Consider the following 115,343-nt stretch of genomic DNA (forward strand, 5'->3'; position numbering starts at 1 on the left):
CGGAACTCTTCACCGAGGACCGCCGTTCCACCGCGCTCGTCTGGTTCGGCGGCGACGCCCCGGTCACCACGGCGTCGCAGCTCGTGCTCACCACCACGTACACACCGGAGGCCACCGAGCAGCTGCGGCTCGGCTTCGCCACGGGGCTCCACGGCCGGCTCTTCGTCGACGGCGTCCTCCTCGTCGACGAGCAACCCGTGGTCGTCGGGAACGACCTCGGCGCGGCGCTGCTCGCCCCGCCGTCGGCGACGGGGGCGTTCGCCGCCCAGGCCGACGTCGCCGTCGAACTCCGCGCGGAGTTCGACCTCTCCCCGAGCGAGAACGGTCTCGGCGCGATCAGCGTCACCGTCGGTCGCGCTCCCGACGACTCCGACCCCGACGCCCTCATCGCCCAGGCGGTCGATGCGGCCCGCGCGGCCGATGTCGCCGTCGTGGTCGTCGGCACGAACGCGAAGGTCGAGTCGGAGGGCTGGGACCGCAGCGACCTCACACTCCCCGGCCGTCAGGACGAGCTCGTCCGGGCCGTCGCCGCCGTGAACCCACGCACCGTCGTGATCGTCAACTCCGGCGCCCCGGTCCTGCTCCCCTGGAGCGACGAGGTCGCCGCCGTGCTCCTCGGTTGGTTCGGCGGACAGGAGATGGGCAACGCCCTGGCCGACGTGCTCCTCGGTGTCGCCGAACCCGGTGGTCGCCTGAGCACCACCTGGGCTGCAGCGCTCGACGACGTCCCGGTGCTCGACGTCACCCCGGTGGACGGCGTGCTCCGCTACGAGGAGGGCATCCACATCGGCTACCGCGCATGGCTCCGCTCGGGTGCCACGCCCGCCTACTGGTTCGGGCACGGGCTCGGGTACACGAGCTGGTCCATCGACGGTGGCGAGGTCTCGGGTGACGTCGCCTCCGGTGACGCCCGCGTCTCCGGGACCGCGACGAACACCGGTGACCGCGCCGGCAAGCACGTCGTGCAGGTGTACGCGGAGCGACCGGACTCCTCGGTCGACCGCCCCGTACGCTGGCTCGTCGGATCGGCCGTCGTCCGCGCGGGCGCCGGCGAATCGGTCGCCTGGGAGGTCGCCCTGCCTGCGCGGATCTTCGCCCACTGGGCGGACGGCTGGCAGGTCGAGCCAGGTGACGTCACCCTCCGGATCGGATCGTCCGTCGTCGACCTCGTGGACGAGCACGTCGTCACCATTGCGGCAGGGACCTCCCGATGACCGCGCACGTCGCGCAGATCGGCCGTCTGCGGGCGGAGACCCGTGACGACAGTCCCGCGGTCGCGACACCGACGCCTCGATTGAGCTGGACCGTCGAGACATCGGGCGCCGACTGGGTGCAAGCCTGGGCCGAGCTCCGGGACGGCAGTGGTGCCACGGCGCGCGTCGAGGGCCGCGACTCCGTCCTCGTCTCCTGGCCGTTCCCGCCGCTCGCGCCGGACGAGGTGCGCGCCGTCGAGGTCCGTGCCGCGTCGACCGCCGGTGAGGAGACACCTTGGAGCGAGCCGATCGACGTCGAAGCCGCGTTCCTCGCCGACGGAGCCTGGGCCGCCCGCTTCATCGGTCTCGCGGCGCCCGGGCGTCCGGCGCAACCGATCCGGGTGCGCCGCACGTTCACCGTCGAGCAGCCCGTCCGTCGCGCCCGGCTGTTCTGGACCGCGCTCGGTGCCGCCGAACCGCAGCTCAACGGGGTTCCCACCTCGGAGGACGTCCTCTCTCCCGGCTGGACCGCCTACGGCGACCGCCTCGTGCACGAGACCGTCGACGTCACCGCGCTCGTCGAGCCGGGCGAGAACGTCCTCGCCGCGACCGTCGCCGGTGCCTGGTACACCGAGCGCTACGGGTTCTTCCAGTTCGCCGAGCGGATCTACGGCGACCAGCCACGCTTCGCCGCCCAGCTGCAGCTCGACTACCTCGACGGGACGACGGAGACGCTCGTCACGGATGCGAGCTGGTCGGCGGCCGACGGTGCCGAGCTCGTCGACAGCGGCATCTACGCCGGCGAGGCGATCGACACCACCCTGGCCGAACCCGGCTGGTCGACGACGGCGTTCGACGCGTCCGCCTGGGCCCCGGCCCTCGTCGACGACGCCGCGCACCCGGTGCCGGAGGCCCGCATCGCAGCGCCCGTCCGCCGCATCGAGGAGCGCGCGGTGGCGGAGGTGCTCACCTCGCCGTCGGGCGCGACCATCCTCGACTTCGGCCAGAACCTCGTCGGCCGCCTCCGGCTCACCGTCGCCGGCCCGCGGGGCACGACGCTCACGCTCCGGCACGCGGAGGTCCTCGACGAGGGCGAACTCGCCCTGCGTCCCCTCCGCAACGCCGCGGCCACCGACCACGTCACGCTCTCAGGCGACGGCGAGCAGACGATCGAGCCGCGCTTCACCTTCCACGGCTTCCGCTACGCGCAGATCGACGGTTGGCCGGGCACGTTCGACCCGGCGTCGGTCACCGCCGTCGTCCTCCACAGCGACCTCACGCGGACGGGTTGGTTCTCCTCCTCGCACGAGCTGCTCGACCGCCTCCACGAGAACGTCGTCTGGGGCATGCGCGGCAACTTCCTGAGCATCCCGACCGACTGCCCGCAGCGCGACGAACGACTCGGCTGGACGGGTGACCTGCAGGTCTTCGCCCCGACCGCGAGCTTCCTCTATGACAGCTCCGCCTTCCTCGACTCCTGGCTGCGCGACCTCGCGCTCGAACAGGGACACCAGGACGGTGTCGTCCCGATGGTGGTCCCGGCCGCGCTGTCCGGCTTCGCCGGTGGCGGTCCGACCGCGGCCTGGGGCGACGCGGCGACCGTCGTGCCGTGGGTGCTCCACGAGCGCTACGGCGACCTCGGGATCCTGCGCGAGCAGTACCCGTCGATGCGCTCCTGGGTGGAGGCCGTCCTCCGGGTGAGCACCGACGGTCTCTGGTCGAACACCTTCCAGCTCGGCGACTGGCTCGATCCGAGCGCGCCGCCGGACCAGCCGGCGAAGGCCAGGGTCGACTCGGACATCGTCGCGAGCGCCTATCACGCGCGGTCCCTCCGGATCCTCGCCGACACCGCCGGGCTCCTCGGGGAGACGGCGGACGCCGAGCGGTACGGCGACCTGGCAGAGCGGAGTCGGGCGGCCTTCGCCGCCGAGTACGTGACGCCCGGCGGCAGGATGATGTCCGACGCGCCGACCGCGTACGCCCTCGCCCTGCGGTTCGACCTCGTCGACGATCCCACCGTCCGACAACGCCTCGCGGACCGCCTGGCCGACCTCGTCCGCGCAGACGGCTACCGCATCGGCACCGGTTTCGTGGGGACGCCGCTCATCACCGACGCGCTCGCCGACGGCGGACACCTCCGCGCGGCCGGCCGCCTCATGCTCCAGACCGAGAACCCGTCCTGGCTCTCGCCCGTCACCAAGGGTGCGACCACGATCTGGGAGCGCTGGGACAGCCTGCTCGAGGACGGCTCGGTCAACCCTGGCGAGATGACCTCGTTCAACCACTACGCGCTCGGCGCCGTCGCCGACTGGCTGCACCGCACCGTGGCCGGCCTCGCGCCCGCGGCTCCCGGCTACCGCGAGCTCCGGATCGCACCGCGGCCGATCGACGGGCTCGACCACGCCGAGGCCCGACATGTCACACCCTACGGCGAGGCGTCGGTGGCGTGGCGACGCGACGGGTCCTCACTCCGGGTGTCGGCGGTCGTGCCGCCGAACACGACGGCGACGGTCGCGTTGCCGGGTGCCCCGGAGGAGATGGTCGGGTCCGGTCGTCACGACTGGACGGTCGAGGTCACGGACGCCGGCTCGAGTGCCGATGACGACATCACGCTCGGCCTCGACTCGCCGCTCTCCGAGATCATCGACCGACCGGCCGCGTACGACGCCCTCCTCAACTCGGTGGGAGCCCACGATCAGGCCAAGGCCGACGACATCCGCCGCGGCACCCAGTGGAGTCGTGGTCGGACCGTCCGTCAGCTCCTCATGTTCACGCCGCCGTCGATGCTCGACGAGGTGGACGCGGCGCTGGCTGCAGCCACTCAGGCACCAGGAGTTGCGCGATAACCCCCGCTCGACCGTTCCACGTGCAACACTCGCACCGCCCGCACCAGTAGCACCCCGCCGCCGACCCGCTCGGCCGATCACAGGAGATCCATGTTCGACCGCAGTTCCGCCTTCGGAGACGTCATCGAGAGCCCGGCGGGTCGCACCGTCCTCGAGCAGTTCCTGCCCGGCATCGCCGCGTCGCCGATGGCCAAACAGTTCCGCAGCATCCGTCTCGGGCAGCTGTCGGCGATCGTGCCGGAACTGCAGGACGACGCGGCGAAGGATCGTCTCTGGGCGGCGCTCGCACAGGTCGACGACGGTCCCGAGGCCCGCGCACCCTACGGTGCCGCGATCGAGCCCGCTCCCGACTACGAGGGCCAGGACGTCCCGCGCGGCTCGGCGACCCTGACGGTCCCCGGCGACGTCCCGCAGTACGGCGTCGTGGAGATCCGGCTGGACGGGCCGTCGCACGGCAACCCGTTCGTCGACGTGGAACTCGGCGCGACGTTCACGAACGGTGCACGCGAGCTCACCGTCGGCGGGTTCTACGACGGCGACGGACGGTACCTGGTGCGACTGCTCGCCGAGGAGCAGGGCGAGTGGTCGTTCACCACGAGCTCGACCGCCCGCTCGCTCGACGGCGTCGCCGGCATGTTCACCGTGTCGGCCGCGGCGACGGACAGCCACGGACCGGTGCGCGTCGACGGCTTCCACTTCGCTCATGCGGACGGCACCCGCCACCGCCCGCTCGGCACGACCGCCTACGCCTGGACGCACCAGCCCGAGGAACTGCAGGAGCAGACGCTGCGCGCCCTGGAGGCCGCGCCGTTCACGAAGATCCGCATGTGCGTGTTCCCGAAGTCGTACCTCTACAACGCGAACGAGCCGGAGACGTTCCCCTTCGTCGGCTCGCTCGCCGACGGGTTCGACCACGAGCGGTTCGACCCGGCGTACTGGGCGAACCTCGAGCGGCGCATCACCCAGCTCGGCGCGCTCGGCATCGAAGCGGACCTCATCCTCTTCCACGCCTACGACCGCTGGGGCTTCGCGGACCTCGGTCCGGCCGTCGACGAACGGTACCTCCGCTACGCCGTCCGCCGGCTCGCCGCGTTCGCGAACGTGTGGTGGTCGATGGCGAACGAGTACGACCTGCTCTGGGCGAAGACGAACGACGACTGGGAGCGGCTCGCGGCGGTCGTCGGCGCGGAGGACCCGCACGGCCACCTCAACTCCATCCACAACTGCCAGGGGTTCTACGACTACACCAAGCCGTGGATCACGCACTGCAGCGTGCAGCGCGTCGACGTCTACCGGACCGCGGAGAACACCGACGCCTGGCGCGAGCAGTGGGGCAAGCCGATCGTCATCGACGAGTGCGCCTACGAGGGCGACATCGACCAGGGCTGGGGCAACATCACCGGCGAGGAGATGGTGCGACGGTTCTGGGAGGGTGCGATCCGCGGCGGCTACGTCGGCCACGGCGAGACCTACCTCAACGACCGGGAGGAGCTGTTCTGGTCGAAGGGCGGGCCGCTCATCGGTTCGAGTCCCGACCGCGTCGCGTTCCTGGAACGCATCTCGGCGGAGTCCCCGACGGGCGTCCTCGACCCGCTGCCCGGCGACTGGGACGTGCCGTGGGGCGGGGTGGCCGGCCGCTACGTCATCGGCTACTTCGGCTTCAACCGGCCGCGGTTCCGCAACGTCTTCCTCCCCGAGGGCGAGTTCCACGTCGATGTGCTCGACACCTGGAACATGACGGTCGAGACCCTCCCCGGCACCCACACCGGTACCGTCCGGGTCGACCTGCCCGGTCGCCAGTTCATGGCGGTCCGCCTCCGCCTCGTGGAGTAGGCGCCCCGACCGCGGAGCCGAGGCCCTGCCCCGGTCACCAAGCTACTTCCCCCGGTCAGTGAGCCCCCTCCCCGGTCACTGAGCCGCCATCCCCGGTCACTGAGCCGCCATCCCGGGTCACTGAGCCTGTCGAAGTGCCGAGCAACCCGCCCCGCCACACCGTCTCCACACCGTTGACACGTTTGTTCGGACCCTTTACAGTTGTCGGGCATTGACGCAACCCCCGTTGCAACATGCGCAATCGCCCGACGACTGGAAAGCGGCCCATGGATCACGGCACCGGCACCATCCTGCTCGACGGCGTCCTCCGCGGCACCGCCCTCACCGCCCTGCTGCCCACCTGGGTGACCGGCGGTGGCGGCGACGCCGTCATCGACCGCCTCCGTGACGACGCCGTCGTCGACGAACTCGAACGGGCCTTCGCCGAGCCGCCGTTCGACGAGCGCGTCGACTGGTCCGCTGTGCGCATCGCGCAGGTGTCGCACCCCGACCTCCGCGAGCTCGTCGGCCGCAGCATCGCCGAGCTCGCCGCCGAGGCCGGTCAGTCGCCGCTCACCGTCGTCTCGGATACGCTGATCGCCGACCGCCTCACCACCCTCGTCGACCGCCCGTCCTGACCTCCACCATCCGGAACCGTTCTCAGGAGTCCTCCGGCGTGTCACCGGGTTCCCGCCCAGCCGCGCCGAAGATGTCCTGAGAACGGCCCATCAGCACTCGAGGAGAGAACCACCGATGCTTCCACTGCCCGTGTCCATCCAGCAGCACGACGGCGCCTTCACGCTGAGCGAGACGACCGGGCTCGGCGGTGACCGCCGCTTCACGGCCGCGACCCGCTGGTTGCGCGGGGTGCTGCAGACGTCGACCGGGTTCGACCTCGACGCACGGATCGACATGCGGACCGACAGCATCGCGTTCATCCACGACGACACCGTCGCGGCCGGCGGCTACCGGCTCGTGGTCGACGCGGACGGTGTGCGCATCGTCGCCGCCGACGCCTCCGGTGCGTTCTCGGGTGCGGTGACCCTGACCCAGCTCTTCCCCCCGGCGGTCAACCGCCGTGCGCTCGTCCCCGGCGTCGACTGGACCGTCCCGGCGACGACCATCGACGACGCCCCGCGCTTCGGCTGGCGCGGCGTCATGCTCGACGTGGCACGGCACTTCCTCCCCACGTCCGACGTGCTGCGGTTCATCGACCTCGCCGCACGCCACAAGCTCAACGTCCTCCACTTCCACCTCACCGACGACCAGGGCTGGCGCATCCAGATCGACGCCTTCCCGAAACTGACCGAGGTCGGCGGGTGGCGGACCGAGAGCCAGCACGGTGCAGCGCGGCACGCTCCCGGCGACGGCCGACCGCACGGCGGCTTCTACACGAAGGACGACCTGCGCGAGATCGTCGCCTACGCCGCTGAGCGGTCCATCACGGTCGTCCCCGAGATCGACCTGCCCGGCCATGCGCGAGCGATCATCGCCGCCTACCCCGAGCTGGGTGTGCCGGACGTCGCGCAGGACGCGGACGAGTCGTCGGTGTGGACACGGTGGGGCATCAACGAGGCGATCCTCGACATGGGCGAGGAGACGGTCGCGTTCTTCCGCACCGTGTTCGACGAGGTCATGGAGCTGTTCCCGTCGACCTTCATCGGCGTCGGCGGCGACGAGGCGAAGAAGACCCGCTGGGCGGCGAGCGCTCGAACGCAGGCCCTCATGGCCGAGCGTGGGCTGGACACCGTCGAAGCGCTGCAGGCGTGGTTCATCCGCCAGCTCGAGGCGCACCTGTCCGCCGCGGGCCGGCGCCTGTACGGCTGGGACGAGATCCTCGAGGGCGGCGGACTGCCGAAGGACGCGACCGTCGCCTCATGGCGCGGCGAGTTCGGTGCGGTCGCCGCCGCACGACAGGGCTACGACGTCATCGCCTGCCCGGACGACCGCGTCTACCTCGACTACCGCGAGTCGGAGCTGCCGGGTGAACCGATCCCGGTCGGGCCGCCACTGACGGTCTCGGAGGTGTACACCTTCGAGCCCGTGCCGGCGGAGCTGACGGAGGCGCAGGCCGAGCACATCATCGGGGTGCAGGCGAACATCTGGACCGAGCACATGGACTCCGCCCGCGTCATCGACTACCAGGCGTATCCGCGACTGTGCGCCCTCGCGGAGGTCGCCTGGGTCGGCCGCGAGCGCGACCTCGCGGGCTTCGAGGCACGGCTGCTGCAGCACCTCGCCCGCCTCGACGCCCTAGGGGTCGAGTATCGCCGCGCCACTGGACCGTTCCCGTGGCAGGAGCGTCCCGACGCCGAAGGTCGGCCGTCCACCCGCGAGCAGCGGGCAGCCCTCGTGGAGGAGCTCACGAAGGACATCCGCGCCTGACGCAGTCGGTCCCGGGCACTGAGCCTCACCCCGGTCCCTGAGCCTCACCCCGGTCCCTGAGCCTGTCGAAGGGCGGCTGACTCAGGTGACGAGCGCGTACTCGGTCCCCGAGCGCGTGCGCTCGACGAGCTGTGCGTCCACGAGGTACCGCCGAAGTACCGCGACGTCGTCGTGGAACGCGGACAACCGCTCGTTGATCTCGGCTTCGTCGACCACCTCGTCCGGCTGGAGCGCTGATGCCGCGACCCGCTGTAACAGCGCCTGCCGCTCGTCGGGATTCGACGGGTACTGCACGATCCGACCGTCGACCAGGAAGCGGTCGATCCCTTCGCGCTTCGGCGGTGCGGCGGCTGCGAGAAGGTCTCGGAACACCTCGCCCGAGGCGCGCCCGCCGTCGTCCAGCAGGCCCGCCCGAGACAACGCCTGGACGCCCTGCTCGGCCCGTCGCACAGCACGCTGGGTGGCGCCGAGGTCGGGCTCCTGCCCGAGGACGAGTTGTGCGTACACCGTCCGGGCGTCGTCGTTCGCGAGAGCTGCGGCAAGCGCGCGCCAGTCCGTCGTCGTCCGGTCCTCGTTCGGCATGGCCCCTCCTCCTGCGGTCTCCGACATCGTCCTCAACGGTACGCGCGTCGACCGGATCAGCCGATCCCCGTCCTGTCGCCGCGAGACCGCAACGATGACGACGCTGCAGAGATGGGCGCCCACCACCGACCATCGGCCGGCGAAGGTGCGCGGCGTCGGCGGGCCGGCCGGCGCGACGACCCGTGCTTCGAACGACCCACGATCCGGGTGGATCACGACCTCACATGCCGTGTAGTCGACCCATCGCCCGGTGAGCGGGTACCACGCCTTGAAGACGCTCTCCTTGACGCTCCACAACACGGCGCTCCACGCGACGGTCGGATGGCTCGAGGCGAGTCGCGCGAGCATGGACGCCTCACTCCCACAGACGATCGTCGCCGCGACGGCGGGACGGATGGGCCGGTGCACCTCGACGTCGATCCCGATGGCGCTCGCGACACCGACGCGACCGACGGCTGCGATCGTGAAACCGGGGCAGTGCGAGAGACTCCCGACGAAGCCGGTCGGCCAGACCGGTTGTCCACCCTCCCCCGTCGGGATGTCCGTGGAGCGCTGGCCGAGCATCGCGAGTGCCGCCCGGGCGCAGTCGCGCGCCGAGCGGGATTCGGCGCTGCGACCAGCCGAGGTCGGACGGGCCCGGAACGGCCCGGATGCGGTGCCGACGGACGCCGACACGACGACGCCCGGCGGCACCTGCATCCGGAGAGCGTCGACCACCGCGGCTGCGGATTCAGCCATCCGAGCGACGCGGGGACGCCGCGCGCGCCGTGGGATCGGAGGCGGGGATGCCGACCCGGAACCAGGCGATGAGCTGCTCGTCCCGGGCGACATTCCAGCGTCCGTCGAGCATGGCCCGGGTCTCCGGACAGTCGAGCGGCGCGCTCTGCGGGTGCACGTACAGGCCGTGGCGCTGGAAGCCGAGCCAGAGCCGGGTGAGCAGTCGCCCCGCGGCCAGTTCATGCCGGGCCCCGGTGGGTCCGACGACACCGAGGACGGTGCCGGAGCCCTGGGTCGCGGAGGCCGACATCCTCGCCAACAACCCGGGCAGCCCGACGCCGCGAAGCGCGCGGAACACCCGCGGGCTGATCAGCGTCCGCAGGCCGGCTCGTTCGACCTTCGACAGCACGAGCATCGCGTCGTTGAGGCCGTCCTCGTCGTACCGCGGATGTCCTGGTGAGAGCCTGGTCCACTGATCGAGCTCGGCGACGATCGCCCGCTCGCCGAAGAACCATTGGTTGGCTCGCACGAGGATCGGGCGCGCGTCCCGGGTCGGCATGGAGACGAGCCGGAAACCCCTGCGCTCCACCTCCACCGCGGCCTCCTGGAGGAGGTCCGGTCCCGGAGCGCCGTCCCGCCATCGCCCTCGCCAGACGCGTCGTCCACGGACGTCCGCCGAGGAGAACCTCGTCCGGTAGCCCTCCGGGTGGCGCGAGAACCGGCCGACCTCATCGGTCTCCGCGTCACCGCCGGTTGCAGCCTCGAAGCGCAGTCCGACACCGGCGGAGGCCGCACAGATGAGGAGTGACTCGACGAACGCCCCGAACGACAACATCGTGTCGCGTCCTCGCGGATCGCTCGCGCCGAGGGTGCGAGCGCGATCCCGGCGGAGGACGAGTTCGTCGCCCTGAGGGTCCACGACCCACGGCTGCGTGTTGTGGGCGTTCGCCGCGCGAGCCGCCTCGGACACGAGCGCCGAGAGGTCGTCATCTGCCGACAGGCCACTGAACCGCGAGTCCATTCAGTCCTCCGTGATCCCGATGCGGCGATGAATCGCCGCGAGCCACCGCGGCGCCCACCAGTTGTACCGCCCGGCGACGCGCATGAAGACCGGGACGAGCACGCCGCGGATCAGGATGGCGTCGATGAGGATCGCGATACCGGTTCCGATGCCGAGCATCTTGATGATCGACACTCCGGAGGTCGCCATGGCGAAGAACGACACCGCGAGGATCGCCGCAGCGGCCGTGATGATCGGACCGCTCGCGCCGAGTCCGCTCCGCACCGCCTCAGCGAGATCACCCGTGGCACGGAACCGTTCCTGGATCCGAGCGAGGAGGAACACCTCGTAGTCCATCGAGAGCCCGAAGGCGATGCAGAACAGCAGGATCGGGATCGAGATGGCGATGGGCGACGGGGTGAAGCCGAGCACGTCCGACAGGTTGCCGTCCTGGAAGAGGAACACGATGACGCCCAGGATGCCGGCCAGACCGACCACGTTCAGCACCAGCGCCTTGATCGGGAGCAGCACGCTCCCCGTGAACAGGAAGAGGATGATCAGCGTCATGAGTGCGATGGCCGCGGCGGCGAACGGCAGACGCGCCGAGATGGAGTCACCGATGTCGATCATCTGCGCCGCGAGGCCACCGACCAGGACGGTCGAGGCGGCTCCCGGTTCCACCGCGCGGACGTCGCGGACGAGCTCCGAGCCCTCGGGCGAGTACGGGACGACGTCGGTCGCGACCTGGAGCCAGAGCGCCGAACCGTCGCGGAAGTGCTGCTCCGTCCGCGCGTCGGCCGGGGCCACGAGGCGTCCGTCGACGAAGCTGCCGAGGGACGTCGTGACGGCCTCGACGCCCCTGATCGAGGAGAGTTCGGCGGCGTACTCGTCGAGCTCGCGGTCCGTCCCCGCCCAGTCCTCGGTGACGACGGAGACGGCGTCCGCCTCGGCGACGTCGAAGTCGGACCGCATGATGTCCGCCACGACACGACTCTCGGCGTCGGCGGGGAGCACTCGTTCGTCGGGCACCCCGAACTCGGCGTGCGCAAATGGCGCGGCCATGGCGATGAGCAGCGCGATCACGGGCACCGCCGACCACGGACGGCGATACGCGTGGTCGCCCACCCGGTACCAGAACCGGCCCTCGGCCCCGGCCGGGCGGCGGGAGCGCAGTCGGCCCCAGTCGATCCTGCGACCCAGGAGGGTGAGGGCTGCGGGCAGCAGGACGACCGCGCCCACCACGGAGCAGGCCACGATGACGAGTCCCGCGATGGCGAACGAGCGCAGGAAGTACTGGTCGAACAGCATCAGCGTGGCGAGCGCCGCGGCGACGACGACGCCGCTGAACACGATGGTCCGGCCGGTCGTCCGCCGAGCGATCCGCAACGCCTCCTCGTCGGTGGCTCCACCCGCGCGTTCGTCCCGATAGCGGGTGAGGAACAGCAGGCAGTAGTCGATGGCGAGTCCGAGGCCCAATGCGGTGACGAGGTTGACCGCGAACAGGGAGACCGAGGTGAGCTGTGCAACCACGTTCAGCAGGCCGAGGGATCCGAGGATCGTGACGCCCGCGACGCCGACGGGCAGCAGAGCAGCCACCACTCCGCGGAACGCGAAGAACAGCAGCACGAGGGTGATCGGGATGGCGATCGTCTCCGCCACGATGATGTCCGTCTTGACCTGCGCGTTGAGGTCGTCGTTGATCCCCGCGATGCCACCGAACCGGACCGTGGCCGACGTCACCTCGTCGGTGATCGTCCCGCGGAGCGCGGTGGTCGCGCGCTGCACGGTGTCCTCGTCTCCGGCGAGCGCCACGAGCACGACGCCGCGGTCGGTGCCGCTCCGCAGCTGCTCCGAGTCGGCGTAGGAGCCGGTGACGCTGGCGCCGTCCACGTCGTCCACAGCACCGACGATGTCGTCGAGCGCCTCCCTGCCGGCGGCGCTGTCGAGTCCGTCGGAGACGTCCACGACGAGGAGGAGTTTCGGGTCGCTGCCCGGGAACCGGTCGGCGAGCACGTCCGCTGCGGCCACGGAGTCGGACTGCGGGTCGTCGAACCCGCCCGTCTTGAGGTTGTCGAGGACGTCGGCCCCCGCGATGCCCGCCACGATCGCGAACACCAGGCCGATCAGGAGCGTGATCACCGCCCGTCGTCTGGGTGTCGTTCTGGAGTGGTTCGTCATGCGGATACCTTCATGTCGTGGGTGATGCGGTTGAGTTCGGATGCCGTGAGGTCCACGACCCGCTGGATCTGCTCGGTGGTGTGCTCCGCGGTGATGAAGAAGCGGAGCCGCGCCTGGTCGTCCGGCACGGCCGGGTACAGGATCGGGTTGACGCTGAAGCCGTGGTCGAAGAGCGCCGTCGCCAGGGCGAGTGCCCGTTCCGAGCTGCCGACGATGCACGGCACGACGGGCGAGTCGGCGCTGTCGCCGATGTCGATGCCGGCGGCCCGGGCCGTCTCGCGGAAGCGGTCGGCGTTCTGCCGCAGGCGGCTCAGGCGCTCGGGCTCGTCGCGCATGAGCCGGAGGGCGGCGAGTGACGCGGCCGCGTTCGCCGGGGTGATGCCGACGCTGTACACGAACCCGGGCACGGAGTACTTGAGGTAGTCGATCGCGGCGGCGGTGCCACCGACGTAGCCGCCGCATCCGGCGAGCGACTTCGACATCGTGCCGCACCAGAGGTCGATGTCCGAGCGGTCGACACCGAAGTGTTCGCCGACCCCGCCGCCGTTGGCGCCCACCGTTCCGATGCTGTGCGCCTCATCGACGAGCACCAGTGCGCCGTGCCGCCGCTTCAGCTCGATGAGCTGCGGGAGCGGCACGAGGTCGCCGTCCATGCTGTAGACGCCCTCCACGACGATGAGGACTCGGCGGAACCCGCCGCGGATCGCGCTGAGGAGCTCGTCGAGCGCGTTCACGTCGTTGTGGGGAAAGGACCGCCGGGTGGCTCCGGAGAGCTTCGCCCCCTGGATGATGCTGTCGTGCGCGAGGCTGTCGTGGACGATGAGGTCGCCCGGTTCCACCAGGTGCCCGATGACGCTCACGTTCGTCGCGTGGCCGCTCACCAGGGTGAGCGCCGACTCCACCTGGAGGAGGTCGGCGAGCTCTTGCTCGAGCTCGGCATGGATCGGGCGCTCACCGGACAGGAACCGGCTGGCGGACACCGAGCTGCCGTATCGGGCCACGGCGTCGGCGATCGTCTCGGCGACCACGGGGTGGCCGGTGACACCGAGGTAGTTGTAACTGGAGAAGCTCACGAGCTGGGCGTCGCCGATCGTCGTCGTGGCGTCGATGATCCCCTCATGCAGCAGGAAGTAGGGGTTGCGGTCCGTCTGCTGCCGGCGTTCCCGCATGGCGACCGCCTCCGGGAAGCGCTCGATGCGGGCGTCGGCCTCGGTCCATCGGGTCGGGCGGTCGGCCGGCGCCGGAGAAGCGGCAGCCACCGGGTTCGTCTCGACCCGGGGGAGCCGGTGCTGCGGCTCCTCGGCGAACGGGTGCAGCAGGGAGCCGACGCCGTCCAGCACCTGCTCCACGGTGGGCCGTCCGGCGAAGCGCTCGCCGAGCTGCGCCGGGGTCGGCAACGATGGCCACTCCGTGTGCAGCTGGGTGATCAGCTCACGCATCATCAGCGAATCGAATCCCAGCTGTTCGACGAGGTGCATGTCGGGCCGGATCAGGTCCAGCGGGAACCCGCTGATGCGCGACACCATGCCGAGGATGACCGCGTCGGATTCGGCACGATGCGACCGGGAGGCTGCGAGGCCCATCCGGGCGACCACCTCCGACTGCGGCGAGCCGGGTTCCGTCGACCAACGGAACGTATTCGTCGACGCGGGCGCATGTCCGGCCTGCCCGGAACCCTCGATGAGGCTCAGCTGACGGTTCATGAGGGCGAGCAGTCCGGGCAGGTGGTCGGCCTGGGCGTCGGCGGCTCGCGGCTGGATCGGCGGTCCTGCCGACGGTCGTCCGGCGAGGGGGGAGGACGGCAGGTCGTGAGGGTTGTGGTGCATGGAGTGGGGATCCTGTTCGACGGGGGAGGGTGGTCGGTGCGGCTCGGATGTGGGTTCTCGGGGCGTGGTCGTCGGGGCGGCGGCGTCCGGGCCGACGACCCAGTACGGCTCAGTCGGCAGCGGCGCGATCGGCAGCGCCACACCCGCGGTGTCTGGTGGGACGAGCGATGCCAGGTCGAGGTCGGCGCCCAGCACCGTCAGCCGACCGATGAGTCGGAGGAAGGTCGCCGCGTCGTCCGGCGCCGACGCGCTGCTTGAGATGACGCGTACGTCGGGCGCGTCACCCAGGGAGCGTCGGATGGACCCGAGCAGCGCCGACCCCCCACCGATCTGGACGTAGACGCCGACGTCGGATGCGGACGCCGACTCGATCGCCTCGCGGAACCGCACCGTGGAGAAGACGTTCTCCTCGAGCTGACGACCCAGCTCCTCGCCCGTCTCGACCGTGCGGCCCGTCACGGTCGACACGAGCTGCACCTGCGGCGCGCGAGGCCGGAACCGCGACAGGTCCGCCACGAGGGCCGGCCGGATCGGCTCGAGCAGAGGCGAGTGGAACCCGGTGGCGACGCGCAGGGGTTGAGTCGACACCCCGTGCTCGACGCACCGTTCCGCGACGGCTCGCAAGGCCTCGCCGGTTCCACTCACCACCGTCTGCCGGGGATCGTTGGCGGCCGCGATCCACGCGTCGTCGATGCCGCTGAGGAGCGCTGTGACCTGCTCGGCGTCGCAGCCGAGGGCCGTCATGCCGTCGCCGGGTCGCGTCGCAGCCGATCGCATGTGGTGTCCGCGGACCGCGGCGAGCCGCACGGCGTCGGGCGCATCGAGCGCGCCCGCCGTCGCCAGGGCGGGAAGCTCGCCGACGCTGTGCCCGAGGACGAGGTCGGGCTCCACGCCGATCTCGCGCAACAGCGCCACGGTTGCGAGCGCCGTCACCGCGAGCGCGGGTTGGCAGACCTCGGTGGACGTCAGACGGTCGATTCCGGAGGGGGTGTCGGCGTCGGCCGCGGAGAGCGCCGCGAGCACATCGACCCCGGTCTCCTCGAGCACCTGCTCGTTCAAGGTCTCGGCCGCTGCACGGAAGGCGGGGAATCGATCGAGGAGGTCCGACTGCATCCGCGGGGTCTGGCTGCCCTGCCCGGGGAAGACGAAGGCGATCCGCCGAGCGGCCTCGTCGACATGGACCCCGGTGCAGACGTCCGCGGAGATCACCCCGGTGGTTCCGTGGGCGAGCTGCTCCAAGGCGGCCGACAGCCCGGAGATCAGCTCGGCGGCGGTGCGGCACACGATCGCCAGCCGGGTGCTCGCGAGCGCCCGAGAGCTCAGGGTCCGTGCGAGGCCGGCGATGGACGGTGCGTCGGCGGCCTCGAGGACGGCGAGGACCGCACGAAGGTGCTCGCCGAGCAGCGTGAGGTCGGCGGCCGAGAACACGAGGAGGTGCGGGAGCGTTTCGTCGGCCGGTCCCCCAGCGGCATGCCGACGGACTCGACCTGCTCGCGTCGGCGGTGATTCGAGCACCACGTGCGCGTTGGTGCCGCCGAACCCGAACGAGCTGACGCCGATGAGGCCCAGACCGTCGTCGCCCGGGTCGATGGTGCGGGAGGCGAGCGCCAGGCGGCCGTCTTGGAGGACCTCGGTGTGCGCCTCCGAACGCAGGCGGGGCTGCCCGGGGACGACCCGATGCCTCGCCAAGAGTGCCGCTTTGACGATGCTTGCGATCCCGGCCGCCGCCATCGTGTGCCCCACGAGCGCCTTCACGGCCGTGACCGTGGCGGTCCGGTGCGGCGATGCCCCGAGACGACGCAGCGCCGCCAGCGATTCCAGCTCGGTGCGGTCGCCCACCGGGGTGGCCGTGCCGTGCGCCTCGACGACGCCCAGGTCGGCGGGGTCGGCCGCGGCGTCCTCGTAGGCCCGGCGGAGCGCCGCCAGCTGTCCATCCGTCGTCGGCGTCATCGGCCCTTCGGCCCGGCCGTCGTTGGACGCCCCGGAGCCGCGGATGACCGCGTAGACGTCGTCGTGGTCGTCGATGGCGGCCTCGAGCGGTTTGACGACGATCATGCCGACGCCCTCGCCGAGGAGGAATCCGTCGGCATCGCCGTCGAACGGTCGGCACACCCCGTTCCGTGACAGTGCACCGATCCGCGAGAAGGCGACCATCGCATCCGGGACGAGGCTCAGGTTGACGCCGCCGACGAGCGCCGCCGAGCACTGCCCGGATCGGATGGCGGCGACCGCCTGGTGCAGCGCGACGAGGCTGCTGGAACACGCGGCGTCGACGGCGAAGCTCGGGCCGCCGAGGTCGAGCGTGCTGCTCACCAGCGCCGGCCCCATGTTCGGCAGGCACCCGGGCATCGAGAACGCGTGGAACGGACGCACGCCGGCGACGCGCGCCGCCAGCGCCGCCCCGAGGTCCGCTGCGGCGGGCTCGGGATGGATGGAGTCGTCGCCGAGGAGCTTCGCCCGGATGCGGAGGGAGGTGAGTTCTCGATAGTCGTTCGCGGCCATCCCGACGAACACGCCGACCGACGACCGGTCGACACGACGACGTTCGAACCCGGCGTCGATCCAGGCGGCTCGTGCAGCCTCGAGGAGCAGGCGATGTTGCGGGTCCATCGCGTGCGCCCGGCTGGGCGGGATGCGGAAGTGCCGCGCCGCGAACTGCTCGACGTCGTCGATGAAGGAACCCTGGTCGGAGTAGGCGTGATGCACCGCTCTGGGGTCGTGCGGCGCGAAGAAGGTGGCGTGATCCCATCTCGAGCGGGGGACGACGGAGCCGCTGCGTCGGGCCGCCAGGATGTTGTGCCAGTACTGGTGGGCGTCTGCCGCGCCACCGAAGCGGGCGGACAGGCCGACGATGGCGAGTGGTCGAACGGGCACGACGAGAGAACCTCCGAGGGTGTTGATCGCGGATGGAACGAGGGGGCAGGTCGGCATGTCGACGACTCCGGACGGAGTGGGTCGAGGTCCCGGGGCCGCCTCGCGGTGAGGAGAGCCGGCCCGTGGGCACGCCACAGCCCGACTGTAGTCATCTGAAACATCAGTTTGGATACTCGTCCAGAATCTGTGGATAACTCGCGAGGCAGCGCAACCCCCAGCCGGAGCGGAGGGTCGGCTGGAACACTGGCGATATGACGACCATCACGCTGACCAAGGGCCTCACCGCCTACCGCGCCGACCCGCCGAAGGGCGTCGAACTCCGCGGCGGGCTCGTGCTCATCCACGAGATCTGGGGCCTCGTCCCGCACATCACCGACGTCGCCGACCGCTTCGCCGCGGAGGGGTACCTCGTCATCGCGCCCGACATCCTGAGTGGTGCCGGCGTCACGCCCGAGATCGGTGCGGAGCTGGAGAGCCTCGTCTTCAACAGCGACGAGGCGACGAGGACCGCGGCACAGCCGAAGCTGCGCGAGAAGCTCTCGGCCTCGAAGTCGCCCGAGTACGCCGAGGAGGCGCTCGGGTATCTGGGGAAGGCCGTCGACGCCCTGTTCGACGAGGAGGGGATCGACGGCCGCGTCGCCGTCGTCGGCTTCTGCTTCGGCGGCGGCTACAGCTTCGCGCTCGCCGCGGCCGACCGCCGCATCCGCGCCGCCGTCCCGTTCTACGGCTACCCGCCCGAGCCCGAGGCCGTGACGAGCATCGCCTGCCCCGTCCTCGCGTTCTACGGTGACCAGGACGAGGGCCTCATGAAGAGCCTGCCCGAGCTGACCACGACGATGGAGGACGCGCGGGTCGAGTTCACCGCGACCGTCTACCCCGAGGCCGGTCACGCCTTCTTCAACGACACCAACACGATCACCTACCGTGAGGACGCGGCCGCCGACGCCTGGGTGAAGACGCTCGCGTTCCTCGACACCTCACTCGGCAACGCCTAACCCGAGCGATCCGCATCCGTTCGCCCATTCTCGGGCGAAGAAACGCCCGCTCGCCCAGACATGGGCGAGCGGGCGTTCAGGTGTGCGGCGGAGGCCTACGCGCCCTTGAGGCGGGTGGCGAGGTAGGCGTACAGCTCGTCGATGGCGACACGCTCCTGCTGCATGCTGTCGCGGTCGCGGACCGTCACGGCGTTGTCCTCGAGCGAGTCGAAGTCGACGGTCACGCAGTACGGGGTGCCGATCTCGTCCTGACGACGGTAGCGGCGGCCGATCGCACCCGAGTCGTCGAAGTCGATGTTCCACGAGCCGCGCAGCTCGTCGCCGATCTGGCGGGCGAGCGGCGACAGCGCCTCGTTGCGGGACAGCGGCAGCACGGCGACCTTGACGGGCGCGAGACGCGGGTCGAGGTGCAGCACGGTGCGCTTCTCGATCTTGCCCTTGGCGTTCGGCGGCAGCTCCTGCTCCTCGTACGCGTCGACGAGGAAGGCCATGAGCGCACGGGTCAGACCGAACGACGGCTCGATGACGTACGGCATGTACCGCTCGTTCTTGGCCTGGTCGAAGTAGCTGAGGTCCTTGCCGGACTGCTCGGCGTGCACCTTGAGGTCGTAGTCGGTGCGGTTCGCGACGCCCATGAGCTCGCCCCACTCGCTGCCGGTGAAGCCGAACTTGTACTCGATGTCGACGGTGCGCTTCGAGTAGTGCGCCAGCTTCTCCTGCGGGTGCTCGAACCAACGGATGTTGTCGGGCGTCATGCCGAGGTCGATGAACCAGGCCCAGCAGAGGTCCATCCAGGTCTGCTGCCATTCGTCGTCCGTGCCAGGCTCGACGAAGAACTCGATCTCCATCTGCTCGAACTCGCGGGTGCGGAAGATGAAGTTGCCGGGCGTGATCTCGTTGCGGAACGCCTTGCCGATCTGGCCGATGCCGAACGGCGGCTTCTTGCGGGCCGTCTGCAGCACGTTCGCGAAGTTCGTGAAGATGCCCTGCGCGGTCTCGGGACGCAGGTAGTGGAGACCAGACTCGTCGTCGACGACGCCGAGGAAGGTCTTCAGCAGGCCGGACATCTGGCGGATCTCGGTCCACTGGCCGACCTTCGAGGGGTGCTCGGGGTCGGGGATGTCGGCGAGGCCGTTCTCCGGCGGGTGGCCGTGCTCGGCCTCGTACGCCTCGAACAGGTGGTCGGCCCGGTACCGCTTGTGGGTGATGAGTGATTCGGTCAGCGGGTCGCTGAAGACCTTGACGTGACCGGACGCCTCCCAGACCGGGGTGGGCAGGATGACGGCGGAGTCGAGACCGACCATGTCGCCGCGGCCACGCACGAACGCGTTCCACCACTGGCGCTTGATGTTCTCCTTGAGCTCGACGCCCAGGGGCCCGTAATCCCACGCAGACCGCGTACCGCCGTAGATGTCTCCCGACGGGAAGACGAAGCCGCGGTGCTGGGCCAGGGTGATGACGGACTCGAGATGGGACTGCTCTGCCATGGGTGTGGATCCTCCGTGCCGCTTGCCACGCGGCGGTACCTTCCGGTGCTGACGCCTGGCTGGCGCCCGCTCCCGGAACCCCTCAATCCTATGGGCGAGCCCGTGAGGACGCCCAACGGCCCTTGTCCCGCTCAGGGTGGCCGCTTAGCCTGACAACCATCGCGGTACGCAGGACGGAGCATCGATGGACTGGCTGTGGAACCTCGACGTCATCGACGGTCCACTCGTCTGGGTGCTCGACGCGCTCAGCATCGCCGGCCTGCTGTACCTCGTCATCCGTCGGTCCGGGCTGCTGTGGTACCTGAGCGCCGCCATCGCCCTCCTGGCCGGTGCGCTCCTCGCGCTGGGGACGGTCTGGCTGCTCTTCGACGTGCTCAACCTCTTCGGCGGGCCGTTGATCCGTGCCGCGGAGCCCTGGTTGATCGGCGTCTTCGCCGGCATCGCGCTCGCCGTCCTCACCATCTGCTGGCGCGTCTCGTGGCAGCGGCGCGTCATCGCCGTCGCCTGCATCCTCGTCTTCGGCGCGACCGCGGCGCTGGGCGTCAACGGCGCGTACGGCGTCCAGACCACCCTCGGGTCGATGTTCCACGTCCAGAACCGCAAGCCGATCAGCCTCGTGACACCGACGAGCACGCCCACCGGCGATCCGGCCCGTCCGCTGTACGAGACGTGGAAGCCGCCGGCCGACCTGCCGAAGACGGGCAGGTTCGGCCCGCTCCCCACGGGCGACCGGATCCCGAACACGAACTCCGGGTTCGACGCCCGCCCGGCGCAGGTCTACTACCCACCCGCCGCGCTCGTGAAAGATCCCCCGGCGCTCCCCTTCGTCCTCATGATGATGGGACAACCGGGAGACCCCGACGCGAAGTGGATCGGCGAGGCGCTCGACGCGATCGCCGCCGACCATCAGGGGCTCGCCCCCATCGCGCTCGTCGTGGACCAGCTCGGCGACCCTTCCGTGGATCCGCTGTGCATCGACGGGCGGTACGGGAAGGTGGAGACCTACGTCACGCAGGACGTCCTCCCCTGGGCGAAGGCGAACCTGCACATCCTCGAATCGCCGAAGGACTGGACGGTCGCCGGATACTCGGCCGGCGGCAGCTGTGCGATCTACTACGGAGCCAAGTACCCGCAGACCTTCGGCAACGTCGTCAGTGTCTCGGGTGAGGAGTATCCGGGCGCCAGCGTCCCTGCGGACAGCCTGCGCACGATGTTCGACGGCGACCAGAACGCGTACGACGCGATCAAACCGGCGACCATCATGGCGAAGACGAGATACGCCGACACGGAGGCGTTCTTCTCCGCCGGGACCGCGGACGCGGTGTACACCGACATGATGGGGCGCGCCGCAGCCACCGCGACGGCCGCCGGCTGGAAGGTCCAGACCTTCGCGATACCGGGCGGTGACCACGGGGTCAGCTCACTCACGGGCGGGCTGGACCAGACGCTCCGCGCGCTCTACCCGCGGATCGGCCTCCAACGACCGTGACCGGGACGGGGACAGGGCTCCTCGACCCGGCCTCCGCTCCATCGAGGGCTGTGGAGAACTCCGGCGGCGGTCTGAACCGATTGGTTATGGTCGATGCCCATGACCACCCAGCTCCCGCCGATGCCGCAGCCCCTCCTCGTCCAGATCGGCAACATCAGGGTCACTGACGACGTGATCATGACACCCGCCGGCACGTGGCCACTCGCGGACGTCAATGTGACGTCGAGCGATCAGACCTCGACGACCACCCACACCCCGGCGTGGGCCATCGTGCTGGTCATCGTGTTGATCTGGTTCTTCTTCCTCAGCCTGCTGTTCCTCTTCGCGAAGGAGAGGCGTGTCTCGGGGTTCGTCTCCGTGAACGTCCAGGCCGGCCCGTACACCTACACCGAGCAGGTCCCGATCTCGACCGACTTCGCCCGACACGACACCATGAACCGCGTCGGCTACACCCAATCGCTGATCGGGCAGGCACGGCACCGGGCGATCGCGAACCGAGCGGCGGAGTCCTCCCGGCGCCCTGAGGTGCGGTGACCGGTCGCTCGAGGGCCGCTCACGCGACGAGACGACTCAATCGGGCGGCGGCGCGAGGGACGCGCCCTCGAGGAAGGCGCCCATGACGAGTTCGTGACGCAGTTCACCGAGGGTGCCGTCGAGCCGGCCGACGAGGGTCTCGACGCCCATCCGGCCGAGCTGGGCGGCGGGCAGCAACGTGACGGCGAGCGCCGGGTCGGCCGCTTCCGACACCTCTCGGGTGGAGGCGACGAGGACGACGGACACGTCGTCGGGGACCGAGACGCCGCGCCTGCCGAGCTCGCTCACGAAACCGAGGGCCGCCCGATCGTTGAGTACGAGGACGGCGGTCACCTCGGGCGCCTCCGCCTGGAGGGTCGCCGCGATCTCGCGACCACCGGCGGGATCGGGAGTGCACTGGAGCGTCCGAGCGCGGAGTCCACGGGCCGCGCACACGGCGCGGAACGTCTCCTGCACGCGGACCACCGGGCCGTAGCCGTCGAGGTCGGCCCGCTCGACCTCCTCGAGCAGGGCGAACTCCCGATGACCGAGGGCCTGCAGCCGATCGATGGACAACTCGACCATCCCCTCGAAGTCGACGTCGACGTAGTCGAGACCGGAGGGGTCGCGGGTCCGGCCGATGAGCGTCAGTGGCGTCCCGGCCGCGAGCAGACGGTCGACCCGATGGTCGTCGAGCCGCACCTCCATGAGGATGACGCCGTCGATGAGGCCATCGGAGGTGAACTCGCGAAGCGCGTCGGGTTCGCTCGGCTCCGGCCAGAGGACGACGGTGTACCCGAGCTCGGCAGCAGCCTCCGCAGCACCGGTGAAGAAGCGGGCCGCGTTGTCGGACAGTCGATGCTGCAACACCGGGAACAGCAGTGCGATGATGCGGGTCCGACGGCTCGCGAGAGCGCGGGCGACCGCGTTCCGGCGGAAGTCCAACTCGACCATCGCCGACTCCACCCGCAGTCGAGTGGCCGGGGACACCGGCTTCGAATCGTTGACGACGAACGACACCGTGGCGACCGAGACCCCTGCGAGTCGCGCGACGTCACGCATCGTTGCCATGGATCCCCGTTCAGGTGCGGTGCTGTCCGGTCAGTCTCTCACGGATCACGATTCGGTAAACCGGTTAAATTGCTTCTTGACGACTCCGACGGCACGGTGCATGCTGGTTCCCGAAGCGCGCAGTAAACCGGTTAACTTTCCGGTCTGCGCGATCCGACCTCGACCGGCGAAGGAGCCGTGCTGATGCCTGTACCGACGACCACGGACGACAACCGGTCCGAGCAGCCACTGCGCGTCGCGATCGTCGGGTACAGCTTCATGGGCACCATCCACGCGCAGGCCTGGACCACCGCTCCCCGCTTCTTCGACCTCGGCCGCGGGGTCGAGCTCGTCGCCGTCAGCGGTCGCGATGCCGACGCCGCCCGCGCGTTCGCCGACCGGTTCGGGATCGCCGACGTCGAGACCGAGTGGCGAGCGCTCCTCACCCGTGGCGACATCGACGTGATCGACATCTGCACCCCGGGCCACCTCCACGCTGAGATCGCGATCGCCGCACTCGACGCCGGTATCCACGTCCTCTGCGAGAAGCCGCTCGCGAACACGCTGGAGGAGGCCGAGCGGATGAACGCCGCGGCCGAACGGGCGGCGGCGCGCGGCGTGCGCGCGATGGTCGGCTTCAGCTACCGACGCACCCCCGCGCTCGCCTATGCACGACGGCTCGTCACCGACGGTCGCCTCGGGACGATCCGTCACATCCGGGCCCAGTACCTGCAGGACTGGATCGCGGATCCCACCTTTCCGCTCGTCTGGCGACTCGACGCCGACCAGGCCGGCTCCGGTGCGCTCGGTGACCTCGGCGCCCACATCATCGATCTCGCACGGTTCGTCACCGGGCAGGAACTGACCGGCGTGAGCGCCCTGACCTCGACCTTCGTCACCGAGCGGCCGCTCCCCACCTCGTCGAGCGGCCTCAGCGCCACCACGGAGGGCGATCCTGAGGATGGCGAGGTGTCGGAACCCCTCACCGGGCGGGTGACCGTCGACGACGCGGTCGTGTTCATCGCCCGCACCGACGGCGGCGCCCTGGCGACCTTCGAGGCCACCCGCTTCGCCACCGGCCGCAAGAACGCGATGCGGATCGAGGTCGACGGCTCCGACGGATCGCTCGTCTTCGACTTCGAGCGCATGAACGAGCTGCAGTTCCACGACCACACCCTCCCGGCCGAGGAGGCGGGCTTCCGGCGCATCCTCGTCACCGAACCCGGTCACCCGTATGCGGACGCCTGGTGGCCGGCCGGCCACGGCCTCGGCTACGAGCACACCTTCGTCCACGAGGTCGCCGACCTCGCCCGCGACCTCGCCGCCGGCCGGGCGCCCGAACCGGGCTTCGCCGACGGCCTCCGGGTGCAGCGCGTGCTCGCCGCGGTCTCGGCGAGCGCCGACGCAGGTGCCACCTGGATCCCACTCGACCACTGACCGAACCACCCACCGCACCACGATCACCACCGCATCACGATCACCACTCACCAGGCAAAGGAGCCATGACATGAGATCCACGACCACCCGCGACACCCGGCCACGCATCGTCCGTCGGCCGCACGTGCTCGGATCGCTCGCGATCCTCGCGATCACCCCGTTCGCCCTCACCGCGTGCAGCGGTGGCGGTGGCGCGGCGGCTGGAGGCGACGCCGACACCCTCACGATCCTCGACTACTACAACAACGAACCCGACAAGACCCTCGTGGGCGAAGCCCTCGACCGGTGCGCGGACGACGTCGGCGTGAAGATCAAGCGCGAAACCGTCCCCGGCAAGGACCTCATCCAGAAGGTGCTCCAGCAGTCGTCGTCCAAGACGCTGCCCGACGTCCTCATGCTCGACAACCCGGACGTCCAGGAGATCGCCGCGACCGGCGGACTCTCGCCACTCAGCGACTACGGCATCGACACCTCGGGCTTCGCGAAGGGCATCCTCGACGCCGCGAGCTACGAGGGGGAGGTCTACGGCCTGGCGCCGACGGTCAACACCCTCGGCCTCTTCTACAACGAGGACCTCCTCGCGGCGAAGGGCATCACCCCGCCGACCACGTGGGACGAACTCAAGACGGCCGCGGCGGCACTGACCGAGGGCGACACCTACGGGCTGGCCTTCAGCTCCATCGCCACCTACGAGGGCAGCTGGCAGTTCCTGCCGTTCATGTGGACCAACGGCGGCGACGAGGCCGACCTCACGACGCCCGCCGTCGCCGAGGCGCTCCAGCTGCAGGTCGACCTCGTGAACTCGGGTTCGGCGTCGAAGAGCGTCATCAACTGGTCGCAGGCCGACGTGAACGACCAGTTCATGGCCGGTAAGGCCGCGATGATGATCAACGGTCCGTGGCAGATCCCGGCCCTCAGCGCCGACACGAACCTCAAGTACGGCAGCGTGCAGGTTCCGGTCAACAAGGCCGGCCAGACGCCCGTCGCCCCGCTCGGCGGCGAGGTCTGGACCGTCCCCGTGACCGGCGACAAGGACAAGCAGGCGAAGGCGGCGAAGTTCGTCGAGTGCATCTCGAGCGACGAGAACCAGCTCGCCCTCGCGGAGGCCCGCTTCACCGTCCCGACGAAGACGGCCCTGGCCGAGCAGTACGTCGCGAAGGTCCCCGAGATGGCCGCGTTCACCGAGCAGGTCGCCAACGCCCGCTCGCGCACCGGCGAGCTCGGCGAGGAGTGGCCCGAGGCCGCGACCGAGATCTACACCGCCATCCAGCTCGCCCTGACCGGGCAGGCGACGCCTGAAGAGGCGTTCAAGCAGGCGGCCGCGGGCTGATCCTGATGAGCAGTGGCATCGCCGGAGCATCGCTCCAGGACCGGAAGACCGACCAGCGGTCCAGCGGCACCGACGGGGGCGCGCCGACCAAGCGCACCCCCGCCGGGGCCGGCCGCCGGAGCCGACGCTTCCGCCGGGAAGACCTGATCAAGCTCGGCTTCGTCCTTCCCGCAGCGCTCTACATCGTCCTCTTCTTCGGCTATCCGGTCGTCAAGAACGTCACGATGAGCTTCCAGGAGTACACGACGAAGACGTTCTTCACGGGCGAGGCGCCGTGGGTCGGGTTCGCGAACTACGTGACCGTGTTCAGTTCCCAACTGTTCACACCGGCGCTGCTCAACACGGCGTTGTTCACGGTGGGGTCGATCGCCGGGCAGTTCGTGATCGGGCTCGCGCTCGCCGTCTTCTTCAAGCGACGCTTCCCCCTGAGCTCGTTCCTCCGCGCGATGCTGCTGCTCCCCTGGCTCCTCCCCCTGATCGTGTCGAGCGCCACCTGGCGGTCGATCCTCGACCAGGACAGCGGCGTGCTAAACGCCGCCCTCGGCTCCATCGGCCTGTCGGGCGTCCCCTGGCTGACGAGCCCGTCGGTGGCCCTGTTCGCGGTCGTCCTCGTCAACATCTGGATCGGCATCCCGTTCAACGTCACGATCCTCTACGGCGGCCTCCAGGACATCCCCGACGAGCTCTACGAGGCGGGAGCGCTCGATGGCGCGACCGGTTGGAAGGCGTTCCGCCACATCACCTGGCCGAACCTCCGCCCCGTGGTCAGCGTCGTGCTCGTGCTCGGCGTCGTCTACACGATCAAGGTGCTCGACATCATCCTCGGCCTCACGAACGGCGGGCCGGCGAACGCCACCCAGACCCTCGCGGTGCGGTCGTATCAGGAGTCGTTCGTGAACTTCGAGTTCGGTGTCGGTGCGGCCTTCAGCAACATCCTCATCGTCATCTCGCTCCTCTTCGCCATCGTCTACCTGCGCGTGAACCGACGCGCGGTCGACGAGTAAGGACACGGACCCTCATGACCACGACCAGCATCGTGACCGGCGGCCGGCAGACGCGCCGCTTCGCCCCGGTCGGCCCGCGTCGCCACCGCGGCGACCGGCGCCACCTCGGTTACACCGTCCTCGGCATCCTCATCCTCGCGATCATGCTCTTCCCCGTCTACTGGATGGTGAACGCGTCCCTGCAACCCTCCGGCAACACGCTCACCGGGGACTTCTTCCCGGTCAACCCGAGCTTCGCCGGGTACGAGAAGGCGATCGCCGACCAGGGCGGGCACCTCGTCACGAGCCTCGTCATCTCGCTCGGAACCGTCGTCCTCAGCCTGGTGATCGCGGCCCCGGCGGCCTACGCCCTCGCGCAGTTCCGGTTCCGGTGGATCAGCATCGCCCTCCTCGTGATCCTGATCGCCCAGATGATCCCGGGCATCGTGATCGCGAACGCCCTCTACTCGGCGTACAACGACCTCGGCCTGCTCAATTCGATCCCCGGGCTGATCCTCGCCGACGCCTCGCACGCCATCCCGTTCGCGATCCTCATCCTGCGGGCGTCGATGCAGACCATCCCGCCGTCGATCGTGGAGGCGGCACGGGTCGACGGCGCCGGGCACGTGCGGGCCTTCGTCTCGATCGTCCTCCCGGTGAGCCGCAACGTGCTCATCACCGCCGGTCTGTTCGCCTTCCTCTTCTCCTGGAGCGACTTCCTGTTCGCCCTGACGCTGACGACGACGGAGGACGTCCGGCCAGTGACGCTCGGCATCTACCAGTACCTCGGCTCGCAGGTCTCGAACTGGAGCGCGGTGATGGCGACCGCCGTCCTCTCGTCCCTGCCCGCGATCCTGCTGCTCGTCATCGCCCAGCGGTTCATCGCCGCGGGCGCCACGGGCGGTGCCGTGAAATGACCGACGACCACTCCGACACCCTCTCCGACCACGCAACGCATCCTTGAAGGAGCACCACCATGTCCGACAGCAGCACCCCCATCCGCGTCCTCGTCTGGGGCGAGAACCGCCACGAGCAGATCGAGGAGAAGGTCCGCGCCATCTACCCGGACGGCATGCACACGACCATCAAGGAGGGCATCGAAGAGCACCTCGGCGCCGACGCCGTGGTCACCACGACCACGCTCGACGAACCGGAGCACGGGCTCACCGAGGAGGTGCTCGCCGCGACCGACGTGCTCGTCTGGTGGGGCCATGCGGCTCACGGCGAGGTCGCCGACGAGGTCGTCGAGCGCGTGCACCAGCACGTACTCGCCGGTATGGGTCTGCTCGTGCTGCACTCCGGCCACTGGTCGAAGATCTTCGGCAAGCTCATGGGCACCTCGTGCACGCTCCGGTGGCGGTCGGAGGAGGACCGCGAGATCGTCTGGACCGTCGACCCCACCCACCCGATCGCCCAGGGGATCCCGCACCCGTTCATCATCCCGGCGCAGGAGATGTACGGCGAGTTCTTCGACGTCCCCGCGCCCGACGAGCTCGTCTTCCTCTCGACCTTCACCGGTGGCGAGGTCTTCCGTTCCGGCATGACCTACAAGCGCGGCTTCGGCAAGATCTTCTTCTTCTCCCCCGGCGACCAGGACTACCCCGTCTACCACCACGAGCACGTCCGTCGCGTCCTCGCGAACGGCGTCCGGTGGGCGCAGACGCTGCGTCCGGAACGCGCGGTGCCGGTCCTGCTGCGGTACGAGACCGAGGACTTCTACAACGGCCGCGGATACGAAGGGGCGCTCGCGCGATGAGTGCTCCTGTCGACGGTGGCTTCGCGACGCTCGCGGACGCCATCAGGCCGGTCCGGCTCGTGCTCGTCGGTGCGGGCGGGATGGGACGGGCGTGGTTGCGGACGATCCTCGCGAACCCGGACACGGAACTCGTCGGCGTCGTCGACCTCGACACGGCCCTCGCGGAGTCGGCGGTGACCGAGGCCGGGCTCGTCGTGGGCCCCGGGGGTGTCGTCGTCGGCACCAGCGTGTCCGTCGTCGCCGAGGCGACGGGGGCGGACGCGGTCGTCAACGTCACCGTGCCCGCCGCGCACCACCCGGTCAACACCGAGGCGCTCTTCGCCGGGTTGCCGGTGCTCTGCGAGAAGCCGATCGCACCGACCGTCGCGCAGGCGCTTTCCCTGGCGGCGACGGCCGAGGCAAGCGGGCAACTGCTCATGACCAGCCAGTCGCGTCGCTACTACGCGTCGATCGCCGCCTTACGGGAGCAGGTCGCCACGCTCGGTCGGCTCGGGTCCGCGACGACGGAGTTCTTCAAGGCGCCGCACTTCGGCGGCTTCCGCGAGGAGATGCCGCACGTGCTGCTCGTCGACATGGCGATCCATGCCTTCGACGCCGCCCGCTACGTCCTCGGCAGCGACCCGATCGCCGTGTACTGCGAGGAGTACAACCCGGGGTGGAGCTGGTTCTCCGCCGACGCCGCCGCGACCGCGATCTTCGAGTTCGCCGGAGGAGTCCGCTACACCTACAGCGGCAGCTGGTGCGCGGACGGCGTGGAGACCTCGTGGAACGGCAGTTGGCGAGTGAACGGCGAGTACGGCACGGCCGTCTGGGACGGCGACTCCGCTCCGCAGCGGCAGCTCGCACCGCAGGGCGGAGCTCCGTCGGCGGTCGAGACCGCCGAGCTCGAGCCGGACGTGCCGGAGGAGATCGCGGGCTCGCTCGTCGAGTTCGTCGACGCCCTGCGCACGGGGCGTGTCCCCTCGGGCGAGGTGCACGCCAACGTGCTGAGCCTCGCGATGGTGGAGGCCGCCGTGCGGTCCGCCGAGTCCGGCGAGCGCGTGGTCATCGCGGACGTGCTCGCCCAGGCGCACGCGCAGGCGATCGAGGTCGAGCCGCGCGCCGACGTCCGGGGCGCGCTCGTCGCCTCCCGCTGAGGTGAGGCGGATCGTCGCCCGCGCACCCCGCGAGCGACGATCCGCCTCAGCTCACCAGGTCCCGTCGAGGAGGTCGCGGGTCACGACCAGGTTGAGCACCCGCCAGAGGCCGGAGTGACCAGGGGTCCGGCCCGGCCGGTTCGGCCACCCCTCGAGGCGTGCGACACGGACGAAGCCGACCTCGTGCCACACCGGGTCCGTCTTGCGGAACCGATCCGGCCGCCAGACGACCGGACGCTCCGGCAGATTGCCCGAGGCCGGCTCGCGCTTCGCTCGCAGCGTCGCCAGGGTCTCCGGCCCGGGGACCTGCTCGCCCACCCAGTCGAGCACGTCGAGCTCGGGTGAGTCACCGTATCGGGACCGATGGATGCCTGCGACCCGGAACAGGGCCGTCCGTCCGTTCGGCGCCGTGAACGCGAGGACGTCGCCCGGCGTCAGGTCGTCCTCCACATGGCGCCACGATCGGCGGAGGCGCTTCGGTGCGGGCTGCGGGCCGAGGAGCTGCTCGCGGAGACGATCGAGGGCCGCGGTCCGCCTGGCGACCTCCCCCGGGCCTGCTTCGGCCCACAGCTCGAGGTCGGCACCGCGATCGATCGCCGCGAGCGCCCGCGTCCGTACGTCGGGATCGAGCCGGCCCACCTCACTCTGCGCGGCCGCGAGCGGGATCCACAGCTCGCCGTCCTCGCGCTCCATCAGATGGGCGAACGACGCGATGGTCCGTCGCGTCGCCTCGTCGTCCGGCACCCGGTCCTGCACGTACTCGCGGTACTCGGTGCGGATGTCCGACGCCGTGTCGTTCGAGAAGATCGCCGTTCCCCATGCACCCATCCCGGCATCCTGCCAGACCCCTCGCGTCAGCGGCCAGGTGAGGCCCATACGATGGATCCAGCCCGATTCCGAGACGAAGGACGCTGAATGCCATCCCGCCCCACCAAGCTGATCCCGCCGACCTTCTCCCGCACCCCCTCACTCGACGCCGAGGCGGTCGAGCTGAGCGTCGCGATCGAACTCCCCGAGGGCGTCGAGGCGATCGGCCTGGCCGTCGCCCCCGCAGCCGACGGCGCCGGCGACGACATCCCCGCCGCGCTCGGACTCGACCGCGCGGCACTGTCCCGCGCCGGCTTCACCGGCGAGATCGGCCAGACGCTCGTCATCCCCAGCCAGGACGCCCCGACGTACATCGCGGTCGGCGTCGGTGCACCCGAGAAGCGCACCCCGGCAGCCCTCCGCGACATCGCTGCGGCCTTCGCCCGTGCGGCATCCTCCTTCGCGAGCATCGGCCTCGACGTGGCGCGGTCGTTCGACCTCGACCCGGCCTCCGCCGGGCAGCTCGTCGTCGAGGGCGCGCTCCTCGCCCGGTACCGCTACACCGAGTTGAAGCGGGAGACGAAGCGCACCCCGCTCGTCGCGCTCCACCTCGTCGCCGGTGCTGAAGACCTGCCCGAGACCGCGACGGGCGCACACCGTGGCGAGGTTCTCGCCCGTTCGGCGAACCTCGCGCGCGATCTCGCGAACACGCCTCCCGGACACCTCACGGCGACCGATCTCGCCGAGGTGGCCGAGACGCTCGGTGCCGCCAACGGGCTCGACGTCGAGGTCTTCGACAAGGACGCGCTCATCGAGCTCGGTCTCGGGGGCCTGCTCGGCGTCAACGCCGGTAGCGTCGAGGAACCGCGCATGATCAAGCTGCGGTACACGCCGAAGGACGACGACGGCTCGCCGATCGAGGCCGCAGGACACCTCGCGCTCGTCGGCAAGGGCATCATGTACGACTCGGGCGGCATCTCGCTCAAGCCGTCCGACCCGTCCCACGCGGCGATGAAGATGGACATGGCGGGCGCCGGAGCGATCCTGTCCGCCATGACGGCGCTGGAGGAATTGCACTGCACGAGCAGCGTCACGGCGTTCCTCATGTGCACGGACAACATGCCCTCGGGCTCGGCCACGATGCTCGGCGACGTGCTGACGTTCCGCAACGGCACCACCGTGGAGATCAAGAACACCGACGCGGAGGGTCGTCTCGTCCTCGCCGACGGCCTGAGCCTCGCCGTCGAAGAGGAGCCGGACGCGATCGTCGACATCGCGACGCTGACCGGTGCCGCGATCATGGCGCTCGGCACGAAGACGGCGGCCGTGCACGGCACCGACCAGGGCATCGTCGACCAGACGCTCGCCTCATCGAAGGCCACCGACGAGCAGCTGTGGCAGCTGCCGCTCGAACGCAGCTACCGCAAGCAGCTCGACTCGGACGTCGCGGACCTCGCCAACATCGGCGGCCGGTTCGCCGGTTCGACGCTCGCCGCACTGTTCCTCGCGGAGTTCGTCGGCGACATCCCGTGGGCGCACCTCGACATCGCCGGCACCATGCTCGTGGAGTCGGACGAGTCGTGGCGGTCGAAGGGTGCGACCGGGTACGGCACGCGCCTCCTGATCGACCTGGCGCTCAACTTCCGCGCCTGACGCAGGACGCGGCGTCGATGCCCGGTCCCCTGAGCCTGTCGAAGGGCGGCGACCGGACCGTCTTTCCCCGCGAGCACTTCGACAGGCTCAGTGACCGGATCAGCTCATCCGCAGCCCGGTCACTGAGCCGCAACCCGGTCCCCGAGCCGCAACCCGGTCCCTGAGCCGCAACCCGGTCCCTGAGCCGCAACCCGGTCCCTGAGCCGCAACCCGGTCCCTGAGCCTGTCGAAGGGTGGAAGGCCACCGGGCACAACCTCCGTTGCCGTTCCGGCAAGAAACGGCCGTTCGCGGTCGGTGTCACGGCAGGCTGATGCCATGACCTCCGAGCACGAGCCCGCCATCACCGATCCCGCCGCCTTCTGGGAGCACCGCTACAGCAGCCGCGGCCAGGTGTGGAGCGGCAAGCCGAACGCCGCGCTCGAGCGCGAGGTGGACGCGTTGGCGCCCGGCACCGCGCTCGAACTCGGCAGTGGAGAGGGCGCGGACGCCGTCTGGCTCGCCCGGCATGGCTGGTCCGTGACCGCCGTCGACATCTCTCCGAGCGCGCTCGCCCTCGGAGCGTCGACCGCGAGCGAGGCGGGGGTCGTCGACCGCATCACCTGGGTGCAGGCCGACCTCGTCGAGTGGGAACCGTCGGCGACGTTCGATCTCGTCACCGCGACGTTCCTGCACTCCCCCGTCGAGTTCCCCCGCGAGGCGGTCCTCCGTCGCGCGGCATCGGCGGTCGCTCCCGGCGGCACCCTCCTCGTCGTCGGCCACGCCGGTCCGCCGCCCTGGGCGACCGAGCACATCGCGCACGCGCACTTCCCGACGCCCGACGAGGTCCACGCCTCGCTGGAGCTGGAGGCGACCGACTGGGAGGTCGTCACCGCTGGCCTCGTCGCGCGCGCTGCGATCGGGCCCGATGGCGAGCCCGCCGAGCTCGACGACAGCGTCCTCGTCCTCCGTCGCCGTCCCTGACTCAGGAGCGTCTCGGCGTGTCGCCTCGCCCGGCCGGCGTGTCGCCCCGACACGCCACCCTTCTCCTGAGTAGGGCACAACGCAACACCCGGTCGACACTCGGAGTCACCCGTCCCCGCGTAGGCCTGGCCGGTTCACAACTCAGGACGGCCCCGGCGGGTCACATCGGCCACCCGGCGTGTCCGGCGGGACGCGCCGCACCGGTCCTGAGTTGTGAACCCCCGCCGTACCCAACTCAGGAGTCGGCCGGTGTGTCGCAAGCACTCCCGCTCGACACGCCGCAGGACTCCTGAGAACGGAACGGGAGGGACAACGCAGAACGCCCGCCGCACTCCTGGAGTGCGGCGGGCGTTCGGCGTTACGTGGTGCGACTAGTCGGTGCCGGAGTCGAACGCGGCGCCCTCGGAAGCGAGGTCGGTCGCGCGCTCGAGGGCGTCCGCGGTCGGGTCGAGGAGTTCGCCGCCGAGGATCTCCTGCGCCTCACCCTGCTCGAGCTTGCCGACGAGGTCCGCGGTCGCGCCGCCGACGATGCCGGCCGCTGCGTACTGCTCGAGACGCGAGCGCGAGTCCGCGATGTCGAGGTTGCGCATGGTGAGCTGACCGATGCGGTCGTCGGGACCGAACGCTGCGTCGCCGACGCGCTCCATCGAGAGCTTGTCGGGGTGGTAGCTGAGGCCCGGGCCCGAGGTGTCGAGGATCGTGTAGTCGTCGCCGCGGCGCAGACGGATCGAGACCTCGCCGGAGACGGCGGAGCCGACCCAGCGCTGGATGGACTCACGGAGCATGAGCGACTGCGGGTCGAGCCAGCGGCCCTCGTACATGAGGCGGCCGAGCCGGCGACCCTCGTTGTGGTAGTTGGCGACCGTGTCCTCGTTGTGGATCGCGTTGAGCAGACGCTCGTAAGCGATGTGGAGGAGCGCCATACCGGGGGCCTCGTAGATGCCGCGGCTCTTCGCCTCGATGATGCGGTTCTCGATCTGGTCGCTCATGCCGAGGCCGTGACGACCGCCGATGGCGTTGGCCTCGAGGACCAGCGCGACCGCGTCGGCGTACTCGACGCCGTTGAGCGCGACCGGGCGACCGGCCTCGAAGGTGACGGTGACGACCTCGGAGGCGATCGCGACGTCTTCACGCCAGAACGGCACGCCCATGATCGGCTCGACGAGTTCCATGCCGGAGCTGAGCTCCTCGAGGCGCTTGGCCTCGTGGGTGGCGCCCCAGATGTTGGCGTCGGTGCTGTACGCCTTCTCGGTGGAGTCGCGGTACGGGAAGTCGCGGGCGACGAGCCACTCGCTCATCTCCTTGCGGCCACCGAGCTCGCCCACGAAGTCGACGTCGAGCCACGGCTTGTAGATGCGCAGGCGGGGGTTGGCGAGGAGACCGTAGCGGTAGAACCGCTCGATGTCGTTGCCCTTGTAGGTGGAGCCGTCGCCCCAGATGTCGACGCCGTCCTCCTTCATCGCGCGGACGAGCATGGTGCCCGTCACGGCGCGACCGAGCGGCGTCGTGTTGAAGTACGTCTTGCCGGCGTTGCGGATGTGGAACGCACCGCACTGGAGGGCGACGAGGCCCTCCTCGACGAGCGCCGACTTCGCGTCGACGAGGCGCGCGATCTCGGCGCCGTACTCCTTGGCGCGGTCGGGGACGGCGCCGATGTTCGGTTCGTCCGCCTGGCCGATGTCGGCGGTGTAGGTGCACGGGACGGCACCCTTCTCGCGCATCCAGGCGACGGCGACGGAGGTGTCGAGACCTCCGGAGAAGGCGATGCCGACGCGCTCGCCGACGGGGAGGCTGCTCAAGACTTTAGACACGCCTGCGATTCTACGGGTTCGCGCGCCACGGTGTTCATTCGCCCATTCTTGGGCGACGGAAGGCCCACTCGCCCAGGAATGGGCGAATGAACCGGAGCGGAGCACGTCGCCGCCGGTACCGCCTCGCCCGGGCCGGGGGACGGCGGGGGCTGCGGCGATATCGACGGCGACGCTGCTGTGAACCGGACGGATCGGACCAGGTCCACTCAGGCGCTGTTCGGGTCTCGCGCCATGAGCTTCTCGAGTGCATCGGGATGACGATTCGTCGACTCCAGAGTGATTCTCGCAGCGTCGACCGCCCTCCCACATGTCCCACTACTGGGGTCATCGGCAGGGGGCGACAGGCTCCGCGAGACGCGGCACTACCAGATGGTGACGCGCTCCTCGGGGGCGAGCCATGCGGCGTCGGACTCGGTGACGCCGAACGCCTCGTAGAAGGCGTCGATGTTCCGGACGATCTGGTTGCAGCGGAACTCGTTCGGCGAGTGCGGGTCGATCGACAGCAGTCGGATGACCTCCGCGTCGCGCCCCTTCTGCTGCCAGGCCTGCGCCCAGGAGAGGAAGAACCGCTCCGCGCCGGTGAGGCCGTCGATGACCGGCGGCTCGGCGCCTTCGAGCGACAGCAGGTACGCCTTCCAGGCGATGCCGAGCCCGCCGAGGTCGCCGATGTTCTCGCCGATCGTCAGGGCGCCGTTCACGTGGTGGTCGGGCACCTGGGCCGGAGCCAGCGCGTTGTACTGCTCGATGAGCGACGCGGTGCGCTCCTCGAACGCCGCGCGGTCGGCCTCGGTCCACCAGTCGGTGAGTCGGCCGTCGCCGTCGAACTTCGACCCCTGGTCGTCGAAGCCGTGCCCGATCTCGTGGCCGATGACCGCGCCGATGGCCCCGTAGTTCGCGGCGGCGTCGCGGCCGGCGTCGAAGAACGGGTACTGGAGGATGGCGGCCGGGAACACGATCTCGTTGAAACCGGGGTTGTAGTAGGCGTTGATCGTCTGCGGCGTCATGAACCACTCGTCGCGGTCCAGTGGCTTACCGATCTTGCCGAGCTCGCGGTCCATCTCGAACCGGCTGGCGCGACGGACGTTGCCGAGCAGGTCGTCGGCTTCGAGCTCCAGCGCCGAGTAGTCGCGCCACTTCACGGGGAAACCGATCTTGGGCGTGAACTTGTCGAGCTTCTCCAGCGCGCGCGTGCGGGTCTCGGGGCTCATCCACTCGAGGTTCTCGATGCTGTCGCGGTACGCCTCGACGAGGAAGCCGACGAGGACGTCCATCTCGTCCTTCGACGTGGCGCCGAAGTGTCGGTCGACGTAGATCCGCCCGACGGCCTCGCCGAGCATGCCCTCGACGAGCGAGACGCCGCGCTTCCAGCGCTCGCGCTGCTGCGGCGTGCCGGTGAGGGTCTTGCCGTAGAAGTCGAAGTTGGCGCGACCGAACTCCTCGGAGAGGTACGGAGCGGCACCGTGGACGACCTTCCAGGCCAGCCAGTCCTTCCAGGACTCGAGCTGCTCCGCGACGAGGAGCTCGCCGAGGCCCTCGAGGAAGCTCGGCTCGCGGACGACGATCTCGGCGAACACCGCGTCGGCGGCGCCGATCGCGTCGCGCCAGACGGCGAGGTCCGGGCCGTCGAGGTCGGCACCCGCGGCGAGCGCCGCCGCTTCGTCCCACGAGTACAGGTTGTACGTCTTCTCGCTGTCGCGGGTGGCGACGTTGTCCCAGTGCTTGGACGCGATCGCCGTCTCGAGGGCGAACACGCGGTCGGCGCGTGCGGCAGCGTCGTCGATGCCGGCGAGCTCGAACATCGTCTGGAGGTGTGCGCGGTAGGCGTCGCGGATCTCGGCGAAGGTGTCTTCACGGAAGTAGGACTCGTCGGGCAGCGTGATGCCGCCCTGTTCGGCGAAGACGAGGTAGCGCTCGGGGTTGCCGGGGTCGTTGTCGACGAAGAGCTGCAGGAAGCCGCCGACCCCTTCCGCCTCGAACTCGCCGGACAGACGGAGGAAGGACTCGATGGAGTCGACCGCTCCGACGCGGGCGAGCTGGTCGGCGAGCGGGGTCGCTCCGAGGGCGTTGGCGCGGTCGACGTCCATGAAGCTCGCGTACAGGGCGCCGATCTTCACGCCCTCCTCGCCGTCGGGGTTCGTCTGCGACTCCTCGATGATGTCGCGGACGGCGTTCTCGGCGTCTTCGGCCAGCTGGTGGAACGATCCCCAGCGAGCTTTGTCGTCGGGGATCTCGGTGCGGTCCATCCACTTGCCGTTCACGTGGCGGAAGAGGTCGTCCTGCGGCCGCACGGCCGGGTCGAGTTCGGAGCGGTCGATGCCGGAGGCGAGCTGCGCGTCAGTCATGCGGATCAGCCTAGCGACGGCACCTGACCACGGCTCGGGTGTTCTCTCAGAGCGGGCGTACCGCTCTGGACGGAGTCCTGTGGAGGAGCGTCCCGAGCGCTTCGGAGAACGAGGGACTACCGTTGACCCACCCGGCCGGAAGGAGCCCGCGTGGACTGGTTGGCCGACTTCCCGCCCGGCGTCCTGCTCCTCGTCGTCTTCCTGGTCGTCGCGGTCGAAAGCCTCGGCGTGCCGTTGCCGGGAGAGACCGTGCTCATCGGGGCGACCCTCCTCGCCGCGTCGAGCGGCCTGAATCCGGTGTTCGTCGCCGCTGCGGCCGCCGGTGGTGCGATCCTCGGCGACTCGATCGGGTACTGGATCGGCAAGCGATACGGTCGGCGGCTCCTGTCGGTGCTGAACCGCAGGTTCCCGAAGCACGTGGGGCCGAAGCGGCTGGGCGCCGCGGCGCACCTCATGCGGCGGTGGGGGCCGTGGGCGGTGTTCGTCGGACGGTTCATCGCGGTCCTCCGCATCTTCTCCGGGCCGCTGGCCGGTATGTTCCGCATGACGTACCCGCACTTCCTCGTCGCCAATGCGGCGGGTGGCATCGCCTGGGCCTCACTCGTGGTGACCGTCGTCACCATCCTGGGGAGCGCTGCGACCGAGTTCCTGCACCGCTTCTCCTGGGCGGCACTCGCGTTGGCCGGCGCCGCGGCCGTCGTGATCGCGGTGGTCGTCGTGTTCCGGATCCGTCGTCGGGCCGCCCAGCCGGCCGCCGATCGCGCGCCCGTGTCGATGACCGAGGCGGAGCTCGACGAACTGCTGTCGCCATCCGGCCCGGCCTCGGCCACGACCGACGCCGAAGACCGCGTGGACACGCCGCCCACCCGGGCCGCCGGCTCGGCCCCCGCCCGCACCGATCTGCGCGCCGCGATCGCCGTCGTCCTGACGCCGCTGCGCTGGGCCCTGCGGACGACCCCCGCGACCACCGCCTTCGTCACCGTCTTCGTCGCCCTCGGCGTCGTGACCGGTGGCCTGTGGCGCCCGATCGACCAGGCCGCCTGGTACCCGGCGTTCGCGTACGGGGTGCCGAGCCTCGAAGCCGGGCGCTGGTGGACGGTCCTGACGGGCATGTTCATGACCGCCGACCCGCTCGCCTACCTCATCGCGATCGTCGGCGCGGCCGTCTTCGGCGGGTGGGTGGAGGTCCGATTCGGCACGCTGCGGGCGTCGGCGATCTTCGTGGCCGGCCATCTCGTCGGTATCCTCGGGGCCCTCGGCGCGGCCCTGGCGCTGGCTCGGCTCGACTGGCCGTGGGCGCAGTCCCTCGTGACGACGCTCGACGTCGGTCCGAGCTGCGGCGTCCTGGCCTGCGTCGCCACCGCGACCGCGTTCATGCGTTCCCCCTACCGGCTGCGCTGGCGGCTGCTGCTCCTGTCGTGGGTGTCGATAGCGCTCCTCTACATCGGGAAGATCGACGACCTCGAGCACTTCATCACGACCGTCGTCTTCGTGATCGTGGCCCGCCTCCTCCTCGGCGAGCACCGGTCGACCCCGCGACCCACCATGCGCGACTGGCGACTCTTCGCGGTCGCCGGGTTGCTCGTGATCGGTGCGGTGCAGCTGCTCGTCACGCTGGTGCCGCTCGACGGGCCGCTCGGCTCGACCACCCTGACGCAGGGCTCCATTTTGGACGTCGGATTCGACACCGTCGCGATCCTGGTGATCGCGAACTGGCTCCGCCGTGGTCATCGCTGGGCCTGGTGGGCGGCGATGGTGCTCACCGTCGGCAACCTGCTGGTCACCCTCGCCCTCATCGCCCTCGCCTGGCTGGCCCAGGTGCCGGTCGTGGCGTCGACCATCTGGATCTCCGCGAGCGTCCTGTGGGTGGGACAGGCGGTGGTCCTCGGACTGTCGCGCCACGCGTTCCGGGTCGCGGCGAACCAGACCAGGCGACGCCTGCCGGGGGCGATCGGTCCTGGTGCGCGGCGAGCACGCGCCCGGGCGGCGCAGCTGCTGCGCGAACACGGCGGCGGACCGCTGGCGGCCTCGGCGCTCCGCCCCGAGAACCGGGTGTTCGTCACGGCCGACAGCGGACACGCGGTCGCCTACCAGCAGCACGCCGGCGTCGCGCTGGCCCTCGGCGAGCCGATCGGCGACCCCGGCGGTGCAGCAGCAGCGGTGTCGGCGTTCGCGACGGCGGCCGAGCAGGAGGGGCTCACCCCGGCGGTCTTCGCCACTCGCGACGCGTGCATCGTGCCCGAGGGGTGGCGGGTGTCGCCGCTCGGTCGAGACCTCGTGCTCGACCTCGGCGAGGCGGATGCATCAGAACCCGCTGGTCCGGACGATGCGACGGAAGCCATCGTCGCGGATTCGACGACCTCGATCCTGCTGCCCGCGCGCGAACTGCCGTGGGAGCTCCGCAGCCAGATCCGCGCGCTGTCCTCGGTGTGGGTGTCCGACCGGCACGTGCCCGAGCTCGGTCTCACCGTGGGTTCGAGCATCGACGCCCCCGATGGCGACGACCAGGAGTCGGCTGCCGCGGTCCGGGTCTCCGTCGTGACCGACGCCGCAGGCACCGTGCTCGCGGCGGTGTCCTGGTTGCCGATCCCCGGGGCCGGAGGCATCGTGCACGGGTGGGCGCTCGACGCGGTCCGTCGTGCTCTGCCGGACGACGACGTCGACACGGCTACGCGTGCGGGTACAGCCTCACGGGAACACACCGGCCGAGCCGTCGAGCGGGCCCTGACCGACGCCTGCCGACGATTCTCGTCCGAAGGTGCGTCCATGGTCTCGTTCGCTGCTTCCGGGCTGGCACAGGACGGCACCGAGCCCGACGGCGTCGCCGTGCGCACGATGGCCGGCATCGCCCACCGGGTCGACCCACTCGTCGGCTTCACCGAGATCGCCGACGTCGCCGAGCGCCTGGGCGCCACCGCCGTGCCGCTGCTCCTCGCCTGTCGCGAGGACGCCGATCAACCGCGGGTCGCCTACGCCGCTGCCGCGGGATTCCTCACCGGCATCCGCCTCCGCGACCTCCCTGGCCTGAGCGGATCGCTGCTCGCGCGGTAGGCCGTCGACTCGTCCCGTCTCGGACGGCGAAGCGGCGTGTCACCACCCGCAGCTAGGCTCGGCGGGTGAGCACGGGACAGGACAGGCGGCGGCTGCGGCCCGTCGACCGCGACATCCTGCGGCTCGCGGTCCCGGCGCTCGGGGCACTGATGGCGGAGCCGCTGTTCCTGCTCGCCGACTCCGCGATGATCGGTCACCTCGGCGTCGTACCGCTCGCCGGCCTCGGGGTCGCGAGCGCGGTCCTGCAGACGGTCATCGGGCTCATGGTGTTCCTCGCCTATGCGACGACACCGGCGGTCGCCCGTCGGCTCGGGCACGGCGACGAGCGCGGCGCGGTGTCGCTCGGGGTGGACGGCCTCTGGTTGTCGCTCGGGCTCGGCGTCGTGATCGGTGCGGCCGGCTGGTTCCTCTCCCCCACGCTCGTCGGGCTGTTCGGCGCGACGGACGACGTCGCCCAGCAAGCCGACACCTACCTCGGCATCTCGATGCTCGGCATCCCCGCCATGCTGCTCGTCTTCGGAGCGACCGGGCTCCTCCGCGGCCTGCAGGACACCACCACGCCCCTCGTGGTCGCCGGCGCCGGGTTCGCCGCGAACATCGGCCTCAACTTCCTCTTCATCTACGGCCTCGGACTCGGCATCGCGGGATCCGCCATCGGCACCGTCATCGCGCAGTGGGGCATGGTCGTCGCCTACCTCGTCGTCGTCCTGCGTCACGTGCGCCGGACGGGAGCGCGCCTCCGCCCGCACCGCGCCGGCCTCGGTGGAGCGGCCCGTTCCGGCGGGTGGTTGTTCCTCCGCACCGTCAGCCTCCGCGCCGCGATGCTCATCGCCGTGTTCGTCGCGACCGACCTCGGCACCGACGAACTCGCCGGGTTCCAGCTCGTCATGACCCTCTTCGCCACCCTCGCGTTCGCGCTCGACGCCCTCGCGATCGCCGCGCAAGCGCTCGTCGGCAAGGGACTCGGGGCCGGCGACGTGGCAGGGGTGCGCGCCGTCCTCATCCGCTGTCTGCAGTGGGGCGTCGGCTCGGGGATCGTGCTCGGCTTGGTCATCGCCCTCGCGAGCCCGGTCATCGGCCTGCTCTTCACGAGCGACCCCGACCTCGCGGCGCTCATCGTGCCCGCGATCATCGTGCTCGCCGTCACCACCCCGCTCGGCGGCGTCGTCTTCGTCCTCGACGGCGTCCTCATCGGCGCCGGAGACGCGAGGTACCTCGCGATCACCGGGCTGCTTAACACGCTCGTCTTCCTGCCGTTCGCGCTCGCGGTCCTCGCCTGGGCACCCGGCGGGCAGGCGGGACTCACCTGCTTGGCGCTCGCCTTCTTCGTCGGCTATCTCGGTGCGCGGGCGACGACGCTCGGCCTCCGTGCCCGGACGACCACCTGGATGCGCACCGGCGCCTGAACGACGATTGGGGAGTTGTCCCCATTGAGGCCGCAACGCCGGCACGCCAGTCTGGAAGCGACATCGATCCGCACCGTTCAGGGGGAACCACCATGCCACTCCACTTCGCTCACCACCGCCTCCGCGTGTCCGCCGTGACCGCGGTCGCCGTCCTCGGACTGTTCGGGCTCTCCGCCTGCAGCGGTGGGGAACCGGCCGACTCCAAGCCCGCATCGACCTCCTCGGCGAGCAGTGAGCCGGAGACGGAGGCCACCGAGGAGGCGCCCGCTGCGAGCGGCGCGAAGTGCACGGAGGAGCAGGTCAACACCCTCAGCGCGGCGAGCGGCGTGTCCGTCCCGGCAGCCGGTATCGCTGCTGCGAAGGCCTCCTTCACACCCGCCACCGTCGTGGGCGATCTGCCGGTCGTGTGCATGTTGAGCTTCGAAGCCGGCGCGGCTTCCGGCAGCTACGCCGTCCTCTCCGGCGGTGCCGCATCACTCACCGCGGCCGCTGCCAACGCCACCGCCGCGGGCGGCGAGGTCACCGAAGCCGGCGGTACCTTCACCACCTCGATCGACGGGCAGACCGTCGTCGGCGTGCCGTTCACGACGCTCACGAAGGAGACCGCGGGCTTCGAGAACGTGGAGGATCTGGTCGTCATCGCTGCGACCGCGCTGGCCGGATAGCGATTCCGCCCTGCCAGGCCGACGCCCGCCCACCCGCGCAAGGGTGGGCGGGCGTTCCCGTCGGCGCGGCTCAACTGGGCCAGGAAGAACAGCACTCGACCCGGGTACCGCGGTGCGGCCACGCCGGCGCCCGTCCATGCCCGTATCAACCGATCGGTGGATACGAGGATCAGCCCCTCCACCGCTACCGGCGCGCGTCGCAGCGGACGAGCATGGTCACCATGAGCACACGACCGATCATCGAGGTCCGCGAGCTGCGCAAGCAGTACGGCGATTTCACCGCCGTCGACGGGGTCTCCTTCGACATCCACCCGGGCGAGACCTTCGCCCTGCTCGGCCCGAACGGTGCCGGGAAGAGCACCACGATCGAGATCCTCGAGGGCTACCGGCACCGGACGGGCGGCGAGGCGAGCGTCCTCGGTGTCGACCCGGCGAAGGGCGGTCTCGACTGGAAGGCCCGCCTCGGCATCGTCCTCCAGTCGAGCGCCGAGGCCGCCAACGTCACGGTGCGGGAGCAGCTCACACAGTTCGCCCGGTACTACGCGGACCCGCGGGACGTGGACGAGGTCATCGAGGCGGTCGGGCTCACGAGCAAGGCGGGCACGCGCATCGGCAAGCTCTCGGGCGGTCAGCGTCGCCGGGTCGACGTGGCCCTCGGGGTGGTCGGCCGCCCGGCCCTCCTCTTCCTCGACGAGCCGACGACCGGGTTCGACCCCGAGGCGCGTCGGCAGTTCTGGGACCTCATCCGCTCGCTCAAACGCGACGGCACGACCATCCTCCTCACCACCCACTACCTCGACGAAGCCGCCCAGCTCGCCGACCGCGTCGCCGTCATCGCGGCGGGTCGACTCGTGGAGATCGGCGCGGTCGACGAGATCGGCGGCGCCGAGGCCCGGATCCCAGTGGTGCGCTGGCGCGACGAGCACGGCCTCCGCGAGGAACGGACCGAGACTCCGGCTGCCCGCGTCGCCGCCCTCACCGCTGCCGCAGGTGGAGAACCGCGTGACCTGGAGGTCATCCGTCCGAGCCTCGAGGACATCTACCTCGGGCTCGTCCACGCGGCCGACGGCGCTGCGTCGTCGACCACCCCATCAGCAGCACCGTCACCGGCCACGCAGGTCACCACGACAGGAGTCGGCGCATGACCACCATCGACCGCACCACCGACGTACTCGTCCCGGCACTCCCCCGCGGACGCACCCTCCGGCTCGGAGCGAGCCGGATCGGCTACGAGACCCGCATCTACTTCCGCTCCGGCGACCAGGTGTTCTTCACCTTCCTCTTCCCCGTCGTGATGCTCGCGATCTTCTCGACCGCCTTCAGCGCGATGGGGAACGTGGGCGAGGCACCCGACGGCACCGGCGGGGTCAGCCAGGCCGCCTTCTACCTGCCCGGCATGATCGCCGCCGGCATCCTCCTCTCGGGCGTCCAGAACCTCGCGACCGACATCGCGACGGAGAAGAGCGACGGCACGCTCAAGCGTCTCGGCGGCAGCCCGCTCCCGGTGATCTCCTACTTCCTCGGGAAGATGGGGCAGGTCCTCGTCACCTCGGTGCTCCAGATCGCGCTGCTGCTCCTCGTCGCGCGGTTCCTGTTCGACGTCACCCTGCCGACCGAGCCCGAGCGGTGGCTCACCTTCGCCTGGGTCTACCTGCTCGGCATCGCCACGTCGGCGGTCCTCGGTATCGCCCTGTCGGCGCTCCCCCGCACGGGCAAGAGCGCGACGGCCGTCATCATCCCGATCGTGCTCGTGCTGCAGTTCATCTCTGGCGTCTACCTCTCGTTCACGATGCTCCCCGAGTGGCTGCAGAACGTCGCGAGTGTCTTCCCGCTCAAGTGGATCGCGCAGGGCATGCGCTGTGTCTTCCTGCCGGAGGGGTTCGCCTCGCAGGAGCCGTCCGGTGGCTGGGACCTCCCGACGGTCGCGCTCGTCCTCGTCGTCTGGGCGATCGTCGGCCTCGTCCTCACCCGACTCACCTTCCGCTGGGTCCGTCGCTCCTAGCCCGCGAACTGTCAGTTCCGGTGGGTGTACGCCACCGGAACCAGCAGGAAGTGACAGTTCGCGAGCAGGGATGGGAGGGTTGGGACATGGACGGACGACGGTGGTGGGATGTCGCGTTCGGCGCGGGGTGCGTGATCGTCGGCGCGCTCGTGAGCGTCAGCGCGGCCGGGGCATCGGAACGGGTCGTCGGCGTCTGGATCGTGCTGGCGGCACTCTGCCTTGTGTACTACACGGTCGGGCGACGCACCCTGGAGCGACCGCAGGGCGGACTCTGGTTCGCGATCACCCTCATCGCGCTCACCGCCGTCGGGACGGCGTTCTCCCCGAACGTCCTGACCCTGCAGTGCCTCGTGTTCCCGCTGCTGTGGGTGCTGACACCGAACACCCGGAACGCGATCACCCTCAACATCGCGAGCGCCGCGACCCTCGCCGTCGGCTTCATCGTCGGGCTGGGCGCCACCCCCGACGTGATCCTGCAGGGGCTCGCGATCCAGAGCGTCTCACTCGTCTTCGCGCTGTCCCTCGGTCTCTGGATCACCCGGATCGCCGAGCTCGGCGACGAGAAGGCACGACTCCTGGTCACTCTGCAGGCGGCCCAGGCCGAAACGGAACTGGCGAGCCGGGAAGCCGGAGCGGCCGCCGAACGGGAACGCATGGCGCGCGACATCCACGACACGATCGCGCAGAGCCTCACGAGCGTGGTGCTGCTCGCTCAACAGGCCCGCTCCGAGGTCGGCGCGACCGTCGCAGGCACGCCGGACGCCTCCCCGCTGGACGGTCGCCCGGTCGCCGCCCTCGACAGCATCGACCTCATCGAGAGCACAGCGCGCGACGCCCTCCGCGAGGCGAGGTCCCTCGTGGCCACGACGGCGGCGATGCCCGCTGCCGACACGACCCTCGGCGACAGCCTCCGACGCTTGGGCGAGCGGTTCGCCCGCGAGACCGGCGTGGCCGTCGACATCGACGCCCCGTCCGAACGGTTCGAGCGGGCACCCGAGGTCGTGCTGCTCCGGAGCGCCCAGGAGGGGCTCGCGAACATCCGGAAGCACGCCGCCGCCAACCGCGTCGAGCTGGTGCTCAGCGTCCACGACGGCTGGGCCGAACTGCGGATCACCGACGACGGCGTCGGGATCGCGGACCCGGACGGCGCGCTCCTCGGGACCAGCCCGGGCGCGGGCTTCGGGCTGCACGGCATGCACGACCGGGTGACGCTGCTCGGTGGGACGGTGGAACTCACGAGTGCCGCCGGAGCGGGGACGACGGTTCGGGTGCGAGTGCCGGTGACGATCGAAGCGGGCCCTTCGACGAGCTCAGCGACCGGGATTTCGACAAGCTCAGGGACCAGACAGGACACACGATGACACGGATCAGGATCGTCGTCGCGGACGACCACCCCATCGTGCGATCGGGCATCGTCGCACTGCTCGGGCGCGCGGACGACCTCGAGGTCGTGGCCGAGGTGGCGGACGGCGCGGCGGCGGTCGCGGCGGCTGAGGAGCACCGGCCGGACCTCGTGCTCATGGACCTGCGCATGCCGGTCCTCGGCGGCGCGGAGGCGACAGCTCGCATCGTGCAGCGCGTGCCAGGCGTCCGGGTGCTCGTCCTCACGACCTACGAGACCGACGACGACATCCTCGGCGCGATCGAGGCCGGAGCCGGCGGCTACCTGTTGAAGGCGGCGCCCGAGCAGGAGATCCTGGCCGGCATCCGTTCAGTGGTCGCCGGTCAGACGGTGCTCGCACCCACGATCGCGGCGACGCTCGTCGGCCGCATGCAGGGTGGGGCACCGACCCGCCCGCAGCTCAGCGCTCGCGAGCTCGAGGTCCTCGCGCTCGTCGCCGCCGGAAACAGCAACCGCGCGATCGCGGCAGCGCTCTTCATCTCGGAGTCGACGGTGAAGACGCACCTGCTGCACGTCTTCGAGAAGCTCGAGGTGGCCGACCGCACCCGGGCCGTCACCCGTGCCCAGGAGCTCCGCCTACTCTGAGCCGCACCGCACCGGCGCGAGCCACGGGGCGGGTCGGACGACTTCGACCTCGACCAGCTCGCGCTGCAAGGCCGACCGACGAAGGCCTCCGGCTCCGCGGCTCAGCTCGGCCAGTAGTAGGAGAACGCCCACTGCTTGTCGTAGGAACGCTGGTGGCATCCCGTGTAAATGCGAGCTCCGAGGCCCCGGTACTTGGCGGACATGGCCGAGCAGTCGGCCTTCACCGACCCGGTGATCTGGTACCAGACCTGCGGCGCGGCGCTCGCCGGCGTCGTTGCACCACCCACCACCAGTGCCGCGCCGAGGCCTACCGCGGCCAGGAACCTCGCCATTCGTCTGCGCATCAGATCCCCCGATCCTCCTTGCGGTGACCCCCTGTCGCCGCAGTGCAGCCACGCTAGCGCGCGGACACCACAGCCATCAACCACCGATTTCGCGAGCGGCGGGTGCGATCGATTCGCACCCGTCGTTCGCGACCGATCGTCGGACTAGACCTGACCCCGGGGCTTCGGGGCGTCGGGTTGTGCCGCCGCGTAGGCGGACTGGCCGGTCGCTCCGGGTTCGCCCGCGGGGATCGGGACGAGATAAGCCGCGGTGCCGTACGCCGTCAGCTGCGTCCACGCCCCGCCGATGTCGGTGGTCTCGAGGCGCATGGCGAGGACCGCGTTGGCGCCGCGCTGTTCGGCGTCGGCGACCAAGCGCCGCATGACCTCCTGACGGGACTCGAACAGCAGCGCGGTCATCCCCGGGACTTCTCCGCCGCCGAGCGCGGAGAAGCCGATCGACATGGAGGAGCCCCAGTCGCGAGCGCGCACCGTGAGGCCGATGACCTCGCCGAGGACGGCGTCGATGCGGTGACCGGCGACGGTGTCCGTCGTCACGACGATCACGCGGTCGCCACCGTTCCGGAGAGCCGCGACAGGGCGGCGAGCGAGAGGGCGGCGATGCCGGTGTCGAGCGTCGGGTGGATGAGCGGGGCGAACTTCGAGGAGTGATTGCCCGGGAGGTCTTGCTCCATGCGCCCCGACGCGTAGGCTGCGGCGAAGGCCTGCGGGTCGGCGCCGCCGAGGATCCAGTAGACGATTGGCGCGTCTGCGGCCGTCGCCAGCATGCCGACGTCCTCGCTGCCCGTGACCAGACCGGGGTCGACGACGCGGTTGGCGCCGAACGCGTCGGCGAACACCGCCGTCACCGCACCGGTCGCCGCGGGATCGTTCACGAGCACCGGGAAGGCCTCGGTGTGTTCGATCACCGGTTCCCGCTCGGCGCCCGACGCCGCGGCCTCGGCCCGGATGATGCGCTCCATGGAGCCGACGACGCGGTCACGCACGTGCGGCTCGTAGCTGCGGATGTTCACGCCGATCTGTGCCGTGTCGGGGATGATGTTGTTCTTGGTGCCGGCGTGCATGGTGCCGACGGTGAGCACCGCGGTGTCGGTCCCGGCGACCTCGCGGGACACGATGCTCTGCAGGCGGACGACCGCCGACGCCGCCATCACGATCGGGTCGATCGTCGACTGCGGGCGGGATCCATGCCCGCCGCGGCCGTGGAAGGTGACGCGGTAGGCGTCGGTCGCGGCGAACGACGGCCCGCCGTGCGTGCCGACGACACCGGCCGGCAGCGGACCGACGTGCTGGCCGAACACGATGTCGGGCTTCGGGACGCGTGCGTAGAGGTCGTCGTCGACCATCGCCTGCGCACCGCCACCGGCCTCCTCGGCCGGCTGGAACAGGACGACGAGCGTCCCGGACCAGGTGTCGCGCCGTGCGGCGAGCAGTTCGGCGGCGCCCAGCAGGCAGGTGACGTGGACGTCGTGGCCGCAGGCGTGCATGACCGCGACGTCGTTACCCTCCGGGTCGACCCCGCGTGCGACGCTCGCGTAATCGAGGCCCGTCTCCTCCAGGACGGGCAGGCCGTCCATGTCGGCCCGCAGCAGGACCGTCGGACCTTCGCCGTTCTCCAGGACGCCGACGACGCCGGTGCCGCCGATCCCCGTCGCGACCCCGTACCCGAGGCCGGTGATGCGATCCGCGACGAGGGCGGCGGTCCGGTGCTCCGCGAAGGAGAGCTCCGGATTGGCGTGGAGATCCTTGTAGACCGGGGCGAGAGACGCGGCGAGCGCCGCCGCCTCCTGCTGGACGAGTGCTGCGGTGGCGATGGGCTGGTCGGTCATGGGTCTCCTTCGAGCGTCGCCTCCACCCTACGGGGCGGGTCCGCCGCACGGCAGGATCTGTCGAAACCCCGGCGAGGCCTCAGCGCTGTGGAGCGGGGACCCGTGCCGTCGTCGCTCCGCGGTGGAACCGGACGCTGAACTGCTCGCACTCCGGATCGCGGCCGTCGAGCATGGCGATGATCGCACGGCCCGCGGCCGAACCCTTCTCGCGGGAGGGCTGCCACACCGTCGTGAGGTCGTAGTCGAGCCCCTCGACCCGGATGCCGTCGAACCCGACCACGCTGAGCTCCGCGGGGACGGAGATGCCGAGCTCCTCGGCTGCCCGGATGACACCGGCGGCCAGGAGGTCGCTCTGCGCGGCGATCGCCGTCGGGCGTTCATCCGCGGGCACGTCGAGGATCGAGTGTCCTGCGACGCGTCCCTCTTCGAGCGATGACCCCGTGGTGACGAACCCCTGCGCGTCGGGGAAGACGTCGCGGAGGCCCTGCAGGCGCTCGATCGCCGGGACCGTCGTGGCGGACCGCTCCCACTCGGGCGTGAGCGGGCCGCGGCGTTCGGTCGGATCGAGGTTGAGGGTGACGACGGCGACGCGCTCGTGGCCGAGGTCGGCGAGGTGCTGGGCCTCCGCACGCACGCCGCCGCGGTTGTCGACGGCGATGTCGGGCACGCCGAGGGCTGCGAGGCCCTCGATCGACACGATCGGCATCCCCCGTCGACTGAGGATCGCGACCGAGCTGTCGAGGTTGGGGCTGCAGCCGATGAGGACGACGCCGTCCATCGGCGCGTTGCTCAACTGCAGGGTGCCCTCCTGCGCGTCGTTCAGCAGGAGGAGTCCCGCGCCGACCGCACCGAGCTCGTCGGCGAGTCCGTCGAGGGTCTGGACCATCACGGGGTCGCGGAAGGAGTGCCCGATCCGGCCGGCGACGACGGCTCCCACGATGCCGCTGCGTCCCTGACGGAGGGAGCGGGCCCGGGGGTCGGGTCCGGCGTAGTCGAGGTCGGCGGCAGCCTGCAGCACGCGCTGCTTGGTCGCTTCGGACACGGGTCCGGCGCCGCTGAACGCGAGCGAGGCGGTCGACGGCGACACCCCCGCGCGCTCGGCGACATCGGCGAGCGTCGGTCGCGAGGGGCGTGTTTCCTGGTCCACGGTCTGCTAGCTTAGTCGACGGAATCGAATCGATTCGATAGCCTCCCGAGCCACGGGCTTCACCACCCGTTCCACACGGCGCCCAGGCGCACCAGCACCGAACCCGAGGACCACGTGTCAGAGCCGACCAACCCGCACACCGCCCCCGTCGCCCTGCGACCACGCCGCGAACTGCTCGCCTGGCGGAACGCGATCTTCGTGGTCTTCGCCCTCAGCGGCCTCAGCATCGCGACGTGGGTGGCCCGCATCCCCGCCATCCGCGACAACCTCGGACTCACCACCGGCACCGTCGGGCTGCTCATCCTCGGGATGTCGATCGGATCGGTCGTCGGCCTCGTCGCCTCCCAGCACCTCCTCGCGCGACTCGGACCGCGGCGAGGCATGCAGCTGGTGCTCGGGCTCGTCGCGACCGGACTGCTCCTCATCGGCGTCGGCGCGAGCCTCGTACCGCTCGCTGGGATCGTGCTGGTCGGGCTCATCGTCTTCGGCTTCGGAAACGGAGCCCTCGACGTGATGATGAACGTCGAGGGAGCCGCAGCCGAACAGGAACTCGGCAAGACGGTGATGCCGCTGATGCACGCGTGCTTCAGCTTCGGCACGGTCGCCGGAGCGGGGCTCGGCGCTCTGGCCTCGGCGATCGGCCTCGAGGTGTTCTGGCACGCGCTCATCATGGCGGTCGCCATCACCGTCGCGACCGTCGTCGCCGTACGCTTCGTCCCGGTCCAGCAGGACGTGGCCGCCGAGGCCGACGACGCACCGAAGACGCCGTGGCAGGAGCGTCTCCGCGAGAGCCTCTCGGTCTGGGCGGACGGCCGGCTCATCCTCATCGGCGTCATCATCCTCGGTATGGCGTTCGCCGAGGGCAGTGCCAACGACTGGCTCGCATTGGCCGTCGTCGACGGCCACGGGCAGAGCAACACGACCGGCGCGCTCGTCTACGGGGTCTTCGTCACCGCGATGACCGTCGGTCGCATCGTCGGCGGGCCCCTCATCGACCGGTTCGGACGGGTGCCGGTGCTCCGGGTGTCGGCTGGAGCCGCGATCGCCGGGCTCGTCCTGTTCATCCTGACGCCGGTGACCGGACTGATGATCCTCGGCACCGTGCTCTGGGGACTCGGCGCCTCGCTCGGGTTCCCGGTGGGCATGTCAGCCGCGGCCGACGACTCCAAGCGCGCCGCGGCACGGGTGAGTGCCGTCGCGATGATCGGCTACTGCGCGTTCCTCGTCGGTCCGCCGCTCATCGGCATCCTCGGCGACGCCATCGGTCTCCTGAACGCCCTGTTCGTCGTGCTCGTGCTCATCGTGTTCGCCGGCCTTGCCTCTCCGGCCGCCCGCGAGAGCAGCCGCCGCAAGCGCTGAGCCCGTTCGTTCGCCCATATTCGGGCGATTCGGGGTTCCGTCGCCCGAACATGGGCGAATGGACGTGCTGCGGTGTCGCGGTAGGCTCGTCGTCGTGCGTTTGGTGATTGCGGAGTGCTCGGTCGACTATGCCGGACGGTTGTCGGCTCACTTGCCGCTCGCCAAACGGCTCCTCATGGTGAAGAACGACGGCAGCCTGCTCGTCCACTCCGACGGCGGCTCCTACAAGCCGCTGAACTGGATGAGCCCGCCCTGCGTGCTCACGACGGTCGAGCCCGACGAGACGCAGGCCGCGGCCGGGATCACCGAGCTGTGGAAGGTCACGCACAAGAAGACCGGCGACGCCCTCATCGTGTCGATCCACGAGGTCCACCACGACAGCGCGCACGAACTCGGCCTTGATCCGGGCCTCCAGAAGGACGGCGTCGAAGCACACCTGCAGAAGCTCCTCGCCGAGCAGATCGAGCTCCTCGGCGACGGCTACCGACTCATCCGCCGCGAGTACATGACCGCGATCGGCCCGGTCGACATCCTCGCCACCGACGCGACCGGGGCGTCCGTCGCGGTCGAACTGAAGCGCCGCGGCGACATCGACGGCGTCGAGCAGCTCACCCGCTACCTCGAACTCATGAACCGCGACCCGCTCCTCGCTCCCGTGCAGGGCGTGTTCGCCGCACAGGAGATCAAGCCGCAGGCGCGCACCCTCGCCCAGGACCGCGGCATCCGCTGCGTCGTCCTCGACTACGACGCGATGCGCGGCCTCGACGACAGCGACTCCCGCCTCTTCTGACGTCGACTGAGTCCCTTTCTCAGAAGTCCTCCGGCGCGCCGGCTTCACCAGGCATCGACACGCCCGGACACTCCTGAGAAAGGCACCACCTACCGCTCAGCGACCTTTCTCAGGAGTCCTCCGGCGCGCCGGCTTCACCCGGCACCGACACGCCCGGACTCTCCTGAGAAAGGCACTGGACCGACGGTCACGACTCGGGCTAGACGAACAGCCAGATGAGGGCGACCATCCCGAAGCCGACGACCGAGAGGATCGTCTCGAGCACGGTCCAGGTCGCGAGCGTCTGCTTCACCGACATGTTGAAGTACTTCGCGATGATCCAGAACCCGCCGTCGTTGACGTGCGAGAGCGTGATCGAACCCGCGGCGATCGCGATGCCGATGAGCGCCAGCTGCGGCTGCGAGTAGTCACCCGCGAGCACGACCGGCTGCAGGATCCCCGCCGTGATCACGATGGCCGCGGTCGCCGAGCCCTGCGCGATGCGGAGGCCGGAACTGATGAGGTACGCGGACACGATGATCGGCAGGCCGAGCGAACCGAGCACCTCGGCCAACGCCGCGCCCACCCCCGTCGCCGAGATGACGGCGCCGAAGAACGCACCCGCACCGACGACGAGCAGGATCATGCCGATCGGTCGGAGCGACTGGCCGGAGAGCTCGCCCAGTTCGGCGAGCGTCATGCCGCGCCGCACCCCGAGCACGTAGTACGCGAGGCAGACGGCGATCGTGAGCGCGACCGCCGGGTTGCCGATGAGCGTCAACGCTTCGAGGACGGGTCCGTTCGGCAGGGCGAGGGCGCCGAAGGTGGCGGCGAGGATCAGCAGGATCGGCGTGATGATGATGAGACCGACGCTCCAGAGCGAGACGTCCTTGCGCTCGGGGGCGTCGTCCTCGGGCTCCAGGACGTACTCCTCGGGAACCGAGACCATGACGCGCTTCCCGATCCAGAGCGGCCAGGCGATGCCCGACGCGATGAAGGCGGGGATGCCGCAGAGGAAGCCCATGAGGATGAGCCAGCCGAGCCCGACCTCGAAGGTACCGGCGAGCGCCGTCGGGCCCGGGTGCGGCGGGAGGAACGCGTGCGTCATCGAGAGGCCGGCGAGCATCGGGAGCGCGTAGAGCACGAGCGACTTCCCGCCGCGACGCGCGGTGATGTAGACGAGGGGCGCGAGGACGAAGATGCCGACGTCGAAGAACACGGGGATACCGAAGATGAGACCGGTGAGCCCCATCGCGATCGGAGCACCGCGTTCCCCGAAGCGACCGAGCAGCTTCCGGATGAGGACGTCAGCACCACCGGAGCGCTCCAGGATCGCGCCGAGCACGGTGCCGAGACCGATGATGATCGTGATGTGCCCGAGGATCCCACCGAAGCCGGTCTCGAGGAGCGACGCCCCCGGCTTGATCTGCTCGTCGTCGAAGGGATCCGGCACGGCCACGCCGACGATCTGGTAGATGCTCGTCCCGGTCGCGAGAGCAAGGCCGATGCCGACGATGAAGAGCGAGATGAACGGTTCGAGCTTCACCCGGATGATGAGGAACAGCAGCACCGCGATGGCGACGGCACACAGGATGAGCAGGCCGGGCGTGGTCTGCTGCAACCAGCCGATGGGGTCGCTCGGTGCTGGAGCGGCGGCCGCGACGCTGCGCGCGAGGGCGTTGATGGGCATGGGAGACCTTCTGGATCGTTGGGAGGCTGGGGAAGCGGTCAGGCCGGGCGGCGGATCGAGCGGCCGGGGACGGCGTCGGTGCGCCGACCGTCGGCGATGACGGCGGCACCGTTCACGAACACCCACGGGATGCCGGCGGCCTGCTGCCGGGGCTCGGCGAACGTCGCGCGGTCGGCGATGGTCGTGAGGTCGAACAGGACGAGGTCGGCCACGGCTCCGACGCGGAGCACGCCGCGGTCGCTGAGGCCGAGGCGCGCAGCCGGCCGCGAGGTGAGGTGGGCGACGGCGTCTTCCAGCCCGAGCACCCCCTCTTCGCGGACGTAGTGGCCAAGGTAGCGCGGGAAGGTGCCCCAGGCACGCGGGTGTGGCTTCGCGCCGATCAGGATCCCGTCGCTCCCGCCCGTGTGGGCCGGGTGCACCATCATCGTGCGCACGTTGGCCTCGTCGCCGACGTGCTGGAGGATGCCGGTCGCGAGCCGGTCGGCTTCGAGCAGCGCGAAGAACAGGGCCGTCGGGTCGCCCGACCATGCGTGTCCCGCATCCTCGGCGGCGATGTCGGCGACGGTCCGCCCGACGAAGCCGGCGAGCTCGGGGTTCGCGACGCCGGAGATCTCGATCGTGGCCCAGTCGGTGACGACACCGTGACAGCCGTCGGTGCCGAGCACCTCGAGCTCGTATCGGATCCGCGCCCGGACCTCCTCGTCGCCCAGACGCTCGATCGTCGCGTCCGGCCCGCCGACCGCCGCCCAGCTCGGCAGCAACGCCGACAGGGTCGTCGAACCCGGCAGGTACGGATAGGTGTCGAGCGTGATGTCGACGCCGTCCGCGATGGCGGCGTCGATGAGGGCCACAAGTTCGGCGGCCCGGCCGGCGTTGACGCCGAAGTTCATCGTCGCGTGCGTGAGGTGCAGTGCGCAGCCGGAACGACGACTGATGTCGATCATCTCCGCGTATGCCTCGAGTGCACCCTTGCCGTACGAGCGCTGGTGCGGTGCGTAGAAGCCGCCGTGCTCCGCGACGGTTCGGCACAGCGCGACGAGTTCCTCGGTGTCGGCGAACATGCCGGGCACGTAGGTGAGGCCGGAGGACATCCCGACCGCGCCCTCCCGCATGCCGGCGGCGACGAGCTCCTGCATCCGAGCGATCTCGTCGGCGGTCGCAGCCCGGTTCTCGGTACCGACCACGAGCATCCGGACGGAGCCCTGCGGCACCAGGTAGGCGACGTTCAGCGCGGTCCCGCGGTCGACCCGGTCGAGGTACTCGCCGACGGTCCGCCAGGCGAAGTCGACGTCGTCGGGTTGCCCGTTCCAACCGGCGATCTGCTGCCGGACGATCGACATCGTGCGGTCGTCCGTCGGGGCGTAGGAGAGCCCGTCCTGTCCGAGGACCTCCGTGGTGACGCCCTGCGAGACCTTGGCGAGGTGCTCGTGGTCGCGGAGGACCGCGAGGTCGGAGTGTGCGTGCATGTCGATGAAGCCGGGCGATGCGACGAGACCGTCGGCGTCGATGATCAGGGCGTCAGCAGGTGCGTCGGCCTCGGCGGACGCCCCGATCGCGACGATGCGGCCCCCGTCGATGCGGAGCGACCCATGCACGCTCGGTCCGCCGGTGCCGTCGACGATGCGAGCGCCGCGGATGACCACCGCGCGCGCTCCGTCCGTCGGTCGCGACGTCACGGCAGGAGGGCCGCCGCGGTGAAGGCGGTCGCACGCTCGGTGACGCCGGCCCAATCGGCCGCGGCGACGTCGGCCGCACCGACCACACTCGAACCCGCGGTCACGGCGGCTGCGCCGGCCTGGATGTACTCGCGGGCGTTGCCGGCGTGCAGTCCGCCCGACGGCACGAGCCGGAGACCCGGGAACGGACCCTTGAGGTCTTTGAGGAAGCCGGACCCCATGGCGGCGGCCGGGAAGATCTTCACCGCGTGGGAACCGAGGGACGCGGCGCGCATGACCTCGCTCGGCGTCATCGCACCGAGCAGGAACGGGATGCCGGCGGCGGTGGCGACCTCGGCCACCTCCTCGCTCAGCCCGGGCGTGACCAGGAACTGCGCTCCGCTGTCGATGGCGCGCTGTGCGGTGTCGCGGTCCACGACCGTCCCCGCGCCGATCACGGCCCCGTGGTCGCCGATCGCGTCGGCCGCGGCACGGATCAGGGCTTCGACGCCCGGCGTCGTGAAGGTGAACTCCACACTGCGGATCCCGCCCGCGGCGAGCGCCCGGCAGAGTTCGACCGGGTCGGGGATGACGGGCACGCGGACGACGGCGATGGCGCGGTCGGCGTACAGGGCGTCGAGGGCGTGCGGCGTGGTGGGAGGGGTCTCGAGCGTCATGCGGGGCTCCTGTTCGGTTCGGCTCAGCCGAAGGTGGTGGTGACGGCGTCGACGGCGCTCGGTTCGGCGAGACGGACGTCGTCGATGACCACGAGGGCACGCCACTTGTCGAAGGTGGTGCACGGGTGGGAGAGGCCCAGGCGGATGACGTCACCGACCTCGACGTCGCTGCCGGGCGGCAGGGAGACGAAGGTGTGCTGGTCGTTCATGGCCGTGGTCGTCGCGCCCGGGAGCGGTTCGACGGTGGCGGATCCGGCGCGGCGGACGCCCTGCACCTCGGGGAGCCCTTCGTCGAAGGGGAAGTCACGCTTCCCGCCGTCGACGAGCGCCAGGCCGGGCTCGGGGCGGGAGACGATCGTCGCCCAGCCGTGGATCGCGGAGCGGAAGTCGCCAGTACCCTCGTGGCGGCCCAGCGGCGTGATCCCCCGGTAGAAGCCGTCGTCGTGGGTCACGTAGGCGCCGGAGCGCATCAGCACGTCGACGGCGCGTCCGCGAGCACCGTCGAGGTCGCGCAGTTCCGCGAGGACCTCGGCGACCACGTCGAAGTAGGCACTGCCCCCGGCGGTCACGATGAGGGTCTCGACGCGATCGTCGTAGCGGCCGTCGGCGAGGAGCCCGGTGTGCAGCTCGGCGAGGGAGGTCAGGTAATCACGCACGATCTGCAGCGAGCCGTCGTCGCCGTGGTGCGCGAGGGCCCCCTCGTAGCCGCTGACGCCGGCGAGCGCGAGCTCGGGCGAGGCGACGACGGCCTCGGCGATCTCGAGCGCGGTGGCGTGGTCCCGGGCTCCGGTGCGGCCACCCGGCGCACCGAGTTCCACGAGCACGTGGAGCGGGCGACGCAGTGGCTGCTCGGCGAGCACGCGCGACATGATCTGCACGGCGCGGACGGAGTCGGCCCACACGACGATCTCGGCGTCGCCGCGGTCGAGGGCCCGTCCGACGGCGCGCAGGTGTTCGGGCTGTACGAGGGCGTTGGCCAGCATGATGTGGGGAATCGACCAGTCGAGCGCGACGGAGAGCTGCCACGGGGTCGCGACGGTGATGCCCCAGGCACCCGCGTCGAGCTGACGCTGCCACAGGGCCCGGTTCATCGTCGTCTTGCCGTGCGGCGCGAGGCCCACCCCGGCGCGGTCGCACCACTGTCGCATGGTCTCGACGTTGTCGGTGACCGCCGAGCGGTCGAGCGTGACGAGCGGCGTGGTGAAGTCGGCGAGCGCCGGTCGACCGGCGAGGAACGTGGCGGCGTCGGTCCCGACGGACGCCGGTGGGAAGCCCTTGAGGCTGCCGTCGAGCACGCCCAGAGCACTGGCATCGAAGTCGTCCGTCATGGTCTCCTCGTTTCGCGATCCAGCGCTGCACCCACCGACACCGTGAGCGTCAAGCGTTGCGCATCTTGCAACGTACATTGCATCCGGCGCTACGTCTGTTCTAGCATTGCATCCACAGGCCGTCAACCGGACCCGGCCGAGACGCGAGGGGAACCGTGATGACGACGTCACCGTCCACCGTGAGCACGATCGGCGAAGCGATGGTCGTCCTCCTGCCCGAGGGCCAGCTCCCGGTCGCCGAAGCCCGCGAATACCGGACGGGCGTCGGCGGTGCCGAGTTCAACGTCGCCTCCAGCCTCGCGCGCCTGGGCATCCCGACCCACTGGATCTCGCGCCTCGGCGACGACGGGTTCGGCGACTACATCCTCGAGACGGCCCGGCTCGACGGTGTCCTCACCGACGCCGTCGAGCGTGACGACCACCGGCCCACCGGCCTCTACGTCAAGGAGACGGTCGTGAGCGCCGACGGCGACCGTCGGCCGCGGATGCACTACTACCGCAGCGAGTCCGCCGCGTCGCAGCTCAGCGCCGACACCCTTGGGCACGAAGCGACCCGGGCGGCCATCACCGCCTCGGCCATCGTGCACACCTCCGGCATCACCCCGGCGCTGTCCGACTCGACCGCGCTGCTCGTGGGCGAGCTGGGCGACGCGCTCCCCCGAGACACCGTCCTGAGCGTCGACCTCAACTTCCGGCCGCGACTCTGGGAGCGTCGCTCGACCGCCCCGCTGCATCGCCTGCTCGACCAGGCGTCCGTCCTGTTCCTCGGCGTCGACGAAGCGGAGCTGTTCTTCGGCCACACGGACGCCACCCGCCTCTTCGCCGAGCTGCCGACCCTGCAGCGCATCGTGCTCAAGGACGAGGAGAACGCCGCGACCACCCTCCACCGCGGGTCCGAGGCGGGCATCGAGGTGCGGTCGTTGTCGGTCGACGTCGTCGAGACCGTCGGTGCGGGCGACGCGTTCGCCGCCGGCTACCTCGCCGGGCTGGCCTCGGGTCGCTCCGACACCGCCTGCACGCGGCTCGGCCACGCGGTCGCGGCGTCGACGCTCGTCTGCCACGGCGACCGCCCCGAGCTCGTGCCGGACGCCCAGGGTGTCAGCACCATCGTCGAGGCGACCGATGAGGAATGGGCGTCGTGGCGCATCACCGCGGAGCGCCCACTGCCGTGGACCACCGTCGGCGCAGACGGGATGATCGACGCATGAGCCAGTCCCTGTCCCGCGCGCTCGACCTCCTCCGCGAGATCGTCTCGGGCACCAATTCCCTCGACGCGCTCGCGGCTACGGCCGGTGTGCACAAGACCACGGTGCTGCGCCTGCTCAACACGCTCGAGGAGCACGGCTTCGTCACGCGCGACGCGTCGTTCCGGTACCACCTCGGGCGGGCGATGTTCGAGCTGACCCAGACCGCGCTCGACGAGCAGGACGTCCGCGGGGTCGCCGCTCCGCACATCCGGGCGCTGGGGGCGGCCACGGGACAGACGGTGCACCTCGCCGCCTACGAGGGTGGCTCCGTCTTCTACATCGACAAGGTCGAGTCCCGTCAGCCCCTCCGCATGTACTCGCGCGTCGGCCTGCCGGCCTCCCTGTACGCGACCGGCGTCGCGAAGGTCCTCCTCGGCGGACTCGACGAGGCGGAGCGGCGACGCGTCGTCACGGGCATCGTGTTCGAGCGGTACACCGACAAGACCATCACCGACGCCGACGCCCTGCTCGCCGAGATCGAGCGTTCGACCGAACGCGGATGGGCCGAGGACCACGAGGAGCACGAGAGCTTCATGAACTGCGTGGCCGCTCCGGTCTTCGGGCCCGACGGCCGGGTCACCGCGGCGGTGTCGATCTCAGTCCCCACCATGGTGCTCCCCCACAGCGGCGTCCGCGCCCTCCTGCCGCAGCTCCTTGCCACCACAACCGCGATCTCCACCGAACTCGGCTACGCGCCGCCGGCGCCCGCGGAGGCACCCGTCACCTCCTGACCTCCCACCCGTCCCGTCCCTGATCACCTACCCCGGTCCCTGAGCTTGTCGAAGGGCCACCAACCGAAGGACACACCCCATGACCGAACGCACCGCCATCTCCACCACCGACGCCCCGGCTCCCGCGCACACCTTCTCCCAGGGCGTCCGCAAGGGCAACTTCGTCCAGGTCTCCGGCCAGGGCCCCGTCGACCCCGCGACGAACGAGTACCTGTTTCCGGGCGACGTCGCCGCGCAGACCACCCGCACCCTGCAGAACGTCGAGGCCATCCTCGCGGCCGGCGGCGCGACCTTCGACGACGTCATGATGCTGCGCGTCTACCTCACCAAGCGTGAGGACTTCGCGATCATGAACGACGCCTACGGCGAGTTCGTCGGCTCGCGCGTCAAGGGTGGCGTCCTGCCCTCCCGCACCACGGTCTTCACGGGCCTCCCCCGCGAGGAGATGCTCGTCGAGATCGACGCCATCGCGATCGTCGACTGACGCACGTCCATTCGCCCGAGTTCGGGCGAACGAGCGTTCGTTCGCCCATCTTCGGGCGAACGAACACGTCTCGCCGGAGGCTGGTAGCGTGGTGCGCGATAGCGCCTAGGGTTCCGGAGCGACAGCTCGACTGGTCCGAGCGGCGCCACGGTCGGCGGCCAGCCGAAGACCGTCATCTGACAGGACAAAAGCCCGGAGGACCCTGATCGTCGCGCCCGCGAGGATCGGAAGGGTCCCACGTGTCTCTGCTCGCCGTCACCATCGTCCTCGCCGCCGCGGTCTGCCACGCGGCGTGGAACATCGTCGCCCACGGCGTCAGCCGGATCGGCATGCCCTTCCTCTGGTGGGGGGCCGTGTCGAGCACCGTGCTGTGGGCGATCGTCGTCCCCTTCACCGGCGGGCTCGGTACGGACGCCCTCACCGGCTTCGCCATCGGCGTCATGATCTCCGCCGTGCTGCACTACGTCTACATGCTCGTGCTGCAGCGCGGCTACGCCAGCGGACGCCTCTCCACCGTCTACGCCACGGCGCGCGGCACCGGCCCGACGATCAGCGTGATCATCGCCGTCCTCATCCTCGGTGAACGCCCGTCACTGCTCGCGCTTCTCGGTGTCGCGGCGATCGTCGTCGGCGTCGTCGCGATCGGGTTCGTCGATCGCGGGAGCGACCCGTCACCGGTCGCCGTCGACGTACGCGCCACGCGACGACGCATCGACCCTGCAGTCGCCTTCGGACTCCTCACCGGGGTCGCGATCGCGGCCTACACGATCTGGGACGCGCACGCCGTCCGCACGTGGGGCGCCTCGCCCGTCGCGTACATGGTCGGCTGCACCGCGGTCGAGGTCGTGCTGTTCTCCGGTTCGCTCGGTCGCCGGGCGCGCGAGCTTCCGGCGGTCCTGCGCGCCCACTGGCCACGCATCCTCGCCTTCGGGGTGCTCTCGCCGATGTCGTACATCCTCGTGCTCGTCGCCATCACCATGGCACCGGTCGCCCTCGTCGCGCCGATGCGCGAGGTGAGCGTCATCCTCGTCAGCCTGTTCGGTGCACTCGTGCTCCGCGAGGGCCGACCCGTGCGCCGGATCGCCGCGGCGACCGTCGTCGTGATCGGCGTCGCCCTCCTCGCGGGCTGACCTGGCTCCGGGGCGTTCGCGAGCGCGCCCCTGCGACGTGAGCGCGGGCCTCCGGAGGGGCGCACTCACGCCACAGGCGCGCGATCGGGTCAGCGCACCGCGCTGGCCGCAGGGATCACCAGTCGTGGACGGTGCCGTCGGCGAGACGGTTGTAGGGCAGGTAGGCGCGCTGGTACGGGTACTTGCCCGCCTCGTCCACGTTCAGCTCGACACCGAGACCCGGTGCTTCTCCCGGGTGGAGCATGCCGTTCTCCCAGGTGTAGGACTGCTGGAACACGGCGTCGGTCTTCTCGCCGTGCTTCATGTACTCCTGGATGCCGAAGTTGTGGATCGCCAACCCCAGGTGCATCGCGGCGGCCATGCCGACCGGGGAGATGTCCGTCGGGCCGTGCATGCCCGACTTGATCTGGTACTGCGCCGCATAGTCCAACGTCTTCTTCAGATGCGAGATCCCACCCATGTGCGTCACCGCACCACGCACGTAGTCGATGAGCTGCTCGCGGATGATCTGCTGGTAGTCCCACACCGTGTTGAAGATCTCCCCGATCGCGAGCGGCGTCGTGGTGTGCTGCCGCACCAGCCGCAACGCCTCCGGATTCTCCGCCGGCGTGCAGTCCTCCAACCAGAACAGGTCGTAGGGTTCGAGGCTCTTGCCGAGCTTCGCGGCCTGGATCGGCGTCATCCGGTGGTGCCCGTCGTGCAACAACGGCAGCTCCGGACCGAACTCGTTCCGCACCGCCTCGAACACCGTCGGCAGATGCCGCAGATACGACCTCGTGTCCCAGTCCTCCTCGTTCGGCAGGCCGCCACGCTGCGCCGGCTCGTGGTCGTACCGGACACCCGTGTTGCCCTCGAACGTCGCGTTCGACGCGATGCCGTAGATCGACTGCAACCCCGGCACCGCCGTCTGGATCCGGATCGCCTGGTAGCCCTGCGCCTGATGCTCGCGCACACTGTCGAACAACTCCTCGTTGCTCTTCCCCGACGCATGCCCGTAGGCGAGCAGCCCCGTCCGGGACGCACCGCCCAGCAACTGATACACCGGCATGCCCGCGGCCTTGCCCTTGATGTCCCACAACGCCATGTCGACCGCCGCGATCGCCGCCATCGTCACCGGACCCCGACGCCAATACGCCGACCGATACAGGAACTGCCACGTGTCCTCGATCCGCGACGCATCACGCCCCAGCAGCAACGGCACCACGTGCTCGGACAGATACGCCACCACCGCCAACTCGCGCCCGTTCAACGTCGCGTCCCCCAGGCCGGTCAGACCGTCATCCGTCGTGAGCTTCAACGTCACGAAGTTCCGATCGGGACTCGTGACGATGACCTCAGCCTTGTCGATGTTCATGGGTACTACTCCTTCGTGCGTTGCGGCCGATGTGGCCGGGGTGGTTCCGACGGACTGCGGGTCGGCTGCAGTGGTGGGTGTCAGGGGTTCCGTGGGCGTCCGGTCAGCTCGTCGACCAGGTGCTCCAGCTCGGTGACGAGCGTGGAACCGCCATCCGGCTCCGAGTCGAGGAGGCGGGGATCGATCAGGCGCACGAGCGCCGCGGTCCGCTCCCGACCCTGGAACCTGAGCACCTCGGCGACGGCGGCACCGCTCGCGTCACCCGGCCGGTCGTCGCCCTGGACGGCCGCGACCCACGCGGCGATCACGCGCAGGGACCCGGTTCCCGGCCGACCGGCGGCCCGTTCCGCGAGGAGGGTCGACACGATCCGCACCCGCAGCTTGGTGACCCCCTCGAGGGCGATCTGCTGCAGCCGGTGCTCGATGCGCGCGTTGTCGAAGCGCTCCAGGAGCGCGGTGCGATACGCCGTCAGCCCGAGGTCGTCCGGCAGGTGGCGCTCCGTCTCGTCCCAGTACTCGTCGACCCAGGCCCGGCACTGCTCGTCGCCGACCGCCTCGGCGACCGTCGCATGACCGCGCAGCGGGCCCGCGTAGGCGAGGAGGCTGTGGGCGCCGTTGAGCAGCCGCAGTTTGCGTTGCTCGTAAGGTTCGAGGTCGTCGACGAACCGGGCGCCCGCGGACTCCCACGCCGGCCGCCCGGCGGGGAAGTCGCCGCTCAGCACCCAGTCGGTGAAGGGCTCGGTGACGACGGGAGCGGCGTCGGCGAATCCGGTGAGCGTCGCGGCCGTCGCTTCGTCGGCGGCCGTGGGACGCGGCGTGATGCGATCGACCGAGGACGAGACGAACGAGACCTCATCGGTGATCCACCGAGCGGTCTCCGGGTGGACCCGGTCAGCAAGGGCGAGCATCGCGCGACGGACGAGCGCACCGCCGTCGGCGATGTTGTCGCACGGCAGGATCGCGATCGGACCGGCCCCGGCACGACGACGGGCTTCGAGGCCGAGGAGCAGTCTGCCGAGCGTCGTCGTCGGTCGGGCGTCGCGGAGGTCCGCCGGCTCGACGAAGGCCTCGGACAGCAGGGCGACGTCGTGCTCGACCGCCGGATCCGACGTGTCCGGCCTCCCCTCGGCATCGAGCCGGTACCCGGACTCGGTGACCGTGAGCGTGACGATGGCGGTGGTTTCGGCGGCGAGGAGGTCGTGGAGCCGTGCGACGTCGCCACCGTCCCGCGCCTCGACGATCGAACCGACGATCGTCGCCGAGTCGCCGTCCGCCGAGCGCTCGACGACCGTGTAGAGGCAGTCCTGAGCGTCCAGGTCGACTGCGGCCTGCGGACTCCGGCCGGTGAAGGCGGCGATGCCCCACTGGTGATCGGGGTCGGCGAGCTGGGTGTACCAGGCCTGATGGGCACGGTGGAAGGCGCCGAGTCCGAGGTGGACGATCCGGACCGGTGCCGACGGGAACTCGGGCAGCCGCGCGCGGGACAGACGCGGGACCGCCTGCTCCCCCTGGGCTCCGGCAGCACTGTCCGCGGTCGTCACGGTGCTCACAGTTTGAACACCCGTCGCGGCTGGTCGACGACGAGGTCGAGGATGATGCGTTCGGCCGTCGCCTCGTCGATGCGCCCCTCCCGCACGAGTCGCGCGAGGAACGACGCGTCGAGGCGCCTGGACATGTCGTGTCGGGCGGGGATCGAGAGGAACGCCCGCGTGTCGTCGATGAACCCCGATCCGCGTGAGAACCCGGCCGTCTCCGTCACGGCGGACCGGAAGCGCAGGACGGCGTCGGGCGCGTCGAGGAACCACCACGGTGCGCCGACGAAGACACTCGGGTAGAACCCGGCGAGCGGTGCGATCTCCCGCGAGTAGCTCGTCTCGTCGACACTGAAGAGGACGAGGTGGAACCCCGGAGCCGTGCCGAACCGCTCCAGCAGCGGACGCAGGGGACGGACGTAGTCGGTGCGGACCGGGAGGTCGTGGCCGGTGTCCGGCCCGAAGCGGGCGAGCGTCGGCGAGTGATGATTGCGGTGGACACCGGGGTGCACGGTCATGACGAGGCCGTCCTCGACGCTCATCCGGGCGCTCTCGAACAGCATGTGCGCAGCGAACCGCTCGAGGTCCGCGGCGTCGGCGGTCCCCGACAGCGCGCGGTCGAACAGCGTCGCGGCGTCCGCCTCCTCGAGTTCGATCGTGAGCGGCTGCGGGACACCGTGGTCGGCCGACACCGCCCCGTGCTCGATGAAGTGGCTACGGCGCCCGACGAGCGCCTCGAGATACCCGCGGTAGCTGGACTCCGGTGTCCCGTTCCAGGCGGCGAGTGCCGCGACCCGCTCCACCCACCCGGCCTTCGTCGGATCGAGGTACGCGTCGGGCCGGAAGGTCGGCAGGACGCGCCCGCTGAAGGCGGGGTCCGCCGCGAGGGCGGCATGTGCGGCGAGGTCGTCCATCGGGTCGTCGGTGGTCGCGAGCACCTCGATACGGAAGCGTTCGAACAGCGCACGCGGACGGAACGCCGGCGCTTCGAGCGCCTCCTGGATCGTGTCGAAGAGCCGGTCGGCGTTCGCTTCGTCCGGCTGCTCGGTGACGCCGAACTGCTCACCGAGGATCGAGCTCAGCCAGTACCCGGAGGCGGTGCCGGCGTACAGGTGCCAGTGCTCGCAGAAGCGTCGCCAGGCGTCCCGCGGCGCGGCGACGGCACCACCCTCCGCGAGGTCGGGCACGCCGACGTCCGAGAGGGAGAACCCGGCGGCGTGCAGCAGGCGGGTGACGTAGTGGTCGTGCCGGAGGAACAGCTCGGTGGCGTTCGCGAACGGGGTGTCCTCGACGAGGATCACCGGATCCACGTGTCCGTGCGGCGAGACGATCGGCAGGGCCTCGACCGAGCGGTAGAGCGCCCTGGCGACGTCGCGGGTCCCCGGGTCGGCGGGGAGGAGGCGGTCTGGATCGTTCTGCAGCGTCGTTGGCACGCCTCCATTGAAACCGGGAGAACCCCGCCTGTCAACCGATTGCCATGTCCTTCTGGCAATCGCTTGCCAGATCGACGACCGTCTGCGAGACTGATCCCGCTTCCGCCCGGAACCGTCGTGGTCCAGCACCACTGAAACGCTTCAGCGACGCGAGGAGCAGACCCCGCTATCAAAGGAGATTGCAGTGGCAAACAGCGTTCGTATCGGAATCGCGACCGCGGGAATCCTCGCCCTCGCGTTGACCGCGTGCTCGGGACCGGGCGGCGACGACTCGGCCGACGGCCCGGTGACGCTCGAGTTCTGGGCCTGGGGCTCGAACATCGACAAGCGCGTCGAGGTGTGGAACCAGGCCAACCCCGACATCCAGGTCAACATCTCGCAACCCGCGAGCGGAGCGGACATGCCCGTCCGCGTCCTGAGCGCGGTGCGAGCCGGCGACGGCCCCGACATCGCGCAGGCGGAGTACACGCAGCTGCCGACCTACGTGTCGGCCGGCGTCCTCGCCCCACTCGACAGCGCGAAGCAGGACCTCGAGGAGGCCTACTCCCCCACGGTGCTCGAGAGCGTGTCCTTCGACGACACGGTCTACGGCGTCCCGCAGGATCTCGGGCCGGCGCTCTTCGTCTACCGGAACGACCTCTTCGCGCAGTACGGCCTCACCCCGGCCGCGAGCTGGGAGGACTTCCGCGCCCTTGCCGAGCAGGTCCGCACCCTCGACGGTGACCGCTACCTCTTCAATTTCAGCTCGATCGACGCCGACCAGTTCATGGGGCTCGCCCTGCAGAACGGCGCCCAGTGGTGGGACTACGCCGACGAGCAATGGGGTGTCGACATCGACAGCGCCGAGACGCGGGAGGTCCTGGACTTCTGGCAGGGCATGGTCGAGGACGACCTCGTGAGCACCTACCAGACCGGCAGCCCCGAGCAGATCGAGGCGACCGCGAGTGGCCGGGTGCTCGGCACGATCGCCGGCGCCTGGGCTCCCGGTCCACTGCTCAACCAGTACCCCGACACCGTCGGGCTCTGGTCGGCCGCACAGATCCCGCAGTGGGACCCCGCCGATCCGCGGGTCTTCGCCCGTGGCGGTTCGGCCAACGTCATCCTCAAGGAGAGCCCGCACTACGACCAGGCGCTCGAGTTCATCACCTGGCTGAACGCGTCCGATGAGGGCGCCGAGGGGCTCGTCGAGGTCAACAAGTTCACCGGCGCTCTCCACGGCCAGGAGATCGACCGCACGCCGCCGGAGCTCATGCCCGAGGACACCACCTATTGGCCGAGCGCCACGGAAGCCGCGTCGAAGCTCGTCACCGTGCAGTGGGGACCGAACACGCAGGTGGCCTTCACCGCCATCACCGACGAGCTCGGCAACGCCATCGAGGGGACGAGCCCGTGGGCCGATGTGCTCCCGAAGGTGCAGGACATCGTCGAGAAGGACCTGGCGGGCTGATGACCGCGCCGACCATCGAGCGGGGCCGCGGTCGGACGGAGGACGATCCGACCGCGGTCCCCACCAGACGGCGCGTCTCGCTGACCCGCCCGCACCACCTGTTCGCGTGGGTGCTCATCGCCCCCGCGGTCGTCCTGTTCGTCTTCGTGTTCGTCATCCCGATCGTGTACTCCGGCGGCCTCAGTCTCATGGGCACCGCGGCGGGTGCGAGCGCCTACGGCGTGCGCGAGGAGGTCTTCGTCGGCCTCGGCAACTACACGAAGGTGCTCCAGGACCCCACATTCTGGACGAGCCTCGGCAACCTCGCCGTGTACGCGCTCTTCCTCGTGCCGATCATGATGCTCACGGCGATGCTGTTCGCGCTGCTGCTCGACCTCCCGAGAGCCCGCCTCCGCGCGTTCAGCCGCATGGCGATCTTCCTGCCGTACGGCGTGCCGAGCGTCATCGCGGCGCTCATGTGGGGCTTCCTGTACGTGCCCGAGATCAGCCCGATCTACCAGCTCGCCGAGACCTTCGGCCTGCAGTTCCCGACGCTGCTGCGCGGCGACCTCGTCATGACGGCGATCATCAACGTCGTGCTGTGGGGCGGGATCGGCTTCAACACGATCATCCTGTACACCTCGCTGCAGTCGCTGCCGAAGGAGCAGATCGACGCCGCCCGTATCGACGGCTGCAACGAACCGCGCATCGCCTGGTACATCAAGCTGCCGCACATCGTGCCGGCCACGATCCTCACCGGGCTCTTCTCGATCATCGGCGCCCTCCAGGTGTACAGCGAGCCGCAGATGCTCTCGAGCCTCACCCCGGCCATCAGCTCGACCTACTTCCCACTGATGCGGGTGTACCGGGACGCCTTCGCCCACGACGACCTCAACTCGGCGTCGGCGGCATCCATCATCCTCGCCCTCGCCACGGTGCTGCTGTCGCTCCTGGTGCTCGGCGGGCAACGCCTCGCAGCTCGGAGGAACGCATGACCACCACCGCACGCACCGCGGAACGCGCGGAGGAGGACCGTCGCGCTCGCGAGACCGTCGTCCGCGCCGATCGCGGCCGCATCCGCAAGCCGAAGGAATCCGTCAGCCTCGTCCACAAGCTCGGCGGAATCCTCCCGACGGTCGTGCTCCTGATCGCCGTCCTCTACTTCCTGCTCCCGATGGTGTGGGTCGTGTTCGCCGCCACGAAGAGCACCGGCGAGCTGTTCTCCACGAGCGCGTTCACCCTCGGCTCGAGCCTCATCGACAACATGACCGACCTGTTCGCGTACGAGAACGGCTCCTTCGCGCGCTGGTTGGGCAACAGCTTCATCTACTCGATCGGCGGCGCACTCCTGTCGACCGCCGTCTCGGCCGCCGCCGGCTACGCGCTCGCGCTCTACCGGTTCCCGGGTAAGAAGGCCGTGATGGTCGGACTGCTCGCGGGTGTGCTGCTCCCGACGATCACGCTGGCGATCCCGCAGTACATGCTCTTCGCACAGCTGAACCTCACGAACACCTACTGGGCGGTGCTCATCCCGATCTCGATCACCCCGTTCGGGATCTACCTCTCCTACGTGTTCGCGCGGGGCTCGGTGCCGCAGGAACTCCTCGAGGCGGCTCGGGTGGACGGGTCGAACGAGGGGCGCACCTTCGTCTCGATCGGCCTGCCGCTCTTGTTCCCCGGTCTCGTGACCGTGTTCCTGTTGCAGTTCATCGGTGCCTGGAACAACTTCCTGCTGCCGTACATCATGCAGTCGAAGTCGGAGCTGTCGCCCATCACGGTCGCCATGTTCCTCATGCTCAACCGTGGCGGTAGCGAACCGGTGCTCTACTCGGTCGCCATCGCCGGGGCGCTCGTCGCCGTCATCCCCGTGGTGATCTTCGTGCTCGTCCTGCAGCGGTTCTGGCGCCTCGACCTCATCTCGGGGAGCCTGAAGTAGCGATGACCATCCCACCGACGACGGAACGGAACCACATGTCCGACTCGAACCCGACCGCCCAGCGGTACCCGCTCACCGGGTACGGCGTGATCGTCCCCTCCGAACGCATCCCCGGTGCGTTCGCGTCCGGAGCCGACTACGCCGAACCGACCATCGTCGGCAACCTCGTCGTCGCCGACGGAGACGCGTGGACGCGCCATCCCGACTACGACGCGAGCGTCCGACGCGGGTCGTTCGCCATCCTGTTCCCCGGCGACCTGTCGCTCGCCGACCCCGACTTCCCGGCGGAACGCGTCACGGCGTACCTCGACGTCGTCATGCCGATCATCGGTTCGGTCTCGGAGCCCGGCGCGAAGATCGTGTTCGGGAGCGGGACGGCGCGCACCATCCCCGCCGGAGTGGACGTCACGGCCGCCCGCGCGAGGTTCGCAGAAGTCGTCGTCGAGACGCGCGACACGGCGGAGCGGAACGGACTGCAGATCGTCCTCGAACCATTGAACCGGGACGAGACGAACCTGCTCAACTCGCTCGAGGAGACGGTCGCCTTCCTCGACGAGTTCGGGATCGACCGCGTGCCCGTCGTCGCCGACCTCTTCCACATCATGCTGGAGGAGGAGCCGCTCGCCGTCGTCAAGGCCCTCGGCGCCCGCATCGGACACGCCCACATCGCCGATGCCGGACGACGGCCGCCCGGCCAGGGCGACTGGCCGCTCACCGAGTTCATCACGGCCTTGCGCGACGGCGGCTACGACGGCCCCGTCACCGTCGAGTGCCTCTTCGAGGACTTCGAACCGGAGCTCGAAGCCGCCCTCGCGCACCTCCGCCAGCTCGCCTGAGCCGGCACGGACACCGACCCACCCCACGCACAGAACTGGAGCGAACCCCAGCATGTCCCGACCGCACCGCATCGCCATCGCCGGCGCCGGCATCATCTCGAAGCAGCACGGCATCGTCATCGACCAGCTTCGCGACGAATTGGAACTCGTCGCCGTCGCCGACCCGGAGCTCGCGAAGGCGGAGGCCCTCGTCGCCGAGCGCGGCGGACGGGCGTTCACGACCCTCGCGGAGGCGCTGGCGCAGACCGACCCCGACATCGTCGTCGTCTGCACCCCCACCGGCCTGCACGCCGACCTCGCCATCGAGGCGCTCGAGGCCGGCAAGCACGTCATCATCGAGAAGCCGGCCGACGTCACCGTCTCGCGGACGGACGACATCATCGCCGCGCAGGAGCGCGCCGGTACCGTCGTGACCGTCATCTCCCAGCACCGCTTCGACCCCTCGACGGAGATCGTCCTCGCCGCCGCCGAACGCGGAGACCTCGGGCGCATCACCTCGGGCATCGCCTCGGTCGACTGGTGGCGCGGGCAGAGCTACTACGACTCCGGCGACTGGCGCGGCACCTGGGCGCTCGACGGCGGCGGCGCGCTCATGAACCAGGGCGTGCACACGGTCGACCTGCTGGTCGCCCTCCTCGGACGTCCCGTCGAGGTCTTCGGGTACACCGCGCTCCTCGCCCACGAGCGCATCGAGACCGAGGACGTCGCGGTCGGCGTCGTCCGCTTCGCATCCGGTGCGCTCGGTGTCATCCACGGCTCGACGGCCGTCTACCCGGGCCTCGTCGCGCGGCTGCAGGTCCACGGCGACCGCGGCTCCGCGGTCATCGAGAACGACCAGCTGACCTACTTCCACTCCACTCCCGCGGGAACGGAGCGCGCCGAGGCCTTCTTCGGCTCGCAGGGCAAGGACACGAACCAGGCGGCGCAGTTCGCAGACGAGACGCAGGCGGGCTCGAGCGTCGCCGGACAGATGTCGGACGCGCACCTGCACCAGTACCGGAACGTCCTCGCCGCGATCCGCGGAGAGGAGCAGCTCCGCGTGACGCTGGCCGAGAACCGCCAGGCGATCTCGATCATCACCGGTCTCTACGAGTCCGCACGCACGGGCCAACCGGTCCGCCTCGACGCCGTTGCGGCGGTGGCCCGATGAGCGCGCAGCGGGCGAACCGGGTGGCGGCGAACCCCATCCCGTACTGGAGTGCGCGAGGCAAGACCCGCGAGGTGTTCGAGGAGGCCTTCGCCGACTTCCAGCGCATCGGGTTCACCGCGGTGAAGGCCGACATCCCCGAGGGCATGACCGCGGACGAGTACCGCACGTGGATCGGCGGCTACGGCCTCGCACCGTCGCTCAGCCTGTTCAGCAGCGCGTTCGACGAGACGATCGTCCTCGCCGAGGTCCTCGAGGCGGCGAAGGCGTTCGGGGCGGCCCAGGCCTCCCTCGGACTCGACCGGACGATGATCTCCTCGATGGCGATCCCGGCGCGCATGGCCACGCCGGCGATCGGCGCCGACTTCTCCCAGGCGCGGCTCGACCTGGCCATCGAGAACGCCGGCCGGACCTGCGAGGTCCTGCTCGCCGAGGGGATCCGCCCCCTGCACCACTCGCACGTCGGTGGCGTCTTCGAGACCGAGCACGAGATCCGCAGTCTGCTCGACACCCTCGGACCGGACCTCATCGGGTTCGGGCCTGACACCGGACACCTCCGCTGGGCGGGAGCGGACCCGGTCGCGATGATCACCGATTACCGCGACCGCCTCGGCGGCATCCACATCAAGGACGTCTACGCCGATCACCTCGACGGCGCGGCGGACGGTGCGCTGAGCTACCACGAGACGTCGCAGACAAAGCGGCTGTGGGCGGAACCCGGGCTCGGTGTGCTCGACTTCGACGCGATCGTCGCGGCGATGCCCGCGGACTACGACGGCGACTACATGATCGAGGTCGACTTCCCGAGCGTCGAGAGCGTCTACGAGTCCCACCGCTTGTCGTACGAATGGGCCGGCCACGCACTCGATGTCGCGACCCGCTGACCAGGCAGGCCTGAGCCCGCACGCCGAGGCCGCGGCAGTACGATGGCTCAGGTCGCCGAGGGCGGCGATCGAGAGGAGCGGGCCCCATGAGCACCTCTGACGCATCCGCGGAGACGATCGCTCCCGAGCCCGGAACGCCCGAACCCACGGCGGGGGCCGCGAAGACGAAACGTGCCGCGACGATCTACGACATCGCGCAGCTCGCCGGCGTCAACCCGTCGACCGTGTCGCGGGCGCTGAGCCGCCCTGGCCGCATCAACGAGAAGACGGCGCAGAAGATCCACGACGCCGCCAAACAGCTCAACTACGTGGCGAACCCCGCCGCCCGGGCGCTCCCCACCGGGCGCACCGGCACGCTCGGCCTCATCGTCGCCGACATCACGAACCCGATGTTCTTCGACGTCGTCCGCGGTGCGGAGCGTGAGGCCGCCGAGCGCAACTACACGCTCGTGCTCGCGGAGTTCAAGGAGTCGGCGGAGATGGAGCTGCTGACCGCCAGGCGGCTCATGCCGTCGGTCGACGGTCTCATCCTCGCGACCTCGAGGCTCCTGCCCGACGACGTGCGCGCGCTGGGCCAGGAGAAGCCGGTCGTCGTGATCAACCGTCAGGTCGACGACGTCGACAGCATCGTCGCCGACGTCGACCCGGGCCTCACCGCGGCGATCGACCACCTCGCGGAGCTCGGTCACCGGAGGCTCGCGTTCGTCTCCGGCCCCGGCCGGTCCTGGATGTCGCGGCATCGGTGGAGCCGGACGAGGGAGCTGTGCGCCGAACGCGGCATCGAGACGGTGCGGGTGCCGTCGACGCAGCCGGACATGGCCGCGGGCAGGGCGGCGGCCACAGCGGTGCTCGAGACGGGTGCCACCGCGGTCCTCGCGTACAACGACCTCCTGGCCATCGGCATCATGCTGGAGCTGCGGTCACGTGGCGTCGAGATGCCCGCCCAGCTGAGCCTCATCGGCTTCGACGACATCTTCGGTTCGGACTTCACGACACCGGCGCTCACCTCGATCCGGAGCCCGCACATCGCCTCCGGCTCCTACGCCGTGCAGACCCTCTTCGCGCACCTCGGGGGCACCGACGTCCCGACCATCACCGACCTCGCGACCACGCTCATCATGCGCGAGTCGACCGCCCCGCCGCCCACGGACTGATCCCCGCCGCCGCCCAGCCCTTCGACAGGCTCAGGGGCAGGATGGCCCGTCGCCCAGGGACCGGGATGAGCTCTGGAGCCGCTCTCGCCCAGGGACGCACCGCCTCAGGCGACGAGTTCGATCTCGACGCGCGCGCCGAGCGGCAGCCCGACGACCGCGACCGTGGTGCGCGCAGGGTAGGGCGCCGAGAAGACCGACTCGTAGACGCTGTTCATCGACGCGAAGTCGGCCATGTCGACGAGGTAGACGTTCACCTTGACCACGTCGGCGAACCCACGACCGGCGGCCGTCAGCACCGACTCGAGGTTGGCGAACACCCGGCGGGTCTGCTCGGCGACATCACCGTCGACGAGGGCTCCGGTCACCGGATCGATGGGCGTCTGCCCGGACAGGTACAGCGCTCCGGTCGGGGCGACCGCGGCATGCGAATACGGCCCGACGGGCTTCGGAGCGTGCGGGTCGTTCACCGTGGATCGCGTCATGGCCTCAGCCTAGGTGGCGACGAAGGCACGGATCGCCGAGGCGATCGCTCGTGGTGCCGTGTGCTGCACGACGTGCCGGTGGCCGGGCACGACCGCCATCGAACCGTGTGACGCCCGATCACGAAGCAACCGACTCCATCCCGTACCGGCGATCGGGTCGTTCCCGCCGCGGACGACGAGCACGGGAGCGGTGACCTCGATGATGCGGTCCTCGATGGGGAAGTCGACCATCCGTCGCACCTGCCGCAGGAACCACGACGGCCCTGCGCGGAGGTAGTCGACGAAGACCCGTCGGTTCACGCTCATGGTCTCACCGACCGTGTCCCACGCGAGTGCCAGCGCCTGCGCCACCATCGACCGATGATCGCGGTCCGTCACCGGACCGATGATGACGACGGCACGCGCCAGATCGGGGCGCTGAGCGGCCAGTTCGACGACCCACTGCGCGCCCATGGAATGACCGACGAGGACGAACGGCGCGGTCCCGAGCGTGTCCAGCGCGTGCCCGAGTGCCGTCGCCATCTCTCCGACCTCGACCGTGCGGACGGGCCTCGCCTGACCACCGAACCCGGGGAGGTCGACGGAGACGGTGTCACTGTCGCGGGCGAGGTCGTCGTGCAGCCGGGCGAAGTACCGGTGCGAGGTGCCGACACCGTGGACGAGGACGAAGCGGGCCGCGCCGGGGTCGCGATCGGCGGTCGTGGAGATGATCCGGAAGGAGAGGTCGTCGAGCACGAGCTGCGCGTCGCGTCGCGTCGCCCCTACTCCCATGGGGAACCGCAGTATCGTCCAGTCGTCATCCGGACACCGTACCGGGTGCCCGCGCCGGACAGGCATCGTTGGTGGGAGCACTCAGCTTCGGGGTGCCGCCCTTCGACAGGCTCAGGGACCGGGGATGCCGCTCAGGGACCTGGTATGGCGCTCAGCGGGCGCTCGACGCGAGGGTGACACTCGGGTACTCGCCGAAGCGGGTCGTGTAGGAGGCCGCGAACCGACCGAGGTGAGTGAACCCCCACCGTCTGGCGACCTCGGCGACCGTGGCCAGGCCCGGTTCCGCATCCCGCAACTCCTGCCGCACGCGATCGAGGCGGATCGAGCGCAGGTAGTCCGTGGCGGTGACGTCGTACTCACGGCGGAACGCCGCCTGCAGGCTGCGCAGGCTGAGCCCGGCGGCCTCCGCGATCTCCGCGGTCGCGATGGGTCGGTGGGCGTTCGCGACCATGAACTCGACGGCGGCGCGGGCCTTGCTGCTCGGAGGAACCGCCAGATCGGTCCGTGGCTGCAGAGCGAGATGTGGGAAGACCTCGAGCAACGTGACGGCGGCCGCTCGGTTCGCCTCGGCGCGCAGCACCGCGGAACTCCCGTCGTCGTAGATCACGCGCGCGACGGTCGCCACCGTCTCGGTCCAACGCCGCAGGGCGCCGCCCGACGGGCGGAACGTCGTGTCGAACCGGATCGGACCCACCGACCCCTCGGTGTCCGCCGCGACGCCTTCCAAGTACGCACCGCCGAAGTGCATCATGTTGAGCCGATAGTCGATGAGATCGAACTGCGCGGGCCGGTCATTCGCGAACATCGAGGGCACGCCAGGGTGGAGCTTCATCGGCGAGCCGAGCAGGTCCATCACGCCCTCGCCACGCGTGAGCCAGGTCACCACGTACTCGTCCTGGGTGAAGGAAGCGCCCGTGATCCGGCCCTCGACCTGCGACGCGCGCAGCGCGAGGTCGGCGTCGCCGATGGACGTGAAGCGGTATCCGAAGTCGGTGGCCGTCGGCTCGACGGTGATCCCGCCGATCTGGTACGCCTCGCGGTACAGCTCGCGCGCGTCGTCGACGTCGCCGCCCGCGGCTTCGAACCGCTCCGCGGGCCCAGCATTCACGCTCATCCTGCCCAGAATCTCACGAGTCCGTGGTAGCTCCATCTTTGGAGGATCGGCGTTCGTTTATCGGATAGGGCCGGGTCTCCGGCGAGCGCCAAGCATCACCCGATGTACGAGGTGTCGGACCGGGCCTCCCCTGCCACGACGGCCGTCAGGTCGACCTCGCGGCCGTCGAGCCGGAAGGTGAACCGCCCGGTCTGCTCGACCGTGGGGGTCTCCGTGAGGTACTGCCGGAGTTCGGCTCGCTCGCTCTCGTGCAGCCACACCACCGGATCGGAGGTCGACTTGAACTCGAGGATGGCCGCCACGTCCTGGAGCATGCGTCGCTCGTCCGGGTCGAGGAGGTTGCGGGCGCTGCGGAAGTAGACGGCGTCGGGGTCGACCTCGTAGACGTCCTTCAGCCAGACGCGGTTGACGGAGTCGACGATCGAGTTCCATGCGCCGACGCCCGACGGGTCGCCGACCCGTTCGGCGTTGTCCCAGAACGGACCGACATCCGGCCCCACGCGCGCGCCGTCGAACACCCCGATGGACGGGATCATCGGGACGCCGCAGCCGAGCAGGTACACGTCGTCGCCGGCGGTCTCCCTGATGAACGAGATCGCGTCCCGGTAGGCGGTCTCGCGGTGGACGTCCTGATGCCGCCGACCGGCGACGGCCCCCGCGTACATGAAGTCGAGCTTGAGGTAGCTGAAACCCCACCCGGTGACGCGCTCGAAGACCTCGCGGAGGTGGTCCTGCACCTCCCGCTGCGTGGTGTCGAGCGAGTAGTAGTGGGAGTTCCAGTTGTAGCCGGTCGCCAGCGGGCGGCCGGCGTCGTCCTGCACGAGGAGATCGGGGCGCTCCCGCGCGATCGTGGAATCGGGAAGCGCGATCATGGGGGCGAGCCAGAGCCCCGGGCGGAACCCGGCCTCGGCGATGCGACCGGCGGTCGCCTGCATGCCGGACGGGAAGTCCGGACCGGCCGTCCAGTCGCCCACGATCGGCTCCCAGCCGTCGTCGAGCTGGAACACGTCGAAGGGGTACCCGGTGAGGTCGGCCACGGTGCGGGCGACCAGCTCCTCGTCGATGCCCTCGTAGTAGGAGTACCAACTGCTCCAGACGCGACCGGCGCGCTGCGAGCGCCGCCCGAGTCGTTCTGACAGGATCGCCGCATAGTCGGCGAAGGCCTGCTGCTCCGGCCCGAACGTGACGAACCACTCGGCTTCGTCGGTCTCGCTCCGCGCCCAGATCGTGTTGCGGTCGGCACCGACCCTGGGGTTGCCGAGCCCGAGGGTCCCGATGAGCAGCACGGTGCCGTCCGGTCCCGCGATGGCTCCGACACCGCTGCCGGAGTGGAGGTGCGGGGTCTCGTTGACCGCATCGTCGGCGGTGAGCAGCCGGTCGGGGTTGTTCTTGATGCCGATGGTCTCGCCGTCCGTGGTGGTCCAGCCGCTCGGGCTCCACGAGTTCCAGCCGTGCCGGTAGAACCCGGTGTCGCCGAAGGGGTGGAGGATCGCGACCGGACCGGCGGGCACGACGAAGCCGGTGCTCGTGGCGGTCGGTTCGCCGGCGAGGTTCGCGGGGACGCGGAGGTCACCGAAGGTGAAGGTGTGCAGCATGGCCGGCTTTCTGTCTGGATGGGCGCTCTCGGGATCGACGCGGGATTCACGCCTGCCGCCGCGGGGCTGCCGCGGGTAGAGTCGAGGAGGCGGAGTTAATACTGCAACGTGCCGTGAAAAGTCGCAAGGGGGGAATGGCGGATGCCTCGAGAGGCGATGGTGGAGCCCTCCGGCGGATCGATGGGCAGTCGATCGTTGCTCCGGAGGATGAACTCGCTCGGTGTGCTGCGCGCCCTGCTCCCGGAGCCACTCACCCTGCGGGAGTTGGCGAACGCGTCCGGGCTGTCTCGGACGGCCATCGACGCGATCGTGACGGACCTCGTCGAGATGGGCTGGCTCGAATCCGTCCAACGCGCCTCGGCGTCCCGGATCGGCCGACCGGCCACCGCCTTCAGCGTGCGGGCCGGACTCGGCCACCTCCTGTCACTCGACATCGGCGCGAACCACATCCACGCCGTCGTGACGGACCTCGCCGGTGCCGTCCTGGGCCAGCGCACGGCTCGCCTGCCCGAGGACACGGGCGCGACCGAGCGCATCACCCTGGCGCTGGCGACCGGCGATGCGGTGCTCAGCGCCCTCGGCCTCACCCGCGGGTCGGTGTGGATCGTCGCCGTGGGCTCCCCGGGTGCGATCGGCCGAGACGGCGAGGTGCTGCACTTCGGCGGAACGGGGCTGCCGGACTGGGTCGGGCTGAACCTGCGCGAGCGGTTCGAGCAGGAGTTCGACGGAGCCGTCCTGGTGGAGGGCGACGTCGCGCTCGGCGCCCGCGCGGAACTGACCGTCGGCGCAGCACAGGGCCACCGCGACGTCGTCTACCTCCTCTGCGGCGTGCGCACCAGCGCGGCCTCCATCGTCGACGGGAAGGTGCATCGCGGCGTGCACGGTGCGGCAGGGATCGTCGGCGAGATGCCCGAACTCCGGTGGTCCCGCCTGAACGAGCGGTACGGCGAGTCGGTCCTCGGTTCACCACGGCCGTCCCGCGAGGAGATCTTCGAGGCGGCTCGCGCCGGTGATCGGATCGCCCTGACGGCGATGGACGAGTTCGCGGACGACCTGGCCACCGGCGCGGCTGCCATGGTCCTCGCACTCGATCCGGAACTCCTCGTGGTCGGAGGCGGCAGCGCTCCGGGCGCGGACGTCTTCCTGCCGCGCTTCATCCGCACCCTCGGCGGGATCTGCCCGCTGCCACCGGACGTGGTCGTCTCCTCGCTCGGTTCGGAGGCGGTGGCGATGGGTGGCGTCAGCCTGGCGTCCCAGCACCTCGACACCGTCCTGCAGACGGCCGTCCGAGATGTGGAGCGGTTCCCCGACCCGGCGGGAGCGCTGCTGCTCGTCAAGCGGGACGCAGCGTCCTGAGCCGTCGCTGACCCACGACCGATCGTGGCTCAGCGACCGCCGGGCTGCGCGGCGAGGACCGGCGACCGTCGCTCGGGGATCGCCGCGTCGTAGACGTCCTGGATCACATCGAACGCCTTCCGCGCTTCTGCGGGGTGGAGCCAGAAGGCGCCCGGCTCGTCGAGCCCCGCGTAGAAGTCCTGGATCAGCCGTTCATGGGAGACGCCCCAGTAGGCACGCGCTCCGCTGGCCGTCACGCGCTCGACCGTGGTCTCGACGCGCCCGTCGGCGAAGCGGGCAGTGAGTTCGGCGCCGAGGCTCAGCGTGCCCCGCTCGCAGACGACGTCGATCGTCACGGGCAGGTTCGCGACCCCGGCGACCGTCGCGTAGACCGTGCTCGTCGCGCCTCCCGCGTGCACGATGCGGAGCTCGGCCGTGTCCTCGACCTCGATCACCTCGGCGAGCGCGCGGGTGGCGATCGATCCCGTAGCCTCGACCGGGTCGCCGACCAACCACTGCACGAGGTCGATCGTGTGGATCGCCTGATTCATGAGGAGACCGCCGCCGCCGGTCGCCCAGCGACCACGCCAAGGGCGATCCTCGTAGTAGGCCGCCGTCCGATGCCACGGCACGACCGCCGAGGCGCCGAGCACTGCGCCGAGCTCACCCGAGTCGAGGAGTTCCTTGGCGCGTTCCGCCGGCTGGTTGTAGCGGTTCTGGAAGCACACCGCGATCTTCGCGCGACTGTGCTCCGCCGCCGCCAGGAGCCGTTCGGCCTCCTCGCGCGTGTGGGCGAGGGGCTTCTCGAGGATGACGCTGATTCCGCGCTCGAGCGCCCGGATCGCCTGGTCGGCGTGCAAGTGGTGCGGGGTGCAGATGTGCACGACGTCGGGTCGCGCCTCGTCGAACAGCCGATCGAGGTCGGTGAAGCCCGGGACACCCGTCGTAGCCATCGCCGCATCGAGCCGGCCGGTGTCGACGTCGCACACCGCCACGAGCTGCGCGCCGGCGACCGTTCCGATCGCCGCGAGGTGGAGGGCAGCGATGTCACCGCACCCGATCACGGCGACGCGGCGGAGGACGGGGGCTGGCCCGCGGCTCATCGCAGCTCGATCCCCAGCTCGTCGGTGAGCCTCCGGAAGGCCCGGGCGGCGACGCCGAACGAGGCGGGACCGGAGAAGCCGCCGAGCGCGTGGGTGGCGGCGAGGTGCGGCTCGAGCGAGGCGAACCCGGTGTAGCCGTCGTCGCGCAACGCCGTGAGCGTCTCACGCAGTTGGCCGTCACCATCGCCGGACGGCACGACCTGGCCGCTCGCGGCGACCGCGTCCTTGACCTGGAGGTAGTCGAGGTAGGGGCGCAGCATCGCGTAGCCGTCGTCGAACGGAGCGACGCCCACCTGGACGAAGTTCGCGTTGTCCCAGGCGAGACGGAGTGCCGGTGATCCGACCGACTCGACGAGGTCGAGGATGCGCTCCGGGACGTCGCCGTAGATGTCCTTCTCGTTCTCGTGCAGGAGCACGACCCCCTCACGCTCGGCCAGGTTGGCGAGCAGGCGCATGCGGACCAGGACGTCGTCGCGGGTGGCCTCCACCGGGACGCCCTCGCCGCGGAAGAACGAGAAGATGCGGATGTTCGGGGTCCCGAGGGCGTGTGCAGCGGCGATCGCTCGCGCGAGGCGGGCGACCTCCAGCTCGGCGTCGAGGGCCACGTCGACCTTGCCGATCGGTGATCCGATGGCGGACACGCCCATGCCCGACCGCTCCAGCTGCGCACCGAGTCGGGCGAGCTGGTCGGCGTCGAGGTCGATGATGTTGACGCCCCACGCGCTCCGGACCTCGATGTGCGATGCACCGAGCGCTTCGAGCACGGCGATCTGCGTCGTCGGGTCGGCGTCGATCTCGTCGCCGAAGCCCGACAGGGTCCAGCTCACCGGGTGTTGTGCATTCACGTGCGCTTCCGCCTTCGCGTTCGTTCTCGTCATCGGGAACCAGGCAGTCGGGCTGCCGGTCCTGTCAGCCTACGACTCTGGCAACCGGTTGACAACCCTGCCTGACGGGAGGGGTCGCCCTAGGATGGGGCGTGTGACCGATCTCTACCTCGCCAGTACGACCGTGTCCTTCCACCGCAGCTGGTCCTGCGTGCTGTTCGACCTCGACGGCACGATCGTGGACTCGGCTCCCGGCATCATCTCCCGCATGAAGGCGACGCTGGCGAACGTCGGCGCCCCCGTCCCGTCCGACGAATCCCTGCTGCGCTGGGTCGGGCCGCCGCTGCTCGACTCCTTCCGCGACTTCGCGGGCATGGACCCGCTGCAGTCGCAGCTCGCCCTCACCGAGTACCGCCGCCAGGTCGCCATCGAGGGCGCCGAAGTCGGCACCGCGGTGTTCCCAGGCGTCGCCGGGTTGCTCGCGCGCATCTCCGAGGCCGGGATCCCGATCGGGCTCGCGACCTCGAAGCCCGAGTCACAGGCGAACACGATCCTCGACCACTTCGGTCTGAGCCAGTACTTCACCGTCGTCACCGGCGCCTCGGAGGACGAGGTGCGCAGCAGCAAGGCCGACGTCGTCGGCGAGGCCCTCCGGCGCCTCACCGCCGCCGGCGTCGACACGTCCCGCACCGTGCTCGTCGGCGACCGCCTCCACGACATCGAGGGCGCAGCGGCGCACGGAATTCCGACGATCCTCGTCGAGTGGGGCTACGGCTCGCCGGCGGAGGCCACCGGTGCCCTCGCCGTCGTCCACTCGATCGACGCGCTGTCGAACCTCATCACCGGCTGAGCGGGCGGACGGCGACTGACACGGTCACGGGCGGATCGCTCGGGAGGCGCGTTCGAGCCCGTCCGCGATGACCCGGAAGTACGCCCATCGGCCACGCTGTTCGCGGGTGGCGAGTCCGGCATCGACGAGGATCCGCATGTGGTGCGAGACCGTGGGCTGCGAGAGCCCGACCGGCTCGGTGAGATCGCAGATGCACGCCTCTCCGCTCTCGCTCGCAGCGATCAGCGACAGCAGACGCACGCGAGTCGGGTCGCCGAGCGCTTTGAAGGTGCGGGCGATCCGTTCAGCCTCGTCGAGCGCGAGCACTCCGCCGGTGACGGGAGTGCAGCATGCGGCTACGTCGGCTTCCAGGAGCGGCGGTTCGATCGGCATGGACTCATCCTGACACGTCGTATTGACATTCGTCGATGTATCGATCAGTCTCGGCGTATTGATGTTTGTCGATTGGAGTTGGCGATGGTGAACGAGCTGCCCGTGATCGTGATCGGCGCGGGCCCGCAGGGCTTGGCAGCCGCAGCGCACCTGGTGGAGCGCGACGTTCCGGTGCGGGTGCTCGAGGCCGGCCCCTCGGCTGCCGCCGCGGTATCGGAGTGGGGCCACGTGCGGCTGTTCTCCGACTGGTCCGAGTTGGTCGACGCGGCATCCGCACGGCTGCTCGCCCCGACCGGTTGGACGGCCCCGACGAACGGCTTCCCGACCGGAGCCCAGTGGATCAACACCTATCTCGCTCCACTCGCCGAGGCCCTGGGCGAGCGCGTGCGGTTCGACGCCCGTGTGGTCGGAGTGTCCCGGCGCGGTCGCGACCGACTCGTGGACGCTGGGCGCGCGGAACAACCGTTCACCGTGCATGTCGAATCGGCGGACGGGGCGGAGTATCGCTTGGATGCCCGAGCGGTCATCGACGCTTCCGGCACCTGGTCGTCACCGAACCCTGCCGGCGCCGACGGCCTGCCGGCGCTGGGAGAGCGGGCGGCGTCCGACCTGCTCAGCTACCGGATCCCCGACTTCCGGAACCAGACCGGGTTCGAGGGCGGGCACACCGTCGTGGTCGGCTCCGGACACTCAGCCGTCACGGCCGTCATCGCATTGGCCCGAGTCGCTCGCCGGCATCCGGACACCACGATCACCTGGGTGTTGCGCCGGGGCACGGTCGGGAACACCTTCGGCGGCGGCGACGCCGACGAGCTGCCCGCCCGCGGTGCCCTCGGCGTGACGGCGAGCGAACTCGTCGACAGCGGTCTGGTCAACCTGGTCACGGGGTTCCGGGTCGAGCGCGTGGCTCGCGACGGAGACCGGACCGTGCTGGTGTCGGAGGACGGCCGCGAGCTGCCCGCCGCTGATCGGGTGATCGTACTGACCGGATTCCGACCCGATCTGTCGTTCCTGTCAGAACTGCGGATCGAGCTGGACCCGTCGCTCCAGGCTCCGGCACGGATCGCGGCCGAGGTCGACCCGAACCTGCACTCGTGTGGCTCGGTCGCCGCGACCGGCGCACGGGATCTCGCGCAGCCGGAGCCGGACTTCTACATCGTGGGCGCGAAGTCCTACGGGCGCGCGCCGACCTTCCTCGCAATGACCGGCTACGAGCAGGTGCGCTCCGTCGTCGCCGCCCTGGCAGGGGACCACGCTGCGGCCAAACGGGTGGAACTCGTCCTCCCGGACACGGGTGTGTGTGGCGGGACCGGCCTGTTCGATGCGTCCGGTGCATCGCCCGGTGGTTCCTGTTGCGCCGTACCGGAGCAGGTGCTGCAGATCGGCCGCGCGCCCGCGTCCGTCTGACCGCACTGCGGGCACTACCGGGTGAGCAGGCTCGTGCGAATCCGCTCGGCGACGGCTTCCCGCAGCGGGCGCACAGCGTCGACGTCCCAGGCATCGGGGTTCGGGAACGACCACTCCAAGACCTCTCCTCGCGGGCTGGCGGGAAGGGCCAGGCCGGGCTTCATGAGCACCACGATGTCGGCCTGATCCAAGTCGGTGGGGGTGACGGCGCGCGGCACACGGTCGGAGATGTCGAGTCCGAGTTCGGCGACGGTTGCGGCGACGGCGGGGTTCACAGCGTGTGACGGAGCGAGGCCGGCTGAGATCGCGGTGAAACGCTCGCTCGCAACGTGTTCGAGCAGCGCTGCACCGAGTTGGGAGCGGCCCGCATTGTGCTGGCAGACGAACAGGACGACGGGCTTGGTCGTTTCCATGGGGTGCTGGTGCTTTCGGGTCAGGCGGCGAGCAGGCGGGGAGCGAAGTCCGCGATGCGGCGCTCCAATTCGGTGTAGGCGGCGTCGAACGCGGCGTCGGTGCCGACGCGCACCGGGTCGGGGATCGACCAGTGCAGATCTCCGGCGACGCCGATCTCCTCGTGTGCGTTGTCGCACACCGTGATGACGAAATCGTCCGCGCCCAGCACGGCGTCGAGTGCGCTCGGCGCGCTCGACGGGAGCGCGAGCTGATGCCGTTCGGCGGCGGCGATCGCGCCGGGCGCGATCCGCTCGGCGGGGTGAGTGCCACCGGAGGCGACAGGGATGCTGCTCTGCCGCGCCCAGAGGGCGGCAGCGAGCTGCGAGCGTGCGGAGTTCGCGGAGCACACGAAGACGACACGGCTGGCCGAGCCTGCAGCGCCGGGCACCAGACCGTCGAACCAGCCAGGGGCGAGGTGGACGTAGCTGCGGCGCTTATCGCCTTCGGACGTCGTGCGAGTGATCATGCCGACGTGTTCCAGCACGTTCAGGTGGTGGGTCAGCAGATTGCCCGGCGTTCCGAGCGCGACCCGGATCTCGGTCGGGGACAGGTCGCCCAAGGTCAGCAGGTCGATCATCTGCAGGCGCGTGGGATCGCTCAGCGCGGCATGCTTCGCCGCCCGCGCTTCGACCACGTCAGTTCGTTCGATGTTCATTGGTTCAATATTGACTGAAGTATCTTGGTGAGTCAAGATGATGTCGCCATGAAGCCACCGAACCCCGCCCCCACCCCGATCCGACCGCATCTGTCGCGTCGGATGCTGGCCGAGTTCATCGGCACCGGACTCCTGGTGACGATCGTCGTCGGCTCCGGGATCATGGCGCAGCGGCTCTCCCCGGATGACGCCGGGCTGCAGCTGCTGCAGAACAGCCTGACGACCGCGCTCGGGCTCGCCGTGCTCATCCTCATCCTCGGCCAGGTCTCCGGCGCTCACTTCAACCCGGTCGTCTCGCTCGCGGACTGGTGGGTGAATCGCGGCATGGCGCACGGTCTGCCGACGCTGGACCTGCTGCCGTACCTGGTCGCGCAGATCGTCGGCGGGGCCGCTGGCACGGTGCTGGCTGGGGCGATGTTCGACACCGCACCAGCGCTCTCCACGACAGACCGGGCGAGCGCTGGGACGTTGCTCGGTGAGGTTGTCGCGACCGCGGGGCTCATTCTGGTGATCTTCGCCCTATCCCGCTCCGGGAAGGGTGCGGTGACGGCGGCCGCGGTGGGTGCGTACATCGGGGCCGCTTACTGGTTCACCAGCTCGACGTCGTTCGCGAACCCCGCGGTGACGATCGCACGCATGTTCACCGACACCTTCGCCGGCATCGCCCCGGCCTCGGTCGGCCCATTCATCCTCGCGCAGGTCCTCGGCGCGGCCATCGGGCTCGGCCTGGTCCTCGTGCTCTACCCGACTCCCGCGCGCAGCACCGTCGGCGTCCCGGCTCCGCTCCCTCGTGCAACCCAGTCCTGAAAGGCACCCTCATGCATCTCGCAATCGTCGGCGGCAGTGACGCCGGTATCTCCACCGCTCTCCGCGCCCGCGAACTCGACCCCTCCGTCGACGTGACCGTCGTCGTCGCGGACGCTTACCCGAACTTCTCCATCTGCGGCATCCCCTACTACTTCTCGCGCGAAGTGGATCCGTGGCAGTCACTCGCGCACCGCACCCATGCCGACCTCGAAGCCACCGGCATGCAGCTGCGTCTGAACACGCTCGCCACCGGCATCGACGTCGACCATCAGCGCCTCACGGTGCGCGACGAGCGGGGCTCGCAGTCGACGATCCCCTACGACGAACTCATGGTCGGTACCGGGGCATCACCCTCCACCGCGGGCATCGCCGGCCTCGATCGACTCGGACCGGCGGACGGTGTGCACCTGTTGCACTCGATGGGCGACACCTTCGCGCTCGAGCGGTACCTCGATACACATCAGCCGGACACCGCGATCATCGTCGGCGCCGGCTACGTAGGCCTGGAGATGGCCGAAGCGCTCACCGTCCGAGGCCTCCAGGTCACCCAGTTGCAGCGCGGTCCCGAGGTGCTCTCCACCCTCGACACGGACCTCGGCTCACTCGTCCACGACGAACTCACGCGGCACGGCGTCGACGTCGTGACCGGCACCCGCGTGGAGCACATCAGCACGACGAGCGGCGGAATCACGGTGACTGGCCAGCAGGACGGGCGGGCATTCGAGCGCAGCGCGGACCTCGTACTCGTCGTCGTCGGTGTTCAGCCGAACACGGGGCTGCTCACCGAGGCCGGTGCGACCACCGGCGCCGCAGGTGCGGTCGTCGTCGACGAGCGGATGCGCACCGGCCTGCCACACGTCTGGGCGGCAGGCGACGGCGTCATCACCCACCACCGAATGCTGGGCGTCACATATCTACCGCTCGGCACGACAGCGCACAAGCAGGGCCGGGTCGCGGGTGAGAACGCGATCGGCGGCGACACCCGATTCGCGGGAAGCCTCGGTACCCAGGTCGTGAAGGTGTTCGACCTCGTCGCCGCACGCACCGGCCTGCGCGACCACGAAGCGACCACGGCCGGATACACACCGCACAGCTCCACAGCGATCGCGGACGACCACAAGGCCTACTATCCCGGGGCCACACCGATCAGCATCCGGATCACCGGCGCGACCGACTCCGGCCTGCTGCTGGGCGCCCAGCTCGTCGGCACGCGCGGCGCGGAGATCGCGAAACGTGTCGACACCTATGCCACCGCACTCCATCACGGGATGACGGTCGGCGCGATGAGCGACCTCGACCTCTCCTACACGCCGCCGCTCGGCTCGCCGTGGGATGCGGTGCAGCTGGCCACGCAGGCCTGGAGCCGCGACCGCCCCGGGTGGCCCCAGGAGGGTCTGGTTTCACCGACACCTGCTCACTAGGGTGATGACCATCCTGAGGAGGTCGACATGGCGGTGTTCACACGCGGTTTCGGAGGACGGGCACGGGAGCAGGACGATCGACTCCCGCCCGGGCAGTTCCTCACCGAGGACTTCCCCGTCCTGTCCGCCGGGCCCACGCCGCGGATCGACACCGATGCGTGGGAGTTCCAGATCCGCACGGAGACGGGCGAGATCCACCACTGGGACTGGACGGCCATGCAGGCGCTCCAGCAGGACGACATCACCCGCGACATCCACTGCGTGACGCGCTGGACGAAGCTCGGCACGAGCTGGCAGGGCGTCTCCCTCGACACGCTCTTCGCCGAGGTCGAGAGCGGCTACGACTTCGTGATGGCCCACTCCTACGGCGGCTACACGACCAACGTCCCACTCGACGACCTCCTGGGCGGCAAGGCCTGGATCGCCACCGGCTTCGACGGCGAGCCGCTCGCCGCGGAGCACGGCGGGCCGGCGAGGCTCCTCATCCCGCACCTCTACTTCTGGAAGAGCGCGAAGTGGATCCGCGGCCTCGTCATGCAACAGGACGACGAACCGGGGTTCTGGGAGCAGAACGGCTATCACGCCTACGGTGACCCCTGGCTCGAACAGCGGTACTCGTGAGGCGCACGGGCCATGTCGACGTCTGGAAGGCGGCAACCGTGGTCGCGGCGACGCAGCTGACCCCGTCGGGGCGGAGCCTCATCCTCGACGCCCCCGGCTGGGGCGGGAACCTCGCCGGGCAGCACGCCGACGTCCGCCTCACCGCACCCGACGGCTACCAGGCGGTCCGCTCCTATTCGATCGCCTCGGCGGACGCCGGTGACCGCATCGAGATCGCCGTCGACCGGGTCCCCGACGGCGAGGTCTCACCGTTCCTCGTCGACGCGATCGAGGTCGGCGACCAGGTCGAGGTGCGGGGGCCGTTGGGCGGCTGGTTCGTCTGGCGACCCGAGGACACGGAGCCGGTCCTCCTGATCGGCGGAGGTTCGGGCATCGTGCCGCTCATGGCGATGGTGCGAGCGCACGAGGCGGCCGGGAGCACGACGCCGTTCCGACTCGTCTACTCGGTCCGCTCACCGCAGGACGCCTTCTTCGCCGACGAGCTCGCCACTGCGACCGGGGTCGAGGTCACCTGGATCTACACCCGGCGAGCGCCCGACGGCTGGGCTCGTCCCGCCGGCCGCCTCGTCGCGGCCGACCTCCAGGCACTCGAGGCCGCCGGCGACGAGGCCCCGTCGGTGTTCGTCTGCGGACCGACCGGCTTCGTCGAGGCGGTCGCCGACACCCTGGTCGCGATCGGCCATGATCCCGCCCGCATCAAGACCGAGCGGTTCGGAGGCGCGTGATGACCTCGCATCTGGACGGGAACGTCCTCGCCGGCACCCTGTCGGGACTGACCGGCACCGACCCGAGCGACACGATGTCACAGTGCCTCGGGTGCCGCGACGTCTCGCCCCTCGCCGCGGAGCTGGTGTTCGGCACCCCGGACTCGTGGGTGGTGCGCTGTCGACACTGCGACGACGTCCTGCTCGTCGTCCTCCATCACGAGGAGACCACGCGCGTCACCCTCGACGGCGTCCGCTGGTGGACAGACCTCGCCTGACGACGTCCCGCCCGGTACCGATTCGTGTTACAGTACCGGCATGGAACCAGATAGCAAGCTCGCGGCACTCCGCCGAGGCATGCTCGAACCCCTCGTGCTCGCTTCGGTCGAGCATCAGCGACGCTATGCGGGCGAGATAGCGACGGCGCTCCGCGGAGCCGGCTTCCCCGTCCAGGAAGCCACGCTGTATCCGCTCCTGAACAAGCTCCGACGCGAAGAGCTCCTGGCGCACGACTGGCAGGAGTCCACGTCCGGCCCGCCTCGCAAGTACCTCTCCCTGACCGAAGCCGGACGAGTACAGCTCCGGAACTTCCGCACCTATTGGTCCTCCCTCACCGACATGATCACGACGATCGGACACTGACATGGAACAGATCCACCACATGAGCCTGAGTGGGCATGCGGAGACGATCCCGCTGACGGCCGCCGCACACGCCCACCTGGTCCGCTACCTGTCGAACACCCGCGCCGCACTCGGCACCGACCCCGATGCGGACGAGACCGTACGCGACCTCGAGACGGCGCTCGGAGACCACCTGCGATCGATGGCGACGACCCCTGGCGCCGCGATCGACGACGAACAGCTCGCGAGGATCCTCGCGGAGACGGGCTCCGTCGAGCAGGAAGCACCGCCGACCCGAATCCTCGCCTATCCCGCTCGCGGTCGATTCTTCTGTCGCATCGGGGAAGGGAGCTGGTTCGGCGGCCTGTGCGCCGGCATCGCCGCGTACGGCGACTTCCGCGTGGACTGGGTCCGCACCGTCGCCCTCTTCCTCCTCCTCTTCACAGGCGGGACCGCCGGTCTCGTCTACCTGGCACTCCTCCTCATCCTGCCGAAGGTCGACACGGTCGCCGAGTATCGGTGCAAGTGTTCGGAGCCGGTGCCGAGTCGATGAGGCTGCTCCGACAGGCGGTCCGTAAAAGCTATTGACATTAGCTAAAAGGCAATGCACACTAGCTTCATGAACACGAACCCGGCATCGACAGGGCCCGCCACCCGCCACCTCGACCGCCCCGAGGGCAAGATCGCCTACGAGCTCCAGGGCGACGGCCCGCTCGTCGTCCTCGTCCCGGGAATGGGCGAGCTCCGCTCCTCCTACCGCTTCCTCGCCCCCGCACTCGTCCAGGCCGGCTACCGCGTCGCCTCCACCGACCTCCGTGGTCACGGCGACAGCGACACGACGTTCTCGTCCTACGGCGACGTCGCGACCGCCTCGGACATCCACGCCCTCATCCGCGAACTGGGCACCCCGGCCGTCATCGTCGGCAACTCCCTCGCTGCCGGCGCGGGCGTGATCGTCGCCGCCGAGCACCCCGACGATGTGTCCGGTCTCGTGCTCGTCGGGCCCTTCGTCCGCAACCCGAAGGCGAGCGGGTTCATGCTCGCCTTGTTCCGCGCCATGATGGCTCCGCTGTGGGTCGCACGGGTCTGGAAGGCCTACCTCCCCACGTTGAACGCGGGCCGGAAGCCGGTCGACTTCGACGACCACCTCGCCGCCGTCTTCGCGAGCCTGCGTCGCCCCGCCTACGGCAAGGCCTTCTCGCAGACGACGAGACAGACCGACCACGCCCCGGCCGAGGCTGCGCTCCCCGGCGTGAGCGCTCCGACGCTCGTGATCATGGGCACCGAGGACCCCGACTTCCCCGACCCCGCGGCAGAGGCCCGTTGGATCGGCGACACCCTGCAGGCGGAGGTCGTCCTCGTCGAGGACGCCGGCCACTACCCGCAGGCCCAACAGCCCGAGGTCACCTCGCAGGCCGTCCTCGGCTTCCTCCAGTCGGCGCTGCACCGTGCCTAGGGCGGGACTCAGCCGCACGCGCGTGGTGGACGAAGCGGCTGAACTCGCCGACGAAGTGGGGCTCGAGGGGCTGACCCTCGCCGCCCTCGCCGAACGGCTCGGCGTCCGGCAGCCCTCGCTCTACAAACACCTCGACTCGCTCGCCGGACTCCGCCGGGGCATCTCCCTCCAGGCGAAGGGCGAACTCGGCGATGTCCTGCGGCGCGCGGCCGTCGGCCGTTCGGGCGCGGACGCGATCACGGTGATGGCCGGGGCCTACCGGGAGTGGGCCCTGAAGCACCCGGCACGCTATACGGCCGCGCAGTGGATCGCCGGGCCGGAGGACGAGGAGGACACGGCGGCGTCGCTCGGCGCCATCCAGGTCATCTCCGACGTCCTCACGGCCTACGAACTCCGCGGCGACGACGCCATCGACGCGATCCGCGCGTTCCGCTCCACCCTGCACGGCTTCGTCTCGCTCGAGGCGGCGGGCTCCTTCGGCCTCGACCGCGACCTCGACCGCAGCTTCGACCGCCTGGTCCGTGGCTTCGTGATCACACTGACCGACTGGGCCGAGACGGACCGTGGCGTGTCCGACGGTCGATAGCTCCGCAACGGCTTCCGCCACGAGGAACGCGCCGGTACATTGCGGTCATGTCATGTCGCATCAGTGAACTCGTCCTGGACTGCCGCGATCCGGAAGCGCTCGCCCGCTTCTGGTGCGAGGTCCTCGACTTCGTCGTGCTCGACCGAGACGAGGACGGGGTGGAGATCGGAGCCCGGGACGGCTTCGGTGGATCGCAGCCGACGATCATCCTCAGCCGCAGCGACGACCCGCCGCAGCCGAAGTCGAAGCTCCACATCGACGTGAGCCCGACCGACGGCGACCAGGACGCCGAGCTCGAGCGACTGCTGGCCCTCGGTGCACGCCCGACGGACATCGGGCAGACGGGCGACGAGTCGTGGCACGTCCTCGCCGATCCCGAGGGCAACGCCTTCTGCCTCCTGCGCACGCCCGTCAAGCCGGTCTGAGGGTCGTCGGGCACGGTGCCGGTGGGATAATCGGCGCATGTCCTCGACCGCGCGGTACGCCAGGCAGCTCGCCCTCCCCGGGTTCGGACCAGCGGCGCAGCAGCGCCTCGCAGACGCACGGGTACTGATCGTCGGCGCGGGTGGCCTCGGCAGCATCGTCATCCCGGCGCTGGCCGCTGCCGGTGTCGGTTCCGGCGAAGGCGCGATCCACCTCGTGGACGACGACACGGTCGAGCTCAGCAATCTGCATCGGCAGACCGTCCACAGCACCGCGGACGTCGGCCGTCCGAAGGTCGACTCCGCCGCCGACCGCGCCCTCGCCGTCAACACCGACGCGACGATCCTCAGGCACCGCCTCCGCCTCGGACCCGGCGAGATCATGGGTCTCCTGGCCGACGCGGAGATCGACCTCGTCATCGACGGCAGCGACAACTTCGAGACCCGGTATCTGGTCGACGACGCCGCGACGCTCGCCGACGTCCCACTCGTCTGGGGTGCGGTCTCGCAGTACGGCGGGCAGGCCGGGCTCAGCTGGTCGTCCCGCGGCCCGCGCTACCGCGACCTGTTCCCCCACCCGCCGACGGACGGCTCGGTGCTCTCCTGCGAGGCCGGCGGCGTCCTGCCCACCACGGTCGGGGTCATCGGGTCCATCATGGCGACCGAGGCGATCAAGGTGCTCACCGGGGTCGGGACCCTCTCGCTCGGCCGCGTGACGATGTTCGACGGACTGAGCGGCGGGTTCCGCGAACTCCGGTACGAGCGAGACCCCGCGGGCGCCCGGCAGGTGTCGCTGGACGAGCACCTGCACCGGACGCCGGGAGGGGATGCGGCGAGCGCCGCAGCGGCAGCACCCCACGAGCCGCGACACGCCGGACGCACGATCACCGCGCCACAGCTCGCGGCGAGCGACGACGAGGCCGTCCTGCTCGACGTCCGGGAGCCGTGGGAGGCGGAGATCGCCCGGTTGCCCGGTTCGACGCTGATGCCGCTCGGCTCGCTCCCCGAGACACTCCACGGTCTCGACCCCGAGACGCCCGTGGTCGTCTACTGCCACCACGGCATCCGGTCCGAGTCAGCGCTCCGCCTGCTCCTCGAGCGCGGCTACTCCGCAGTCCATCTCGAAGGCGGCATCGACGCGTGGTCGCGCCTCGTGGACCCGACCGTCCCCCGCTACTGACCGCGGCTCCGAACACCCCGTGCAGCCCCACCGACCGACCTCTCCGACGGGAACCACCATGACGACGCCAGCGCCCACGAGTCGGAAGACCGTCGAGCAACACGCCTCCGACGTCGCAGCCCTCCTCGACGACGTGACCGACACCGGCGCCGAGCACGTGCCGATCGACGAGGCCGCAGCTCGGGTGACGGCCGTGGCGGTGCCGTCACCGGTCGACCTGCCACTGTTCCGCAACTCGCAGATGGACGGTTTCGCGGTTCGGGCAGCAGACCTCTCGGGTGATGAGACGCGACTGCGGGTGATGGGCGAGATCGCCGCGCGCCCGATCGACCCGGCGCCGCTCGAGCCGGGGACCTCGGTGCGCATCATGACGGGCGCGGTCGTTCCGCCGGGTGCGGACGTCGTCGTGCCGGTCGAGGAGAGCGAGGTCGAGACGGATTCCCACGGTGTCGAGACCGTCGTCCTCGGTCGTCCGCGCAACGGCGGCGAGCGCCCCGCGGGGCTGTTCGTCCGGGAGCGCGGGAGCGACGTCCGCGCCGGTGAGGAGCTGCTGCCGGCCGGCGTCCGCCTCGCTTCACGACACCTCGCCGTGTTGGCTGCGGCCGGGATCACGACCGTCGAGGTGCGTCGGCGGGTGCGGGTCGCGATCGTCACGACCGGTGCCGAACTCGTCGAACCCGGCGAGACGCCGACGCTCGGCCAGACCTTCGACTCCAACGGGACCGCGCTGGCGGCCGCCGTCGTCGCAGCCGGGGCCGAGGTCGCCGCTCGTGCGCGCGTCGTCGACGATGCCGACGTCCTGCTCGCGCTGCTCGACGACCTCCACGGCGAGGTCGATCTCATCCTCACCTCCGGCGGGATCTCCATGGGAGAACATGAGGTCGTCCGTGACGTCCTCGGGCCGCTGGGGGGCTGGATCGGCTCGGTCGCGATGCAGCCTGGCGGTCCGCAGGCGCTCGGTGCCCACCGGGGTGTCCCGATCATCGCGTTCCCCGGCAACCCGGTGAGCACCCAGCTCTCGTTCGAGGTCTTCGTCGCTCCGGTCCTCCGCCGGGTCGCCGGGCTGCCGCAGGCGTCGCGTGTGTCGGCCGAACTCGCGGTGGCCGCGCGCTCGGTGCCCGGTAAGCGACAGTTCCTCCGCGGACGCCGACGAGACGACGGCCGGGTCGAACCGGTCGCAGGCCCCGGCTCCCACCTCGTGGCCGGGCTCGCGGCGTCCGACGTGCTGATCGTGATCCCGGAGGACACCCTCGAACTCGACGCCGGTGACGCTGTGGAAGCATGGGCACTATGACCGGGCTCACACACCTCGACGACGACGGCCGCGCACGCATGGTCGATGTCGGCGACAAGGCCACGACGAAGCGGGTCGCGACGGCGACGGCGACGTTCACCACCCGCCCGGACGTGATCGCGCTCGTCCAGGCGGACGGTCTGCCGAAGGCGGACGTCATCGCGACCGCGCGCATCGCGGGGATCGCGGGGGCCAAGCGGACGAGCGAGCTCATCCCGCTGTGCCACCAGCTCGCGCTGTCGTCGGTGAGCCTCGACTTCGCCTTCACCGAGGACTCGATCGTCATCACCGCGACGGCGAAGACCACCGGCCAGACCGGGGTCGAGATGGAGGCCCTGACGGCCGCTTCGATCGCCGGCCTGACGCTGCACGACATGGTCAAGGCCGTCGACCCGGCCTCGGTCCTCGGCGACATCCGGCTGCTCGAGAAGTCCGGCGGCAAGCGCGGGAACTGGACGCCGGAAGCGTCGGAGCCGATCGAAGCACCTGGTGTGCGAACGGTCCGCCCGCGAACCGCGGCCGTCATCGTCGCGTCGACCGCCGGCGCGGCGGGCACGCGCGAAGACCTCACGGGGCCGCGCATCTCCGCCTGGTTGTCCGAGCACGACTACGCGGTGGATGCGGTGACGGTCGTGTCCGACGCCGACGTGCACCTCGCGATCACGGCAGCCCTGGACGCCGCGCCCGCGGTGCTCATCACGACGGGCGGCACCGGCCTCTCGCCGAGCGATCGCACCCCGGAGGCGACGCAGCCTCACCTCGACCGCGAACTGCCCGGCATCTCGGAGGCGATCCGCACCCTCGGGTCGACCAAGACCCCGACCGCGGCGCTCAGTCGCGGGCTCGCGGGGGTGTCCGGCGGCACCGTCGTGGTGAACCTGCCGGGGTCCACCGGCGGCGTCAAGGACGGACTCGCGGTCCTCGACGGCTTGCTCGACCACCTCGTCGCCCAGATCGCCGGAGGTGGCGCGCATGAGTGAGTCGACGGTTCCCGAGGTCCTCGCCCTCATCTCGGAGTCGCCCCTCGACGCGCACGCGATCGAGGACTTCGTCGCGGCGCCCGCCAACGGTGCACTCGTGGCCTTCCGAGGGATCGTGCGCGACCACGACCACGGCGAGGCGGTCGACGCCCTCGACTACCGCGCCCACCCCGACGCCCAACGGTTCCTCGAGGACTGCTGCCGGACGGTCGCCGCGGAGACCGGCCTCCGGGTCGCCGCCGCCCACCGCGTCGGGTCGCTCGTCGTCGGCGACCTGGCCCTTGTGGCCGCCGTCGCCGCTGCGCACCGGGCCGAGGCGTTCGCCGCGTGCGAGCGTCTGGTCGAGGAGATCAAGCGCACCGTCCCCATTTGGAAGCGCCAGTACCTGGCCGACGGCGAGACGGAGTGGGTCGGTCTGTGAACGATCGGCCCGCCCTCGATTCGCCCCGAGTGGTCGCACGCACGAAGCGTGGGCGACCATTCGGGGTGAAGCGAGCTGTCAGCGCGGCAGCACGTCGTAGGTGATGCGCACGAGCCCGTCCTCGGGCGTCGCGTGGGTGCCGCGGAGCCGCAGACGGACGTCGGCGTCGAGGTCGCCGAAGAGGCGGGCGCCCGAGCCGATGAGCACCGGTGCGACGGACACGGTGAGCTCGTCGACGAGGCCCGCACCGAGGAACGCCTGGATGGTCCTGCCTCCGTCGACGTAGACGCGGCCGGCCCCGGCCTCGTCGAGCAGGGCGGTCGCTTCGTCGAGCGTCCCGGCGACCGTGATGCGGTCGTCCCCGGCCTCGAGCGTGGTGCTCAGCACGACGACCCGCTTGCCCTCGAACGGCCACTCGCCGAAGCCGAGCACAGTGTCGTAGGTGGTACGTCCCATCACGAGGGTGTCGATCGTCGGGAAGAACGAATCCCAGTCGAGAGCCGGGTGCCGCCCCGGCGCATCCGCGGCATGCTCCCGCGGCTCGAGCTCCGTGAGCCAGCCGAGGTCGCCGTCGGGCCCCGCGATGAACCCGTCGAGGCTCACCCCGATGAAGACGCAGCCGTGCCATGAACGTTCACGATTCATGAGGACGATCCTGCCTCCGACCTCCGACATCGACTCCGTACGGAAGATTGCCGTACAATGACGGCATGGCATCTCCACTGAAAGACAAGCGCATCGAGGTCCGCGTCACCAGCGCACAGAAGGACGCGATCGCCGCCGCCGCTGCGATCGAAGGTCGGTCCATCACCGATTTCACCACGTCCGCCGCTACGGAACGGGCGGCTGATGTCATCCGCCGTGAGCGCGACATCCGCGTGGACGCGGCCGCCTTCGAACAGTTCGAAGCGATCCTGGAACGCCCAGCGCGTTCGATCGACGGACTCCGCGACCTCCTGAACCGACCCACGATCTTCGTTGACTGACTTCCGGACTCCACGGCCGCTCGCTACTGGAGACGTCCTCTCCGACTTCCGCTGCGGCGTCGACGTCCTCGACAGCTGGCTCCGTGGATACGCACGGAACAACGACCGCAGCGGTGGGTCGAAGACGATGGTCTCGGTGACGACCGAGGGTCGCGTCGCGGGTTACTACTGCCTCTCGGCGAGTTCGCTCGTTCGAGAAGATGCGCCGCAGCGGCTCGCGCACCGGGCACCCGATCCGATTCCCGTCGTCCTGATCGGCCGGCTCGCCATCGATCAGGAGTTCACCGGCCTCGGCCTCGGAACCGCTCTCCTGCAGCATGCCGTCCTTCAAGCGATCAGCGCGGCGGAGATCATCGGGATGCGAGCGATCCTGGTCCACGCCCTGACCGACGACGTCATCCCGTTCTACGAGCGATTCGGCTTCGAACGATTTCCCGGTTCGAGTCGCGCCCTGTACCTGTTGGTCTCCGACGCACGCGCGACCCTGGTCGGCTGAGCGCACGTCGATCGCCGCCCGCACACCTGCGGGGGCGCGTCAACCACTCCGCATCACGGCAGCGAGCGACGTAGGGTGATCTGATGCCCGAAAACGCCCCCGAAGCATCCGACCCGTTCGTCCGCGTCCGGGGAGCCAACGAGAACAACCTCCGCAACGTGGACGTCGACGTGCCGCGTGATGCGATCGTCGCCTTCACCGGGGTCTCCGGCTCGGGCAAGTCGTCGCTCGCGTTCGGCACCATCTTCACCGAGGCGCAGCGGCGGTACCTCGAGTCCGTCGCCCCGTACGCCAGGCGACTGATCCAGCAGGGTCACGACCCGCACGTCGACTCGATCTCCGGCCTGCCACCGGCGGTCGCCCTGCAGCAGCGACGCGGCGCCCCCAGCTCGCGCTCCAGCGTCGGCACGGTGACGACCCTCTCGAACTCGCTCCGCATGCTCTTCTCGCGCGCCGGCACGTTCCCGGAGGGGTTCACGACGCGACTCGACTCCGACGCCTTCTCCCCCAACACCGCCGTCGGCGCCTGCCCGGAGTGCCACGGCATCGGCGTCGCACACACGGTCACCGAGGACTCCCTCGTGCCCGACCCGTCGCTGAGCATCCGCGAGGGAGCGATCGCCGCCTGGCCGGGAGCCTGGCAGGCGAAGAACCTCCGCGACATCACCATCGCCCTCGGATACGACGTCGACCGCCCCTGGCGGGAGCTCGACCAGGAGGACCGTGACTGGATCCTCTTCACCGAGGAGCAGCCGGTCGTGCAGATCACGCCGCAACGAGACCGCGTCGCCAAGCCGTACAACGGGATGTTCTGGAGCGCCAAGCAGTACGTCTTCCACACCCTCTCCGACTCGAAGAGCCAGATGATGCGGAACAAGGTGCTGCAGTTCGTGCGCTCGGGTCCGTGCCCACTCTGCCACGGCACGGGACTCCGCCGCGAGGCGCTCGCGGTCACCTTCGCCGGCCGCACGATCGCGGAGCTCAACGCCCTGCCGATGACGGAGCTCGCCGAGGTCATCCGCCCCACCACTGAGCTGAAGGACGCGGCGCCCGCGCTCCCGACCACGCTCTCCGGCGAGCGCACCGACGTCGCCGTCGCCATCACGACCGATCTCCTCGCGCGCATCCGCGTGCTCACCGACCTCGGACTCGGCTACCTCGGGCTCGGGCGCGTGACGACGACGCTCTCCCCCGGCGAGATGCAACGGCTCCGGCTCGCGACCCAGCTGCGCTCCGGGCTCTTCGGCGTGGTCTACGTCCTCGACGAACCGTCAGCGGGTCTGCACCCGGCCGATGCGGAGCCCCTCCTCGAGGTGCTGGAGCAGCTGAAGCGCTCGGGCAACTCGGTCTACGTCGTCGAGCACAACATGGACGTCGTCCGGAACGCGGACTGGATCGTCGACGTCGGCCCCGGCGCAGGCGAGGGTGGCGGCGACGTGCTCTACAGCGGGGCCGTCGAGGGTCTCGCCGAGGTCGAGGCCTCGGCGACCCGCCCGTTCCTGTTCCACGAACAGCACGGTCAGGCTCCCGCGCGACGAGCACTCCGTGAGGCGCGCGACTGGCTCGAGGTGGAGGGCATCACGCTCCACAACCTCGCCGGCGTCGACGCCTCGATCCCCCTCGGGACCTTCGTCGCCGTCACCGGTGTCTCGGGTTCCGGCAAATCGACCCTCGTGAGCCGCGTCCTCCGCGACGTCGTGCGCGATCACCTGCGGGCAGACGGCCGGACGACGGACGACACCGCGGACGATGACGACGAGGTGCCCACCGAGACCGATGCGACCGAGGGTTCCGGCCTGGCGGAGGCGACGGTGCCGGACGGACACGCCGACACGCTCACCGTCCGTCGGGTGCGAGGCCTCGAGCACGTGGACCGCCTCGTCCGGGTCGACCAGAAGCCCATCGGTCGAACGCCGCGGTCGAACCTCGCGACCTACACCGGGCTGTTCGACGCCGTCCGCACCGCGTTCGCCGCCACGGACCTCGCCCGCGAGCGCGGGTACACGGCCGGCCGGTTCTCGTTCAACGTCGCGGGAGGTCGCTGCGAGACCTGCCTCGGTGAGGGCTTCGTGTCGGTCGAACTGCTGTTCCTCCCCGGCAGCTACGGGAAGTGCCCGACCTGCAACGGCGCCCGGTACAACGCCGAGACCCTCGAGGTCACCTACGACGGGAAGTCGATCGCAGACGTCCTCGCACTCACCGTCGAGCAGGCGGCCGAGTTCCTCGCGGCCGTCCCGGCGGCGGCGCGCAGCCTCCGCACCCTGCTCGAAGTCGGCCTGGGGTACCTGCGGCTCGGCCAGCCGGCCACCGAACTGTCGGGCGGCGAGGCCCAGCGCATCAAACTCGCGACGGAACTCCAGCGGGTGCGACGCGGTCACACCCTCTACCTCCTCGACGAGCCGACGACCGGCCTTCACCCGGCCGACGTCCGTCGTCTCCTGGCGCAGTTGAACGCGCTCGTCGACTCCGGCGACACCGTCGTCGTGGTCGAGCACGAGATGGACGTCGTCGCGGCGGCCGACTGGGTGATCGACCTCGGACCGTCCGGTGGTGACGCTGGTGGACGCATCGTGGCCGCGGGCACCCCGGATGCCGTCGCCGCAGACCCCGACAGCCGCACCGCGCCCTACCTGGCGAAGCGACTGGCACTGCTCGGTGCGGCACCCGCGGCATCGGCGGCCGACGCCGCGGGGTGAACCCGTCTCCGGGGCCGAGCACCTATCGTGGAGGGCGTGTCCGTCCACGATCCGCGCCGTGATATCCGCTCCCGTCGCATCGCCGTCATCGTCTGTGCACTCGCCGCGGCGGTCATGCTGGTGTTCGCCCCCATCGAGGAACTCGTCTGGGCACCCATCGCGATGACGGACGGCGCGTACGGCCTCGAGACGATCTACGGCGTCTTCACCCCGAGCGCGCTGGCGATGGGACTGGTCAGCATCGCCGTCGCGTTCCTCCTCGGACTCGCTGCCATCACGGCGTTGGTCCACCTCGGCTGGCGCGGCCGGCTCGGGTCGCACTGGGTCCACGTGGCGACGCTCGGATCGATGCTCGTCTGGCTCGGACTCCCAGCCATGTTCTTCGCCGGTTTCGGCATCGGGCACACCGTGTCCGACGAACTGCCGCCCTACGTCGGCCGGTCCTCGGCGGCCGGCGAGCTGCTGCAGGCGTTCGCGCTCGTCGCGTTCGTGGCGACGGTGCTGGGGGCGATCGTCTCGCTCGTCCTCTTGTTCCGCTCGGCGGCGGTCGAGCGACGCGCTTGGCAGGCTGCCCGCCGATCGGGCTGAGCCCACCCCACCGTCGCTGTACGTCGTCAGCTCAGGACCCGACACCCCCGGCAAGGGGAATCCCCCGATCAGACCTGATCGGGGGGAGGAAGTCGGCCCATCGACCGTGTACTGTGCGAACCGTGGTGCACTCCGAAACAGCGGTCCGGTCCGTGACGTACGTGAGCCGGGCGACGAGCCCGCTGACGCAGGCGTCCCTCGAAGCGCTGCTCGTCGAGTGTCGCGGCAACAATGAGCGTTCCGGCCTGACCGGCATGCTCGCCGTGCGCGGCGACGACTTCTTCCAGGTGGTCGAAGGACCCGACGACGCCATCTCCGCGCTCCTGGACGGCCTCTCCCGTGACGCGCGCCACACGGACATGCGCGTCCTCAATGAGGAGACCGTGTCCTTCCGCCAGTTCCCGGACTGGCGGATGCGCTGCGAGCGCCTCGACGACTACCCGGTCGACGAGATTCCGGGATTCCACGCGATCGGCGGCGGCGACGATCCCGCGGGGTCACGGACGCGAGGCGTCCTGGACCTGGTCCGCTGGTTGCAGCTTCGCGCGGCTCGAGCACTCTCCGAGCGCAACCCGTCGGCAGCCTCGTAGACCGCGTACGCCCGGACGGTGTCATCCGCGCGGCGCATGCGCGACCTAGCCGCCGGCGAAGGGCGGGAGGACGTCGACCCGGGAGCCGAGCGGACGGGCGTCGTCGCGACTGACGACGCCGTCGACGAGGAACGAGCCTGAAGCGAGCACCTTGGCCATCGCGTCACCGTAGCGCTCGAGCAGCACGGACTTGAGCTCGCCCACCGTCGCGACCGCGGGAAGGGACTCCTCGGGCACGCCTGCGGCCTCTTCGGCAGCGGCGAAGTAGCGCACGAGCACCTGCAGCGTCGTCGTCTCAGCCACCGATCGCTCCCATGCTCCGCTCCGGACGGACGAAGTCGGGCGACGCGATCCGGTGCCCGGCCTGCTTGTGCCACATCGCCGCGCGCCAGCGGTCCGCGATCTCGACGTCCTCGACACCCGAACGCAGCATGCCCCGGAGGTCGGTCTCGTCGTCGCCGAAGAGGCAGGAGCGGATCGTCCCCTCGGCCGTGAGCCGGGTCCGGTCGCAGTCGTCGCAGAAGGAGCGCGTGACCGAGGCGATGATGCCGACCGTCGCCGGGCCGCCGTCGACGAGCCACTCCTCGGCGGGAGCGGACGGGTCCTCGCGGTGCGGAGCGGTGAGCGTGAACCGGGAGCCGAGGACGTCGAGCAACTCGGCCGCGTCGACCATGTTCTCCCGCACCCACGCCTCGTCGGCGTCGAGCGGCATCTGCTCGATGAAGCGGAGACGGCAGCCGTTCTCGATCGCCCAGGAGAGCAGGGCGACCGCGCCGTCCAGTGTGTCGCGCATGAGGACGGCGTTGATCTTCAGCGGCGTCAGCCCGGCGCGCTTGGCGGCATCGATGCCGGCCAGGACGGCGGGGAGGCGGTCGCGACGCGTGAGCCGCGCGAAGTGGTCGCGGTCGACGGTGTCGAGGGAGATGTTCACGCGGGTGAGCCCGGCGGCCACGAGCTCGTCGACGCGCTTGTCGAGCCCGATGCCGTTCGTGGTCATGGAGATCGACGCATCGCCGGCGACAGCCGAGCTGCGAGCGATGATCTCCGCGAGGTCGGGACGCATGAGCGGCTCGCCGCCCGTGAACCGGATGTCGTGCACGCCGAGGTCGCGGACGGCGATCTCGACGAGTCGACCGATCTCGGTCGGCGTCAGCAGGTCGTCGCGAGCGATCGCCGGGAGCCCCTGCTCGGGCATGCAGTACGTGCAGCGCAGCGAGCACTTCTCCGTGATCGACACCCGGAGGTCGCGTGCCACGCGCCCGAACCGGTCGATGAGGCCGTCGACGTCGGGGCGCCCGGCAGCGTCCGGGATGTGCCTGAGCGGCGACCCGATGCGTGGGATTCCGAGCCCGACTGTGGTCATCCCCCCAGGGTACGGGGATGGACGGCCGACTTGTCCCTCTAGAGCCGCTTCGGGGAGGAACGCCCAGCGGGCGCGCGTAGCATGACGGACATGGAGCCCCGCCGCCGCACCCTGCTCGCCGGTGCGTCCGGCGTCGTCGCAGCCGTCGCCACCCTCGGCTCGGCCGAGGCCGTCGCGGCGTTCGTCGCCCCCGCGAGCTCGCCCCTGCTCGCCGTGGGTTCCCTCGTGATCGACCTCGTGCCCGGCTGGGTGAAGGACCTCGTCATCGCCCTGTTCGGCACCAATGACAAGCTCGTACTGCTCATCGTGCTCGGCGTGCTGGTCGCGGCCCTCGCCGTCGGGATCGGTGTCCTCGAGGAGCGTCGGCCGGCGGTCGGGAGCATCGCGCTCGCGCTCGTCGGCGTCGTCGCGGTCGTCGCAGCGATCACCCGTGCCGACGCGGGCCTCGACTGGGCGTTCCCGAGCGTCGTCGGCACGGCGGTCGGCATCCTGGTGCTGCGATTGCTCGTGACCCGCCTCCGCACCTGGGACGACGCGACGGTCGCGGACAAGGCCCGGCCGGTCGTCGGGGCCTCCCGAGCCGAACTCCCCCGACGCTCGTTCCTCGTCCTGCTCGGCGGCACCGCGGTCGGTGCCCTCGTCGTCGGGGTCGGCGCACGCGTCGCCTCGGCCGGAGCGGTCGCCGTGGAGAGCATCCGGAAGGCGCTCAAGCTCCCGACGGCCGCCGTCGCCGCGCCGCCGGTCCCGGCCGGCGCCGAACTCGGCATCGACGGGCTCACGCCGGTCGTGTCGGCGAACGACTCCTTCTACCGGATCGACACCGCCCTCCAGGTGCCGAACATCGACCCCTCGACCTGGAGCCTCAGGATCACCGGCATGGTCGAGCAGGAGGTCGAGATCGGGTTCGAGGAACTCCTCGCCCTCCCGCTGCAGGAGTCGATCATCACGCTGACCTGCGTCTCGAACCCCGTCGGTGGCGACCTCATCGGCAACGCGCTCTGGCTCGGGTACCCGATCCGCGAGCTGCTGGCGCGCGCGAAACCCAAAGCCGGGGCCGACATGGTCTTGTCGCGGAGCATCGACGGGTTCACCGCCGGGACCCCGCTCGAGGTCCTGCAGGACGAAAATCGCGACAGCCTCCTCGCCGTCGGGATGAACGGGCACCCGCTCCCGCTGCAGCACGGCTTCCCGGTGCGCATGGTCGTCCCGGGCCTGTACGGGTACGTCTCCGCCACCAAGTGGGTCGTCGAGCTGGAGGTGACCCGCTACGCGGACGCCCGGGCCTATTGGACCGACCGCGGCTGGTCGGAGCGCGGGCCCATCAAGACGGAGTCACGCATCGACGTGCCGCGTGACGGTGGACGTGTCGCGGCGGGGAACGTCGCGATCGCCGGCGTCGCCTGGGCGCAGCACACGGGCGTCAACCGCGTCCAGGTCCGGATCGACGACGGCGACTGGCTCGACACGACGCTCGCGACCGCCATCTCCGACGACACCTGGGTGCAGTGGGTCCTCCAGTGGGACGCCCCGGCCGGCGACCACACCATCGCCGTCCGCGCGACCGACGCCGCGGGCAAGACGCAGAGCGAGACCCCCGTCGACGTCGTCCCCGACGGCGCGGAAGGATGGCACACCATCAGCGTGGGCGTCGGCTGACCACGTCGCCCGCACGATTCGGGTTCTGGACGACAGGTATATTAGCCTGGGCCGACGCGCGACGCGTGCGCCGACGTGATCATCACGATTCCGAACCGGGACACCACCGTGTCACCGGCTCGGAGTATCGTCACTCGGGCACGTCCTTCATGGTCTCCGTCGGTTCGCGCTGCCGTCGGAGGCACTGGTCTCGCGCCAGCCCAGTTCCGCCCCCTCCGTCCGCACGGCCGCTCCGCCGCGGACATGAACCACAAAGGACCTCACGTGGCCCTCCTCGCCCTCGCCCTCCGACACGCCAAGCCGTACGCGGCCTGGGTCGTCGCGGTGTTCGTGCTGCAGCTCATCTCGACGATCGCGGCCCTCTACCTCCCCAGCCTCAACGCCCAGATCATCGACCAGGGCGTCTCCCGTGGCGACACGGACTTCATCTGGTCCACCGGCATGACGATGCTGCTCGTCTGCCTCGTCCAGGTGGCCGCAGCCATCGGCGGGGTCTACTTCGGCGCCCGCACCGCCATGGCCATCGGCCGCGACCTGCGCCGGGAGTTCTACCGGAAGGTCGACTCGCTCGGCGCACTCGAGATCGGCGGCTTCGGCAGTGCGACGCTCATCACCCGCGGCACGAACGACGTCCAGCAGGTCCAGATGCTCGTCCTCATGACCCTCAACTTCATGGTGTCCGCACCCATCATGTGCGTCGGCGGCATCATCATGGCGCTCCGCGAGGACGCGGGGCTGTCGTGGCTGGTGTGGGTCTCCGTGCCGGTGCTGTTCATCATCGTCGGGTTCCTGGTCTACCTCCTCATGCCGCTGTTCCGCCAGATGCAGGACCGCATCGACGGCATCAACAGTGTGCTGCGCGAGCAGATCATCGGCATCCGCGTCGTCCGGGCGTTCGTCCGCGAGCCGTTCGAGTCGGAGCGGTACAACCGTGCGAACGAGGCGCTCACGCGCGTGTCGATCAAGGTCGGCAACATCTTCGTCCTCATGTTCCCGGTCATCATGATGGTCCTGCACCTGGCGACGGCTGCCGTGCTCTGGTTCGGTGGCCAGCGGGTCGACGCCGGCCAGATGCAGGTCGGTTCCCTCACCGCGTTCCTCCAGTACCTGCTCCAGATCCTCACCTCGGTGATGATGGGCGTCTTCATGGTCATGATGATCCCTCGCGCGGTCGTGTGCGCCGAGCGCATCCAGAGCGTCCTCGACACCGAGCCGAGCCTCACCGTGCCGACGAGCACCGACATCCGCGTGCCGTCGGTCGGACGGGTCGAGTTCACCGGCGTCACCTTCGGCTACCCCGGCGCGGAGCGACCGGTCCTGTCGGACGTCACGTTCACGGCGGAGCCCGGCAAGACCACCGCGATCGTCGGCTCGACCGGCTCCGGCAAGACGACGCTCCTCTCGCTCATCCCGCGCCTCTACGACCCGCAGCAGGGCCACGTCACCATCGACGGCGTCCCCGTCTCGCAGCTCACCCGGCAGCAGATCGCCGGGGTCGTCGGCATCGTGCCGCAGAAGCCGTACCTGTTCTCGGGCACGATCGCCTCGAACCTCCGATTCGGACGTCCCGACGCCACCGACGACGAGCTGTGGAGCGCCCTCGACGTCGCACAGGCTGAGGACTTCGTCCGCGCGAAGCCGAAGATGCTGAACGACGGCGTCGCCCAGGGCGGCACGAACGTCTCCGGCGGCCAGCGTCAACGTCTGTGCATCGCCAGGGCCCTCGTCGCGAAGCCCCTGGTCTACCTCTTCGACGACTCGTTCTCGGCCCTCGACGTCGCCACCGACGCCCGACTCCGCGCAGCCCTCGGCGACAGCACCGCCGACGCGACCGTCATCATCGTCGCGCAGCGCATCGCGACGATCCGCGAGGCCGACCACATCATCGTCATGAACGACGGCGGCATCGTCGGCCGCGGCACCCACGACGAACTCCTGGACTCCAACGAGACGTATCGCGAGATCGTCCAATCGCAGCTCGCTGTGGAAGGGGTGGCGTGACCATGGCCCGTTCACCACGTGACAAGCGCTCCTCCGGCACCTCGAAGGACACCGCTCAGGCTCCCGAGCTGAACGCTGTCGAGGAGGAGGCGCTCGCACCGGAGTTCACCCCGGGTGAGTCCGACGGCGACATGTTCGGCGGCACCCCGTCGAAGAAGGCCGAGCAGTTCTGGCCCTCCGCGAAGCGACTCGTCGGTCTCCTCGCCCCCGAGAAGGTCAAGATGAGCATCGTCGTCGGGCTCGTCGTGCTCTCGGTCGTGCTCACGGTCATCGCCCCGAAGATCCTCGGTCTCGCGATGGACGCGATCTTCAACGGCGTGATGGGGTCGCAGCTCCCGGCCGGCGCGACGCTCGATCAGGTCGTCGACCAGGCACGCGCATCCGGCAACGACCAGTACGCCGACATGCTCGAGAAGTCGGACATCACCCCGGGGCAGGGGATCGACTTCACCCTGCTGGGCCGTCTGATCATCATCGTGCTCGGCATGTACATCGTCGCGTCGATCCTCAACTGGGCCCAGGGGTACATCCTCAACGGGCTCGTCATGCGCGTGGTCTACAACCTCCGGCGGGACATCGAGCGCAAGCTCAACCGCCTTCCACTGAGCTACTTCGACACCCGTCAGCGCGGCGACCTCATGTCGCGTGTCACGAACGACGTCGACAACATCCAGACCGCCCTCCAACAGGCGTTCTCGCAACTCGTACAGTCGGCCCTCACGGTGCTCGGCATCACGGCGATGATGTTCATCGTGTCGTGGCAGCTCGCACTCATCGCGCTGATCGCACTGCCGCTGTCCGCGCTGATCGCCGGGGTCATCGGCTCGCGGTCACAGAAGCTCTTCACCGCGCAGTGGAAGAACACCGGCTCGCTCAACGGGCACATCGAGGAGTCGTTCTCGGGGCTCGAGCTCGTGCGCGTCTTCGGCCGCGACAAGGAGATGCTCGCCGAGTTCGACGAGCGCAACGAGAAGCTCTACCGGGCGGCGTTCGGCGCGCAGTTCGTGTCCGGCATGATCATGCCGGCGATGACCTTCGTCTCCTACCTGTCCTACGTGCTCATCGCCGTCGTGGGCGGCCTCCGGGTCGCCTCCGGCCAGATGACCCTCGGCGACGCGACCGCGTTCATCCAGTACTCGCGTGAGTTCTCGCAGCCGCTCAGCCAGATCGCCGGCATGGCGAACCAGCTGCAGTCGGGCGTCGCGTCCGCCGAGCGCACCTTCGAGCTGCTCGACGCCGAGGAACAGGACCCGGAGACCGCGGACGCACACCTGCCCGAGCACACCGACGGCCACGTCGAGTTCGACGGCGTCTCCTTCAGCTACGACCCCGAGAAGCCGCTCATCGAGGACCTCTCCTTCTCCGCGCAGCCGGGTCAGACCGTCGCGATCGTCGGGCCGACCGGGGCCGGGAAGACGACCCTCGTGAACCTCGTCATGCGGTTCTACGAGCTCACGGGCGGTCGCATCCTGCTCGACGGCGTCGACATCACCGCCCTGACGCGCGCCGAGCTGCGGTCGCAGGTCGGGATGGTGCTGCAGGACGCCTGGCTGTTCGATGGGACGATCCGCGAGAACATCCGGTACGGCCGACTCGACGCGAGCGACGCGGAGGTCGTCGAGGCCGCCGAGGCGACGATGGTCGACCGCTTCGTGCGCCAGCTGCCCGACGGCTACGACACCGTCCTCGACGCGGACGGCGGCAGCGTCTCGGCCGGTGAACGCCAGCTCATCACGATCGCCCGTGCGTTCATCGCGAAGCCGAAGCTGCTCATCCTCGACGAGGCGACGTCCTCCGTCGACACGCGGACGGAGCTGCTCGTGCAGCACGCGATGGCGGCACTGCGCTCCGACCGGACCTCCTTCGTCATCGCCCACCGCTTGTCGACCATCCGCGACGCGGACACGATCCTCGTGATGGAGAACGGACGGATCGTCGAGCAGGGCTCGCACGCGCAGCTCCTCGAGGTCGACGGCGCGTACGCCGAGCTCTACCGCACGCAGTTCCGCGGCGGCGAGGAGCAGTCGGCGATCGACGAGGCGGCCGTCGCCAGCGGGTCCGACACGGCACACGCCCCGCGCAGCTGAGTCGACTCCCACCCCGCGTCAGGCGGGCTCCCGATCATCGGGGCCTGCCTGACGCGCGTTCAGCCGAGGGTGGCCGACCGCCAGGTGCCCTGATCGTTCACCCACAGCCTTCCGTTCCCGACGAGGATGTCGCCGGACTGGCCACCGTACGGCCGCGCGAGACCCATGTGCCGGGTGGAGAGGTAGCTCGTGTTCGGCTGCGCGTTCGCGTGTGCCGTGTTGTCCGACTCCCAACGGTTGCCTTGGACCACGGATGGCCCGGTCGTTCCGAAGGTGTCGAGGCCGTACTCGCACTCGCGTCCGGTGTTGCCGATGATCGTCGCGCCACCGGTGCAGTTGTTCACGGCGACCGCGACTCTGACGCGGTCGATGCGGTTCCCCATGACCACGATCGAGCCGGCACCCTGGTGGAGCACCCCGAACCCGTTGGAGGTCGCGGCCCCGGTGATGGAGTTGTCGGAGACCACCGCGTCCTGGGCGAGGTACGACACGACACCGCCCACCGAGCCCGATGCGAGCGTGACGGCGACGCGGTTACCCGAGACGACGGGCTGTCCGGTCCGATCGAGCGCGATCCCGATCGGACAGGTGCCGCCGCCGATCCGGACCACGTTGTCGGTGATGAGCGCGTCGACGGCGCCGATGACGGTGGTCGAACCGCCCGGGGGTGTCGCCGCCTGGGCCATGATGCCCGCAGCAGCGACGCCGCGGATCTCGATGACGTTCCCGGAGACCACGGTTCCCTGCGCATCGCGGTAGATCATCACCGGGCAGCGCTTCGGCCCCCAGGCGGACCCCTGGTCGTCGTCGGCCGTCCGCGTCCAGCGCACCGTGTTCGCGACCAGGGCGACCGATCGGGTGTCGATGACGGCGAGTCCCCACCAGGTGGCGTCGGACACGGTGTTACCGGTCACGACGGTGTGGGCCATCCCCTCCACGGCGATGGACCGGCGGAACGGCCCGGTGACGACGTTGCCCTCGATCGTGACCATCGAGTCGGCCCAGGAACCGGGGTCGACCGCGTAGTCGGGCAGGTTCTCGGCGTGGATGCCGACCCGTGCGTCGGTGCCGGGGGCGGCCGAGACGATGTTGCCGACGACCGCCGAACGCGCACCCCAGACCGTGATGCCGTCGCCACGATCCTCGCCCGCGGATGAGGCGGAGCCTCGCCCTCCGCCCGAGCCGACGATGTTCAGGACATGGCACCCCGAGATGACGACGCCCTCGAACTCACCTGACGGTTGCACGGCGATGCCGTTCTGGAACCCGTCGACGGTGACGCCGTCGATCAGGACGTCGCTCGCCCAGATGCTGATCCCGGTGTTGCGCTCACCCGTGCTCGATGCGGTCGGGCCCGCGTAGCTGACCCGGACGCCGGTCACCGAGCTGCCCGACACGATGAGCTTCAGCGCCGGGGCCGCCTCGACACCTCCGACGAACCGGAGCTCGCCGCGCCCGCGGAGGTGCAGGCGACGGTCGATCCTGATCGTCGCGTCCACGGCGATGACGTCGCCGCCGCGGACGACCACGGTGCTGCCGGCCGGGACGGCCGCGAACCAGGCGAGGACCGCGGCGGTGCTGACGGAGGCACCGGTCGGGTCGATCCCGGGACCTTCGAGGACGAGCTCGACGGGCGGGACGGCCTGGGTGTCCGCGTTCCCGGTCGGTGCCGACGGTGCGGGATCGGGTTCGGGTGGCGACGGGGCCCCACGGTCGGGATCGGGATCGGGTTCGGGCTCGACGGCCGTCGGTTCGGGTTCCGGGACCGGTCCGGGTTCGGCTCCGGTCCTCCGCCACCGAGCTGTTCCGTCGCTTCGTGATGTCCTGTCCACAGTCCAAACAGTACAGAACCATGAGGTACAGAAGCATCCTAGAGTGGAGATCCGGCGTGACCACCGCCGTCCGATCATCCAGGAGCACCATGCCGTCACCGGAGAACCACGCGACCGGAAACCCCCGACGCGACCGCCGACCGGCACCCCGCGTCGACCACACCGCCTTCGCCGGTGCCCGCGCCGTCGCCGCCTGGTGGGTGGTGTTCTCACACTCCGCGGACTGGCTGTTCTCCGTGCTCCCCGAGCTCTCGTGGCTCGCGCCGATGGCCCACACCGGACTCGCCGTCGACGTGTTCTTCGTCTTGAGCGGGTACACGATCGCCCGGGCCTACCAGGATCGGCGCTGGACCTGGCCCATCTACGGTCGCTACCTCCGGAACCGCTTCGCGCGGATATACCCGGCACACGTGACCGTGCTCCTCGCCTTCGTGCTGCTCTGCGTCGGCGGGGCGATCGTCGGTGTCTCAACGGACGACGGGGCGTTCCCGCCCATCGGCCTCCTCGCCGAACTCACCCTCACCCGCGCATGGTTCGGCGACGCACTCTGGTGGAACCCACCCGCCTGGTCGCTGTCGGCCCAATTCCTCGCGTTCATCCTGTTCCCGGTGTTCGCCCTCGCCCTCCGCGACCGGATGCGCGGCCCGGTCCCGATGATCGCCCTCTCGGTCGGGCTCGTCTCCACGACGACGATCGCCGCCGCCATCGCCCCGTCGGCCATGAACGGCATGGCGACCCCGGCCGTCCGGGTGCTGTGCTGCTTCGCGCTCGGCATCTGTCTGGCGGAGTGGACGGCAGCCCTCCCGGTCACCCGACGAGCGGCGTGGGTCGCCGCAGGAGGCGCCAGCGGCCTGGTGGTGGCGGCGATCGCACTCGAACCCGGAGCACCACGAGCCTGGGCCGCGATCACCTTCGCGGCGATCATCGTCGGAGGCCTGGCGGTCGCGAGCCCGCGCTCCACCGCTGTGCTGCGCAGTCGCCCCGCGCGCATCCTGGGGCAGCTCTCGTTCTCCACGTACCTCGTGCACGTCTTCGTGCTCATCCTGCTGGCGAAGGCGATCCCGCCGAGCGCCGTCGACGGCATGCCGTTCCTCCTCCGGGCCCCGATCAGCCTGGTCTGGTTCGGCTCGATCCTCGCCGCGTCCTGGCTGCTCCACACGCTCGTAGAGGTGCCGTGGCATCGCAGACTCGCAGCACCGCGGACGAGCCGGGCCGTCCATGCCGACGGATCGGCCACCGGCGCTTAGACGTTCGTGCCCGCCAGCGGACGCCGCGCCGCCCGGACACCCCGCGCGATGCGCTCGGGGAGCCGCAACGCGGCGCTGACGAAGGAGAGGACCGCCACGGTGAGCGACACCCACAGTACGGACCAGGCCGCATCGGTGGGTGGGCCCAGCAGGAGCGACGCCGCCGCGTCCCCGACGCCGCCGGGGATCGCGACCGACACCGCGAAGACGAGGGCGAGTCGGGCAGCGCCGAGCAGGATGAGCGTCAGGCCTGCTGCGAGGAGGACACCGATCGCCGCTCCGGCGACGGTCCGGCTCGGGTTGCGGCGGCCCAGCCAGAGCAGGATCACCCCGAGTGCGAGGAGCCCGATCGCGAGCCAGGGCGACCAACCAGCCGCCGTCTCGATCACCCGGATTCCACCGAGTACCGGTGCGACCTGCGACGCCGGGACGACGTCGACCACGCGGTCGACGTCCGGGATGGCGGCCGCGAAGCCGAACCCCGCGTCGACCAGCCACGAGCGGGTCGCGGAGACGATCGGCCCCAACTGCACACCCAAGCCCTGCTCGGCCGAGACGTCGATGACCGCCCCCTGGGAACCGGAGACGCCGGCGACCAGCTGCTCATGCGTGACCCGGAGGGCTTCGGTCCAGGCGGTCGCGAACGCGGGCGAAGCCGCGAACTCGGCGACGTTCCGGCGCAGGACCTCGCGCAGCGCATCCGCAGTGTCGCCACCGATCGCACCCAGCACCTCCGAGATCGCCGGCGGGAGCGAGAGGGTCGCCGCGAGATCGGCCGGCACCGCAGCCGCCGCGTCGAGGTCGACCTGACTCTCCAGCGCGGCGAGCGCCTGGTCCCCCACGAAGGCCTGGACGGCGGGGTCCGCGGCCAGAGGAGCGAGGGTGTCGACGAACGCGTCGGTGTCGCGGAGCATCGTGTCCGCCCACGTGCTCACGAGGGCGACCGGGATCAACAGGGCGCCGATCACGATCGCGACCGTGCCGAAGAACCCCCACGCGCCCGCTCCGCGTCGAACCGGCTGCTCGACGGCCTCCGCACGGAGCGCGTCGAAGGTGACGAAGTCGTTGCGGGCGTCGGACGACGGATGATCGGTCACGCGCCCGAGTCTACGAGTGGGCGCCGCCCGGGCGCCTGGATTCCCGAGACCGCGCGATCGCCTCGACCGCCGCCACCGTCGACACGGTCACCCGTTCCGGCAACGCGTCGAGCGGGAACCACCGGAGACCGCCGTGCTTCTCCGGCTCTCGGAATTCGGGCTCGCCCACGGTGTCCTCCGCGAGGTACACCGGCGAGATCCAGTGCTGGTGCAGCGCCTGCTCGAAATGGTCGACGACGCACAACAGCTCGATCGAGCCGAGCTCGAGCCCGGTCTCCTCCCGAGCCTCACGGCGGACGGCGTCCTCGAGGCGCTCCATCCAGTCGACCTTCCCACCGGGGATGCCCCAGGAACCGGCCTCGGGCTCGCGGAGGCGCTCGAGCAGGAGGATCCGACCCTCGCGGACGATCGCGACCCCGCACCCGGAGCGCGGGTGCGGCATTGGCTCTCCAGCGGGTGGAAGCGTGGTGGACGACACGTGCTCACGCTACTCGACGCCGCACCGGCCCGGCCGTGAACGATCACGGTACGCTTGCTCCCGGCACCATGACGATTCGATGATGAAAGCGCAGACCATGCCCTACGAAGCAGCCGAAACCCGTTACGACGACATGACCTACCGCCGCGTGGGCCGCAGCGGACTGCGCCTCCCCGCGCTGTCCCTCGGTCTCTGGCACAACTTCGGCGAAGGCCGCAGCATCGAGGTCCAGCGGGCCATCGTGCGCCGCGCCTTCGACCTCGGGATCACCCACTTCGACCTCGCCAACAACTACGGCCCGCCCGCGGGTTCCGCCGAGACCGCCTTCGGCCGCATCTTCGCCGAGGACCTCGCCGCCCACCGTGACGAGATCATCATCACCTCGAAGGCCGGCTACTACATGTGGCAGGGTCCTTACGGCGAGTGGGGCTCGCGCAAGACCATGCTGTCATCGCTCGACCAGAGCCTCGGCCGTATCGGTGTCGAGTACGTCGACGTCTTCTACTCGCACCGCCCCGACCCGGAGACCCCGATCGAGGAGACGATGGGTGCGCTCGCGACGGCGGTGAAGCAGGGCAAGGCGCTGTACGCCGGCATCTCGAACTACTCCCCCGAGCAGACCATCGCCGCGGTGGCCGCGCTGCGTGAGCACGGTGTCCCGCTGCTCGTGCACCAGCCCCGCTACTCGATGTTCTCCCGTGAGGTCGAGGACGGCCTGCTCGACACCCTCGACGACCTCGGTCTCGGTGCCGTCGTGTTCAGCCCCCTCGCGCAGGGCATGCTGACCGATCGCTACCTCGGTGGAACGGTCCCGTCGGACTCGCGTGCGGCGACGAGCCACTTCCTCAACGAGGAGTCGATCACGGGCACCTACCTCGAGCGCGCCCGCGGCCTGCAGGCGATCGCCGAGGAACGCGGCCAGACCCTCGCGCAGCTGGCGCTCTCGTGGGTACTGCGTCGCGACACGGTCACGTCCGCGATCATCGGTGCCAGCTCGGTCGAGCAGCTCGAGGGCAACTACGCGGCGATCCACCGCCTGGACTTCGACGACGCCGAACTCGCGCGCATCGACGAGTTCGCCGTCCACGGCACCCTGCGCTAGCCACCGCTCCTTCGATCGATCCCCCGCTCTGTCCCCGACTCAGGAAAGCTCCGGCGCGTCGCCCCCGCACCCACCCGACACGTCGGGGTTCTCCTGAGACAGGTTTACAACTCAGGAAGACATCGGCGCGGCATACAGAACGCCCCGGTGTGTCGGGATGACACGCCGGGGCGTTCCTGCGTTGTGAACCGCGCGGAGTCGGGTCAGATGAGGTCGTCCGAGAGGTGGTTCGGCGTGCCGAAGCGATGCGCCGTGATCGAGACCGCCTGCTCCTGGAGGAACGGCAGCAGCTCGATGCGGCCGGCCTCGGTGACGTCGCCCGCGTAGATCGCGACGTCGGGGCTGCCGGAGGTCGCGTGGGCGACACCCTCGGTCGTCCCACCGATGATCCGGACGCGCGCGCCGGCCTTCGTCCCGACGAGTGAGGCGGCGGTCACGTACCAGCGGTCCTCGCTCTCGACGGTGATCCCACCGGCGATGGCCTCGACGGCCGGGACGAGCTTCGGCGGCAGCGCGACGGCGGACGACACGTGCACGGTCGCGCCCGCGGTCGCACCGGCGGCGACGACGCGGAGGAGTTCCGCGACCGAACCGCCGTCCACGAGACGCACGTGGACCTCACGAGGCACGTACCGGAACACGTTGCGCTCGGCGGTCAGCTTCGAGACGTCCTTCGCGACCCCGAACTCGTCCGCCCACGCGGCAGAGTCGCTCGCGACCGACCGGCGCAGGGACGCGAACTCGTCTGCGGTGAGCACTGCGTCAGCGGCACGCAGCAACGAGGCGACAGCGGGCTTCGGGCCGCGGCGCTCCGCCGACCGACCGACGGTGCGCTCAGCCGTGCTCTCGGCGCTGGTCCACGAGCCGAGGCCGATGAGGTAGTTCGGTCCGCCGGCCTTCGTGCCCGCGCCGACCGCGGACTTCTTCCAACCACCGAACGGCTGACGCTGCACGATCGCGCCGGTGATCCCGCGGTTCACGTACAGGTTGCCCGCCTGGATGCCGTCGAGCCACAGGCGCAGCTCGGCCGGGTTCAGGGAGTGCAGCCCGGCGGTGAGGCCGTAGTCGATCTCGTTCTGGATCGCGATGGCCTCCTCGAGGGTCTCCGCCGTCATGATCCCGAGGATCGGGCCGAAGTACTCGGTGAGGTGGTATTCGGAGCCGCGCGCGACGCCCGCACGCACGCCGGGGCTCCACAACTTGCCGCTGTCGTCGAGCTGCTTCGGCTCGACGAGCCACGACTCACCGGAGCCGAGCGTCGTCAGGCCGCCGAGCAGCTTGCCCTTCGCCGGCTCGATGATCGGGCCCATCTGCGTGGTCGGGTCGACCGGGTAGCCGACCTTCAGCGACGTGACGGCGTCGACGAGCTGGTGACGGAAGCGGCGCGAGGAGGCGACCGATCCGACCAGGATCACGAGCGACGCGGCCGAGCACTTCTGGCCGGCGTGACCGAAGGCCGACGCGACGACGTCCTTCACCGCGAGGTCGAGGTCGGCGCTCGGGGTGACGATGATCGCGTTCTTGCCGGACGTCTCGGCGAGGAGCGGCAGCTCGGGGCGGAAGGAGCGGAACAGCTCCGCGGTCTCGTAGCCACCGGTGAGGATGACGCGCTCCACCGCCGGGTGGGCGATCAGGCGCTCACCGAGCGAGTTGTCGGCCAGCTGCGCGAAGCGGAGCACCTCGCGCGGCACGCCGGCCTCCCACAGCGCCTCGATCATGACGGCACCGCTGCGGCGAGCCTGACGGGCGGGCTTGATGATGACGGGCGACCCGGCGGCGAGCGCCGCGAGGGTCGAGCCGGCGGGGATGGCGACGGGGAAGTTCCACGGCGGGGTGACGACGGTGAGCTTCGCGGGGGTGAAGGTCGCGCCGTCCACGTGGTCGAGCTCGCGCGCGCGCTCGGCGTAGTAGTGGGCGAAGTCGATCGCCTCCGACACCTCGGGGTCGGACTGGTCGAGGGTCTTGCCGGTCTCGGACGCCATGACCTCCATGAGGTCGGCACGACGCTGCTCGAGGACGTCGCCGGCGCGGTGCAGGATGACCGCACGCTCGGCGCCGGAGAGCGACCCCCACGAGGCACCCGCTGCGGTCGCTCCGTCGATGACGGCGTCGAGGGCTTCGACGCTGTCGAGGATGGACGCGGCGACGGTGTCGTTCCCGAGCCGCGACTCGGTGACGCGGGTGAGGATGTCGCGTCCCCAGACGCGGTTCGCGGGGAGCGACGGGTCGGTGTCGGGGGTGTTCTCGAACGCGTCCACCGGCGAGGCCTCGGCGGCCTTCGTGCGGTCCTGCTGCCGGTTCGGCGCCGGGACGGTGGTGTCAAGCTCCGCGAGCGACGCGAGGAACCGCTGCCGCTCACGGGCGAAGAGGGTCTCGTTCTCACTCAGCTCGAACACGGCGGACATGAAGTTGTCCTGGCTCGCGCCCTCCTCCAGGCGGCGGATGAGGTACGCGATGGCGACGTCGAACTCCTGCGGGTGCACGACCGGCGTGTAGAGCAGGAGCTCGCCGACGTCGCGCTTCACGGCCTCGGCCTGACCCTGGGCCATGCCGAGCAGCATCTCGAACTCGACGCCGCGCTCGACGCCACGCTGCTTGGCGAGCAGCCAGGCGAAGGCGATGTCGAAGAGGTTGTGGCCGGCGACGCCGATGCGCACGTTGTCGATGCGGTCGGGGTGCAGGGCGTACTCGACGACGCGCTTGTAGTTGGTGTCGGAGTCCTGCTTGGTGGACCAGGTGGCGAGCGGCCAGTCGTGGAGGGAGGACTCGACCTGTTCCATGGGGAGGTTGGCGCCCTTGACGATGCGCACCTTGATGCCGGCTCCGCCCGCGGCACGACGACCGGCCGACCACTCCTGGAGACGGATCATCGCGGAGAGCGCGTCGGGGAGGTAGGCCTGCAGGACGATGCCGGCCTCGAGGTCGTGGAACTGCGGGAGGTCGAGGAGCTTGGTGAAGACCGCGATGGTGAGGTCGAGGTCCTTGTACTCCTCCATGTCGAGGTTGATGAACTTCGCAGGTGTCGCCTTGGCGGCACGCTCGAACAGCGGGGTGAGGCTGGTGACGACGTGCTCGACGGCTTCGTCGAACGCCCAGACCGAGTGGGGGCTGACGGTCGACGACACCTTGATCGACACGTAGTCGACGTCGGGGCGCGCGAGCAGCTTGTGGGTGCCCTCGAGACGACGTGCCGCCTCACCCGTGCCGAGGACGGCCTCGCCGAGCAGGTTGACGTTGAGCCGCGTGCCGGGCGTCTTGATCTTCGCGATCGCGGGGCCGAGCTT

At 70.3% G+C, this 115,343-nt stretch carries 99 protein-coding genes (2 of these 99 running past the window's edge); 63 read left to right on the top strand and 36 right to left on the bottom strand.

All coding sequences use genetic code 11. The features are described from left to right. The 5 genes from RWN05_RS01925 to RWN05_RS01945 all read left to right on the top strand — a co-directional run. A protein-coding gene (locus RWN05_RS01925; protein WP_314138125.1) for a glycoside hydrolase family 3 C-terminal domain-containing protein crosses the window boundary here: on the top strand, positions 1-1,214 show its final stretch. 1,264 nt of this gene lie to the left of the window's left edge; 1,214 of the gene's 2,478 nt are visible here — the last part of the coding sequence; its start codon lies beyond the left edge, outside the window; it ends in the stop codon at positions 1,212-1,214. Then, positions 1,211-4,039: a family 78 glycoside hydrolase catalytic domain gene (locus tag RWN05_RS01930; RefSeq protein ID WP_314138126.1), complete on the top strand. Its 2,829-nt coding sequence runs from the start codon at positions 1,211-1,213 to the stop codon at positions 4,037-4,039. The genes RWN05_RS01925 and RWN05_RS01930 overlap by 4 nt, the downstream gene beginning before the upstream one ends. Positions 4,040-4,129: 90 nt before the next feature. Next, on the top strand, positions 4,130-5,872 hold the full coding sequence (locus tag RWN05_RS01935) for a DUF5605 domain-containing protein (RefSeq protein ID WP_314138127.1): 1,743 nt from the start codon (positions 4,130-4,132) through the stop codon (positions 5,870-5,872). 266 nt (positions 5,873-6,138) lie between these two features. Then, positions 6,139-6,489, top strand: a complete 351-nt coding sequence (locus RWN05_RS01940) for a hypothetical protein (protein WP_071261463.1) — start codon at positions 6,139-6,141, stop codon at positions 6,487-6,489. Between the two features lie 115 nt (positions 6,490-6,604). Then, positions 6,605-8,236, top strand: a complete 1,632-nt coding sequence (locus RWN05_RS01945) for a beta-N-acetylhexosaminidase (RefSeq protein WP_314138130.1) — start codon at positions 6,605-6,607, stop codon at positions 8,234-8,236. Positions 8,237-8,317: 81 nt separating this feature from the next. Here RWN05_RS01945 and RWN05_RS01950 read toward each other — a convergent pair whose 3' ends face one another. Genes RWN05_RS01950 through RWN05_RS01965 form a run of 4 tightly spaced genes read right to left on the bottom strand, consistent with a single transcriptional unit; the run spans position 8,318 to position 17,413 of the window. Beyond that, positions 8,318-9,556 carry a DUF2087 domain-containing protein gene (locus RWN05_RS01950; RefSeq protein ID WP_314138132.1) on the bottom strand — a complete coding sequence of 413 codons (1,239 nt, stop codon included), beginning with the start codon at positions 9,554-9,556 and terminating at the stop codon, positions 8,318-8,320. Then, positions 9,549-10,556 carry a hypothetical protein gene (locus tag RWN05_RS01955; protein WP_314138134.1) on the bottom strand — a complete coding sequence of 336 codons (1,008 nt, stop codon included), beginning with the start codon at positions 10,554-10,556 and terminating at the stop codon, positions 9,549-9,551. Before RWN05_RS01955 ends, RWN05_RS01950 begins: the two co-directional genes overlap by 8 nt. Continuing rightward, positions 10,557-12,713 carry an MMPL family transporter gene (locus tag RWN05_RS01960; protein ID WP_314138136.1) on the bottom strand — a complete coding sequence of 719 codons (2,157 nt, stop codon included), beginning with the start codon at positions 12,711-12,713 and terminating at the stop codon, positions 10,557-10,559. Beyond that, positions 12,710-17,413 carry an aminotransferase class I/II-fold pyridoxal phosphate-dependent enzyme gene (locus tag RWN05_RS01965; protein ID WP_314138138.1) on the bottom strand — a complete coding sequence of 1,568 codons (4,704 nt, stop codon included), beginning with the start codon at positions 17,411-17,413 and terminating at the stop codon, positions 12,710-12,712. The genes RWN05_RS01960 and RWN05_RS01965 overlap by 4 nt, the downstream gene beginning before the upstream one ends. Positions 17,414-17,664: 251 nt before the next feature. On the opposite strand from RWN05_RS01965, the gene RWN05_RS01970 reads away from it, so the two are divergent. Then, entirely contained in the window at positions 17,665-18,408 is a 744-nt protein-coding gene (locus tag RWN05_RS01970) for a dienelactone hydrolase family protein (protein WP_079000615.1), read from the top strand. Between the two features lie 95 nt (positions 18,409-18,503). On the opposite strand, the gene RWN05_RS01975 is transcribed toward RWN05_RS01970, so the two are convergent. After that, the gene (locus tag RWN05_RS01975) at positions 18,504-19,895 is read right to left on the bottom strand and encodes a glycine--tRNA ligase (protein WP_314138139.1); all 1,392 of its coding nucleotides are present in this window, start codon (positions 19,893-19,895) and stop codon (positions 18,504-18,506) included. A 184-nt stretch (positions 19,896-20,079) separates the two neighbouring features. Here RWN05_RS01975 and RWN05_RS01980 point away from each other — a divergent pair, with 184 nt between their 5' ends. After that, positions 20,080-21,384 carry an alpha/beta hydrolase-fold protein gene (locus RWN05_RS01980; protein WP_314138140.1) on the top strand — a complete coding sequence of 435 codons (1,305 nt, stop codon included), beginning with the start codon at positions 20,080-20,082 and terminating at the stop codon, positions 21,382-21,384. A 99-nt stretch (positions 21,385-21,483) separates the two neighbouring features. Then, complete coding sequence (locus RWN05_RS01985; RefSeq protein WP_079000611.1) at positions 21,484-21,918, top strand: hypothetical protein; 435 nt, start codon at positions 21,484-21,486, stop codon at positions 21,916-21,918. 36 nt (positions 21,919-21,954) lie between these two features. On the opposite strand, the gene RWN05_RS01990 is transcribed toward RWN05_RS01985, so the two are convergent. Next, positions 21,955-22,968: a LacI family DNA-binding transcriptional regulator gene (locus RWN05_RS01990; protein ID WP_314138142.1), complete on the bottom strand. Its 1,014-nt coding sequence runs from the start codon at positions 22,966-22,968 to the stop codon at positions 21,955-21,957. 183 nt (positions 22,969-23,151) lie between these two features. On the opposite strand from RWN05_RS01990, the gene RWN05_RS01995 reads away from it, so the two are divergent. The 6 genes from RWN05_RS01995 (at position 23,152) to RWN05_RS02020 (ending at position 29,589) form a co-directional block, all read left to right on the top strand. Next, complete coding sequence (locus RWN05_RS01995) at positions 23,152-24,384, top strand: Gfo/Idh/MocA family oxidoreductase (RefSeq protein ID WP_314138143.1); 1,233 nt, start codon at positions 23,152-23,154, stop codon at positions 24,382-24,384. A gap of 70 nt (positions 24,385-24,454) precedes the next feature. Next, positions 24,455-25,714 (top strand): ABC transporter substrate-binding protein, encoded by a 1,260-nt coding sequence (locus RWN05_RS02000; protein WP_314138145.1) that lies wholly within the window; start codon positions 24,455-24,457, stop codon positions 25,712-25,714. A gap of 5 nt (positions 25,715-25,719) precedes the next feature. Next, entirely contained in the window at positions 25,720-26,718 is a 999-nt protein-coding gene (locus RWN05_RS02005; RefSeq protein ID WP_079000603.1) for a carbohydrate ABC transporter permease, read from the top strand. Between the two features lie 14 nt (positions 26,719-26,732). Continuing rightward, positions 26,733-27,614, top strand: a complete 882-nt coding sequence (locus RWN05_RS02010) for a carbohydrate ABC transporter permease (protein ID WP_079000601.1) — start codon at positions 26,733-26,735, stop codon at positions 27,612-27,614. A gap of 59 nt (positions 27,615-27,673) precedes the next feature. Then, positions 27,674-28,453 (top strand): ThuA domain-containing protein, encoded by a 780-nt coding sequence (locus tag RWN05_RS02015; RefSeq protein WP_064295429.1) that lies wholly within the window; start codon positions 27,674-27,676, stop codon positions 28,451-28,453. Further along, the gene (locus RWN05_RS02020) at positions 28,450-29,589 is read left to right on the top strand and encodes a Gfo/Idh/MocA family oxidoreductase (RefSeq protein WP_314138149.1); all 1,140 of its coding nucleotides are present in this window, start codon (positions 28,450-28,452) and stop codon (positions 29,587-29,589) included. Before RWN05_RS02015 ends, RWN05_RS02020 begins: the two co-directional genes overlap by 4 nt. 51 nt (positions 29,590-29,640) lie before the next feature. Here RWN05_RS02020 and RWN05_RS02025 read toward each other — a convergent pair whose 3' ends face one another. Then, positions 29,641-30,417 (bottom strand): hypothetical protein, encoded by a 777-nt coding sequence (locus tag RWN05_RS02025; protein WP_314138151.1) that lies wholly within the window; start codon positions 30,415-30,417, stop codon positions 29,641-29,643. An 87-nt stretch (positions 30,418-30,504) separates the two neighbouring features. On the opposite strand from RWN05_RS02025, the gene RWN05_RS02030 reads away from it, so the two are divergent. Then, positions 30,505-32,049, top strand: a complete 1,545-nt coding sequence (locus RWN05_RS02030) for a leucyl aminopeptidase (protein WP_314138152.1) — start codon at positions 30,505-30,507, stop codon at positions 32,047-32,049. Positions 32,050-32,365: 316 nt separating this feature from the next. Beyond that, complete coding sequence (locus tag RWN05_RS02035; protein ID WP_121293017.1) at positions 32,366-33,010, top strand: cyclopropane-fatty-acyl-phospholipid synthase family protein; 645 nt, start codon at positions 32,366-32,368, stop codon at positions 33,008-33,010. A 371-nt stretch (positions 33,011-33,381) separates the two neighbouring features. On the opposite strand, the gene argG is transcribed toward RWN05_RS02035, so the two are convergent. After that, on the bottom strand, positions 33,382-34,821 hold the full coding sequence (gene argG / locus RWN05_RS02040) for an argininosuccinate synthase (protein WP_314138155.1): 1,440 nt from the start codon (positions 34,819-34,821) through the stop codon (positions 33,382-33,384). A gap of 362 nt (positions 34,822-35,183) precedes the next feature. Next, positions 35,184-37,163 carry a M13 family metallopeptidase gene (locus RWN05_RS02045; RefSeq protein WP_175116694.1) on the bottom strand — a complete coding sequence of 660 codons (1,980 nt, stop codon included), beginning with the start codon at positions 37,161-37,163 and terminating at the stop codon, positions 35,184-35,186. Positions 37,164-37,313: 150 nt separating this feature from the next. Here RWN05_RS02045 and RWN05_RS02050 point away from each other — a divergent pair, with 150 nt between their 5' ends. From RWN05_RS02050 to RWN05_RS02080, 7 genes are all read left to right on the top strand, one after another. Further along, the gene (locus RWN05_RS02050; protein WP_314138157.1) at positions 37,314-40,214 is read left to right on the top strand and encodes a VTT domain-containing protein; all 2,901 of its coding nucleotides are present in this window, start codon (positions 37,314-37,316) and stop codon (positions 40,212-40,214) included. Between the two features lie 65 nt (positions 40,215-40,279). After that, the gene (locus RWN05_RS02055) at positions 40,280-41,620 is read left to right on the top strand and encodes an MATE family efflux transporter (protein WP_314138158.1); all 1,341 of its coding nucleotides are present in this window, start codon (positions 40,280-40,282) and stop codon (positions 41,618-41,620) included. Between the two features lie 92 nt (positions 41,621-41,712). Next, positions 41,713-42,285, top strand: coding sequence for a hypothetical protein (locus RWN05_RS02060; protein ID WP_314138160.1), 573 nt, complete (start codon positions 41,713-41,715; stop codon positions 42,283-42,285). Positions 42,286-42,506: 221 nt separating this feature from the next. Further along, positions 42,507-43,430, top strand: coding sequence for an ABC transporter ATP-binding protein (locus RWN05_RS02065; protein ID WP_314138162.1), 924 nt, complete (start codon positions 42,507-42,509; stop codon positions 43,428-43,430). Then, on the top strand, positions 43,427-44,287 hold the full coding sequence (locus tag RWN05_RS02070; RefSeq protein WP_314138165.1) for an ABC transporter permease: 861 nt from the start codon (positions 43,427-43,429) through the stop codon (positions 44,285-44,287). Before RWN05_RS02065 ends, RWN05_RS02070 begins: the two co-directional genes overlap by 4 nt. An 86-nt stretch (positions 44,288-44,373) precedes the next feature. Further along, positions 44,374-45,648 carry a sensor histidine kinase gene (locus RWN05_RS02075; RefSeq protein ID WP_314138167.1) on the top strand — a complete coding sequence of 425 codons (1,275 nt, stop codon included), beginning with the start codon at positions 44,374-44,376 and terminating at the stop codon, positions 45,646-45,648. Further along, positions 45,645-46,274: a response regulator transcription factor gene (locus tag RWN05_RS02080; protein WP_071261495.1), complete on the top strand. Its 630-nt coding sequence runs from the start codon at positions 45,645-45,647 to the stop codon at positions 46,272-46,274. Before RWN05_RS02075 ends, RWN05_RS02080 begins: the two co-directional genes overlap by 4 nt. 101 nt (positions 46,275-46,375) lie before the next feature. Here RWN05_RS02080 and RWN05_RS02085 read toward each other — a convergent pair whose 3' ends face one another. The 4 genes from RWN05_RS02085 to RWN05_RS02100 form a co-directional block, all read right to left on the bottom strand. Further along, a complete protein-coding gene (locus tag RWN05_RS02085; protein ID WP_314138171.1) occupies positions 46,376-46,618 on the bottom strand; it encodes a hypothetical protein in 243 nt (80 codons plus the stop codon). Between the two features lie 144 nt (positions 46,619-46,762). Further along, complete coding sequence (locus RWN05_RS02090) at positions 46,763-47,155, bottom strand: YbjQ family protein (protein ID WP_314138173.1); 393 nt, start codon at positions 47,153-47,155, stop codon at positions 46,763-46,765. Positions 47,156-47,160: 5 nt separating this feature from the next. Then, on the bottom strand, positions 47,161-48,447 hold the full coding sequence (locus tag RWN05_RS02095) for an amidohydrolase (RefSeq protein WP_314138175.1): 1,287 nt from the start codon (positions 48,445-48,447) through the stop codon (positions 47,161-47,163). Between the two features lie 79 nt (positions 48,448-48,526). Beyond that, positions 48,527-49,594, bottom strand: coding sequence for a LacI family DNA-binding transcriptional regulator (locus RWN05_RS02100; RefSeq protein WP_314138177.1), 1,068 nt, complete (start codon positions 49,592-49,594; stop codon positions 48,527-48,529). Positions 49,595-49,708: 114 nt separating this feature from the next. On the opposite strand from RWN05_RS02100, the gene RWN05_RS02105 reads away from it, so the two are divergent. Beyond that, a complete protein-coding gene (locus tag RWN05_RS02105; protein ID WP_314138179.1) occupies positions 49,709-50,953 on the top strand; it encodes an MFS transporter in 1,245 nt (414 codons plus the stop codon). 94 nt (positions 50,954-51,047) lie between these two features. Further along, the gene (gene nucS, locus RWN05_RS02110; protein ID WP_079003783.1) at positions 51,048-51,743 is read left to right on the top strand and encodes an endonuclease NucS; all 696 of its coding nucleotides are present in this window, start codon (positions 51,048-51,050) and stop codon (positions 51,741-51,743) included. A 199-nt stretch (positions 51,744-51,942) separates the two neighbouring features. Here the strand turns inward: nucS and RWN05_RS02115 are convergent, their stop codons facing one another. Genes RWN05_RS02115 through RWN05_RS02130 form a run of 4 tightly spaced genes read right to left on the bottom strand, consistent with a single transcriptional unit; the run spans position 51,943 to position 57,072 of the window. Next, on the bottom strand, positions 51,943-53,412 hold the full coding sequence (locus tag RWN05_RS02115) for a GntP family permease (protein WP_079000560.1): 1,470 nt from the start codon (positions 53,410-53,412) through the stop codon (positions 51,943-51,945). A 38-nt stretch (positions 53,413-53,450) separates the two neighbouring features. Further along, positions 53,451-55,088, bottom strand: a complete 1,638-nt coding sequence (locus RWN05_RS02120; RefSeq protein ID WP_314138183.1) for a D-aminoacylase — start codon at positions 55,086-55,088, stop codon at positions 53,451-53,453. Beyond that, positions 55,085-55,744, bottom strand: coding sequence for a bifunctional 4-hydroxy-2-oxoglutarate aldolase/2-dehydro-3-deoxy-phosphogluconate aldolase (locus RWN05_RS02125; RefSeq protein WP_079000558.1), 660 nt, complete (start codon positions 55,742-55,744; stop codon positions 55,085-55,087). The genes RWN05_RS02120 and RWN05_RS02125 overlap by 4 nt, the downstream gene beginning before the upstream one ends. A gap of 23 nt (positions 55,745-55,767) precedes the next feature. Next, positions 55,768-57,072, bottom strand: coding sequence for an amino acid deaminase (locus RWN05_RS02130; protein WP_314138187.1), 1,305 nt, complete (start codon positions 57,070-57,072; stop codon positions 55,768-55,770). A 158-nt stretch (positions 57,073-57,230) separates the two neighbouring features. On the opposite strand from RWN05_RS02130, the gene RWN05_RS02135 reads away from it, so the two are divergent. The 4 genes from RWN05_RS02135 (at position 57,231) to RWN05_RS02150 (ending at position 60,664) form a co-directional block, all read left to right on the top strand. Then, the gene (locus tag RWN05_RS02135; protein ID WP_314138189.1) at positions 57,231-58,280 is read left to right on the top strand and encodes a sugar kinase; all 1,050 of its coding nucleotides are present in this window, start codon (positions 57,231-57,233) and stop codon (positions 58,278-58,280) included. Beyond that, entirely contained in the window at positions 58,277-59,050 is a 774-nt protein-coding gene (locus RWN05_RS02140; protein ID WP_071261505.1) for an IclR family transcriptional regulator, read from the top strand. Before RWN05_RS02135 ends, RWN05_RS02140 begins: the two co-directional genes overlap by 4 nt. 79 nt (positions 59,051-59,129) lie before the next feature. Then, positions 59,130-59,534, top strand: a complete 405-nt coding sequence (locus tag RWN05_RS02145) for a RidA family protein (RefSeq protein ID WP_064293914.1) — start codon at positions 59,130-59,132, stop codon at positions 59,532-59,534. 239 nt (positions 59,535-59,773) lie between these two features. Beyond that, positions 59,774-60,664, top strand: coding sequence for an EamA family transporter (locus tag RWN05_RS02150; protein ID WP_079000552.1), 891 nt, complete (start codon positions 59,774-59,776; stop codon positions 60,662-60,664). Between the two features lie 115 nt (positions 60,665-60,779). Here the strand turns inward: RWN05_RS02150 and manD are convergent, their stop codons facing one another. The 3 genes from manD to uxaC form a co-directional block, all read right to left on the bottom strand. Beyond that, complete coding sequence (manD, locus tag RWN05_RS02155) at positions 60,780-62,018, bottom strand: D-mannonate dehydratase ManD (RefSeq protein WP_314138198.1); 1,239 nt, start codon at positions 62,016-62,018, stop codon at positions 60,780-60,782. A gap of 80 nt (positions 62,019-62,098) precedes the next feature. Then, positions 62,099-63,559: a mannitol dehydrogenase family protein gene (locus tag RWN05_RS02160; RefSeq protein ID WP_314138199.1), complete on the bottom strand. Its 1,461-nt coding sequence runs from the start codon at positions 63,557-63,559 to the stop codon at positions 62,099-62,101. A gap of 5 nt (positions 63,560-63,564) precedes the next feature. Beyond that, entirely contained in the window at positions 63,565-64,983 is a 1,419-nt protein-coding gene (uxaC, locus tag RWN05_RS02165) for a glucuronate isomerase (RefSeq protein ID WP_314138200.1), read from the bottom strand. Positions 64,984-65,167: 184 nt separating this feature from the next. Between uxaC and RWN05_RS02170 the strand changes: the two genes are divergently transcribed. From RWN05_RS02170 to RWN05_RS02200, 7 genes are all read left to right on the top strand, one after another. After that, entirely contained in the window at positions 65,168-66,430 is a 1,263-nt protein-coding gene (locus tag RWN05_RS02170) for a sugar ABC transporter substrate-binding protein (protein WP_314138202.1), read from the top strand. Continuing rightward, the gene (locus RWN05_RS02175) at positions 66,430-67,404 is read left to right on the top strand and encodes a carbohydrate ABC transporter permease (RefSeq protein WP_079000544.1); all 975 of its coding nucleotides are present in this window, start codon (positions 66,430-66,432) and stop codon (positions 67,402-67,404) included. The genes RWN05_RS02170 and RWN05_RS02175 overlap by 1 nt, the downstream gene beginning before the upstream one ends. Further along, a complete protein-coding gene (locus RWN05_RS02180) occupies positions 67,401-68,345 on the top strand; it encodes a carbohydrate ABC transporter permease (RefSeq protein ID WP_314138204.1) in 945 nt (314 codons plus the stop codon). Before RWN05_RS02175 ends, RWN05_RS02180 begins: the two co-directional genes overlap by 4 nt. A 2-nt stretch (positions 68,346-68,347) precedes the next feature. Beyond that, entirely contained in the window at positions 68,348-69,181 is an 834-nt protein-coding gene (locus RWN05_RS02185) for a sugar phosphate isomerase/epimerase family protein (protein WP_314138206.1), read from the top strand. Positions 69,182-69,233: 52 nt separating this feature from the next. Beyond that, on the top strand, positions 69,234-70,331 hold the full coding sequence (locus RWN05_RS02190) for a Gfo/Idh/MocA family oxidoreductase (RefSeq protein WP_314138209.1): 1,098 nt from the start codon (positions 69,234-69,236) through the stop codon (positions 70,329-70,331). Continuing rightward, positions 70,328-71,212 (top strand): sugar phosphate isomerase/epimerase, encoded by an 885-nt coding sequence (locus tag RWN05_RS02195; protein WP_314138211.1) that lies wholly within the window; start codon positions 70,328-70,330, stop codon positions 71,210-71,212. The genes RWN05_RS02190 and RWN05_RS02195 overlap by 4 nt, the downstream gene beginning before the upstream one ends. A gap of 86 nt (positions 71,213-71,298) precedes the next feature. Further along, complete coding sequence (locus RWN05_RS02200) at positions 71,299-72,366, top strand: LacI family DNA-binding transcriptional regulator (RefSeq protein WP_079000536.1); 1,068 nt, start codon at positions 71,299-71,301, stop codon at positions 72,364-72,366. A 104-nt stretch (positions 72,367-72,470) separates the two neighbouring features. On the opposite strand, the gene RWN05_RS02205 is transcribed toward RWN05_RS02200, so the two are convergent. The 4 genes from RWN05_RS02205 to RWN05_RS02220 all read right to left on the bottom strand — a co-directional run bounded on the left by RWN05_RS02205 (position 72,471) and on the right by RWN05_RS02220 (position 76,328). After that, entirely contained in the window at positions 72,471-72,848 is a 378-nt protein-coding gene (locus RWN05_RS02205) for a RidA family protein (RefSeq protein ID WP_064293922.1), read from the bottom strand. Between the two features lie 9 nt (positions 72,849-72,857). Further along, positions 72,858-73,619, bottom strand: coding sequence for an alpha/beta hydrolase (locus tag RWN05_RS02210; protein WP_314138217.1), 762 nt, complete (start codon positions 73,617-73,619; stop codon positions 72,858-72,860). Between the two features lie 151 nt (positions 73,620-73,770). Then, positions 73,771-74,733: a helix-turn-helix domain-containing protein gene (locus RWN05_RS02215; protein WP_314138219.1), complete on the bottom strand. Its 963-nt coding sequence runs from the start codon at positions 74,731-74,733 to the stop codon at positions 73,771-73,773. Positions 74,734-74,828: 95 nt separating this feature from the next. After that, the gene (locus RWN05_RS02220; RefSeq protein ID WP_314138220.1) at positions 74,829-76,328 is read right to left on the bottom strand and encodes an alpha-galactosidase; all 1,500 of its coding nucleotides are present in this window, start codon (positions 76,326-76,328) and stop codon (positions 74,829-74,831) included. Between the two features lie 207 nt (positions 76,329-76,535). Here RWN05_RS02220 and RWN05_RS02225 point away from each other — a divergent pair, with 207 nt between their 5' ends. Beyond that, a complete protein-coding gene (locus tag RWN05_RS02225; protein WP_314138221.1) occupies positions 76,536-77,684 on the top strand; it encodes an ROK family transcriptional regulator in 1,149 nt (382 codons plus the stop codon). A gap of 29 nt (positions 77,685-77,713) precedes the next feature. Here the strand turns inward: RWN05_RS02225 and RWN05_RS02230 are convergent, their stop codons facing one another. Both RWN05_RS02230 and RWN05_RS02235 read right to left on the bottom strand, forming a co-directional pair. Continuing rightward, positions 77,714-78,766 carry a Gfo/Idh/MocA family oxidoreductase gene (locus RWN05_RS02230; RefSeq protein ID WP_314138222.1) on the bottom strand — a complete coding sequence of 351 codons (1,053 nt, stop codon included), beginning with the start codon at positions 78,764-78,766 and terminating at the stop codon, positions 77,714-77,716. Then, positions 78,763-79,644: a TIM barrel protein gene (locus RWN05_RS02235; RefSeq protein WP_314138224.1), complete on the bottom strand. Its 882-nt coding sequence runs from the start codon at positions 79,642-79,644 to the stop codon at positions 78,763-78,765. The genes RWN05_RS02230 and RWN05_RS02235 overlap by 4 nt, the downstream gene beginning before the upstream one ends. 100 nt (positions 79,645-79,744) lie before the next feature. Here RWN05_RS02235 and RWN05_RS02240 point away from each other — a divergent pair, with 100 nt between their 5' ends. Continuing rightward, the gene (locus RWN05_RS02240; RefSeq protein WP_231884265.1) at positions 79,745-80,440 is read left to right on the top strand and encodes an HAD hydrolase-like protein; all 696 of its coding nucleotides are present in this window, start codon (positions 79,745-79,747) and stop codon (positions 80,438-80,440) included. Positions 80,441-80,464: 24 nt separating this feature from the next. Here RWN05_RS02240 and RWN05_RS02245 read toward each other — a convergent pair whose 3' ends face one another. Further along, positions 80,465-80,812 carry a helix-turn-helix transcriptional regulator gene (locus RWN05_RS02245; protein ID WP_205847557.1) on the bottom strand — a complete coding sequence of 116 codons (348 nt, stop codon included), beginning with the start codon at positions 80,810-80,812 and terminating at the stop codon, positions 80,465-80,467. An 84-nt stretch (positions 80,813-80,896) separates the two neighbouring features. On the opposite strand from RWN05_RS02245, the gene RWN05_RS02250 reads away from it, so the two are divergent. Beyond that, a complete protein-coding gene (locus tag RWN05_RS02250) occupies positions 80,897-82,219 on the top strand; it encodes an NAD(P)-binding domain-containing protein (protein WP_314138228.1) in 1,323 nt (440 codons plus the stop codon). A 14-nt stretch (positions 82,220-82,233) separates the two neighbouring features. Here RWN05_RS02250 and RWN05_RS02255 read toward each other — a convergent pair whose 3' ends face one another. Together RWN05_RS02255 and RWN05_RS02260 are read right to left on the bottom strand one after the other, a co-directional pair. After that, positions 82,234-82,632 carry a low molecular weight phosphatase family protein gene (locus tag RWN05_RS02255; protein ID WP_079000523.1) on the bottom strand — a complete coding sequence of 133 codons (399 nt, stop codon included), beginning with the start codon at positions 82,630-82,632 and terminating at the stop codon, positions 82,234-82,236. Between the two features lie 20 nt (positions 82,633-82,652). Next, on the bottom strand, positions 82,653-83,327 hold the full coding sequence (locus RWN05_RS02260; protein WP_079000521.1) for a helix-turn-helix domain-containing protein: 675 nt from the start codon (positions 83,325-83,327) through the stop codon (positions 82,653-82,655). A 48-nt stretch (positions 83,328-83,375) separates the two neighbouring features. Between RWN05_RS02260 and RWN05_RS02265 the strand changes: the two genes are divergently transcribed. The 14 genes from RWN05_RS02265 (at position 83,376) to RWN05_RS02330 (ending at position 93,840) form a co-directional block, all read left to right on the top strand. Next, complete coding sequence (locus RWN05_RS02265; RefSeq protein ID WP_314138232.1) at positions 83,376-84,134, top strand: MIP/aquaporin family protein; 759 nt, start codon at positions 83,376-83,378, stop codon at positions 84,132-84,134. An 11-nt stretch (positions 84,135-84,145) separates the two neighbouring features. After that, complete coding sequence (locus RWN05_RS02270) at positions 84,146-85,555, top strand: FAD-dependent oxidoreductase (protein WP_314138233.1); 1,410 nt, start codon at positions 84,146-84,148, stop codon at positions 85,553-85,555. Between the two features lie 27 nt (positions 85,556-85,582). Beyond that, on the top strand, positions 85,583-86,176 hold the full coding sequence (locus RWN05_RS02275) for a sulfite oxidase-like oxidoreductase (protein WP_314138234.1): 594 nt from the start codon (positions 85,583-85,585) through the stop codon (positions 86,174-86,176). A gap of 38 nt (positions 86,177-86,214) precedes the next feature. Then, on the top strand, positions 86,215-86,901 hold the full coding sequence (locus RWN05_RS02280) for a ferredoxin reductase (protein ID WP_314138235.1): 687 nt from the start codon (positions 86,215-86,217) through the stop codon (positions 86,899-86,901). Continuing rightward, the gene (locus RWN05_RS02285; RefSeq protein WP_314138237.1) at positions 86,901-87,158 is read left to right on the top strand and encodes a DUF6510 family protein; all 258 of its coding nucleotides are present in this window, start codon (positions 86,901-86,903) and stop codon (positions 87,156-87,158) included. Before RWN05_RS02280 ends, RWN05_RS02285 begins: the two co-directional genes overlap by 1 nt. Positions 87,159-87,198: 40 nt before the next feature. Next, entirely contained in the window at positions 87,199-87,522 is a 324-nt protein-coding gene (locus RWN05_RS02290) for a PadR family transcriptional regulator (protein WP_314138239.1), read from the top strand. A gap of 1 nt (position 87,523) precedes the next feature. After that, a complete protein-coding gene (locus RWN05_RS02295) occupies positions 87,524-88,054 on the top strand; it encodes a PspC domain-containing protein (protein WP_314138241.1) in 531 nt (176 codons plus the stop codon). Between the two features lie 66 nt (positions 88,055-88,120). Further along, positions 88,121-88,957 carry an alpha/beta hydrolase gene (locus tag RWN05_RS02300; RefSeq protein WP_314138242.1) on the top strand — a complete coding sequence of 279 codons (837 nt, stop codon included), beginning with the start codon at positions 88,121-88,123 and terminating at the stop codon, positions 88,955-88,957. Between the two features lie 22 nt (positions 88,958-88,979). Then, complete coding sequence (locus tag RWN05_RS02305; protein ID WP_197478993.1) at positions 88,980-89,543, top strand: TetR/AcrR family transcriptional regulator; 564 nt, start codon at positions 88,980-88,982, stop codon at positions 89,541-89,543. 47 nt (positions 89,544-89,590) lie between these two features. Further along, positions 89,591-89,968 carry a VOC family protein gene (locus RWN05_RS02310; protein ID WP_071261898.1) on the top strand — a complete coding sequence of 126 codons (378 nt, stop codon included), beginning with the start codon at positions 89,591-89,593 and terminating at the stop codon, positions 89,966-89,968. A gap of 37 nt (positions 89,969-90,005) precedes the next feature. Beyond that, positions 90,006-91,145, top strand: coding sequence for a ThiF family adenylyltransferase (locus RWN05_RS02315; RefSeq protein ID WP_314138244.1), 1,140 nt, complete (start codon positions 90,006-90,008; stop codon positions 91,143-91,145). Positions 91,146-91,203: 58 nt separating this feature from the next. Continuing rightward, positions 91,204-92,439: a gephyrin-like molybdotransferase Glp gene (gene glp / locus RWN05_RS02320; protein WP_314138245.1), complete on the top strand. Its 1,236-nt coding sequence runs from the start codon at positions 91,204-91,206 to the stop codon at positions 92,437-92,439. Beyond that, positions 92,436-93,419, top strand: coding sequence for a bifunctional molybdenum cofactor biosynthesis protein MoaC/MoaB (gene moaCB, locus RWN05_RS02325; protein ID WP_314138247.1), 984 nt, complete (start codon positions 92,436-92,438; stop codon positions 93,417-93,419). The genes glp and moaCB overlap by 4 nt, the downstream gene beginning before the upstream one ends. Then, complete coding sequence (locus RWN05_RS02330; protein WP_064293939.1) at positions 93,412-93,840, top strand: molybdenum cofactor biosynthesis protein MoaE; 429 nt, start codon at positions 93,412-93,414, stop codon at positions 93,838-93,840. Before moaCB ends, RWN05_RS02330 begins: the two co-directional genes overlap by 8 nt. 78 nt (positions 93,841-93,918) lie before the next feature. Here RWN05_RS02330 and RWN05_RS02335 read toward each other — a convergent pair whose 3' ends face one another. Beyond that, positions 93,919-94,485, bottom strand: a complete 567-nt coding sequence (locus RWN05_RS02335) for a dihydrofolate reductase family protein (RefSeq protein WP_314138250.1) — start codon at positions 94,483-94,485, stop codon at positions 93,919-93,921. Positions 94,486-94,550: 65 nt separating this feature from the next. Between RWN05_RS02335 and RWN05_RS02340 the strand changes: the two genes are divergently transcribed. The 5 genes from RWN05_RS02340 (at position 94,551) to RWN05_RS02360 (ending at position 99,196) form a co-directional block, all read left to right on the top strand. Continuing rightward, positions 94,551-94,826, top strand: coding sequence for a DUF1778 domain-containing protein (locus RWN05_RS02340; protein ID WP_064293940.1), 276 nt, complete (start codon positions 94,551-94,553; stop codon positions 94,824-94,826). Beyond that, positions 94,819-95,322 (top strand): GNAT family N-acetyltransferase, encoded by a 504-nt coding sequence (locus RWN05_RS02345; protein WP_121292946.1) that lies wholly within the window; start codon positions 94,819-94,821, stop codon positions 95,320-95,322. The genes RWN05_RS02340 and RWN05_RS02345 overlap by 8 nt, the downstream gene beginning before the upstream one ends. A gap of 83 nt (positions 95,323-95,405) precedes the next feature. Then, positions 95,406-98,018: an excinuclease ABC subunit UvrA gene (locus tag RWN05_RS02350; protein ID WP_314138253.1), complete on the top strand. Its 2,613-nt coding sequence runs from the start codon at positions 95,406-95,408 to the stop codon at positions 98,016-98,018. 36 nt (positions 98,019-98,054) lie between these two features. After that, the gene (locus tag RWN05_RS02355; protein WP_314138256.1) at positions 98,055-98,606 is read left to right on the top strand and encodes a hypothetical protein; all 552 of its coding nucleotides are present in this window, start codon (positions 98,055-98,057) and stop codon (positions 98,604-98,606) included. A 122-nt stretch (positions 98,607-98,728) separates the two neighbouring features. Next, on the top strand, positions 98,729-99,196 hold the full coding sequence (locus tag RWN05_RS02360) for a BLUF domain-containing protein (protein ID WP_314138258.1): 468 nt from the start codon (positions 98,729-98,731) through the stop codon (positions 99,194-99,196). A gap of 45 nt (positions 99,197-99,241) precedes the next feature. Here RWN05_RS02360 and RWN05_RS02365 read toward each other — a convergent pair whose 3' ends face one another. Both RWN05_RS02365 and moaA read right to left on the bottom strand, forming a co-directional pair. After that, entirely contained in the window at positions 99,242-99,499 is a 258-nt protein-coding gene (locus RWN05_RS02365) for a MoaD/ThiS family protein (RefSeq protein ID WP_314138260.1), read from the bottom strand. Then, positions 99,492-100,559, bottom strand: a complete 1,068-nt coding sequence (gene moaA, locus RWN05_RS02370) for a GTP 3',8-cyclase MoaA (RefSeq protein WP_079000497.1) — start codon at positions 100,557-100,559, stop codon at positions 99,492-99,494. Before moaA ends, RWN05_RS02365 begins: the two co-directional genes overlap by 8 nt. 90 nt (positions 100,560-100,649) lie before the next feature. On the opposite strand from moaA, the gene RWN05_RS02375 reads away from it, so the two are divergent. The 3 genes from RWN05_RS02375 to RWN05_RS02385 all read left to right on the top strand — a co-directional run bounded on the left by RWN05_RS02375 (position 100,650) and on the right by RWN05_RS02385 (position 106,303). Further along, a complete protein-coding gene (locus RWN05_RS02375) occupies positions 100,650-102,215 on the top strand; it encodes a molybdopterin-dependent oxidoreductase (protein ID WP_314138261.1) in 1,566 nt (521 codons plus the stop codon). A gap of 264 nt (positions 102,216-102,479) precedes the next feature. After that, a complete protein-coding gene (locus RWN05_RS02380; protein WP_064293947.1) occupies positions 102,480-104,216 on the top strand; it encodes an ABC transporter ATP-binding protein in 1,737 nt (578 codons plus the stop codon). 2 nt (positions 104,217-104,218) lie between these two features. After that, the gene (locus RWN05_RS02385; protein ID WP_369808439.1) at positions 104,219-106,303 is read left to right on the top strand and encodes an ABC transporter ATP-binding protein; all 2,085 of its coding nucleotides are present in this window, start codon (positions 104,219-104,221) and stop codon (positions 106,301-106,303) included. Positions 106,304-106,362: 59 nt separating this feature from the next. Here RWN05_RS02385 and RWN05_RS02390 read toward each other — a convergent pair whose 3' ends face one another. Further along, complete coding sequence (locus RWN05_RS02390; RefSeq protein ID WP_314138262.1) at positions 106,363-108,135, bottom strand: right-handed parallel beta-helix repeat-containing protein; 1,773 nt, start codon at positions 108,133-108,135, stop codon at positions 106,363-106,365. Positions 108,136-108,224: 89 nt separating this feature from the next. Between RWN05_RS02390 and RWN05_RS02395 the strand changes: the two genes are divergently transcribed. Next, positions 108,225-109,382, top strand: a complete 1,158-nt coding sequence (locus RWN05_RS02395; RefSeq protein WP_314138264.1) for an acyltransferase — start codon at positions 108,225-108,227, stop codon at positions 109,380-109,382. Here the strand turns inward: RWN05_RS02395 and RWN05_RS02400 are convergent. Next, on the bottom strand, positions 109,379-110,479 hold the full coding sequence (locus tag RWN05_RS02400; protein ID WP_314138266.1) for a hypothetical protein: 1,101 nt from the start codon (positions 110,477-110,479) through the stop codon (positions 109,379-109,381). The genes RWN05_RS02395 and RWN05_RS02400 overlap by 4 nt on opposite strands. Before the next feature lie 10 nt (positions 110,480-110,489). Beyond that, a complete protein-coding gene (locus RWN05_RS02405) occupies positions 110,490-110,921 on the bottom strand; it encodes an NUDIX domain-containing protein (RefSeq protein WP_314138268.1) in 432 nt (143 codons plus the stop codon). Between the two features lie 133 nt (positions 110,922-111,054). Here RWN05_RS02405 and RWN05_RS02410 point away from each other — a divergent pair, with 133 nt between their 5' ends. Further along, positions 111,055-112,059: an aldo/keto reductase gene (locus RWN05_RS02410; RefSeq protein WP_079003773.1), complete on the top strand. Its 1,005-nt coding sequence runs from the start codon at positions 111,055-111,057 to the stop codon at positions 112,057-112,059. Positions 112,060-112,262: 203 nt separating this feature from the next. Here the strand turns inward: RWN05_RS02410 and RWN05_RS02415 are convergent, their stop codons facing one another. Beyond that, positions 112,263-115,343, bottom strand: partial view of a bifunctional proline dehydrogenase/L-glutamate gamma-semialdehyde dehydrogenase gene (locus tag RWN05_RS02415; protein ID WP_314138269.1) — the 3' portion only. Its footprint extends 393 nt past the window's final position; only the last 3,081 of its 3,474 coding nucleotides appear in the window; the start codon falls outside the window, past its right edge; its stop codon occupies positions 112,263-112,265.

This window comes from uncultured Plantibacter sp. (assembly GCF_963518075.1).
Classification (GTDB): Bacteria; Actinomycetota; Actinomycetes; order Actinomycetales; family Microbacteriaceae; genus Plantibacter; species Plantibacter flavus_A.

What these genes read in the sequence shown, in the direction of transcription:
- RWN05_RS01930 (WP_314138126.1), top strand. Translation starts at nt 1,211, where the DNA reads ATGACCGCGCACGTCGCGCAGATCGGCCGTCTGCGGGCGGAGACCCGT.
- RWN05_RS01935 (WP_314138127.1), top strand. Translation starts at nt 4,130, where the DNA reads ATGTTCGACCGCAGTTCCGCCTTCGGAGACGTCATCGAGAGCCCGGCG.
- RWN05_RS01940 (WP_071261463.1), top strand. Translation starts at nt 6,139, where the DNA reads ATGGATCACGGCACCGGCACCATCCTGCTCGACGGCGTCCTCCGCGGC.
- RWN05_RS01945 (WP_314138130.1), top strand. Translation starts at nt 6,605, where the DNA reads ATGCTTCCACTGCCCGTGTCCATCCAGCAGCACGACGGCGCCTTCACG.
- RWN05_RS01950 (WP_314138132.1), bottom strand. Translation starts at nt 9,556, where the DNA reads ATGGCTGAATCCGCAGCCGCGGTGGTCGACGCTCTCCGGATGCAGGTG.
- RWN05_RS01955 (WP_314138134.1), bottom strand. Translation starts at nt 10,556, where the DNA reads ATGGACTCGCGGTTCAGTGGCCTGTCGGCAGATGACGACCTCTCGGCG.
- RWN05_RS01960 (WP_314138136.1), bottom strand. Translation starts at nt 12,713, where the DNA reads ATGACGAACCACTCCAGAACGACACCCAGACGACGGGCGGTGATCACG.
- RWN05_RS01970 (WP_079000615.1), top strand. Translation starts at nt 17,665, where the DNA reads ATGACGACCATCACGCTGACCAAGGGCCTCACCGCCTACCGCGCCGAC.
- RWN05_RS01975 (WP_314138139.1), bottom strand. Translation starts at nt 19,895, where the DNA reads ATGGCAGAGCAGTCCCATCTCGAGTCCGTCATCACCCTGGCCCAGCAC.
- RWN05_RS01980 (WP_314138140.1), top strand. Translation starts at nt 20,080, where the DNA reads ATGGACTGGCTGTGGAACCTCGACGTCATCGACGGTCCACTCGTCTGG.
- RWN05_RS01985 (WP_079000611.1), top strand. Translation starts at nt 21,484, where the DNA reads ATGACCACCCAGCTCCCGCCGATGCCGCAGCCCCTCCTCGTCCAGATC.
- RWN05_RS01990 (WP_314138142.1), bottom strand. Translation starts at nt 22,968, where the DNA reads ATGGCAACGATGCGTGACGTCGCGCGACTCGCAGGGGTCTCGGTCGCC.
- RWN05_RS01995 (WP_314138143.1), top strand. Translation starts at nt 23,152, where the DNA reads ATGCCTGTACCGACGACCACGGACGACAACCGGTCCGAGCAGCCACTG.
- RWN05_RS02000 (WP_314138145.1), top strand. Translation starts at nt 24,455, where the DNA reads ATGAGATCCACGACCACCCGCGACACCCGGCCACGCATCGTCCGTCGG.
- RWN05_RS02005 (WP_079000603.1), top strand. Translation starts at nt 25,720, where the DNA reads ATGAGCAGTGGCATCGCCGGAGCATCGCTCCAGGACCGGAAGACCGAC.
- RWN05_RS02010 (WP_079000601.1), top strand. Translation starts at nt 26,733, where the DNA reads ATGACCACGACCAGCATCGTGACCGGCGGCCGGCAGACGCGCCGCTTC.
- RWN05_RS02015 (WP_064295429.1), top strand. Translation starts at nt 27,674, where the DNA reads ATGTCCGACAGCAGCACCCCCATCCGCGTCCTCGTCTGGGGCGAGAAC.
- RWN05_RS02020 (WP_314138149.1), top strand. Translation starts at nt 28,450, where the DNA reads ATGAGTGCTCCTGTCGACGGTGGCTTCGCGACGCTCGCGGACGCCATC.
- RWN05_RS02025 (WP_314138151.1), bottom strand. Translation starts at nt 30,417, where the DNA reads ATGGGTGCATGGGGAACGGCGATCTTCTCGAACGACACGGCGTCGGAC.
- RWN05_RS02030 (WP_314138152.1), top strand. Translation starts at nt 30,505, where the DNA reads ATGCCATCCCGCCCCACCAAGCTGATCCCGCCGACCTTCTCCCGCACC.
- RWN05_RS02035 (WP_121293017.1), top strand. Translation starts at nt 32,366, where the DNA reads ATGACCTCCGAGCACGAGCCCGCCATCACCGATCCCGCCGCCTTCTGG.
- RWN05_RS02045 (WP_175116694.1), bottom strand. Translation starts at nt 37,163, where the DNA reads ATGACTGACGCGCAGCTCGCCTCCGGCATCGACCGCTCCGAACTCGAC.
- RWN05_RS02060 (WP_314138160.1), top strand. Translation starts at nt 41,713, where the DNA reads ATGCCACTCCACTTCGCTCACCACCGCCTCCGCGTGTCCGCCGTGACC.
- RWN05_RS02065 (WP_314138162.1), top strand. Translation starts at nt 42,507, where the DNA reads ATGAGCACACGACCGATCATCGAGGTCCGCGAGCTGCGCAAGCAGTAC.
- RWN05_RS02070 (WP_314138165.1), top strand. Translation starts at nt 43,427, where the DNA reads ATGACCACCATCGACCGCACCACCGACGTACTCGTCCCGGCACTCCCC.
- RWN05_RS02075 (WP_314138167.1), top strand. Translation starts at nt 44,374, where the DNA reads ATGGACGGACGACGGTGGTGGGATGTCGCGTTCGGCGCGGGGTGCGTG.
- RWN05_RS02080 (WP_071261495.1), top strand. Translation starts at nt 45,645, where the DNA reads ATGACACGGATCAGGATCGTCGTCGCGGACGACCACCCCATCGTGCGA.
- RWN05_RS02085 (WP_314138171.1), bottom strand. Translation starts at nt 46,618, where the DNA reads ATGCGCAGACGAATGGCGAGGTTCCTGGCCGCGGTAGGCCTCGGCGCG.
- RWN05_RS02095 (WP_314138175.1), bottom strand. Translation starts at nt 48,447, where the DNA reads ATGACCGACCAGCCCATCGCCACCGCAGCACTCGTCCAGCAGGAGGCG.
- RWN05_RS02115 (WP_079000560.1), bottom strand. Translation starts at nt 53,412, where the DNA reads ATGCCCATCAACGCCCTCGCGCGCAGCGTCGCGGCCGCCGCTCCAGCA.
- RWN05_RS02125 (WP_079000558.1), bottom strand. Translation starts at nt 55,744, where the DNA reads ATGACGCTCGAGACCCCTCCCACCACGCCGCACGCCCTCGACGCCCTG.
- RWN05_RS02130 (WP_314138187.1), bottom strand. Translation starts at nt 57,072, where the DNA reads ATGACGGACGACTTCGATGCCAGTGCTCTGGGCGTGCTCGACGGCAGC.
- RWN05_RS02135 (WP_314138189.1), top strand. Translation starts at nt 57,231, where the DNA reads ATGACGACGTCACCGTCCACCGTGAGCACGATCGGCGAAGCGATGGTC.
- RWN05_RS02140 (WP_071261505.1), top strand. Translation starts at nt 58,277, where the DNA reads ATGAGCCAGTCCCTGTCCCGCGCGCTCGACCTCCTCCGCGAGATCGTC.
- RWN05_RS02145 (WP_064293914.1), top strand. Translation starts at nt 59,130, where the DNA reads ATGACCGAACGCACCGCCATCTCCACCACCGACGCCCCGGCTCCCGCG.
- manD (WP_314138198.1), bottom strand. Translation starts at nt 62,018, where the DNA reads ATGAACATCGACAAGGCTGAGGTCATCGTCACGAGTCCCGATCGGAAC.
- RWN05_RS02175 (WP_079000544.1), top strand. Translation starts at nt 66,430, where the DNA reads ATGACCGCGCCGACCATCGAGCGGGGCCGCGGTCGGACGGAGGACGAT.
- RWN05_RS02180 (WP_314138204.1), top strand. Translation starts at nt 67,401, where the DNA reads ATGACCACCACCGCACGCACCGCGGAACGCGCGGAGGAGGACCGTCGC.
- RWN05_RS02185 (WP_314138206.1), top strand. Translation starts at nt 68,348, where the DNA reads ATGACCATCCCACCGACGACGGAACGGAACCACATGTCCGACTCGAAC.
- RWN05_RS02190 (WP_314138209.1), top strand. Translation starts at nt 69,234, where the DNA reads ATGTCCCGACCGCACCGCATCGCCATCGCCGGCGCCGGCATCATCTCG.
- RWN05_RS02195 (WP_314138211.1), top strand. Translation starts at nt 70,328, where the DNA reads ATGAGCGCGCAGCGGGCGAACCGGGTGGCGGCGAACCCCATCCCGTAC.
- RWN05_RS02200 (WP_079000536.1), top strand. Translation starts at nt 71,299, where the DNA reads ATGAGCACCTCTGACGCATCCGCGGAGACGATCGCTCCCGAGCCCGGA.
- RWN05_RS02205 (WP_064293922.1), bottom strand. Translation starts at nt 72,848, where the DNA reads ATGACGCGATCCACGGTGAACGACCCGCACGCTCCGAAGCCCGTCGGG.
- RWN05_RS02210 (WP_314138217.1), bottom strand. Translation starts at nt 73,619, where the DNA reads ATGGGAGTAGGGGCGACGCGACGCGACGCGCAGCTCGTGCTCGACGAC.
- RWN05_RS02215 (WP_314138219.1), bottom strand. Translation starts at nt 74,733, where the DNA reads ATGAGCGTGAATGCTGGGCCCGCGGAGCGGTTCGAAGCCGCGGGCGGC.
- RWN05_RS02220 (WP_314138220.1), bottom strand. Translation starts at nt 76,328, where the DNA reads ATGCTGCACACCTTCACCTTCGGTGACCTCCGCGTCCCCGCGAACCTC.
- RWN05_RS02225 (WP_314138221.1), top strand. Translation starts at nt 76,536, where the DNA reads ATGAACTCGCTCGGTGTGCTGCGCGCCCTGCTCCCGGAGCCACTCACC.
- RWN05_RS02230 (WP_314138222.1), bottom strand. Translation starts at nt 78,766, where the DNA reads ATGAGCCGCGGGCCAGCCCCCGTCCTCCGCCGCGTCGCCGTGATCGGG.
- RWN05_RS02235 (WP_314138224.1), bottom strand. Translation starts at nt 79,644, where the DNA reads ATGACGAGAACGAACGCGAAGGCGGAAGCGCACGTGAATGCACAACAC.
- RWN05_RS02245 (WP_205847557.1), bottom strand. Translation starts at nt 80,812, where the DNA reads ATGCCGATCGAACCGCCGCTCCTGGAAGCCGACGTAGCCGCATGCTGC.
- RWN05_RS02250 (WP_314138228.1), top strand. Translation starts at nt 80,897, where the DNA reads ATGGTGAACGAGCTGCCCGTGATCGTGATCGGCGCGGGCCCGCAGGGC.
- RWN05_RS02255 (WP_079000523.1), bottom strand. Translation starts at nt 82,632, where the DNA reads ATGGAAACGACCAAGCCCGTCGTCCTGTTCGTCTGCCAGCACAATGCG.
- RWN05_RS02260 (WP_079000521.1), bottom strand. Translation starts at nt 83,327, where the DNA reads ATGAACATCGAACGAACTGACGTGGTCGAAGCGCGGGCGGCGAAGCAT.
- RWN05_RS02265 (WP_314138232.1), top strand. Translation starts at nt 83,376, where the DNA reads ATGAAGCCACCGAACCCCGCCCCCACCCCGATCCGACCGCATCTGTCG.
- RWN05_RS02270 (WP_314138233.1), top strand. Translation starts at nt 84,146, where the DNA reads ATGCATCTCGCAATCGTCGGCGGCAGTGACGCCGGTATCTCCACCGCT.
- RWN05_RS02275 (WP_314138234.1), top strand. Translation starts at nt 85,583, where the DNA reads ATGGCGGTGTTCACACGCGGTTTCGGAGGACGGGCACGGGAGCAGGAC.
- RWN05_RS02285 (WP_314138237.1), top strand. Translation starts at nt 86,901, where the DNA reads ATGACCTCGCATCTGGACGGGAACGTCCTCGCCGGCACCCTGTCGGGA.
- RWN05_RS02290 (WP_314138239.1), top strand. Translation starts at nt 87,199, where the DNA reads ATGGAACCAGATAGCAAGCTCGCGGCACTCCGCCGAGGCATGCTCGAA.
- RWN05_RS02295 (WP_314138241.1), top strand. Translation starts at nt 87,524, where the DNA reads ATGGAACAGATCCACCACATGAGCCTGAGTGGGCATGCGGAGACGATC.
- RWN05_RS02300 (WP_314138242.1), top strand. Translation starts at nt 88,121, where the DNA reads ATGAACACGAACCCGGCATCGACAGGGCCCGCCACCCGCCACCTCGAC.
- RWN05_RS02310 (WP_071261898.1), top strand. Translation starts at nt 89,591, where the DNA reads ATGTCATGTCGCATCAGTGAACTCGTCCTGGACTGCCGCGATCCGGAA.
- RWN05_RS02315 (WP_314138244.1), top strand. Translation starts at nt 90,006, where the DNA reads ATGTCCTCGACCGCGCGGTACGCCAGGCAGCTCGCCCTCCCCGGGTTC.
- glp (WP_314138245.1), top strand. Translation starts at nt 91,204, where the DNA reads ATGACGACGCCAGCGCCCACGAGTCGGAAGACCGTCGAGCAACACGCC.
- moaCB (WP_314138247.1), top strand. Translation starts at nt 92,436, where the DNA reads ATGACCGGGCTCACACACCTCGACGACGACGGCCGCGCACGCATGGTC.
- RWN05_RS02330 (WP_064293939.1), top strand. Translation starts at nt 93,412, where the DNA reads ATGAGTGAGTCGACGGTTCCCGAGGTCCTCGCCCTCATCTCGGAGTCG.
- RWN05_RS02335 (WP_314138250.1), bottom strand. Translation starts at nt 94,485, where the DNA reads ATGAATCGTGAACGTTCATGGCACGGCTGCGTCTTCATCGGGGTGAGC.
- RWN05_RS02340 (WP_064293940.1), top strand. Translation starts at nt 94,551, where the DNA reads ATGGCATCTCCACTGAAAGACAAGCGCATCGAGGTCCGCGTCACCAGC.
- RWN05_RS02350 (WP_314138253.1), top strand. Translation starts at nt 95,406, where the DNA reads ATGCCCGAAAACGCCCCCGAAGCATCCGACCCGTTCGTCCGCGTCCGG.
- moaA (WP_079000497.1), bottom strand. Translation starts at nt 100,559, where the DNA reads ATGACCACAGTCGGGCTCGGAATCCCACGCATCGGGTCGCCGCTCAGG.
- RWN05_RS02375 (WP_314138261.1), top strand. Translation starts at nt 100,650, where the DNA reads ATGGAGCCCCGCCGCCGCACCCTGCTCGCCGGTGCGTCCGGCGTCGTC.
- RWN05_RS02385 (WP_369808439.1), top strand. Translation starts at nt 104,219, where the DNA reads ATGGCCCGTTCACCACGTGACAAGCGCTCCTCCGGCACCTCGAAGGAC.
- RWN05_RS02395 (WP_314138264.1), top strand. Translation starts at nt 108,225, where the DNA reads ATGCCGTCACCGGAGAACCACGCGACCGGAAACCCCCGACGCGACCGC.
- RWN05_RS02405 (WP_314138268.1), bottom strand. Translation starts at nt 110,921, where the DNA reads ATGCCGCACCCGCGCTCCGGGTGCGGGGTCGCGATCGTCCGCGAGGGT.
- RWN05_RS02410 (WP_079003773.1), top strand. Translation starts at nt 111,055, where the DNA reads ATGCCCTACGAAGCAGCCGAAACCCGTTACGACGACATGACCTACCGC.